The 84,646-nt window shown below is 55.1% G+C and carries 79 protein-coding genes (1 of these 79 running past the window's edge); 48 read left to right on the top strand and 31 right to left on the bottom strand.

Translation table 11 applies throughout. The features are described from left to right. Positions 1-210: 210 nt before the first annotated feature. Positions 211-366: a helix-turn-helix domain-containing protein gene (locus COMA1_RS20830; protein WP_141654385.1), complete on the bottom strand. Its 156-nt coding sequence runs from the start codon at positions 364-366 to the stop codon at positions 211-213. A 261-nt stretch (positions 367-627) separates the two neighbouring features. Here COMA1_RS20830 and COMA1_RS18675 point away from each other — a divergent pair. Then, positions 628-1,454 (top strand): IS5 family transposase gene (locus tag COMA1_RS18675; protein ID WP_090751045.1). Its coding sequence is split into 2 segments (ribosomal slippage): positions 628-1,015 and positions 1,015-1,454, totalling 828 coding nucleotides; the frame shifts between segments, so codons are not numbered across the junction. A 2-nt stretch (positions 1,455-1,456) separates the two neighbouring features. Here COMA1_RS18675 and COMA1_RS18670 read toward each other — a convergent pair. Continuing rightward, the gene (locus COMA1_RS18670; protein WP_090751044.1) at positions 1,457-2,056 is read right to left on the bottom strand and encodes a transposase; all 600 of its coding nucleotides are present in this window, start codon (positions 2,054-2,056) and stop codon (positions 1,457-1,459) included. Between the two features lie 1,406 nt (positions 2,057-3,462). Between COMA1_RS18670 and COMA1_RS18660 the strand changes: the two genes are divergently transcribed. From COMA1_RS18660 to COMA1_RS18650, 3 genes are all read left to right on the top strand, one after another. Further along, positions 3,463-3,702, top strand: coding sequence for a type II toxin-antitoxin system VapB family antitoxin (locus COMA1_RS18660; protein ID WP_090751042.1), 240 nt, complete (start codon positions 3,463-3,465; stop codon positions 3,700-3,702). Positions 3,703-3,762: 60 nt separating this feature from the next. Further along, complete coding sequence (locus COMA1_RS18655) at positions 3,763-4,077, top strand: PIN domain-containing protein (protein ID WP_176698176.1); 315 nt, start codon at positions 3,763-3,765, stop codon at positions 4,075-4,077. Between the two features lie 182 nt (positions 4,078-4,259). Then, entirely contained in the window at positions 4,260-5,057 is a 798-nt protein-coding gene (locus COMA1_RS18650) for a TapB family protein (RefSeq protein ID WP_090751040.1), read from the top strand. On the opposite strand, the gene COMA1_RS18645 is transcribed toward COMA1_RS18650, so the two are convergent. Next, complete coding sequence (locus COMA1_RS18645) at positions 5,051-7,993, bottom strand: proline dehydrogenase family protein (RefSeq protein WP_090751039.1); 2,943 nt, start codon at positions 7,991-7,993, stop codon at positions 5,051-5,053. The genes COMA1_RS18650 and COMA1_RS18645 overlap by 7 nt on opposite strands. Positions 7,994-8,201: 208 nt before the next feature. Between COMA1_RS18645 and COMA1_RS18640 the strand changes: the two genes are divergently transcribed. The 8 genes from COMA1_RS18640 (at position 8,202) to COMA1_RS18605 (ending at position 13,053) form a co-directional block, all read left to right on the top strand. After that, positions 8,202-9,065: an acyl-CoA desaturase gene (locus COMA1_RS18640; protein WP_090751038.1), complete on the top strand. Its 864-nt coding sequence runs from the start codon at positions 8,202-8,204 to the stop codon at positions 9,063-9,065. Positions 9,066-9,230: 165 nt separating this feature from the next. Beyond that, on the top strand, positions 9,231-10,106 hold the full coding sequence (locus COMA1_RS18635) for an Mrp/NBP35 family ATP-binding protein (RefSeq protein WP_090751037.1): 876 nt from the start codon (positions 9,231-9,233) through the stop codon (positions 10,104-10,106). 26 nt (positions 10,107-10,132) lie between these two features. Further along, the gene (locus COMA1_RS18630) at positions 10,133-10,438 is read left to right on the top strand and encodes a Rieske (2Fe-2S) protein (protein WP_090751036.1); all 306 of its coding nucleotides are present in this window, start codon (positions 10,133-10,135) and stop codon (positions 10,436-10,438) included. 119 nt (positions 10,439-10,557) lie between these two features. Continuing rightward, positions 10,558-10,923: a hypothetical protein gene (locus COMA1_RS18625; RefSeq protein ID WP_090751035.1), complete on the top strand. Its 366-nt coding sequence runs from the start codon at positions 10,558-10,560 to the stop codon at positions 10,921-10,923. 3 nt (positions 10,924-10,926) lie between these two features. Continuing rightward, positions 10,927-11,292 carry a hypothetical protein gene (locus COMA1_RS18620; protein ID WP_090751034.1) on the top strand — a complete coding sequence of 122 codons (366 nt, stop codon included), beginning with the start codon at positions 10,927-10,929 and terminating at the stop codon, positions 11,290-11,292. Between the two features lie 6 nt (positions 11,293-11,298). Next, positions 11,299-12,225, top strand: a complete 927-nt coding sequence (gene lipA / locus COMA1_RS18615) for a lipoyl synthase (protein WP_090751033.1) — start codon at positions 11,299-11,301, stop codon at positions 12,223-12,225. A 119-nt stretch (positions 12,226-12,344) separates the two neighbouring features. After that, entirely contained in the window at positions 12,345-12,746 is a 402-nt protein-coding gene (locus COMA1_RS18610) for a type II toxin-antitoxin system RelE/ParE family toxin (protein ID WP_090751032.1), read from the top strand. Next, the gene (locus COMA1_RS18605) at positions 12,736-13,053 is read left to right on the top strand and encodes a helix-turn-helix domain-containing protein (RefSeq protein WP_090751031.1); all 318 of its coding nucleotides are present in this window, start codon (positions 12,736-12,738) and stop codon (positions 13,051-13,053) included. The genes COMA1_RS18610 and COMA1_RS18605 overlap by 11 nt, the downstream gene beginning before the upstream one ends. A 64-nt stretch (positions 13,054-13,117) precedes the next feature. Here the strand turns inward: COMA1_RS18605 and COMA1_RS21430 are convergent, their stop codons facing one another. Continuing rightward, positions 13,118-14,212: a helix-turn-helix transcriptional regulator gene (locus COMA1_RS21430; RefSeq protein ID WP_218055426.1), complete on the bottom strand. Its 1,095-nt coding sequence runs from the start codon at positions 14,210-14,212 to the stop codon at positions 13,118-13,120. A gap of 457 nt (positions 14,213-14,669) precedes the next feature. Between COMA1_RS21430 and COMA1_RS18590 the strand changes: the two genes are divergently transcribed. The 5 genes from COMA1_RS18590 (at position 14,670) to COMA1_RS22040 (ending at position 19,951) form a co-directional block, all read left to right on the top strand. After that, a complete protein-coding gene (locus COMA1_RS18590) occupies positions 14,670-14,900 on the top strand; it encodes a hypothetical protein (protein WP_090751029.1) in 231 nt (76 codons plus the stop codon). A gap of 149 nt (positions 14,901-15,049) precedes the next feature. Next, positions 15,050-16,765 (top strand): hypothetical protein, encoded by a 1,716-nt coding sequence (locus tag COMA1_RS18585; RefSeq protein ID WP_176698175.1) that lies wholly within the window; start codon positions 15,050-15,052, stop codon positions 16,763-16,765. Then, the gene (locus tag COMA1_RS18580) at positions 16,683-17,582 is read left to right on the top strand and encodes an integrase core domain-containing protein (RefSeq protein ID WP_090742504.1); all 900 of its coding nucleotides are present in this window, start codon (positions 16,683-16,685) and stop codon (positions 17,580-17,582) included. Before COMA1_RS18585 ends, COMA1_RS18580 begins: the two co-directional genes overlap by 83 nt. 957 nt (positions 17,583-18,539) lie before the next feature. Then, a complete protein-coding gene (locus tag COMA1_RS21900; protein ID WP_141654417.1) occupies positions 18,540-19,124 on the top strand; it encodes a DUF1353 domain-containing protein in 585 nt (194 codons plus the stop codon). Between the two features lie 482 nt (positions 19,125-19,606). Then, on the top strand, positions 19,607-19,951 hold the full coding sequence (locus tag COMA1_RS22040; RefSeq protein WP_342672710.1) for a hypothetical protein: 345 nt from the start codon (positions 19,607-19,609) through the stop codon (positions 19,949-19,951). On the opposite strand, the gene COMA1_RS18565 is transcribed toward COMA1_RS22040, so the two are convergent. From COMA1_RS18565 to pgm, 3 genes are all read right to left on the bottom strand, one after another. After that, positions 19,894-20,706: a class I SAM-dependent methyltransferase gene (locus COMA1_RS18565; protein ID WP_090751026.1), complete on the bottom strand. Its 813-nt coding sequence runs from the start codon at positions 20,704-20,706 to the stop codon at positions 19,894-19,896. The two genes, COMA1_RS22040 and COMA1_RS18565, sit on opposite strands and share 58 nt — an antisense overlap. A 115-nt stretch (positions 20,707-20,821) precedes the next feature. After that, positions 20,822-21,037, bottom strand: a complete 216-nt coding sequence (locus COMA1_RS18560; protein ID WP_090751025.1) for a hypothetical protein — start codon at positions 21,035-21,037, stop codon at positions 20,822-20,824. An 11-nt stretch (positions 21,038-21,048) separates the two neighbouring features. Then, positions 21,049-22,695, bottom strand: a complete 1,647-nt coding sequence (gene pgm / locus COMA1_RS18555) for a phosphoglucomutase (alpha-D-glucose-1,6-bisphosphate-dependent) (protein ID WP_090751024.1) — start codon at positions 22,693-22,695, stop codon at positions 21,049-21,051. 238 nt (positions 22,696-22,933) lie between these two features. On the opposite strand from pgm, the gene COMA1_RS18550 reads away from it, so the two are divergent. The 7 genes from COMA1_RS18550 to COMA1_RS18520 all read left to right on the top strand — a co-directional run bounded on the left by COMA1_RS18550 (position 22,934) and on the right by COMA1_RS18520 (position 33,910). Further along, positions 22,934-26,332 (top strand): DUF3971 domain-containing protein, encoded by a 3,399-nt coding sequence (locus COMA1_RS18550; RefSeq protein ID WP_090751023.1) that lies wholly within the window; start codon positions 22,934-22,936, stop codon positions 26,330-26,332. Positions 26,333-26,569: 237 nt separating this feature from the next. Continuing rightward, positions 26,570-27,718: a M24 family metallopeptidase gene (locus COMA1_RS18545; protein ID WP_090751022.1), complete on the top strand. Its 1,149-nt coding sequence runs from the start codon at positions 26,570-26,572 to the stop codon at positions 27,716-27,718. Positions 27,719-27,909: 191 nt separating this feature from the next. Then, the gene (locus COMA1_RS18540) at positions 27,910-28,341 is read left to right on the top strand and encodes an archease (RefSeq protein ID WP_090751021.1); all 432 of its coding nucleotides are present in this window, start codon (positions 27,910-27,912) and stop codon (positions 28,339-28,341) included. Continuing rightward, a complete protein-coding gene (locus tag COMA1_RS18535) occupies positions 28,338-29,789 on the top strand; it encodes an RtcB family protein (protein WP_090751020.1) in 1,452 nt (483 codons plus the stop codon). The genes COMA1_RS18540 and COMA1_RS18535 overlap by 4 nt, the downstream gene beginning before the upstream one ends. A 492-nt stretch (positions 29,790-30,281) precedes the next feature. Continuing rightward, positions 30,282-31,265, top strand: coding sequence for an IS30 family transposase (locus COMA1_RS18530; RefSeq protein ID WP_090744603.1), 984 nt, complete (start codon positions 30,282-30,284; stop codon positions 31,263-31,265). 68 nt (positions 31,266-31,333) lie between these two features. Then, entirely contained in the window at positions 31,334-33,481 is a 2,148-nt protein-coding gene (locus tag COMA1_RS18525) for a putative bifunctional diguanylate cyclase/phosphodiesterase (protein WP_176698174.1), read from the top strand. Positions 33,482-33,559: 78 nt separating this feature from the next. Then, entirely contained in the window at positions 33,560-33,910 is a 351-nt protein-coding gene (locus COMA1_RS18520; protein ID WP_176698173.1) for a PilZ domain-containing protein, read from the top strand. 19 nt (positions 33,911-33,929) lie between these two features. Here COMA1_RS18520 and COMA1_RS18515 read toward each other — a convergent pair whose 3' ends face one another. The 3 genes from COMA1_RS18515 to COMA1_RS18505 are packed head-to-tail and all read right to left on the bottom strand — an operon-like array spanning position 33,930 to position 39,365. Further along, a complete protein-coding gene (locus COMA1_RS18515; RefSeq protein ID WP_090751017.1) occupies positions 33,930-36,734 on the bottom strand; it encodes a response regulator in 2,805 nt (934 codons plus the stop codon). A gap of 1 nt (position 36,735) precedes the next feature. Next, the gene (locus tag COMA1_RS18510) at positions 36,736-37,380 is read right to left on the bottom strand and encodes a TOL_0243 family YfiR-like periplasmic protein (protein WP_090751016.1); all 645 of its coding nucleotides are present in this window, start codon (positions 37,378-37,380) and stop codon (positions 36,736-36,738) included. Further along, on the bottom strand, positions 37,368-39,365 hold the full coding sequence (locus COMA1_RS18505) for a TOL_0244 family TonB-dependent receptor (RefSeq protein ID WP_090751015.1): 1,998 nt from the start codon (positions 39,363-39,365) through the stop codon (positions 37,368-37,370). Before COMA1_RS18505 ends, COMA1_RS18510 begins: the two co-directional genes overlap by 13 nt. Before the next feature lie 154 nt (positions 39,366-39,519). On the opposite strand from COMA1_RS18505, the gene COMA1_RS21895 reads away from it, so the two are divergent. Both COMA1_RS21895 and COMA1_RS18495 read left to right on the top strand, forming a co-directional pair. Then, positions 39,520-39,648 carry a hypothetical protein gene (locus tag COMA1_RS21895; protein WP_281176277.1) on the top strand — a complete coding sequence of 43 codons (129 nt, stop codon included), beginning with the start codon at positions 39,520-39,522 and terminating at the stop codon, positions 39,646-39,648. A gap of 3 nt (positions 39,649-39,651) precedes the next feature. After that, complete coding sequence (locus COMA1_RS18495; RefSeq protein ID WP_090751013.1) at positions 39,652-39,915, top strand: transposase; 264 nt, start codon at positions 39,652-39,654, stop codon at positions 39,913-39,915. A 56-nt stretch (positions 39,916-39,971) separates the two neighbouring features. Here COMA1_RS18495 and COMA1_RS18490 read toward each other — a convergent pair whose 3' ends face one another. The 5 genes from COMA1_RS18490 to COMA1_RS18470 form a co-directional block, all read right to left on the bottom strand. Then, positions 39,972-40,538: a YfiR family protein gene (locus COMA1_RS18490; protein WP_141654416.1), complete on the bottom strand. Its 567-nt coding sequence runs from the start codon at positions 40,536-40,538 to the stop codon at positions 39,972-39,974. 32 nt (positions 40,539-40,570) lie between these two features. Next, positions 40,571-42,472: a TOL_0244 family TonB-dependent receptor gene (locus COMA1_RS18485; protein ID WP_176698172.1), complete on the bottom strand. Its 1,902-nt coding sequence runs from the start codon at positions 42,470-42,472 to the stop codon at positions 40,571-40,573. A 194-nt stretch (positions 42,473-42,666) separates the two neighbouring features. Then, positions 42,667-44,733: a TOL_0244 family TonB-dependent receptor gene (locus COMA1_RS18480; RefSeq protein ID WP_090751010.1), complete on the bottom strand. Its 2,067-nt coding sequence runs from the start codon at positions 44,731-44,733 to the stop codon at positions 42,667-42,669. A 320-nt stretch (positions 44,734-45,053) separates the two neighbouring features. Next, complete coding sequence (sthA, locus tag COMA1_RS18475; protein WP_090751009.1) at positions 45,054-46,469, bottom strand: Si-specific NAD(P)(+) transhydrogenase; 1,416 nt, start codon at positions 46,467-46,469, stop codon at positions 45,054-45,056. After that, a complete protein-coding gene (locus tag COMA1_RS18470) occupies positions 46,466-47,356 on the bottom strand; it encodes an HDOD domain-containing protein (RefSeq protein WP_090751008.1) in 891 nt (296 codons plus the stop codon). The genes sthA and COMA1_RS18470 overlap by 4 nt, the downstream gene beginning before the upstream one ends. A gap of 132 nt (positions 47,357-47,488) precedes the next feature. On the opposite strand from COMA1_RS18470, the gene COMA1_RS18465 reads away from it, so the two are divergent. Both COMA1_RS18465 and COMA1_RS18460 read left to right on the top strand, forming a co-directional pair. Then, the gene (locus tag COMA1_RS18465; protein ID WP_090751007.1) at positions 47,489-47,923 is read left to right on the top strand and encodes a sll1863 family stress response protein; all 435 of its coding nucleotides are present in this window, start codon (positions 47,489-47,491) and stop codon (positions 47,921-47,923) included. Positions 47,924-47,963: 40 nt separating this feature from the next. Continuing rightward, a complete protein-coding gene (locus COMA1_RS18460) occupies positions 47,964-48,287 on the top strand; it encodes a cupin domain-containing protein (RefSeq protein WP_245631154.1) in 324 nt (107 codons plus the stop codon). A gap of 111 nt (positions 48,288-48,398) precedes the next feature. On the opposite strand, the gene COMA1_RS18455 is transcribed toward COMA1_RS18460, so the two are convergent. The 4 genes from COMA1_RS18455 to COMA1_RS18440 all read right to left on the bottom strand — a co-directional run bounded on the left by COMA1_RS18455 (position 48,399) and on the right by COMA1_RS18440 (position 52,473). Then, positions 48,399-48,860: a c-type cytochrome gene (locus tag COMA1_RS18455; RefSeq protein WP_090751006.1), complete on the bottom strand. Its 462-nt coding sequence runs from the start codon at positions 48,858-48,860 to the stop codon at positions 48,399-48,401. Positions 48,861-49,150: 290 nt separating this feature from the next. Continuing rightward, the gene (locus tag COMA1_RS18450; protein WP_176698171.1) at positions 49,151-51,016 is read right to left on the bottom strand and encodes a transketolase; all 1,866 of its coding nucleotides are present in this window, start codon (positions 51,014-51,016) and stop codon (positions 49,151-49,153) included. A 167-nt stretch (positions 51,017-51,183) separates the two neighbouring features. Beyond that, the gene (locus tag COMA1_RS18445; protein WP_090751005.1) at positions 51,184-52,032 is read right to left on the bottom strand and encodes a sulfite exporter TauE/SafE family protein; all 849 of its coding nucleotides are present in this window, start codon (positions 52,030-52,032) and stop codon (positions 51,184-51,186) included. Between the two features lie 6 nt (positions 52,033-52,038). Then, positions 52,039-52,473 carry an RrF2 family transcriptional regulator gene (locus COMA1_RS18440; RefSeq protein WP_090751004.1) on the bottom strand — a complete coding sequence of 145 codons (435 nt, stop codon included), beginning with the start codon at positions 52,471-52,473 and terminating at the stop codon, positions 52,039-52,041. A 248-nt stretch (positions 52,474-52,721) separates the two neighbouring features. Here COMA1_RS18440 and COMA1_RS18435 point away from each other — a divergent pair, with 248 nt between their 5' ends. The 10 genes from COMA1_RS18435 to COMA1_RS18390 all read left to right on the top strand — a co-directional run bounded on the left by COMA1_RS18435 (position 52,722) and on the right by COMA1_RS18390 (position 65,683). Beyond that, the gene (locus COMA1_RS18435; RefSeq protein WP_090751003.1) at positions 52,722-53,657 is read left to right on the top strand and encodes a glycine--tRNA ligase subunit alpha; all 936 of its coding nucleotides are present in this window, start codon (positions 52,722-52,724) and stop codon (positions 53,655-53,657) included. A 7-nt stretch (positions 53,658-53,664) separates the two neighbouring features. Continuing rightward, entirely contained in the window at positions 53,665-55,854 is a 2,190-nt protein-coding gene (glyS, locus tag COMA1_RS18430; protein ID WP_090751002.1) for a glycine--tRNA ligase subunit beta, read from the top strand. Between the two features lie 62 nt (positions 55,855-55,916). Further along, complete coding sequence (locus tag COMA1_RS18425; protein ID WP_090751001.1) at positions 55,917-56,408, top strand: hypothetical protein; 492 nt, start codon at positions 55,917-55,919, stop codon at positions 56,406-56,408. Positions 56,409-56,593: 185 nt separating this feature from the next. After that, positions 56,594-59,428 carry a pyruvate, phosphate dikinase gene (gene ppdK, locus COMA1_RS18420; RefSeq protein WP_090751000.1) on the top strand — a complete coding sequence of 945 codons (2,835 nt, stop codon included), beginning with the start codon at positions 56,594-56,596 and terminating at the stop codon, positions 59,426-59,428. Further along, a complete protein-coding gene (gene ribD / locus COMA1_RS18415; RefSeq protein ID WP_245631153.1) occupies positions 59,425-60,543 on the top strand; it encodes a bifunctional diaminohydroxyphosphoribosylaminopyrimidine deaminase/5-amino-6-(5-phosphoribosylamino)uracil reductase RibD in 1,119 nt (372 codons plus the stop codon). The genes ppdK and ribD overlap by 4 nt, the downstream gene beginning before the upstream one ends. Further along, on the top strand, positions 60,540-61,829 hold the full coding sequence (locus COMA1_RS18410; RefSeq protein ID WP_090750998.1) for a carboxylesterase family protein: 1,290 nt from the start codon (positions 60,540-60,542) through the stop codon (positions 61,827-61,829). Before ribD ends, COMA1_RS18410 begins: the two co-directional genes overlap by 4 nt. Before the next feature lie 5 nt (positions 61,830-61,834). Then, positions 61,835-62,641, top strand: coding sequence for a hypothetical protein (locus tag COMA1_RS18405; RefSeq protein ID WP_090750997.1), 807 nt, complete (start codon positions 61,835-61,837; stop codon positions 62,639-62,641). Then, positions 62,638-63,822 carry an MFS transporter gene (locus tag COMA1_RS18400; RefSeq protein WP_090750996.1) on the top strand — a complete coding sequence of 395 codons (1,185 nt, stop codon included), beginning with the start codon at positions 62,638-62,640 and terminating at the stop codon, positions 63,820-63,822. The genes COMA1_RS18405 and COMA1_RS18400 overlap by 4 nt, the downstream gene beginning before the upstream one ends. A gap of 143 nt (positions 63,823-63,965) precedes the next feature. After that, positions 63,966-64,619 (top strand): riboflavin synthase, encoded by a 654-nt coding sequence (locus COMA1_RS18395; RefSeq protein ID WP_090750995.1) that lies wholly within the window; start codon positions 63,966-63,968, stop codon positions 64,617-64,619. 374 nt (positions 64,620-64,993) lie between these two features. Further along, positions 64,994-65,683, top strand: coding sequence for a HEAT repeat domain-containing protein (locus tag COMA1_RS18390; RefSeq protein WP_090750994.1), 690 nt, complete (start codon positions 64,994-64,996; stop codon positions 65,681-65,683). 551 nt (positions 65,684-66,234) lie between these two features. On the opposite strand, the gene COMA1_RS18385 is transcribed toward COMA1_RS18390, so the two are convergent. Further along, a complete protein-coding gene (locus COMA1_RS18385) occupies positions 66,235-67,251 on the bottom strand; it encodes an IS110 family RNA-guided transposase (protein ID WP_090742717.1) in 1,017 nt (338 codons plus the stop codon). Between the two features lie 218 nt (positions 67,252-67,469). Between COMA1_RS18385 and COMA1_RS18380 the strand changes: the two genes are divergently transcribed. Continuing rightward, positions 67,470-68,453, top strand: coding sequence for an IS30 family transposase (locus COMA1_RS18380; protein ID WP_090743169.1), 984 nt, complete (start codon positions 67,470-67,472; stop codon positions 68,451-68,453). A gap of 66 nt (positions 68,454-68,519) precedes the next feature. On the opposite strand, the gene COMA1_RS21230 is transcribed toward COMA1_RS18380, so the two are convergent. Beyond that, positions 68,520-68,693, bottom strand: a complete 174-nt coding sequence (locus COMA1_RS21230; RefSeq protein ID WP_090750993.1) for a hypothetical protein — start codon at positions 68,691-68,693, stop codon at positions 68,520-68,522. Positions 68,694-69,181: 488 nt separating this feature from the next. Here COMA1_RS21230 and COMA1_RS18370 point away from each other — a divergent pair, with 488 nt between their 5' ends. Together COMA1_RS18370 and COMA1_RS18365 are read left to right on the top strand one after the other, a co-directional pair. Continuing rightward, positions 69,182-69,499, top strand: a complete 318-nt coding sequence (locus tag COMA1_RS18370) for a nucleotidyltransferase family protein (protein ID WP_218055425.1) — start codon at positions 69,182-69,184, stop codon at positions 69,497-69,499. Beyond that, entirely contained in the window at positions 69,480-69,824 is a 345-nt protein-coding gene (locus COMA1_RS18365; protein WP_090750991.1) for a HepT-like ribonuclease domain-containing protein, read from the top strand. The genes COMA1_RS18370 and COMA1_RS18365 overlap by 20 nt, the downstream gene beginning before the upstream one ends. Positions 69,825-70,097: 273 nt before the next feature. Here the strand turns inward: COMA1_RS18365 and COMA1_RS18360 are convergent, their stop codons facing one another. From COMA1_RS18360 to acs, 4 genes are all read right to left on the bottom strand, one after another. Continuing rightward, complete coding sequence (locus COMA1_RS18360; RefSeq protein WP_090750990.1) at positions 70,098-70,409, bottom strand: type II toxin-antitoxin system RelE family toxin; 312 nt, start codon at positions 70,407-70,409, stop codon at positions 70,098-70,100. Further along, the gene (locus tag COMA1_RS18355) at positions 70,399-70,692 is read right to left on the bottom strand and encodes a type II toxin-antitoxin system Phd/YefM family antitoxin (RefSeq protein ID WP_090750989.1); all 294 of its coding nucleotides are present in this window, start codon (positions 70,690-70,692) and stop codon (positions 70,399-70,401) included. The genes COMA1_RS18360 and COMA1_RS18355 overlap by 11 nt, the downstream gene beginning before the upstream one ends. Before the next feature lie 143 nt (positions 70,693-70,835). Next, positions 70,836-71,060 (bottom strand): hypothetical protein, encoded by a 225-nt coding sequence (locus tag COMA1_RS18350; RefSeq protein WP_090750988.1) that lies wholly within the window; start codon positions 71,058-71,060, stop codon positions 70,836-70,838. Positions 71,061-71,065: 5 nt separating this feature from the next. Continuing rightward, a complete protein-coding gene (gene acs / locus COMA1_RS18345) occupies positions 71,066-72,955 on the bottom strand; it encodes an acetate--CoA ligase (protein WP_090750987.1) in 1,890 nt (629 codons plus the stop codon). A 249-nt stretch (positions 72,956-73,204) separates the two neighbouring features. On the opposite strand from acs, the gene COMA1_RS18340 reads away from it, so the two are divergent. Further along, entirely contained in the window at positions 73,205-74,026 is an 822-nt protein-coding gene (locus COMA1_RS18340) for a caspase family protein (RefSeq protein WP_176698170.1), read from the top strand. A gap of 65 nt (positions 74,027-74,091) precedes the next feature. On the opposite strand, the gene COMA1_RS21225 is transcribed toward COMA1_RS18340, so the two are convergent. Next, a complete protein-coding gene (locus COMA1_RS21225; protein WP_176698169.1) occupies positions 74,092-74,262 on the bottom strand; it encodes a hypothetical protein in 171 nt (56 codons plus the stop codon). Positions 74,263-74,408: 146 nt separating this feature from the next. Here COMA1_RS21225 and COMA1_RS18330 point away from each other — a divergent pair, with 146 nt between their 5' ends. From COMA1_RS18330 to COMA1_RS18310, 6 genes are all read left to right on the top strand, one after another. Further along, positions 74,409-74,975 carry an LPP20 family lipoprotein gene (locus tag COMA1_RS18330; protein WP_090750984.1) on the top strand — a complete coding sequence of 189 codons (567 nt, stop codon included), beginning with the start codon at positions 74,409-74,411 and terminating at the stop codon, positions 74,973-74,975. A 42-nt stretch (positions 74,976-75,017) separates the two neighbouring features. Further along, the gene (locus COMA1_RS18325; protein ID WP_090750983.1) at positions 75,018-75,629 is read left to right on the top strand and encodes a penicillin-binding protein activator LpoB; all 612 of its coding nucleotides are present in this window, start codon (positions 75,018-75,020) and stop codon (positions 75,627-75,629) included. Between the two features lie 249 nt (positions 75,630-75,878). Further along, positions 75,879-77,333 (top strand): COG3014 family protein, encoded by a 1,455-nt coding sequence (locus COMA1_RS21220; RefSeq protein ID WP_176698168.1) that lies wholly within the window; start codon positions 75,879-75,881, stop codon positions 77,331-77,333. Then, positions 77,330-78,466, top strand: a complete 1,137-nt coding sequence (locus COMA1_RS18320; RefSeq protein ID WP_176698167.1) for an LPP20 family lipoprotein — start codon at positions 77,330-77,332, stop codon at positions 78,464-78,466. Before COMA1_RS21220 ends, COMA1_RS18320 begins: the two co-directional genes overlap by 4 nt. A gap of 30 nt (positions 78,467-78,496) precedes the next feature. After that, entirely contained in the window at positions 78,497-78,766 is a 270-nt protein-coding gene (locus tag COMA1_RS18315; RefSeq protein ID WP_090750981.1) for a hypothetical protein, read from the top strand. 4 nt (positions 78,767-78,770) lie between these two features. After that, on the top strand, positions 78,771-79,214 hold the full coding sequence (locus tag COMA1_RS18310) for a type II toxin-antitoxin system VapC family toxin (RefSeq protein WP_090750980.1): 444 nt from the start codon (positions 78,771-78,773) through the stop codon (positions 79,212-79,214). A 30-nt stretch (positions 79,215-79,244) separates the two neighbouring features. On the opposite strand, the gene COMA1_RS18305 is transcribed toward COMA1_RS18310, so the two are convergent. The 5 genes from COMA1_RS18305 to COMA1_RS18285 all read right to left on the bottom strand — a co-directional run. Beyond that, positions 79,245-80,120 (bottom strand): HAD-IIB family hydrolase, encoded by an 876-nt coding sequence (locus COMA1_RS18305; RefSeq protein ID WP_090750979.1) that lies wholly within the window; start codon positions 80,118-80,120, stop codon positions 79,245-79,247. Positions 80,121-80,125: 5 nt separating this feature from the next. Next, positions 80,126-80,833 carry a mechanosensitive ion channel family protein gene (locus tag COMA1_RS18300; RefSeq protein ID WP_090750978.1) on the bottom strand — a complete coding sequence of 236 codons (708 nt, stop codon included), beginning with the start codon at positions 80,831-80,833 and terminating at the stop codon, positions 80,126-80,128. Beyond that, entirely contained in the window at positions 80,830-82,158 is a 1,329-nt protein-coding gene (locus COMA1_RS18295; protein WP_090750977.1) for a glycosyltransferase, read from the bottom strand. The genes COMA1_RS18300 and COMA1_RS18295 overlap by 4 nt, the downstream gene beginning before the upstream one ends. Further along, positions 82,155-83,399, bottom strand: coding sequence for a glycosyltransferase family protein (locus COMA1_RS18290; protein WP_090750976.1), 1,245 nt, complete (start codon positions 83,397-83,399; stop codon positions 82,155-82,157). The genes COMA1_RS18295 and COMA1_RS18290 overlap by 4 nt, the downstream gene beginning before the upstream one ends. A 248-nt stretch (positions 83,400-83,647) precedes the next feature. Then, positions 83,648-84,646: the 3' portion of an alpha-keto acid decarboxylase family protein gene (locus COMA1_RS18285; RefSeq protein WP_090750975.1), read on the bottom strand. 663 nt of this gene lie beyond the right edge of the window; only the last 999 of its 1,662 coding nucleotides appear in the window; its start codon lies off the right edge, out of view; it ends in the stop codon at positions 83,648-83,650.

Genomic DNA, 84,646 nt, shown 5'->3' with positions numbered 1-84,646 from the left:
AACCGCCAGCGACGGCATTCCCGGCTGGGGAATCGCTCGCCCGCGGCATTTGCCCAACGGTGGGCCCGTCAACAGTCGGCGGCGTGAGACTGTCATTCATGGCGTCCACTCTTGACAACCGGGGTCATGGAGAGTCGCCCCGTGTACCCCTTGGTCTGGAGCTCCCGAAAGATCACCACCGCATTCCAGACGTTCTCCGCTAACAGCCGGTCAATGTCGGCTCGATCGCGGGGCTGGCGCCCCGCCGCGGGCCAGTGCGCGCCGCACGGTTCGAGGATGCACGCCCACCTGTGTCGCAATGTCACAGAGATAGAGCCCACGTTGCGCCAATGCCTGAATCATCATGAAGTCCTCCTTTCGCAGCATCCGTCCCTCCTCCGTCGTGATGAGCGGTGAAGAGACATTGTGACTCGGTGTTCAGAGGACTTCTCACTTCGGTGATTGTAGGACTTATAGCATCGGCGCTGACACTAGCCCCTCGCTTCGCCGAACTGTTGCCGGGGCGCAACACGATGGCCACGAGATACTGCTCGACTTCGTCATTAGACTTCTTGCATAACCTCCGTTTGAGGATTTCCTTTCCGCCATGGATGTGCTTCCATGCCTTTTCTGCCAGGGAGGAGCGCCATGGAGATTCAGGGATGTGACGGAATGCCGGAGGAGACGTTCCGGCGGTTGACCGGGGTGAGGAAGCGGACGTTTACCGAGATGGTCGCCGTGCTGGAGAGTGCCGAGGCGACACTCAAGAAGCGGGGCGGCAAGCCAAATCGCCTGGCGGTGGCGCCGCGGTTGCGGATGACGCTGGAATACTGGCGGGAATACCGTACGTATCTGCACATTGGTCACAGCTACGGTGTGAGCGAGAGCACGGCGTATCGCACGATTCGCTGGTGTGAGAACGTGCTCATCAAGAGCGGTGCCTTTACGCTGCCGGGTAAGCACGCCCTGCTTAACCACGAGAGGGCCGATGAGGTCGTCCTGATCGATGCAACGGAAACACCTGTCGAGCGTCCTCAAAAAAACAGCGCCGGTCCTACTCGGGCAAGAAAAAGCGCCACACCCTGAAGACGCAACTCGTCGTCGACAGGGCCACGGGCCGGATTCTCTGCCTCACCCACGATGCGGGCCGCCGCCACGACTTTCGGCTGTTCAAAGAATCCGGGGTCCGGCTGCATCCCAAGACCCACGCCATCACGGACACCGGTTACCTGGGCCTACAGAAACTGCATGGCAACACCACGAGGCCGAAAAAGCGCAGCAAAAAGAATCCTCTGAATACGGACGACACGCGGCACAACCGTGCCATCTCCAGAGACCGCATCCTCGTAGAGAACGTCATTGGTGCTGTGAAACGTTTCAAGATCGTCTCCGACCGATACCGAAACCGCAGAAGGCGCTTTGGCCTGCGCTTTACGCTCATTGCGGCGGCGTACAACAAGGACGTGACGCCATGAAGTTATGCAAGAGGTCTATTGAACGTCAGCGTGGCCACCAACGGCAGATAGCACCAGGCGTCATAGTGCCCGTTGAAGAAGGTGAGTTCTTGTTGCCCATGGGTGGGATCGTCGGTCGGGTCCAGGTCGATCGTGATGCGTTGTGCCCGACCCTGCAGGCGTGCCCGATGATGCGAGATGACGGTGGCCGCCAGGGTGCGGCTTGCCCGATACAGTGCCCGCGGCGACATCGCGTGCTCAAAGCGGGACAGCGTCGGCTGCGAGGCCAAGGCCGCTCCGATCACCGGATCCCGGCCCACCGCCAGTTTGTGTAGCGGATCGTCTGCCAGCCGGGCCGCGTCGTTGGCGTCTTCGTACCCACAGGCCAGGCCAAAGATCCGTTGCCGCAGCAGGTCGCGCATCGAGTGTCGGATCTTGTCTGGGTCTCGGCTGTCGATCAGGCACGCGGCTAATTGGTCGGTCACCCCAAGGCGATCATCCAGCGCCTTGAGCAACACAACCCCGCCATCGGTGCTGGCCTGCGCTTGATCAAACCGCGCCACCACCGGGTTCAGTTTGTCATGGAATTCAAACGTGACTTGGGGTATACACGCTGTCGCCATCGAGTCTCCTTCTCTCTGCCCATAGAAGCGCCTGAACACCGCTCCTATAGCACAGATTGGAGGCCCGATGGATTTTTTTGTGTCACCAGTCGTGAATTATCCGGGCTAGGTTCCCCTACCTTTGCTTCTTCTCCCTCACCGTCACCAGTGGCGTTCTCGCGCGGCTAAGAGGCTCAACGCAGAACGTAAAACCGAGTCAGACCTTGAGCCGTACAGTCCCCATATGTCACCGTGCCACTGTCTGAAGTCCGGAGCCAAGTCAGAAGAATTTCGGTCTCCGTTCACCTCACGGAGCCGACCAAATTGATGATGCTCGGCGAATTCTTGCAGACCTGTTGGCGGACTCAGCGACCTGGCGTACAGTAGCCCGGGGAGACCACTACGCCGTGTGGCAAGGAGCAGTCGTTTTTGACGGTAATGCACGAGTCAAAATCCGACCCTGCAACTCACAACTCATGCGGCTGTCAGAAATGTAGGAGTACGACCCTAATGACTCACTTCCTGAGTTCTACAGAGGAGGAGCTGCTGAGTGAGCACTTGAAGGTTTACCATGTTGTGAAGGCTCCCGAGGAGGCTGTCGCGGCCGCTCTTGCAAAACAACTTTCCAGATTTGGCCCCGTTGAGAAGCAGGAATTTTCAGATTTCCGGAAGGCGCTAGAATATATCCTCCCGATCAAGTCCTTTGTGACACGGTATTTAACGGTTCAACTTGGAGAATGGAGCTTGCTTACCTGTGACATGCGCCTTTCGGATTGTGATTCCCATATAGTCGGTTTGAGTCAACACCTCAAATGTGAGGCAATCTCCGCAGTCGGGCACAATCGAGGGAGACAGTTCAATTACTACGTTGATGGGTCCAACCGTCGAGTTATTCACTGCTATGAGGATGGGAATAGGTGGGTATTCTTTCAAGAGGGATCTCCCTTGGAGTGCGAACAAGGTAGCAACTACACACTGCGGCGAAAACCTGACCGCTTCAAACCGGAACATGTTTGGCAATGCATGAACCATGTAACGGGCATTGCTTTTCCTATCAACTGGGTCGAGCTGCGAAATAGGCCAGCCACCACGCTAGAACGATCGCTGCAAGACCTCAAGGTTTCGGTGCAGCTATATGAGACAAAGAGGGATGTGACTTTGTAAGAAAGGGCCAGAATTGATCCATGTGGTCAGATACTCATATTGCAATATTATGGGGGACTGTACAAAGTAAATAGGGACATGCTGTGTTGTCCCTTTTCTCTCTCGGGTCGGAAGCGCGATCTTCTACCTCGTGGGCCACAAACCTCTTCGGAAGCCAGCGTAGTGTATCCTCTTCACCGGCACAGCTTGTTTACTCATTAAGATCGTTTGACATCTGCATACTCGCTGCATACGATACAGGCATACTGGGAGAGGAGTGGCTCATGCGTACGACGCTGGATTTGAATGAGAAACTCATTCGGGAACTGATGACTGTGACTGCCGCGAAAACCAAAACTGAGGCGATCCATCAGGCCGCGGCGGAAATGATTCGGCGGAAGAAGTTGGATCAGTTGAAATCATTAAGCGGCACGATTCATCTCGACCTTGACTGGAAGAGTCTGGAACAGGCCGAGATTCGCCATCAGGTCTCGTTAACTCACCGCCGACAGAGTCAACGCTGACACGTCTGTTTGGATTCCCTTCTTTAACCGAGTGGACTCCCCTGAAAGATCGTCCTCGATGTGCTCATTGACACAGATGAGGTCGCCCTGGTCGGTGTTGTGCTGGCTGAATTGCTGCAGGGCTGCCGGACCCAGCCCGAACGAACCACCCTCTCAGAAGCTCTCCTGGCTTTGCGGTACTTCGAAGTCATTCAAGCCACTTGGTCTCAAGCCGGTGATCTTTCGGCGTATCTGCTCCGCAAAGGCATAACCCTGCCACTGTCAGATCTGCTCATTGCCTCTTTGGCGATCGAGCACGACTGCCGTCTCTACACTCTGGATGCTCATTTTAAGAAAAGTCCAGGCGTGCACCTCTATATGCCGGTATCAGTCTGATGACCTGAGGTACTGCGGGGGTGCATACTGATGGCCATTCAAGCCGTAGAGAACATGCCGATGAATCACGCGATGAGAGCCAAGTCAAGGCAAGCATGAGGTCTGTCTTAACAAGAGTACCCATCAGCTTGCCGCTCTCGGGAGTCCTATGGTACGGTCACAGCCTCTCTTCTGGAGTACACATGATGGCGAAACGAGGATTTGTTTTCAGTCAGGTATGGGCGGCGGGACTCTGCTTGCTGGTAGGTCTATTGGCCTGGTCTGGGCTGTGTGGAGCGGAAGAGTCAGTCACCATTTCGAAGTCTGAGGAGTATTTCCCTGATACGCTTGGCAGTCGGTGGACCTATCGTGGGCAGATCAGCGAGGGCCCGTTGCAGACGATCGAGCGGAAGTTTTTTGAGAATGTCTCCACGGTCTCCGGAACTAAGACCCTCAAGGGGGTGGCTGTGACCGTGTTTCACGACACGAATCCTGGCAATCATGGAGAGTCGGATAGTTTTTATCGTCGGGATGTGGTCGGTATTGTCTATTATGGATCCGAGCCGGGTACGCCGCTGGAGAAACAGATTACGCCTTATCAGATTTTCCGGTTTCCGCTCAAAGTCCCGTCGTCGTTCCAACAGTTCGATCGAACAGGTCTCGATTTTGGGAGCGATATAGATCGTGACGGAACGGACGAAACGGTGGATACGCAGGGGTGGAGCAAGGTGATCAGTCGGGAACCCATCACGGTGCCGGCCGGAACGTTCCAGGATGCGGTTAAAGTCGAAGCGCGTATGAACATGCGCATTCACCTGTCCGGCAGTCAACACACCGTTTCAGGTATCGATGTGATGACGGCGTGGTTTGCCAAAGGGGTCGGCCTCGTGAAATATGCGGAGCGCCAGGAACTGTCCGCCATTAAAGAAGACCGTGGTGTGGTGACGGAGATCACGGAAGAGCTGGAAGAGTACGAAATAAAATCTGCGAAGGCTCATTGAGGCGACTCGAATCCTCGACGGAGGGTGTTCTCACTTGTGATGCGGGTGATCATGAATTGGGTCAAGTAGTCTTCCCCGCCTGCCTTTGCTCCTACCCCTGAAAAGCGGTGTCCACCGAAGGGTTGCCGAGCAACGAGCGCTCCGGTGATTGGGCGGTTTACATAGAGGTTCCCCACATCGAATTGCTGACGAGCCATCTCGAGATTCGCGGGGCTCCGTGAGTAGACTCCACCGGTTAGGGCATAGCTGGTCGCGTTGGCCATCTCTAACGCCTCCGCCATGGTCCTCGCGTTCATGACCACCAGCACCGGACCGAAGATTTCTTCCTGCGCCAACCGATCATCCGGCCTGACGTCGGCGAACACCGTCGGGCCTACGAACAACCCCGGTCTCTCTGTCGTGCGGCGAACGATCACTCGGTGAGTCGCCATGCCCAGGCTGATGAATTCCTCGATACGCCGCTGTGCCCGGTCATCGATCACGGGACCGACTTGCGTGCCGGGATCGCACGGGTCACCCAGCGTGAGGCTCATCACGGCATCACGCAGTCGCGCAAGGAACTGGTCGTAGCTGCTGCCCAACACAATGGCGCGGGAACAAGCAGAACACTTCTGACCCGCATAGCTTGTGAACGAGGTGACCACGCCGGCGATGGCTTCGTCGAGATCGGCTGTGTCATCGACGATGATGGCGTTTTTCCCGCCCATCTCGGCGACCACCCGTTTGATCAATTGCTGTTCCGGCTGGATCGTTGCCGCGCCTGCCCATAATCTCAGGCCCACCTCCTTGGAGCCAGTGAAGGCGATCGTGGCGATTTCCGGCCGCTCGGACAAGGCCCGTCCGATCTCAGGGCCTCCGGGGAGGCCATACAAGACATCGGCGGGCACGCCGGCTTCATGGAACAGGTCTGTCAACAGAGTTCCCAATAGGGAGGCACGCTCGGAAGGTTTGAACAGGACTGCGTTGCCGGTTACCAGGGCCGCACTGATCATGCCGGCTGGAATCGCCAACGGAAAGTTCCAGGGAGCGATCACCGCGGTCACGCCACGCGGACAATACCATCGCTGATTCAATTCTCCGGGATACTGTCCGAGTCGCAACGGCTCACTGAGACGCGACATGTGCTGGGCATAGAACTCCAAAAAGTCGATGGCCTCGGCCACGTCGGCGTCGGCTTCTCGCCAGGGTTTTCCCACTTCGTGCATTTCCCAGGCAGCCAGATCGTACCGGCGCGTGCGCATGAGTTCCGCAGCGCGTCGCATCACCGCGATCCGTTCCGCTGCGGGACGTCGCCCCCAAGCTGCACCAGCCGGCACTGCAGTGCCGATCACGGTAGCCACATCGGCCGGTGAGGCTGCCTGAACGGTCGCGACGAGTTCGTCAGGCCGCGCTGGATTACGCGACATGATCAGGGAACCAGTCAGCCGTTTCCCGCGAACACTGATAGGCCAGGTTCGCCCCAGATCGGTTCGCACCCGGTCGATGGCGGTCTGCATCGCTGTACGGACTTCCTGTTGGGAAAAGTCGCTGTGTGGCTCATTGAAAAACGAATCGTGTTCCCCAGAGGACGGCAACGTGGAAGAGGGGACAATCGGCGGCGCGAGCAGGCTCGCCAACGACTGTGACTCCACATACTCTTTCCGTAGAAATGATTCGTTCGACGTATTTTCCAACAGGCGCCGGACCAAATAGGCCATCCCCGGCAACAGCCGACCGACCGGTGCATAGAGTCGCACCCGTCGGCGGTGCGTCACCATGGCATGCTGAAACGGTTCGGCCATCCCATAAATCATTTGATATTCGATCGTCTCCGGATCGCACTGGCGCGCATCCAACGCTGCTTCGATGACAGCCAACGTCCGCAGATTGTGGGTGCCGAACGCCGGACGGATGACTTGACGGTGATCCAGGAGCAAGGGGACGAGCGCCTCATAGTTCGCATCGGTCTCTGCTTTGTGCTCGAACAGAGGGATCGGCCATCCAGCCTGGCGATAGCGGATGGTGTCCGAATCCCAATAGGCTCCCTTCACCAATCGAATGGTGATCGGACAATTCCGTCGTGCTGTCCAGGCGATGAGGGATCGAATGTCCTGGTCGGTTTCCCGATGATAGGCCTGCAGTGCCACCCCGGCGTGTGGAAATGTCCGAAACGCCGGTTCGTCGAAGAGGTTCCGGAATATCTCGAGCAGCAAGGTTTTCGTCTCTGCTTGTTCCATGTCGAAGATCAATCCACATCCGAGGGCAGCCGCCCGTTCCAGGATCGGATGTAATCGGCCCGCCACGGCTCGATAGGTATCGAGAAGATCGATCGGGTCCAACCGTGAGGTCAATGCGGAGATCTTCAGAGAGAGTTGTGCTCGTGGCAGTGCGCCAAGATGATCCCGCTCCAACATTGTCGAGGACGGCCATGTGCGAACAGTCTGCCCGAGCTGCGTCAAGGCGTCGAGGCAGCGATCCCGATACCGATCCGCTTCGACGTCGCTGATCGTGGCCTCGCCAAGCAAATCCACCGACCATGCACGACCGTTTTTCCAGAGATTCGCCAGGACGGGGAGCGCGTCTTCCACCGAGCCTCCGGCGATGAAGGTTCGCGCCATCTGCTCGACCTGATGGCGGATGGATTTTCCTGTGATGGCGGCCCCGACATTGGTCGCCGCCAATGCTTTGAACCCCCATTGCAGCCCAAATACCTGGCCATGGAGCGCTCCAAAGTATTCTTCCGCCAACCGTACCACCGCCTGATCCGAGGCCACGGCCGGCAGCACATCGATAAACCGGAACAACTGAACTTTGAATGCAGGATCTTTCATTGCCAAGTTGATCACGCTGTGTGACCACCAGTGGCTGTCGAATAGGGTTGGGGTACGACCGGCAGACAGCTGGGCCAGATGTTGTCCGATTCGGGCGACTGCTGCTTCGTGCACGGATGGATTCATCGTCACGTCTCCCCCGCCGGATGGTCGTCCAGGCTTCCATCGTCAGTATACTCCCAGCCACCGACAAGCCAAGTATCCGGGAGTCCATCATGCGCACATACCGGTTGAAAATGGGAACTGGTTTCGCTAGAGTAAGATTCCTGTAACATGTTCACCGGAGCCAGTTTGCCATGGTGGACCTCAGCTTGTGTTATCAGCGAGAGGACACATGGTCAAGCCGGATCAGATCGCCCAGCCCCTGACTTCAGGATTTTCCTACGGGACCTGTCTCCTCTTCTGTATCCTCGCCGCTACCACAATTATCGGCGTTCCTTTCTATGGGTACTATATCGGCTATACGCTGTTCGACTGGATGCACTTTTTCGTCATGTACATCGTGACGGGGATGGGGATCACGGTCGGGTATCATCGCCTGGTGGCGCATCAAAGTTTCGACTGTCCGAATTGGATAAAGCGTCTGGCTTTGATCGCGGGCGGATGGGCTTTACAGAACTCAGCGCTGGTCTGGGGTGCAGACCATATCCGCCATCACGCCCGCACGGACACGGACGAAGATCCCTACAATGCCACGAGAGGATTCTGGCACAGCCACTGCGGCTGGCTCTTCTATAAAACGCCGTATCGCATCGGCAAATACCAAGTGCGGCTCCGTCGCGATCCGGTGATTCTCTGGCAGCATCAGTACTATTGGCTGATCGTCGTCTCCGGTTTGGTGGTCCCTTTTTGCGTCGGGTTCTGGTGGCACGGCACCCTCCTAGGTGGCATCAGCGGCCTCCTCATGGGCGGCCTGTTCCGGATGTTTATGGTCCTCAATTCAACTTTCACCATCAATTCCCTTTGTCATATGGTGGGCAGCCAATCCCACGGCACACAGGACAGCAGCCGAGATAGCTGGCTGATCTCTTTCATCAGTTTCGGCGAGGGCTATCACAACTACCACCATACCTACGCTCGTGATTATCGGAACGGCCCACAGTGGTACAACTTCGACCCCTCTAAATGGACCATCTACGCGCTGTCATTGATCGGGCTGGCCAGCAAGTTGCGCCGGCTTGACTCCTCAGTGGTGTGAACCACCGGACAGAACTTCCCCAGTCGGTACATCACCGATAGCCCGACTGGCCCATATCATTTCATGCATAGCCTCGCTATGATTATGAGCATCTGTCATCCTAACGGCTTGCTGGTGTCGTCTTAGATGTGATGCCATTGAGCACAATCGAATGGGAGAACTACTATGGCTGACGAACACGGTCATGGGGCACAACAGCCTCAGGAAAAAGATAATCTGATTCCTGGCGTCAAACATGTCATCGCGGTCAGTAGTGGGAAGGGCGGTGTCGGCAAATCGACCGTTGCAGCAAATCTTGCCTGTGCCTTGGCGGTTGCCGGTGCAAAGGTTGGTCTCTTGGATGCTGATCTGTATGGCCCCAATATCCCGATGATGATGGGGAGTACGACTGGCCCTGAGCAGAAGGATGGCAAAATCGTTCCGGTCCAAAATCATGGAGTGAAGCTTATTTCCATGGCGTTTCTCGTACCAGAAGAAGCGCCGTTGGTTTGGCGTGGCCCGATGGTCCACCAGTACCTCCAAGCGTTCTTCCGCGATGTGCTTTGGGGAGAGTTGGATTATCTGTTGATTGACTTGCCGCCAGGGACTGGGGATGTGCAGCTCTCTTTGTCTCAGATGGTGCCGTTAGCCGGAGCGGTGACTGTGACGACGCCTCAAGAAGTCGCGCTCTACGATGTGCGTAAAGGTATGGCGATGTTCCAGAAGGTGAATGTTCCACTCCTGGGCATCATCGAGAACATGAGTTACTTTGTGTGTGGGCACTGTGGCGAGCGGACGGAGATCTTTTCACACGGAGGTGGGGAACGGGCTGCGACCAAAGTCGGCGTCCCATTCCTCGGGCGGATTCCGATTGATCCCGCCATTCGCGATGGTGGAGATACCGGTCATCCGATCGTTGTGGCCAATCCGGACTCTCCACAAGCCGTTGCGTTTCGGGATATTGCGAAGAAACTGATGGATGAGCTCAAAGGAGCTGGCAACAGCGGTTCGTCGATCGAGAGTTTGCTGAAGAAAGTCAAACAGCCGTTTAGCACGAATTGATCGCATTGACGTTGGAGGAGAGAGCTATGGCAGAGTTCGTACGGGTCGCTGGTCTGGCAGATATCAAGCTAGGGCATGGCATTGTGGCCGAAGCCAATGGGAAGACACTGGCTGTCTTTAATGTAGATGGGACGATCCACGCGATCAATAATACCTGTTGCCATCGAGAAGGGCCCTTGGGCGAAGGGGAATTGGAAGGCGCCGTCGTCACTTGTCCGTGGCATGGTTGGCGATTTGATGTGACCTCCGGTGCCTGTATGAACAATCCATCCGCCAAAGTGGAAGCCTATCAGGTGAAGGTCGAAGGCAATGAAGTGAAGGTATTGCTCTAGACGGCACGTTCAGCGTTCTACTTAGTTTGCTCTCGTAGCACGGCCTTGTCGGAAGGTGGGTTGAGCATTCTGCCGGGGAGCGGGACTCACACGGTACAAACGAATGGAGGACTGTGATCATGGCTATTTCCTCAACTGATCAGACTGAGATTGCTGCGGCGTTGGTCCGTCTCTACGTGTTTCTCGCCCAATATCTCGATCGCTGCTTTGATGAAGCAGCTCGGAGGAGCTATCCGGACTCCGAGCTGCAAGCGCATCTCGATGACACACGGCGACAGCTCATGGAGATCCTGTCAGTGAATCCGGTTGTAAAAAAGAAGCTCGCCGAAGAATGTGATCGCGCTTTGTCGTTGGGGGCTGCTTGTTTGAAATCCGGTTCGGTTGATCCCAAGACCCGCGAGATGATTCAGTCTGAACGAGCTGTGCTCAAGAACAAGACCATTGCACTCAGTGATCTGGTGGCGGTCTATCGAGCATTAGCATGAGCCATGGCGCAGGGAGGATCAGACAAGCATCAGCTCGCTGGGCTGGATCATCGAGAACGAGGATTCAGTAGGCCGGTGGAGTTCGAACGGGCAGGAGAAGGCTATCAGGCCATCCTGCGGTATGAGAGCGTTCGTGTTACGACGGAGATTCATCCGACCCAGGATGACGCGCTCACCATCTTGATCCAGACCTTGCAGGCTCAGGGCTATCGGCAGCTCAAAACCCAACGGAGTTTTCGCGATGGCGTCTATCTCGGCTCCCAGGAGCTTTGGGTGGAGTATCCCGATCCGCCGCAGGGTGAGCTGGATCAGTCCGGGTTCTTTGAGAAGCTCAAAAGCTGGTTCACGTCCCGCTCTACGAATGGATAGCAAACCATGAGCTTTGTCCCCCTCGATCAGCTCCGAACTGCTAGTCACCACTCATCAGCTATTAGTTCCCAACCGTCGTCTGATTACCGGCTGCGTCTTCCGTCCTGGTTCAAAGTTACTGCTCGAACCGGTCCGGACTATCTCGATATCAAGCAAACCATGGAGCGGCTTAAGCTGCACACGATCTGTGAGGAGGCGCGCTGTCCGAACCGATGGGAATGTTGGAACGCCCGTACGGCCACGTTTCTGATTCTCGGCCATATCTGCACCAGACGCTGTCACTACTGCTCTGTGGAGACTGGCAGGCCGCATTCGGTCGATCTCGATGAGCCGGGTCGGGTTGCAGAAGCGGTCAAAGCACTCGATCTTCGTCATGCCGTCATCACCTCGGTCAATCGCGATGAACTGGATGATGGCGGGGCCTCGGTCTTTGCCGAGACGATTCGACAGACAAGACGGCTGAATCCTACCTGTACGATTGAAGTGTTGATTCCGGACTTTGAAGGCAATGAGAAAGCACTGGCCGCAGTGTGTGCGGAGAAACCAGAGATTCTGAATCACAATATTGAGACGGTGAGGCGACTGTTCCCATCAATCCGACCTCAAGGGAAATATCAGCGGTCGATCGATCTGCTAGCCAAGGCGAAGCAGCTTGGCGTGAAAACAAAGTCCGGGTTGATTCTCGGCATGGGCGAGACACTCGATGAAGCCCGTGAGGTGATGTGCAATCTTCGAGCCGTGGATTGCGACATCATGACGATCGGCCAATATCTCCAACCGACGAGAGAGCATCTGCCCGTTGCCAAATTTTATGATCCACCCGAGTTTGCGCTCCTCAAGGAAGAAGGGCTTGCCATGGGCTTCAGTCATATTGAATCAGGCCCGTTGGTCCGCAGCTCCTATCACGCGGAGCAGCAGGTAGCTGGCGCATAATTGTAGCTGAGCATTCATCTAGCCTGGAAAATATTCCCTCCTGCGTCGTTGAGCCTCCGCACCGACTCTTTTGCTTGTTTGATTAATAGCGTATATGCTATGTTCTGAAAAGAGAGCGAATGGCACATCCCTCAAGTAAGTCACCACTAACCCGGTTGGTCTATGACGGCACGGTCCTCAGAATTGAGTTTTACGTTGCCTCCAATGGCACCGTACCAGCAGAAGACTGGCTCGAGCAGCTTTCGGATGCAGCCCAGCAGAAGTTCGCGGCTCTGTTTGTGCGCATGGGAGACACTGGAAAGATCTGGAATGAACGTAAGTTTAAACATTTGACCGGGACTGATCAGCTTTTTGAATTTAAAGTTGAGGCTGATCGCATCCTGTGCTTCTTTTTCGTGGGTCGTCGGTTGATTTTGACGCATGGATTCAGGAAAGCCGGCGACAAAACACCAAAACGAGAAATTGATCGAGCAGAAGCGTGTAAGAAGGACTTTGAGGGGAGAGTTCGATATGAAGACTAAAGCTGTGGGAATGGACAAGAGCTGGTTGGATAGGAAGCTCGCGAGCTCAAAATTCCGCAAAGGATTTGAAGAAGAGCTGCAAAAGCTGGCTATCGGCGAGCAGCTTGCTCGATTGCGTCTGGAGGCAGGATTGACCCAAGCGCAAGTGGCGAAACGTACCGGCACCACAGCGTCAGCGATCAGCCGCTACGAAAATGCGGAATACGATCGCTATGAGCTTCGCACGCTGCAAAAGATTGTCCGTGCCTGCGGTGGTCGACTGGAGATTTTCTTAGAGCCAGGACCAAAAACCCACCGAGCTGCATAGTGCATGGCTTCGTAACTCAAGAGTCAGGCTAGCCCCCATTGTCGCATGTCGAGGTCATTTTTGCTCATGACCTGTCAGTGGATTGTGTGGTGCTTGCGACCATCGCGGCGGCAGTGCGGTTTTCCACTCCCAATTTGATATAGATCCGCTCCAGATGCTTCTGAACCGTGCGGCGGCTGATGCCCAAGATCATACCGATCTTGGAATTCGTTTTGCCTTGCGAGACCCAGCTCAAGATTTCTGACTCCCGCGTGCTCAACCCAAAAGCTTCAAAAACTTTTGCCGCAGGCGCAGCCTGACCCTCTTCGAGCATCAGGAGATAATGTGAGTCCTTCACGATCAGCCGGATGGTCAAACAACCTAATTCTCCTTGGACCAGCAAGGGCCGGAGTTCTGGTATGACATCGTCTGATCGGTTCAGTTGTCGTTCAGAGTCAGTCAGCCAATCTCTGAGGCGGGTGGAAAGCCGATCCGACTCGGGCCGCGTATGAAGGTCGTACTGCTTCAGCAATCGTTGTGCGGATGGGGTGATAAACCGAATCCTTCCTTCGTTGGTGACTGAAATAAGCGCCTGCTCTCCTTCTACCACTGCTTGATTCATGACTGCCAGCTGATGCTGCATCTGTGTGACCGCCAACGCGTTCTCCAAAGCCTGTCGGAGATGGGGACGAATCGCATTCAGTGTTGTTCTCGTATGCTCACCAAACTCACGGCCGTTCTTATGTCGTGCGAGGGTGACGCTGTGCGATGAGCCTATCCGGAGCGCAAGGCCGATGATGCGGGGAATTTGAAGTGGTTGATAAAATTCCTGCGACAATACGGTCTCTCGAAACTCGCGGTCCGCCACAAAGTCTGAAAGGGTGACTGCGGATCCATCTCGAGTCTTTTGAAAATATTTCAAAATTGGATGATGTTCCGCTTCTTTGGCGAGTACCTGCCCGAAGTGTTCTGGCTCCTTCAGAAAGCCAGGAACATCGGTCTGGAATGTCCCGAGGCCATGACGATGATTGATCTCATTGTACGACGTGAATTCTCCGTCCGTGATTTTCGGCAGGGCTGCGATCACATGACTAGTGAATTCCTCGTGCGTACGCAGTTGGTAGAGATCCAATAGAAATTCCGATACCTGCCGCACCTGGTTTCCAGATAATCGTTCCATCGGTCTGCTCCCGAGAAGTGCCGCAATACTACTACAAGAGGATCATAGGTATAACACCGTACGCCAGGTCGCGTATTTCTTCGGATGCCTTGGTTTGATAGAAGAGCCGCGACGTAGAGTGGTTCAGAGAAGTCCAGAGGTTTCGATGCAGCGACCAAGCGCAAGTCTTGATGCGACGATAGGCGATGGTCTTTCGCCAGGAGGCCGCGAACCCCAGGCCGATTGGCAAAGCCTGGCGGGCTAACACCGAGAGAAACACAGGTGTGGGATGGGTGGCGAGCGGAATGATGGACAAATCGATTGCATCATAGCCACACGTCTGTTCACAGCCTATTGGGCCGCGAGCATGTCAGATCGTGAGTGAGTGTGACAAGTGGTGTCGGGCTCCTCAGCGAATACAATGGCTCAGTCGTGTGCGCTTACATTTTTTTGTTTCGACCAAAGGAGTGTTACTCAAATGGAATGGCAGACGATTGAATTGGTCAATCAGCTTACTCCTGCGCCACCCAATCTAGGTATATGGATTCGTACAGATCGGGCACAAGTGATCGGAGGATGGCTGGTGCGGACGGTGTTAGTGAAGCGCGAGATCGTGCAGGCATCGCCTGGTTCAACTAGCGAGATGGAAGTCGATACAAGTATCGGTCTCACTTTCGTGCCCGATCCCGTACTGGCATGGCGACCGTAATCTTGCATGAGGCAGGTCAGAAGAATCTACAAGTCTACCAATTGGATTGCAATTTTAGAAATGTGACTACGGTAATTCTGACCCAAATCGTGTCCGCGAACGGGGGATATGAGACGTAGGATGCTCCTCATGCGGGATGCAGGAAGAACATGAATTATATGTGTAGGACGATTTTACCGGGAGTGATGATGCTCTTGGTTGCAGCCTGTGGAGGAGGGGGAGAAAGCGCGTCTTCCTCAAGCTCGGCTGTCTCTACCGTACAAGTAAGAGGAACGGTCAATGGCGGAGAAATTGGTGGTACAGGTCTCACCATTGTATCAGCCCTGCAAAATTCCCCTTCGTCGATATCAGGTGAGTCCTACTCCACCACCATTAGCGCGACCGGACCACAGCTTCTCTTAATCCAGGATGAGAATGAGGCAATTAGAGGGCTCACGTTCAGCGTAAAAGATGATTCATCCTCGTCCACCTTGCCGAGAACTCTTCGAACGGATGCTACGAGTACAGCTCTCGCGCTACTTCTTCTTAGTCCTGGTGTTACGCCCTCAGATTGGAGCCTTGCGCAACCGACTGCAACGGCCTTGCAAACGCTTACGTCCTTCCCTGGGTTTGTTGCATTTTTGCAATCGAACTTGCCGACTAAGTCGCTGGCAGCAACTATTACTGATCCGGCGTACCAGCCACTGTTGCGGGCTTGCCTAGAGGAATGGCCTGCAAAGGCTGCGACCGTCGCACCTCTCGCCTTGATCGCCACGACTTCAGCCGCATTCGCGGTGCCGCCAAAAGTGTCTCCGGTTCTGGGTGCTCCGGCATTCGGCACAGGAGGAATTCGCGCTGAGATTGAAAAGGGGTATACAGGCCGACATGACATTACGGCGACTCTCACAAATTATTCGCTCCGGTCTGTCGCGCTCTACGAGTACAGTGATTCGACCGGATCAGGTACGCCAGTTTTATCTCCAAACCATCCTGTATGGTTCCAAGGAGGGGATGGCCTCACATCGCTTTCATTGTTTGGGGGCGCTCAACAAATTACGCCAAGATCCATGTCGAGACCTCTACTTTTCTCGAATCCCAACGGCAAGGTCTACTACTATGCGGTAGGTCCTGGGTTTGCACCTTATCCGGCAAGCCTTCGATCAGAAGTTGCGGTTACATGGGAAGACCTTGCGAAGCCGGTGCTATACGACTTTATCAAGTATGCTCTCGCCCCCGCGCTCAGTTTCTGGTCAGGCTATCCGGTATCTGACCTGATGGATACGGCATTCATGTTGGAAGGGTTAAGAAAAGGCCAGGACGCGGAGTTCATTGCCCTCGGTCAGCAAATCGTGCGGATGGGTGTTGAAAATGCAGGGGCAGCCGGATCCGTCATCGCCTATCGGGTCATACTGAAGGAGCTGATGCAGGTGACTCTTGGTAAAGCGGAACCCTTTATCAAAGGTGGGTTTCGAGGATTCTTCAAGTCCGTCTTTCGGATCGGTGCGTTCTTCGACAGCCTGAATTTTGTCTTGTACGTGAATGATCTCATTAATCTGCCTGCGCGTGCGAAAATAGAAGTGTCGGCTCCATACGACACTGTAGAGTTCAGCACCGCAACTTATCTTGCTAAGAAGACAGATCGCCAGATCAATATTGGCCTCACAAGAAACGACGGTAGTGCGGACGTATTAGTTGTGCAGTATACGATTACACCTTCCACTGCGGTCAAAGCTCAGGACTATAGCGACGCAAGTCCTCGCATTGTTGCCGTAAATATCCGACAGTCCAGAGTAGACTCTGGACATGGACACAAGAACTCGGATCATTCTTGCAGCGGAACTGGCGACTCAAGGGCTCTCCGTTTCCGCGATCGCGGGCCAACTTGAGCGCCATCGAGAAACCATAGGACTCTGGCTGAAGGCGGTTCGAATCGAAGGACTCTCTGTCTTTCTGGATCGCTATGCTGCGGCCAAGACGGGGCCACGTCCGGCACGACAGGTCCCGGGAGCGGTCAAACGCCTTGTCTGGGCGATTCGCGCCCGTGAATACGACTGCTGTGGGCAGAAGATTCAGTACTTTCTGGCTCATGAACAGCATATCCATCTCTCTGTTCCCAAGATCTATGAAATCTTGGCTGAACGATACGTCTTACGGCCTCGGGGCCGGACCAATCAGCCACGCGGCGTTGTGCCGATTGCCACGGCTCCCCGCGCGGTCATTCAGATGGATACCGTGGTTTTTGGCGAGGTCTTCGCCTTTACCGGGGTGGACATCTATACGAAGGAAGCGGATGTCGTTCTGCGGACCGGACTAACAAGCGAGGATGGGGCCATGTTTTTGCGCACAGCCATGACTCGCCGCTTTACCGGGCCTGTGCAGATCATCCAGACCGATGGGGGCTCAGAGTTCAAAGGCGTGTTTGCCCAACAGGTGCTCCAGTATTGTACACGACATCGCATCGCCCGTCCCTATAAGAAGAACGAGCAGGCGTATATTGAGAGCTTCAATCGAACCCTGCGCAAGGAATGCTTGGGGTGGATCTCCTATCGAGTAGAAGAACTGCCCACACTCCAGGGCGAGGTGCGTGCATTTCTGGACCGGTATCACTATCATCGGCCGCATCTTGGATTCACCCCGATGCGACCGCCGTTATCGCCAAGCCGTGAAGGACCTGACGGACTGTCGGATATTTACGGAGAATAGTGCGGTCCTTCTCCTGGGTTCATCAGATTTGAGGCTGGACAAAAGACTGCGAGCATTCCACTGTGGATTCTTGATAATCCAGCGAATACCGGCGCCCGATTCGCTACGCTCACGCTGGGACCGATCACCGGGTTGGGGAAGATAGGTCCCCAAAGCGCACTTTCCCTGACGATCGGCTCGCCAACTGCATTGAACGTCTGTGAGCCCGATGTGCCGACCTTTGCGCCGAGTGGCTGCGAGTGGCCAAGGATTGTTGCAAAAAATCCGTTTACTCCCCTTCAAGCTGGGCAAGCCGTACCCATCTCTGAACTGCTCGAATATCGACCAGGAACATGTAGCCAGCTTACACAGATGTTGTTTGGTATTCCCCTTAGAAATCCGGAATGGAGTCTTGAGGGCATCCAAGACCCTTCTCTCTATGAACACCACGGGTTGGTACCATTTTCATTCTTGCCAGGTCCTGATCTTCCTGGATCCCTTGAGCTTTCTTCTGTGAGGCTTCGGTCCAACACATCCGCAGATGGCAATGACATTCTTGTAAAGACAGTATTTCAGTATAGACGTGATGACCCGCTCGGCCAGTTCCCGGCGGTCTACCATGGCAATTTCCAATGCATCTTTAGCCTAAGAAGCAGTCCTTGATATAACCATGCATGATTTTGTGGGGACTTTGACGTTGTTACTGAGTTGAACTGAGCGAAGATTATCTCTTGGGGTGGTTAAAGCCATGTATTGTTTGGTTAGGGGATTTCTGTTGACCAACACATCTCCAGATTTCTCATTGCACTTGAATCAATCAGGCATCTCTAAACTTCGGAGGATGTAACAGTGCGCACCGTTTGTATTTTGCTCGGTTCTCTTCTTCTAGCCGCTGTCTCCTGCGCACCATCTGTGACAGTGGCGTCGGGGAAGTTCTCCGGGAGTGTGAAAGCAGAATTTCATGAAGACGGACGAAAAATGACACTTCTTGATAACTTTGAGTACGTCGATCCTATAGACCGAAGGTGGGTAGCCCCGAAAGGTCACGTCATCGATGGCGCGTCTATCCCACGCTTTGCATGGACACTCATTGGTGGTCCATTCGAAGGAAAGTATCGAGACTCATCTGTGATTCACGATGTTGGGTGTGACAAGCGCTGGGCATCGTGGCAGGTAGTTCATGAGGTGTTTTATATGGGTATGCTTACTTCAGGTGTCGAAGATTGGCGTGCTAAGGTGATGTACGCGGCCGTTTACCACTTCGGCTCACGCTGGGATAAAGTCGTACGCATCTCGGGAATACCGGCGGTCCAAACACCTGTCGCCCGGCAGCGGGCGCTGGAAGGTGAAGAGCCAGGGAGCACAGCGGAAATCTTATCGGTCGATCCGCCAGTCAATCTGCCTCTGGGTGCGTCAACATCTACATTCACCATACGAGTTTCACCGCCACCCCAGAATATGGCGCAAGAGCAGTTTGAGGCTCTGCGAAGAGAGATTGAGGAAGCTGCGTTTGCGGGCAAGCCTACGAGGACGCTCGAATCTATTCGGTCAGTGGCAAAATAGAGGATATCACTCGATTCAAACCTTTGACTGTCAGAAATAGTCACAGACGAACTGAGAGATTTGCATGCCGCGGCACTGGATCGTTCGCAAGAGGCTGAATAACTTTATCTGGAACTTGGAATGACGGCCGAGTGGGTCTATCCCCAGGTTCTGATACTGCGGGTCCAGTCCATCTGGACAGCGATCAAGACCCGCTGACTATCGAGGCGTCCGACCTGCCTCGTTATCGGCGAGTCTGCTGCGTGGTGTTTCGGGCCAAGGACATTGTTGTCTGGACCCCTCAAGAGGTAGAAGAAGGGCGGACTGTGCCCAATGCCTTCATCTCCACCATATGAGCCGAAGGCAAACTGCTCTATGAAAGATAGGTCGGCTTTGGCCGGAGGGTGGTTTCGCAAGGCCGACAGCGATCTTGCTGATGCCAGAAGGACTGCGGCGAGAGAAGGTTCACATGCTTTCACGCTCAGCAAGCAGTTGAGAAGTATTTGAAAGGTGTTCTCGCCTGGAGGGGGCTGGAGATTTCTCGAACGCACGACTTAGAGGAACTTCAGCGCTTGTGCACTCGGCTTGAACCGTGGGCGGAGCTTGCGAGCTGCGAACTTACGGATCTGACGGCGTATGCGGTTGAGCTTCGGGATGATCAGAATTTTGGCCGCCGCAACCGGCGGCCATCGAGGCCGTCAAGTTGGCTGAGCAGGTGCGCGCCAGCGTACTCGCTCCTATGCCATCGGAGACTCGACCGTAGAACGTCTTTAGGTACAGAAGACCGCTCTCAACTTTCGCCATCAGAACCCAAGTTCCGCTTCCATCCAGAGAGGACGCAACGCTGAGCAATAAGGGGTGTGAAGCTTTGGACGTCCTCTGACAGCTCTACCATGAATTTCTCTGCACGTCGTTGATCCTCAAAACATTCGTACACATCGTCGAGAAAGCCGTCGCGGAGGAGTGGGTGGTAGAGAAAGTTTTGGCCAGGGCCCGTCACGACCTCTAGTGGGTATTCGGTCACATCAATCCGTTCGAGCTCCAGGCCTTCGAGCCACCCCCGCGCTTCCTTCGCTGACGGGCGTTCGTTGAGGTAAGCCTGGAATCGCGCTCGTTCCATATTTAGCCCCCGCTGGGTCATTGCCTGATCCACTCGCTGCCACAATGAATCAAACGTTCCATAGGAGGGAAAGGTCAGGACGATCTGGCCTCCTGGGTTGAGATGCCTAATCAACCCTTGAACTGCTTGGAACCTATCAGGCCGGAAGAACATCACTGCCAGATTGCCCGTGATGCGATCAAAGGATGGCAAATCTGTAGGTAGCGAGCGCATGTCCATGGACTCGAACTGGAGCCAGGGTAGTTGCGACCCCTGAATAGCCCTCCCGCGAGTGACTTGACCAACACTCACGTCGATCGCTCGCACCTCACCAGTCGGACCAACTTGCTCGGCAAGATAGAAAGCCGGAATGCCATGGCCGGATGCGATATCGAGGATTCGCAGGCCTGGGCGTAGGTCTAGATGATGCAGTAACGATTCTGCAAACGGTGTGGACCAATAGTCGTGTGTTGGAAGAGGCCAGCGAGGCGTAGATGAATTCATGGTAGAAAGCGAAAAGAGAGTCTTCTCTACACCTTCATCCTATCATTCCCACAGGCGCTCAGTTCTGTTTGGCGGGTGAGGAACCAGCGTTTCCAGGTCTTATTGTCCTATCACGTCACAATCTGACAAAATATGGAATTGCCATCAACATCACTCCGACGAAGACGAGCAAGTAGACGTTCTCTATAAAGTAGGGAAAGACACAAAGCGCCACTCCTACGCAGAGCGGGGCGATGACCTTTTGCTTCTTGCCATAGATAAAGAAGCCAACTCCGATTGATCCGAAGATCATGCTCCAGATCAAGACGGCGGTGCTGCTCAGCTCAAACATATCTGAATCGCTTACGTGCTTGAGGCCAAGGCTTTGGCAATCAACGCTTGCGCTTCTTGTTGAATGAGTGTCAGATGCTCTTTTCCTTTGAAGCTTTCCGCGTAGAGCTTGTACACATCTTCAGTGCCCGATGGTCTTGCGGCGAACCAGCCGTTCTGAGTGACGACCTTCAACCCGCCAATCGCTGCGTTATTGCCTGGGGCCTTAGTCAGCATCGCCAAGATCTTGTCTCCGGCCAGATCCGTCGCCTTTACTTGCTCGGGAGAAAGTTTGGAGAGAATCGCCTTCTGCTCGGGCGTTGCCTGTGCGTCGATTCGCTCATAGACCGGTTCGCCCAGCTCCTTTGTGAGATCTCGGTATAGCTCGGATGGATCACGACCGGTTTTAGCCATCATCTCTGCTGCGAGCAGGTCCATGATGATCCCGTCCTTGTCTGTGGACCAGACGGTGCCGTCGCGGCGTAGGAACGATGCACCGGCGCTTTCCTCGCCTCCAAATCCGAGAGAACCATCCAGCAGACCGTTCACAAACCACTTGAAGCCCACCGGGACTTCAACCAGTGTCCGTTTCAGCTTGGCCGCAACTCGGTCGATGAGACTGCTGCTCACCAAGGTCTTGCCGATTCCGGCGTCAGACTTCCAGTTGGGGCGGTTGGCAAAGAGATAGGCAATTGAGACGGCCAAGTAATGGTTCGGATTCATCAAGCCTGAACGGGTGACGATTCCATGCCGATCGTTGTCGGCATCATTGCCGAAGGCCACATCGAAGCGATCTTTCAATGCGATGAGATTGGCCATGGCATAGGGCGAGGAACAATCCATACGGATTTTGCCGTCCCAATCCAACGGCATGAAGCGAAACGTTGGATCAACTGAGGGGTTCACAATCTCCACATCCAGTCCATATCGCTCGATAATCGGTTTCCAGTACCCGACCCCGGATCCGCCAAGGGGGTCGATCCCAAGCTTGAGTTCAGCGGCTTTGATGGCAGCGATGTCGATGATATTCTTCAGGTCGCTGATATAGGCTTCGATATAGTTGTGGCGATGTGTGGTGGGTGCCTGTCGTGCTTGTTCAATCGGAAGTCGATTACATTCCTGTAGATTTTTCGTCAAAAGGGTATTAGCCCTGTCCTCGATCCACTTGGTAACTTGTGTATCGGCCGGGCCGCCATTCGGAGGGTTGTACTTGATCCCACCGTCTTCCGGAGGATTATGCGATGGTGTGATGACGATCCCATCCGCGAGACCGGAGGTTCGGCCCCGATTGTAGCTCAGGATGGCATGCGAGATGACCGGCGTCGGGGTGAAGCCCTTGTCTTGGTCGATCATCACTTCCACGCCATTGGCTGCGAGGACTTCAAGGACGGTCACAAAGGCCGGATCAGAGAGTGCATGGGTGTCTTTACCCAAGTAGAGAGGCCCAGTCGTGCGTTGCGTCGCACGGTATTCGCACACGGCCTGAGCGATTGCTACGATATGATGTTCATTGAAGCTTCGCTTGAAGGAAGAACCGCGATGTCCCGATGTTCCGAATGACACGCGCTGCTCGCGAGCCGAGGGATCGGGTTGCTCAGCCCAGTAGGCAGCGAGGAGTTTGCTGACGTCCACAAGGGTTGAGGGAGGTGCCGGCTGGCCTGCGAATGAATGAATCGGCATAGGTAGAGATGTAGTTCCATTGCCAGGTGGCTGTCAACTCTTAAGATTCGATAGAGAAATGATGAGCACCTGGCTGATCCGGTGCTGTTCTCATGAAGTTGTGACGATGACGGATTTTGTGTGTCATGGATGCGGTATGGCGGAAATGAGGTGGAGTCAGTTTTATTATGGATCTCTTAGCTTGGAATTCCCTCCTAGAATGCCGCGTTGATGGATTTCATGTAGGTGATTCGGTAAGATGCCGCCGAATTCCTTTCCGGTATCCAAAGGGGGTCGTGTGTCCCGTTTTCGGTTAGCCTTCCTGAGCATACTTGTTCTCATCGTTCTCGCCGGAACGTTCCTCGCCTTTTCACGAGAGTTGACCGGTCAAGACTATCTCAAGGACTTTGTTCTGGAACAATTGGAGGAGAGTCTTGGTCGGAAAATTGATGTCCACCGGGTCAAGTTTGTGGTGTTTCCCGGCATTCGCGTGGAGCTTTCAGAAGTCGTCATCCATGACCCGCAATCGGCGCAAGTGGTACTCACAGCGAAGCGCGTCGATCTGGTCCTTCGGTTTTTCCCGCTCTTGAAGAAGCAAATTGTCGGAAAACGATTGTTGATTGAGGAGCCCAAGCTGACCCTTCGTCGGAATGAACGTGGTCGGTGGAATATCTTGGATGGGGTGAACGGGCAAGCGGATACCGATCAGCAAACCATGGCTCTGATGGCACGGACCTTCATGGTCCGGCAGGCCAAACTTCTGAATGGAACGATCACGGTGATGGATGCGGCCAGACCGGATGGCATTCGGTCCATTACCCTGGAACATGTTGAGTGTGACCTCACGATTCATCCAGAGCAGGGCGTTGCCGACGTGCATGTGGCGATGTCCCATCAGGGTACGCATGGAGTTTCGAGGGTGTCCCTGGATGGGGCGATCAAACAGGCGGAACAGCCAGTCGCCTTGTCAGGTGATGATGTGGGGGAGCCGGTTCCTGGACTGCAATTTGATGGTCATATTGATGCCGCTGATATCAAGGTGCGTGATGCGGCCGACTTTCTTGGCCCAAGACCGGTTTCAGATCATCTCCAAGGTTCGTTGAATCTGCGGAGTGCCGTGCGTGTTATGCCGGGTGTCGCCGGCTATGACATGGTGTTATCGGAGATGAGTGCACACTTGAACGAGATCACCCTGACGGGCCATGGTAGTCTTGCCGGCGTCCTGACTCCGCAACCCACCTTTTCCGTGACCTTTTCCAGTTCTCTTGTGACATTGCCGCAACTGCTGAAAACCATTTCTCCGGAGTGGATCCATCCACAGTTACCGGCCCTGTTGGAAGAACGTCGCATCGACGGCAAGGTACAGGTCGTGAAGGCCACACTGACCGGCTCGACCGCGACCGGCCCTCAGTTGTCGGCGACCGGGGAATTTCATGTGCAAGAAGGTCATGCGCTCATCGGTCGTGATCATGTCGCGGCAACAGACTTGGCGGCGGTGATCCTGGTCGAAACCGGGCGGGTGCGTATCTCCAAGATTACGGGGAACTATGGAACGATGCAGTTGACCGATGGGAAAGCGGAGGTGTCGTTTCTTGACGCAGGGCCGTGGTTGGACCTGGAGATGACGAGTGAGATGGGGGCCACGTCGTTGATAGAGTTTCTCTCGAGGACGGTCAAAACAGAGCGGATGGCACAGGTGTTTGCCGGGGTTCGAGATGCGGAGGGAACGGCGGTTGCGACCTTTCGCCTCGTCGGTCCGTTGAATCAACCCGGAGGAATCACATTTGCCGGTGGGGAGATTACCGCCCGTCACATCAGCCTGAATCATCCAGCCTTGCCGGAGCGGATGACCGGGGTGCAAGGGCGATTTGTGTTGGCTGATGGCGCAACTCAACTTGATCAGGTGACGGGGAATCTTGGGGGAATGGCCGTCCAGGTCCAGGGGACGATTACCGGGGGATCGACCAGTCAGTTTCAAGATCTGTCTATTCGTACACGTGGCGATGCGGCTCAGATAGTCCGGCTCTTCCGATCTTCCGCCATTGATCGGGGTGTACTCGAGGGGACTCTGAGCTCAACGGCGACGCTCTCAGGCGTGACGACGAGACCGCATGTCCGAGGATCCATCGCACTGGACGAGGCGAAGGTCGTGCTTGGGGTGATCGATAAACCTATTGGGTCTCGCGCGGCGGTCGAGTTTGAGGGAGTGCTGCCCCAAACTGCGAGTATCAAGTTGGACCGAGTCGCGCTGGTTCTGCCATCGTTGACGATTCCCGCTAAGGGTACCCTGCAGTTCGGGAATGGTTTCCTGGTTGATATGGCGGTCGCAACAGGGATCATCCCGGTTGCCAGTCTTCCGAGATGGATCTCCAAGGGCGGACTTGAAGTGGGGAACCTCGAGCTCTCGTTGGAGATCAAAGGCCGAGAACCGGACTGGCATGCCTGGCGAATAACCGGATGGATGGGGTTGACGAATGGGGTGCTGCAGGCTAAGGAAGTCGATGGGCACATTCAGGATCTCTATGCTCGTGTCAGATTTCTCCGCAACGAGACTGAGCTCAAACGACTGTCGTTCAAAGTCCAGGGTAGCGATGTCGCGATGGAGGCCACGGTTCGAAATTGGCTGACGAAGCCATCCATCATCGGAAGGATTGAGTCTAACCAGCTTGACCTGAGCTTATTGATCCCCAAGGGCGGGCGCTCGCCTGTCCGAGAGTTCCTCGAGACGCTGGCAGCAACCAGTCAGGTGACGATGACCGCGGCCGTGGCGCGTGGGCATTACCAACATCTCAAATTCAGTTCGCTGTCCGCACGCATCACCATTCAGGATGGGGTGCTTGACCTGGATCGCTTATCCGGGGAATCCAGTCATGGGCATGTGGCGGGACGGCTGGTCGTACAGCTTCCACCCAACGCGCCGGCTGACCTTGACCTCTCGTTTCGGGCCACGGGTATGGAATTTGATGATGTCTTGAAGCTGGCCAAGGCACAAGCGCATGGGGTGTCGGGAGAGTTGCGGATCAGTGGCGCGATTCGTGGCCATGGACGAAATCCCCATGGCATCTATCCCTCGTTGAATGGCAAGGTTGACGTCTTGTTGGAAAATGGACGAATCCTGAAAACAAACGAGCGTGCCGTTTGGAAAATCATCAGTCTGTTGAATCTTCCCGCCGTCTTGCAAGGGAAGGTCGAGTTGGAAAAAGAGGGGCTACCCTACAACAGAATTTCCTCAACGATTGCCATTCAAAACGGTCTGTTTCAAACGGAAAATTTGATCATCGACAGTCCAATCCTTAAGATTACCGCGGCGGGAAATTATGATTTGCCCACAGACCAGCTGGATCTCGCAGTGGCAGTGAGCCCGTTTGGATCCTATTCCCAATTTCTCAAGACGATTCCACTCTTTGGACGAATCATTGCGGGAGATCGCAAAGGCTTAGCCACGGCAATGTTTACCGTGAAAGGCGGGCTGGAAGATCCCGAGGTGACCTACCTGCCGGTGAAGTCATTTGCGTCCGGTCTCTCAGGATTGGCGCAGCTGGCGGTCGATGTGCTTACCAATACCTTGACGCTGCCGATGGACTTGGTGACGCCGGATGAAGAAACCGGTGTGCGATCCAAAGACCTTACGCCAGCGCCGCCTCCCGCCAGACCATAACTGGCAACAGTTTTCGTCCGATCGAATTCTTGACCGCCCCACGCCCCCATGCTAGCATCCGACTCAAGATGCTGAAAATGCTTGTCGGCTTCGTTCTCGCGTCGTTTAGTCCCTCAACGTACCTCAGAGGGTACGCCTCGGTCCCTCACTTGCTGCGGCCTCGTCGAGCAACCATTTTGAGCATCTTGAGCGCATTCCTCCCGCCTTGCTGGGTGTCCACTTTTAGGTAGTTGATCCATGAAACGCAGTACTATCTCCCAGCCAGACGTTGCGACGCTGTTCATTGCTGCGAGTGAACAGGATTCGAATTTGTATTACGCCACCCGCTTCATAGCTCCCGACCCCTTCATCTATCTTGAAATCAGAGGCGAACGGGTGATGGTGATGAGCGATCTGGAAATGGATCGCGCCCGGTCCGAGGCATCGGTGGATCGAGTGTTGTCATATTCTGAAGTCGAGCAGAAGGCCAAGAAACAGGGCATCAAAGCTCCGACAGCCGTCGATATCGTGCATGTGGTCTTAAAGGAGTCGAAGATTCGACGCCTGTCGGTGCCGGCGAGTTTTCCAGTCATCCATGCCGCTCGGTTGCAGGAGCGTGGCTATAGTCTGAAACCGAAGTTGGAACTGTTCTATGAGCAACGTGTGATGAAGACGCCGGACGAAGTCCGCCATATCGAAGCCGCGCAGCGGGCTACGGAGGAAGCTGTGACCGCTGCTCATGCCATGTTACGCCGGGCCGAAATTAAGGGGACGCAACTCTGGCTGGATGGTCAGGCGGTGACCTCCGAGCGGGTGAAAAAGTTCATCAATGTGAAGCTCATGGAACTGGACTGTATCGCTCAGCATACGATCGTGGCGGGTGGGGAGCAGGCCTGTGATCCCCACAATGAAGGGAGCGGGCCGTTACCCGCTCATCGCAGTATTATTTTTGACGTATTCCCTCGCTCTGCCACGAGTCGCTACTTCGCCGATATGTCGCGCACAGTCATACGGGGGACAGCGAGCCCTGAGCTCAAGCGCCTGTATAGCACGGTGAAAGATGCACAGGAAGAAGCCATCACGAAAATCAAGGATGGCGCTGACGGGATGAAGATCCATCAAGGTATCTGTACACGGTTCGAGAAGGCAGGTTACAAGACAGGTTTGGTGAATGGACGTATGCAAGGGTATTTTCACGGGACCGGGCATGGGGTGGGGCTGGATATTCATGAAGCGCCTCGTATCAGCCGAACGGGTTCACTCCTCCAGGAAGGGCATGTGGTCACGGTCGAACCAGGACTGTACTATCCTGGTTTGGGCGCGGTTCGCATTGAAGACATGGTGCTGGTGACGAAGGACGGCTGCCGCAATCTGACAAATTTCCCGAAGCAATTCGTGCTCGACTAGCCTGCTGTTGGAACACACGTTCAGCGGTATTCCTGCCTCGCTCAAACACTCCACCTATCCAGGTCCGGACGAGTCTTTGATTTTCGCAAGCTCAGTCGAGGCTCGCCCCAATGGCAGCATGGTAACCTGAGCGGTCATTTTGAATAGCCAACCCGGTTGCGTCATACTGTCAGTGGGCTCAAGGCAACAGAATGCATTCGTATCAATTTCTTGACGATATTGCGGTAGCGGACCTGGCCTTCAAAGCGGAAGGCGATTCTGTGGAGGAGTTGTTTCGCGCAGCGACTGATGCGCTGTTGGAAACATTGGCCGATCCTTCAACGGTGGCAATGACATGGGAGCGTAGGATTGAACACGTATGCGGAGCTCTGGACGAGCTGCTCTTTGAATGGCTCTCGGATCTGGTGTATTGGAAAGACGCGGCGGGGGTGGTGTTTCACGAAGCAAACCTTTCCGTGGTTCAGAAAGGCACCACATGGACGCTTGCTGCTGTACTACGAGGCGCTCCCGTGGATCAGACAACTCAGATACTCCACAATGATGTGAAGGGTGTGACGAAGCATCTGTATGAAGTGAAACAGCAGGGAATGCGCTGGTATGCTCAGGTGGTGGTCGACGTATGAAATTGAATACTGATATGCGGGTCAATCGGGTGACCGATGAGGTGTGGGAGATCCCCGTCACTGAGAAAGCAGGGATGCTGGTACCTGCGCGGATCTATGCCACGCCGGGTATTTTACAGACGATGGACCGCGGTGTTTTCGATCAAGTCACCAATGTGGCTTGTCTCCCTGGTATTGCGCGCTATGCGCTCTGCATGCCGGACGGGCATTGGGGCTATGGGTTTCCCATCGGGGGTGTTGCCGCGTTCGATACCAGGTCGGGAATTATTTCTCCCGGAGGGGTCGGGTATGACGTCAATTGTGGGATGCGTCTGATCCGCACGGATTTGACCTTGGAAGATGTGCAACCGAAACTGGATCGTCTCATGACCGAATTATTCCGGCGTGTGCCGGCCGGCGTCGGGGCAGCAGGCTTCATCCGATTGAACCGAAGTTCGTTCAAAGGGGTGATGACACGAGGTGCTCGCTGGTGCATTGAAGAAGGCTATGGCTGGCATCGGGATCTTGCGCACATTGAAGAAGGCGGTTGTATCGCAGGTGCTGATCCGTCCAACGTCAGCGATCATGCGGTGGGGCGGGGGATCAATCAGCTGGGGACACTGGGCTCTGGGAATCATTACTTGGAAGTGCAGGTTGTTTCGAACGACCGGGTGTTCGATCCTGAGACGGCTACGGCGTTGGGCATTACCGGCCAGGGTCAGATTGTGGTGATGGTCCACTGCGGGTCCCGTGGGTTTGGCCATCAGGTTGCCAGCGACTATCTCAAAGTATTTGAGAAGGCGATGCGGCGGTATGGGATCTCTGTGAAGGATCCGCAACTCGCGTGCGCTCCGTTTCGTTCACCAGAAGGACAGGACTATTTCTCCGCCATGAACTGTGCAGCCAATACGGCCTTTGCCAACCGACAAGTCATCACCCATCAGATTCGCGAAGCATTCGCAGCTGTGTTTGGGCTGTCGGCTGAGGAGTTGGGCATGGAGTTGGTCTATGATGTCGCTCATAATATCGCCAAGGTTGAGCGCTATCCCGAAGGAGATCTATTGGTTCACCGCAAGGGATCAACCAGAGCGTTCGGCCCGGGGAGCCCGGATTTGCCGTGGGATTTTCAGAAAACTGGCCAGCCGGTGATTTGCGGAGGATCGATGGAGACCGGTTCCTATCTTCTGGTCGGTACAGACCGAGCCGTCGCTGAGACATTCGGGTCTACGATGCATGGCTCAGGGCGGACGATGTCGCGGGCACAGGCCAAGAAAGCGATTCGTGGCGAACAGCTTCAGCAGGAAATGAAACAGCGTGGCATCCTTGTCAAAGCCGTATCCATGTCAGGTTTGGCGGAAGAGGCCGGGTTCGCATACAAGAATATTTCTGATGTCGTCGAGACGGTCGACCGTGCAGGTATTACTAAAAAGGTGGCGGAACTGCGTCCAATCGGGAACATAAAGGGGTAATCTTCTGGTCTCATGGAAAGCCATACACAATCAGTTCACGCATTCTGAACCCTGTTTCAAGCCCGCCTCCGTGTTTTAGTCCGAATCTCTACCTCCACGCGAAAAGCCATTACTCCATATGATGGTGTGGTGTTGAGCATCGAGTTACACAAGAATCAACACTCCTCCTTGGCTGAGGGGATCCCCTGACCAACCTGCGTAGCACCGCGAAGCGAATTTTCTCCAAACTCTTTACGCATCAAAAATTGCTGGTATCGTCAGGTGTTAGGGCAGAGGGTCGAACGGCCGGATTGGTGCCGCACGCTTGTTCGGCATAGAGTGCACGCCATGCACATTCGTCTCGTGAGCTCTCCACTGCGTCATGCGTCGATGCGACGGCTTGCGGTGAAGCAACAGATCAGTTCATCCGCCGAGCGATCAAGGGACTCGGTGGGTTCAAGGTCCTAGTGCAACGCCTGTATCCTGGAGATTCCAGGAACCAAGGAGTTGTACATGGGACACTATCACCGATTGACTCTTATGGAACGTGAAGAACTCAGTCGCATGTTCGCCGCCGGGTATAGTTTACGTGCAACGGCTCACGCCCTGCAGCGCGCGCCTAGCACGCTGTCACGTGAACTCACTCGGCACCGCACCAGCCCGGTGACCTATCGCGCGGTGCCAGCCCATCAACGGGCGACTCGGTGGGCCCATCAGCCACGGAAACCCCGGAAGCTTGCGGCGGACCTCCGACTCCGCCGAGCGGTCTTGGCCCGACTGGCACAACGCTGGTCGCCAGAACAGATTGCCCACAGTTTGCGCCAGCAGTATCCTCAAGATCCCGCGAGGCAGATTTCGCATGAAGCCATCTATGGCTATCTCTATGGGTTACCCCCCGACACCGTTAAGCGCGCCCTCACTCGGCACCTCCGGCGGCGGCATCGTTTTCGGCGGCCCCACAAGGTCCGGCTCTCCTCGCATGCCGTCCAGGAGATGGTCAGCATTGATGACCGACCAGCCGAAGTAGCTGCGCGTGTCGTGCCGGGCCATTGGGAAGGCGACTTGCTCGTCGGCCATGCCAATGCCTCGGCGCTCGGGACGCTCGTCGAACGCACAACACGGTTTACCCTGCTGGTCCCGCTGAAGGCCAAGCATGCGACCGCCGTACGACGGGCCTTTGTCCGGGCTATCCGGACACTGCCGCCGCAGCTCCGCCGGTCTCTCACGTATGACCAGGGGCAGGAGATGCGCGACCATCGGCGCTTTACCACCCAGACACAGATGCCGGTCTACTTTGCGCATCCCCACTCTCCCTGGGAACGGGGCACCAACGAAAACACCAACGGGCTCCTACGGCAGTTCTTTCCCGCCGGGACCCACTTTAACAAGGTGTCACGAGGCGAGATCAAGCGAGTGCAGGCAATGCTCAACGATCGGCCACGGAAAATTCTGAACTGGCACAGCCCCGCGCATGCATTTCACCACCTGTTGCGTTAGGATCTTGAATGCACCCTCTCGGAGATGCCAACGGTATGAGTCGTCCAGAGAGCAGGTGTGAGCGTGATATGCCAGGGGTAGATGAGACAAGGACAGCCGTCATCCTCGTGGTCGATGATGAGGAGATGGTCAGATTATTCGTGCGCGAGGCCTTGAAACAGGCTGGGTTTGAGGTGTGCGAAGCCTCAAATGGAGTACATGCCTTAGAACAGTTTGCCGCGAGGCGTCCCGATCTGATCATCATGGACGTAGTCATGCCTGTGATGGATGGATTTGCCGCTTGTATGAAGCTGCGTGAGTCGGTGGAAGGGAAGCGCGTGCCGATTCTGGTGATGACGGCGCTGGATGATGAGGACTCGATTGGTCGTGCCTATGCGTACGGCGCCACGGATTTCATCGCCAAACCAACGAATGCGACCATCTTGGGGCATCGAGTTCGGTATATGCTGCGCGGGAGTCTCACGCTCAACGCACTTCTGCGGAGCGAGGCGCGGCTGGGTTTGGCGCAGCGGATTGCCAAGATCGGCAATTGGGAATGGCATCCCTCCACGGGGCGGTTTTTGGTGTCTCCGGAACTCTGTCGGTTGATGGGCATTCGATCACAAGATTTTCGAGAAACGAAAGACGCATTTCTCGATATGGTGCATGTGGATGATCGCGATCTCGTGGACCGAGCGCTGCAATCGATTCTTGCCGAACGGAAGCCTTGTGATATTGATCACCGGATCGTCTTTCAACACGGGGGTGAGTTTACGGTGAATCTACAGGCTGAGGCGGTCTTCGACGATCAGCTAAAAATACTGACGATTGTGGGGACGGCCAAGGATATCAGTGAACGAAAGCGCTCCGAGCGAGAAATCCACCGGCTGGCCTATTACGACAGTCTCACGGGGTTGCCGAATCGTGTCTTATTTAAAGATCGCGTCACACAAGCGCTTGCTCATGCACGTCGCTATCACTCAACGCTCGCAGTCTTGTTTCTTGATCTGGACCGGTTCAAGGTCATTAACGATACGCTAGGTCATAACATTGGTGATCTGTTGTTGAAGCAGGTTGCGGATCGCTTGGCAGAGTCTGTCAGGCACAGCGATTCCATCAGTCGGTCGGTCGAGAAGGGCGAGGCCCATGAATTAGCCCGCTTGGGAGGGGACGAGTTTACGGTCTTGTTGACGAACATCCAACAGGTTCAGGATGCCGGGGTGGTTGCCCGACGTATCCTAGAATCGCTGTCGCAATCGTTTTTGATCGATGGCCATGAGATTTCGGTCACCACCAGTGTGGGGATTGCGATCTTTCCGACCGATGGAGAGTCCGTGGATCAACTCCTGAAGAGTTCCGATGTCGCCATGTACCAGGCGAAGGAACGAGGTCGGAACAATGCACAATTTTACTCGGCGACCATGAACTCCATGGCTGCGGATCGGCTTGAGATGGAAAATGACCTGCGAAAGGCGTTGGACCATCATGAACTGACCGTGTATTACCAGCCGCAGATAGATATCCGAAGCAACAGAATCGTGGGTGCCGAAGCATTAGTGCGATGGCATCATCCTCTGCGTGGCTTGCTGATGCCTGCCGTGTTTCTTCCTGTCGCCAATGAGACGGGCATGATCCGAAAGCTGGACGAAGCCGTACTGGGTATGGCCTGCCGGCAAGGAAAGGCTTGGCAAGATGCTGGTTATCTCCCTATTCGAATGTCGGTCAACGTCTCCAATTCTTTCTTTCATGGGGCCTCGTTGGTGAACGCCGTGTCACGAGCCTTGGAAGAGACCAGGCTTGACCCGGAATTTCTTGAGTTGGAGTTGACCGAGTCAATCGCCATGCGACATGTCGAAACGTCCATTGAGATGCTGCAGGAACTGAGGGCGATGGGTATTCGACTGTCGATCGATGATTTTGGAACCGGTTATTCCTCCTTGAGTCACTTACAACGGTTTCCCTTGAATATGCTCAAAATCGATCAATCATTCACGTACGATGTGCCGCACAACGCCGCCAATGTTTCAATCTCCCGCGCGATTATCTCTCTTGCGCATAGTATGAACCTCACGGTGTTGGTCGAGGGGGTCGAAAACGAAGAGCAGTTGAAGATGTTTCGTGATCAGGGGTGTGATCAAGCGCAAGGCCATTACTTCGGGCGTCCAATGTCGGCAGAAGAATTTGTGCAACGGCTTACTCGTGTTGATACCCGCGCGCCCGGAAGACAGGCGGCATAGACATTGCTGGTGGTCAGTGGTGGCACTTCTGTGAAGGCGAGGCTCAAGGGGCTGGGTTCCGCAAGGGGAGGGATGTCCATGGAACAACGGAAAGATAGCCGATTCCCTGTTGGGTTTCGGAGCTCATTCAGTTCGGCGAACAGCATGTCAGGGGATGGGATGTTGACTGAACTATCTATCCGAGGATGTCGCGTCCGTAGTTTAGTAGAGGTGAATCCAGGGACGGTTCTTCAGCTGAGAGTTCACGTTTCAGACCGTGAATCCCCCATCGTGATCTCTCACGCGATCGTTCGATGGTATCGAGATAGTAGCTTTGGATGTGAGTTTGTGAATCTCGGGGCGGAGGAATGGGCCCGGCTTCGTGCGGTGACGACGGAGTTGGAGAAAGAACCCTACCAGAAGATGCAAGACGACAACGAGGCTGCATAATTCCACGAGCACAAAGAAGTTATGCCGCTCGCGCCTGCATCTTAGCGATGAAAACCTTGCAGGCCAGCTCCACACTTTCATTGAGCGGACCAAGCAGATCAGCAGCGGCATCCAATTGCTGTTGTCGCGCGAGGCGCTCGATCTCTCCGGCCTGAACACTGGCGGCTAGCGCCCCGACCTGAGCGCTCGATGATTTCAATTGGTGTGCGCCGTCCCTGAGCGCAGCCTCGTTTCCTGTCTGGATTGCGGCCTGAAGTACTCCCATGAGGCGCTTCGAATCTAAGAGGTAGAGTGAGAGAATCTTGTGCAGGGCATCCGAACGGCCTGCTCGTTCCATGGCCAGCAGATTCTCCCAGACGGCTTCATCAATGACGGGAATTTCTGTGGAGGTTGTCGAAGTGCGCTGTTTACTGAGTGTCGGATGGGAGGGTAACGAATCGGTTGGCCTCGTGTCCATCCACCGTCGGATGGCGGCTTGCAGGCCTGCCTGCGAAAATGGTTTTGAAAGATAGTCGTCCATCCCAGCCGCCACGCATTTCTCCCGATCGCCTTCCATAGCGTTTGCAGTCAGAGCGATGATGGGAACATGCCGGCCGGCACCGGTGGATTGTTCATGCCGTCGAATGGCAGCGGTAGCGGCGAATCCATCCATCTCAGGCATCTGACAGTCCATCAAGACGAGATCATAGCGGCGTTTTGAGACAGCCTCAACGGCTTGGCGGCCATGCTCGGCGATGTCGACTCGGCACCCGAGGAGTTCCAGCATTCCCACTGCCACTTCGCGGTTGACCGGATTGTCTTCAGCGAGAAGAAGGTGACCTCCAATGATGGCTGGTCTTGGCTCCAGTTCTTTTGTGAGCGGCCCTGTGTCTGGCAAGGCGTATCGTTGCCGCAGTAAACATTCTCGAAGTAGAGACTGTCTGGCCGGTTTCCTGAGCCATGCGAAAAAGGTCGATCCACCGGCGGTCTCATCCGTTGACGACTCTTGGTCGACCGAACTGAGTGCCAACAAAGGAATATGACTAAAAAGAGGATTGGTCTTGATCATTCGTGACAGCATGATGCCGTCGATGTCAGGCATGTGAATGTCCAGAATGGCCATGTCGATGGGCTTGCGTTCGATCGCGGCCTGGTTCAGCTGTTCTAATGCAGCCGTTGCACTGGCGGCGCTGATGGGTTCGGCCCCCCAGGTCTTCAACTGGGATTCCAGGATAAACCGATTGGTGGCGTTGTCGTCGACGATGAGGATCCGGATACCGGCAAGGGATTGAGCCGCTGTCGCATCTGATGGCTGGTGTCTGGCCTCGTATTTCAACTGCATCGTGAACCAAAAGGTGGAGCCTTGGCCTGGTACGCTCTCGAGACCGACCTCGCCACCCATCAAGTGAACCAATTGTTTCGCGATTGCCAAGCCGAGCCCTGTGCCTCCGAACCGGCGTGTGGTCGAGCCGTCGGCCTGAGAAAACGCGGCAAAGAGACGCCTCCGGGCTTCTTCTGAGATGCCGATCCCTGTGTCCTGCACTTCGCATTTCAAGGTCACCTGTTCAGCTTTCTTGGACAGACAGTGAATTCGCAGAGAGACTTCCCCTCGTTCTGTGAACTTCACGGCATTGCTCAAGAGGTTCAGCAGCACTTGTCTGAGTCGCATTGGGTCGCCGACCACTGTATGGGGCGTCTCTGCTGGTATAAAACAGGTCAATTCCAACCTCTTTTCCCCTGCCGGTTTGGAAAAGAGATCCACGGCCTCCTCGATGGTCTGACGGAGGTCGAATTGAATCTGATCTAGCTCAAGTTTGCCCGCTTCAATCTTTGAAAAGTCCAGAATGTCGTTGATAATCCCCAGGAGGGCGGTACCGGACCGATGAACGCTATCGACCATGTGACGTTGGCGCTGATTCAACTGGGTGGTCAGTAAGAGCTCTGTCATACCCAAGACGCCATTCATTGGCGTTCGGATTTCATGACTCATGTTCGCGAGAAACTGCGATTTAGCAACACTAGCCGCTTCGGCCGTATTTTTTGCCTCGACGAGGTCGCGGGTGCGCTCGGTCACCTTCGTTTCCAGCTCTTCCCTGTGCTGAGCCAGTTGCTCATGTTGTATCTGAATCTGCGCCAACATGGCGTTTAGTCCATTGGAGAGCACATCGATCTCATCGTGAGTGGATAATGAGGCGGCCCGTAGAGAGTAATCTTTTTTCTCAGACACTTCCCGCATGGTGGCGACCAAATGGAGGAGCGGGACGGTGATAATGCGTTGGAGTTTTCCAGAAATGAAGAGCGCGAAAAGCCCGGATACGAAAAGGATCACAATGGCAATTCCTACAGACCGCTTGAGGCGCTCGTCGAGTTCTTTGAGGTCCGATCGGAGCAAGATCCAGCCAATGCGCTGTCCATCAAAGAAGATCGGCGTTAAGACCTCAAGATAGCCATCGACAATGTGACTCTGCCGTGCTGTCACTAATTCTATGCTGTTGAGTATTTGCAAAGAGCTCGATGTGGAACCAGCGTGCATGGGACTGGTGTATGTGGCAAAGATATTCTGATCACCATCTATCGTGAAGGCGGACACGATGTGAGGTTCTTGGCGAAGGGCGGCGAGCGTTTCGCTGGCTGCCTTTTGATCCCTGAACGAAAGGGCTGCGGTGCTATTGGTGCCGATGACGTCAGCAAGTGCGGCCATGCGGCCCTCGATCGTGCTACGAACTGATAGTCGATCGTTGATGACGAACACCACGATGACGATGAGCAGGGCCAGGCCGGTAGACAGTAGTCCCAGGCCGGTCAGCTTTTTTTCGATTGGCCAGTACTTAAAGGAACGCCACATCTTAGGGGTGCCCTTTCACGATACGTGTCAGCCTGATGAGCTGGGCGCTGAGTTTGAGGGGGGTCTGCTGGACTGCTTCCAAGTTCAAGTCCAGCGCCACTCGGTTTTCGACCATTCGCATGTTGAGCATGATTCCCGTCTCTGCACAGCCCTCGGCATCGCAGACGGTCAGGACTGGTGACTTCTGAAGCGTCTGTAAGATGTTGCGTGTCTGTTTGAGCTCTCCGGGACTGATATACAGTATGTGGCAACCGATGAGATTGTCGTTACCCGGTATAGGCTTGGTCGCCAGGGGCCGATCTCTGACCAGTTTTCCCTCCAGGCTTGTGAGGTTGGGGCCAAAGGGGTCATTCCCGGCGAGGCAGATGACGAACGGCGCATGGTCATTGGGAAATGACATGGTTGGCCATTCAGCGAACTTGGCGAAGTTGTAGAGGAAGGCAGCTTTCAGTGCATATTCTTCGTGGTGGTCCTGGGCCATGGTCTGAGGACTTACTGGAAGTCCTAAGAGGGTCAGAGTGCAAATCAGGCCGACCAGACACCGTGTGAACGCAGCCATCCACCCCAGCCATGTTTCGGGAGGCAGATCTCGTCCACCTGTATGGAGAGGACGAGTCGCGGTGCAATGATCGGTCAGAATCGCCATGTCACCTTTGCGAATAGGCCTCGTTGGATCTGCGAGACGCTGGTCTGAATAAATTCAGGCTTAAATTCGTGATGTCGAGCTTCGAGGAGATTGTGTCCAACCAGTGAGAATTCAACGTGGCTGGTGGGTCTCCATCCGAGCCGAACATCCAGGTTTTGGTAATTGCTGATGCCAAGCCCAGGAAGGCGATCGACGAAGCGAAAGGTGGTGTCGAACTCGAGTGTGTTCGTGAGGTCCATCAGAGATCGAATCGACAATTGATGCGCAGGTTCCTCACCGGACTCGACCTCAATTCCTTCCGGCGCCGAACGGCGAACTTGAAAGTATGAGAACGCCGGCCGGAGACGCCACCAGGTCAACATGCGCCATTCCCCCGCCAGTTCGCCTCCGTACGTCCGCGTCGTGACATTGCTTCGGATCAGCACCAGCGATTCGGACAGTTCCTGTTCGCCGGATGAATGTGTGTAGTGGTTATAGAAAGCTGCTGCATCGACGGAGAGGTTGACGCTGAGCTGTGCCCGATACCCGATTTCGTAGCCCCATAAATTCTCATTGCGCACAGCTGAATTGCCCTGTAACTCTACGAACTCGGTCGGTGTGCCGGCAATCAGTTGTCGACTGCCACGTTCAAAGCGTGAAGGCAGGCGATTGGATCGGGTCACGGATCCCCAAATGGAGTGATTGGGGGTTGGATTGTACAGGAGGCGGACATTTGGCTGGATCAGCCCTCCTGTATACGTGTTTTTGAGATATTTCGCTCCAACCGTCAGTCGGAGTTTGTCCTGAAACAATTTGATTTCATCCTGGACAAACGCAGAGAAAGTCCGGAGACTCTGTTCCGGAGGGTCAAAGGCCAGATTTTCGCTGTTGCGCAGTCGGTCGCCACTAACGCGATAGCCGATTCCCCAGACAAGGTCTTGTCCGAACGGCAAAGCAGCACGGTGTTGGAAGTCCACATCAACGGTATTCCGGATTTCCATGAACGATAATTCGTTGCGTCGCGTGTTGTCGTAGTATAGTTGGAGGATCATCTCATTCTGTGAGCCGAACTGGTGTTTCCATCGTCCGAGTACGTTCCCGCCCGACATCCGTATGTCTTCAATCGCACTCCTCGAAAAAGAAGGCGCGAGTAAAGTGGGAAACGATGTCATCTGTCCCGCGAGTCCATGGTAGTAATCTCCTTGGAGGGTCACAGAATCCTGAGTGCTGGGTTCCCAGTCGAGACGTCCGCCAGTTCGACCCATGCGCCAGTTATCGTGGTTACCATCGGTACCGGAGGTGCTGTCCCGTTCGAATCCTTTCCCGTACAGTCGATATGACAGCGCATTTCCAATGGTTCCTCCGTACCGCAGGGTGGCGAACGCGCGTTCTTCTGTGCCGCCCCCGGCTGTGATCAGCGCCCCTTGAGTATCCTTGGCTTTCTTCGTGATGATGTGGATGGCGCCGTTGACCGCATTGGCACCCCAGAGTGTTCCGCCCGGCCCACGGATGACTTCGATGCGGTCGATATCTTCAAGCGGGAAATCCTGCACCTCCCAGAAGGTTCCGGCGACCAGCGGGGAATATACGGTTCGTCCGTCGATCAAGACCAAGAGATCATCCGCAAAGCGTCCGTTGAAGCCACGGGACGTAATGGCATATTTCTGCGAGTCGATACGTGCGACATGAAGTCCCGGTACCATACGGAGGACCTCAGGAATGCTGTTGGCGCCAGATCGACGGATATCTTCCTGAGTGACAATGAAAATGGCGGAGGGGGCTTGTGAGAGCGGTTGAGCCTTTTTCGAGACGGAGGTCACCTCCATGGCAAGCAATTGTTCGAGCCTCAGTTCAGTCAAGTCCTGTGTCGCCTGAGTATTTGACTGGGAGACATCCGCAGCGTGGGCAATCAATCCTTCTGAAGCGGAGCTGCTGACTGTTGTGAGTAGCCACCAGAATAATGTCGTGGCCATCGCCTGTATAGATCTCAGGCTGAACCACTTCATAGATGCCTCCGTGAATTGAATCCTTCACGACTGTATCGGTGGATGAAGTCGGTAACTTGAAATCAATGTTCGTTCTGAGTGGTCTTGGAGCTGATTGCGGATTGCCAAACGGTTACTTGCTACGGGGATCCTCTTCTCTGGTACCCTCGGATGCATGCCGGATCAGCGAGCGGCAGAGGTCAGAAAAGGAGCGCACTGTGCGTGGCGCATCCATTACCATATTGTCGTTCCTGTCAAATACCGCAAGGCGTTGCTGGATGATGAAGTGACGGCGATTCTCTAGGAGATGGCGACCGAGATTGCAGAACGTTTTCCGATTGAGAGGGACGCGATAGGGACGGACAAGGGGCACCTTCATCTATTATGCAGTGCTCTTCCGAAGATGGCCCACGGACAAAGTGTGCAGGTTTTTAAACGTATCACGGCGCGCAACATCTTTCGACGGAAGCCGGTCGTCAAACGAGTGCTGTGGGGCGGAGAATTTTTGACGGATGCGTACTATGTGGCGATGGGAGGAGAGCGCGCCAACTGGCAGACCGTCGAACGATAGGTCCAACGGCAAAGTCAGATCGCCGGCAGCTCTACGGGTAAATCGGCTGATGGTGGTTATGGCTCACTCAGGATATGGGCAAGTTTCAGCAGCTTTGAGCTGAATTTCAGATTGGTGCGTTGTATCGCTCCAAGGTTCATTTCCAAACTGATTTTATCTTCGTGTTTCTGGAGGTTGATCATAACGCCTTGCCGTGTACAGTCGGGTTGGTCGCACACGGTCACAATGGGTTCGCCGGCAAGAGTGGTGAGAAATTCGGTAGCCCGCCGTCTATCTTGCATATCGATGAAGATGATGTGGCACCCATGCACGTTTTGCGGGCTGGTGAGATGTCTCGAAGCAATCTGACGCTCTTGAACCGGCTTTCCGACGATGCTGTCGATGGTTGAACCGAAGACGTCATTGGTGATACAGATCACGAGAGACGTCCCCTCGTGCTCTGACCAATCGACGAACTTCGCGATGTTGTACAAGAATGCTGATTTGAGGAGATACTCGGCCCGAGGTCCCGGTTCTCCTGCGTTGAGCATGGGACCGGGCCATAGCGCGACGAGCATCATCGCGAGCGACAGCGCTCTCCGATGAATTCTATGGCGGACGGGTTGTCGTGGGCGAGTGCTCATCGAGTCTGTGCCTTCTTCATTTCCATGCTTGCTCAATATCGCCACGTAGCCTTGACATAGGCTCCACGCTGCACTTCCATTCGAATTTGAGGGATGAAATTGGGTGAAAACTCAGGATGCTCTGGATCCAGTAGGTTTTGCCCCACGACAGCGAACTCCCAGTGTTTGGTTGGCTTCCATGCGAGCCGTGTATCCAAAGTGAGATAGCTGGGAATTCCTAGCGAAGAGAGTGCACTCACATATCGTCCCCATAGGTCGAACTCGAGATTCCCCGGCAGGGTCATCAGTGATCGGGCAGAAACAAGATGCCGTGGATTTTGGCCGGGAACACTGTCGCGGGTAGGATCATTGGAGTCGGTCGCTCGCATCTCCATCGCCAGGAAGGTATAGGAGGTTTGGAGTTGCCACCATTCCCGCGCACGCCAGTCGAGGGCGAGTTCCATGCCATAGGTGGTTGCGCGTAGTTTATTGTCAACGGTGAGCGGGATGAGGAGGTGCGGAGGCGTCGGCACAAATTCCATGCTCGCTGCACCGGGTTCAAAACTTCGGAGGTGGTTATATTGGTTGTAAAAAGCCGTGATGTCGACCGAGAAGGTCGTATGCAGCGAGCTGCGCAGGCCAATCTCGTACGCCATGAGCGACTCATTCGTGTAGCTACGATTACCCAAGAGTGCAGCAAGTGCGGTTGGCGAGCCGGGAAAGAGTCCGTTCGGGGGGATTACCCGGCTGTTGACGCGCCCATCCTGTTCCACGCGTGATGGCGTGCGGAAGCCGCGAGAGACAGAGGCCCACAAGGTCAGCGTCTCACTCGGGGTCCACCGGAGTTTACCGTTCGGTTGGACGACAAACCCCGTAAAACTATTGTGTTCAATTTTGGTGCCGGCGATCAGTGCGAGTCGATTGGGAATCAGTGCAAATTCATCCTGGAGGAATCCGCTGAAGAGATTGAGTGTGCGACGGGCTGGGGACATCACGATAGTCTGGGTGGTGACGAACTCGTCTTGCGTCATGCGATACCCGGCTCCCCACAGGAGGCGATGGTGGTTTCCCCATGTCAAATTGTGTTGGGCATCCAGATCAAAAGTATCGCGATCCTCGCTGAATAGCAGACTACGCCGGCTGGTGCGGTCATAGTAACTTTGCACGATGAATGCCGCCCCGTTCCCGAGATCGTATTTCCATCGCCCGAGGACATTGGCTCCGTACGCGTGAACGTCGTCCACTGTCTGATTGCTGTAGGGGGGAGTCAACTGGGGTTCTTCAAAAAATGCCGAAGATCGACTGTCATAATAGTTTCCTTGAACCATGAGGGATTGTGCCGAGTTCAATTGTGAATCCATACGAAAGCCGGTGCGGAGCTGTCGCCACGCGTCCAAGGTCCGATTGCTCTCTGCGTGCCCGAGTGCATCGCGCAAGAAACCTTTGACATAGCCTCGGAGATGCGTATCGTTGCCAAGTGCGGTTCCGTAGCGCAGTGTTCCGAAGCCACGCTCTTCGGTTCCTGCTCCGGCGACGGCCAGCCAGCCTTGTGTATCTTTCGCTTTCTTTGTGATGATATTGATGACGCCGTTCACGGCGTTGGCCCCCCAGAGCGACGTCCCTGGGCCACGCACCACTTCGATTCGATCGATGTCTTCCAACACCGTATCCTGGACGTCCCAGAACACGCCCGAGAAGGTTGGGGTGTAAATCGTGCGTCCATCCATCAGGACCAGCAGTTTATTGGCGAGTTCATCATTAAAGCCACGAGCGCTGATGGCCCACCGATGTGTATCGATGCGGGCAACGTGAATACCTGGTGCCATGCGAAGCGCTTCCGGAATGGACGTCGCGCCGGAACGGCGGATATCTTCATCGGTGATGACGAACACGGCACTGGCAGCCTGAGCGAGAGGTTGGGTGTTTCTCGCGACGGTGGTGACGTCTACAGTCATGAGTTGATCCAAGGAAAGTTGTTCGAGGGGGTCTGTGGTCGGCACTTGGTTAGCAGCGTAACTATTCAGGACGTCTAAGGACAGGGTATACAAGGCCGTGGTTATAAACAGAACGCCTCTCGTCCGTCTTGTCATTGACCTACACGTCTGTATGAGTGAACAAATATCCATATCAAGAAATAGAGGTCCCTGCCTTAGTACCGCCAGGTCAACTTGACGTAGGCGCCTCGCTGAACTTCGGTCCCGCTTTGTGCCACGAAGGCTGAAGTGAACTCTGGGCGCCTGGATTCGAGCAGGTTTTGTCCAACAATGGAGACATCAAGACTCTTTGTTGGTTTCCAGCCAAGCCGGGTGTCCAAGCTGACGTAAGCAGGGATGTTCAGTGTGGGGAGTCGATCCACGAATCTCCCCCAGAGATCGAGTTCGAGATTGCCGGGAAGCTGTATGAGGGACCGGAGAGACGCCTGGTGTTGCGGACTTTCTCCGTTGGCATTTCTTCCGGTGGGGTCGAGTGAGGTGCCGGTGATCATCTGAATTCTCAAATACGAGTAGGTCGCTCGTAGATGCCACCAGTCGATGGGGTGCCACTCTGACGACAGTTCCACCCCGTGGGTTTCCGCGGCAAGTTTGTTGTTCGCCACGAAGGGGATGAGCAGATGAGGAGGAAGCGGACTTGTCGCGAGCGAGGAAGTGCTAGGCTCGATGCTTCTCAGCCGATCGTATCGGTTGTAGAATGCCGTGATATCGATCGACCATGTTTCCAACGGTTGGAAGCGTGCGCCGATTTCATAGGCCACCAACGACTCGTTGCGGAAACCTGGTTGGCCTCCGAATGTCGTTAACGCGACCGGCGATCCTGGGAACAGGGCGTTCGGTGGCAAGGCCGTCTGGTCGAGCGTGGAATTCTCCTCTGCACGCGAAGGAGTACGGATGGCATGAGAAATTGCTCCCCAAAACATGAGGGTCTGGATTGGGGTCCAACGAAGACGACCGCTTGGTTGTACCACCCACCCAGTAAAATCGTTATGCTCGATTTTTGTCCCAGCCGTTAGAGCAAGGGTTTTCGGGATAATGGTGAACTCGTCTTGAATGAATCCGTTGAAGAGATTCAAGCCACGATTGGTGGGATTTGTGCGGATGGTCGTGGAATCAACAATGTGGTCGTTCGTGAATCGATAACCGAGCCCCCAGATGGCGTGGTGGGCGTTTCCCCATGCAAACGAATGCTGGAGATCGATATCGAAGGTGTCTCGTCGTTCCGTAAACAGGCGGCTCTCTCGTTCGGTTCGATCATAGTAGGTTTGGACGAGGAGTGAGGAGCTGTCTGAAAAGGTGTGTTTCCATCGAGAGAGGACATTGCCTCCGGAGTAACTCCATCGATCACGAATCGACCGACTGTAGGGTGTCGTGAGGAGCGGTTCCGTGAACCCAAATCCTTCCGTGCCTCTGTAGTAATCGCCCTGAATGGTCAGGGTGTCATGTGGGGACAGATCGTGGTCGAGGCGGAATCCTCCTCGCCCGTTTCGCCAGTCGTCCCCTCCAGGCGACCCATCGGACCGAACGAACTCGTCACGGTCAGCGAACTTTCCGTAAAGGCGGGCATGGGTATGCTCCCCCATTGAGGCCCCGTAGCGGAGCATGGTAAATGCTCGTTCCTCCGTTCCCCCACCAACGACGGCGAGGAGTCCCTGCGTGTCCTTGGCTCTTTTGGTGATGATATTGATGACGCCGTTCACGGCGTTGGCACCCCAGAGTGAAGCGCCGGGTCCGCGAATGACTTCGATGCGATCGAGGTCTTCAAGGACGGTGTCCTGTGCATCCCAGAATACGCCAGAGAAAAGAGGCGAATAGACCGTGCGGCCGTCAATCAGCACGAGCAACTTGTTGGCGAATTCTCCGTTGAATCCCCGTGAGCTGATGGCCCAGCGATGGGTATCGAGGCGGGCGACTTGAATGCCCGGCGCCATGCGAAGCGCTTCGGGGATCGTGGTGACGCCAGATCGCCTGATGTCTTCTTGGGAGATGACGAAGACCGCTGCTGCTGCTTGAAAGAGTGGCTGTGCTTGTTTACTGACGGAGGTCACTTCCACTTTCATCAACTCTTCCAGGCTGAGTGCTGTCAACTCAGGGGGCGTATTTTGTACGGGATCGGCATTCGCAGCGAATGAGACATCGCTCGAGAGTTGCAACCTGATCAATCCAGTAAGGCACACCACCAGGATATGGATTGGGAGCAGCCGTGCTCTTCCTCGTTGAAGCATAATCCCTCTCACAGCTTGTTCGTCATACTCGTGCCGTGTAGGCAAGAGAGTCTTAGGTGATCGACAGCGCGAGGCCGTTCAGGTCACTTATCGGTCGTTGTTAGGGATTGATTAAATTGATGGTTGCGCGGCTGCCGCGTGTAATCTGAAGAGAATGCCATACCCCTCTCGATCTTTGAGGGCGAGAGTGTTTGAGATTTTACCGGTCGTGGACGTACGCGGACAGGGGCGGACTGGAAAATGATGATGACGACAGCTTGGTCGCATATGGGGAGTTGAAGCGGACTATGATACTTGTCCTGACGAGTCGTATAAGCTGGTTATGCGGCTTTCGCTGCTTGGCGTTTTGCCACTTGGCCGAGGATATCGAGCGCAGCAATCCGGTAGGCCTCAGCATAGGTGGGGAAGTTAAAGACGTTATCGATAAACGATTCAACGGTTGCGCCGTTCTGGAGGGCCAATTGTCCCAGGTGAACCAGTTCAGTCGCGGAATCCCCAACAACCTGTACCCCGAGTAGCCGTTCACCTGCTGGGTCGGCGATCATCTTGAGCAGACCTTGACCGGCCCCGGATATCTGCGCGCGGGCAATTTCCTCGAACTTTGCTCGTCCGATAAGCGGATCCTTATACCGCTCTCTGGCTCCCATCTCATCCAGGCCAATGCTGGCCATTTCAGGGATGGTATAGATGCCCAGCGGGATGGTAGAAGCGGCATCACCGACCGGGAGATTGAGCGCATGCCGGACGGCGCGTCGTCCTTGCTCCATCGCCTTTGATGCGAGCGCTGGGCCACTGACCATATCGCCTACGGCGTAGATGTGTTCCATGTTTGTCTGACAAGATTGATTCACAGGGATGAGTCCCTTGTCTGAGAGAGAGAGACCGGCTGCCTCAAGATCCAAATCTTCGATGTTTGCTTGCCGGCCAAGGGCAACCAGCATTTTCTCGCTCTTGATGATCGTGCCGCTCTTGAGTGTGGTGACGACATGCGTCACCCCATCCCATCGGACCTCAACGATCTCGCTTTCGCCGAGATAGTGACTGCCATAGTGTTCCAGTCCTTTGACAAACTGCTCGACCAGTTCTTTATCCATGAATTGCAGTGGGTAGGGTGCACGATCGATGAGTGTGACTTCCACACCCAATAACGCAAAGATGGAGGCATACTCGCAGCCGATGACTCCACCTCCGATCACAGCCAAGGATTGAGGGAGGTACAGCATCGACAAGAGCGAGTCGCTGTCCAAAATATGTTCATGGTCGACTGGTATTTCTTTTGGATTTCTGGGGCGTGATCCGGTCGCCACAACGATCGTGCCTGCCGTGAATAGTTGAGATGCCCCATCGACGGTTTGCATCTCGATGGTGTGGGCGTTGACGAATCGTGCCCGCCCATGAAGCAGGGAGATGCCGTTTCGGCGAAGTTGCTTGCTCATGAACGAATCGTGTGCCTGGACGACTTGCTCAAGCCGGCTTAAGAGAGTCGCGATTTGGGTGTCCGGCTTCAAATTGAATTGCAACGCTTCTCCCGCCCGTTTGAGCCGATCGAGGTGGAGTGCACTTTCTCGCAACGTTTTACTGGGAATCGTCCCTCGATAGACGCAACTGCCGCCGATTCCTCGCTCCCGTTCAATGAGGGCGACCCGCTTGCCAGCCTTGGCGCCTTGGACTGCGGCCTTCTGGCCTGCCGGGCCGGCGCCGATCACGATGATGTCGTAAGTGCTTGGTGTGCTCATAGGTTTATCGAATTCACAATGGTTAAGACCTGCTCTTTGGTTGTCAGCAGTTTATCGACGTCTTGAGGGTACAGGTTCAACTCTGCGAATACCGGATGATCGCGGAGACTGTCTTCGGGCATTTCTTCAGGCGTCAGGAGGTGGCTCGCTAATCGATCCGCAACAAAGGTGAGCATGCATTCCTGGCGGAAGGCAGTGGCATGCTCGTAATCCCCGTAATATTGAATCGCCTCCGCCACTTGTTTAGGCAGACTCCATTTTTCGGCGACCAGAATGCCCACACGGGTATGGTAGCCCTCGATCAGTGTTTTCACATGGGATTTGTTATCCAGTATCGTGGACAGTGCTGTGACCCATTTATTGCTTGGTTCACGAGCAATCATCGTGGTTGCCCGCAGGACAACGGGTTTCCCGATTTCATGCAATAGTCCGCAGAGATACGCGCTTTCAATATTCATACGTTTCGCCCGGGCGACTTCTTTTGCAAAGGCCCCGGTGGCCAGCGAATGCCGCCAGAGCTGTTTGACTTCATCTTCATATCCTGCCACCTGGAACGCGCCGACTTTCAATGAGGCGGTAAAGGCGATTTCCGATAGCAGGGTGATCCCCAACATGGCGACCGCGTGTTGGAGCGAGACGACCGGACTTCTGGGCATGTAGGCCGGCGAATTGGCAATCTTCAAAACATGCGCGGCGAGGGCTTGGTCTTGGTGGATCAACGCTGAGAGCTTTGCCGCATCGGCATTTGGATCTGACGCGAGTGCCATCACTCTACTGGCGGCTTGTGGCAAGAGTGGGAGCTCAATATCCCCTGCCTCGATTTTCTGTATGAGCGTCTGTTCAAGCTGTTCGAGTGGAGTTCCCGCGGGCTGAGCGTCAGAGGGCATGGAGAGGCTCCCAGGTTGTGACCCTGCTGTTCACGACAGTGCTTTGTCGGTTGCTCTCCCCAGAAAGTTTAGCAGTCGTGACTTTGCCCCTAGGTCCTGACTATACTGAGGCATTCCAGGGAGGAAGAGGCGATGCGATGTCGATGGCTGAGCGGAGTACTCTGGGTTTCGATAGCCGGTTTGATCGTCTGTCAGAACGTTGGCGCTGAGTCGACGGCCGGGGCGGACAAGATCGTCAAAGAAGCTCGTGAAACCATTGAGGCAACGAAGGAGTATACGGATCAGCAAAAAGCGGCGTTCCAACGGAAAGCGCAGGATGAACTGGCGGCGCTTCAGCAGCAGATCGTCGCATTGCGTGGAAAAGTGGTAGATGCATCAACGTCCACTCGAGCGGAGCTGCAAAAGTCACTCAACGAGTTAGAGAAAAAGAAAGATGGTGTACGAGAACAGCTCGATGCGTTGAAGCAGACCACTGATAAGAAATGGCAGGATGTACAGGACGGGATGAACAGTGCGTTGCACGAGCTCAAACAGTCCTATCAGAAACTATTATCTCGTATGCCGTAACATTTGATTTATCTGTCCGCGTGACGTCAATGGAGTGCGTATGATGAAGGTGATCACCCTAGCAGACTGTCAACAGTTTGCCAGCGATAAAATGAAGAAGAACAACCTATTCCAAACAGAACGGTTGTTCTGCGATATCTATTGCTTCGAGCCTGGCCAGGAACAAAAGGGCCATGTCCATGGCCATCAGGACAAGATCTATATTGTTCTGGAAGGGCAGGGAATGTTTCAGGTTGGTACGGAACAGCGAGTCCTTGTGGTAGGGGAGGGCACGATGGCTCCAGCCGGGCTGGAGCATGGTGTGAAAAACCATACAAGCGAGCGGCTCAAGGTGCTGGTGTTTGTTGCTCCTAATCCGGTCTGACAAAGTTGCACTATGCCTTTCAATAGCAAAGGGGGGAAAGGGCGTTGAACCCTTTCCCCCCTTTGCGAGCACGAGGCTAACAAGAACCTATTTAACCTCAGAGTGTTCTTCTCAGGGCTTGTAGCAGGATCGGTCAGCCGGTTTCCCATCGTGCGAGAATTGGTTCTCGTAGGCCATCACCTGCCAGATTTGCTCTTCAGACAGAAGCCCTTTGTTGCCCTTCATCTTGGTCTTTGGGATTCCTTCTGAAACGCGCCAGAACCAGTATGCGTCTGAATAACGGCAGACAATGTTCGGATCACGAAGGTCTCGTGCGCCTTTTTTCGCCGGTTTGCCATCTTTCCCATGGCAGCTGCTACAGTTAACGTCGGTCTTGAATTCGCCGTTATAGATCTTCCCACCTTCTGCGATAGCTTTTGGATCGGTCCACCCACCTGCAGGCATCTTCTTATCAGCATACTCGGGTGGAACCGGGGCCAATGGGGGCAAATCTTCAGCTGAGGCTAACCCTCCTGAAAGAAACAGGGCGCACCCCAAGACCAACATTGAGACACTTACATTCTTTCTCGACATTCGTACCTCCTCTTGAGTTGTAAGGTGATCTGACTGTCTTCTGTGTTGACCTCAATCGATGTATTCAAGGTATTGATTCATTCGGCATAAACTATACCACAGTTTTTTCTGGAAATTGTGAAAACGTCATATGGCTGGGAGCCGCTCTGTGGTCGAATAATTGGGTGTCGCCCAATCGCGAGGAACCGCGCGTCGTACGTATCACGTGCTGCCGAACAATCGGAGAAACCATGATGCTTCACGCCGATGAAATGAGGAGAATCGGGTATATGCTCGGAAGCCATAACGTATTATTTGACGATGGCTTTTGCCGCTTCCACGATGGACCGTACGCCGATCCCGTAATGGTCGATGAGCTCATCGGGTTTTCCACTGTGCGGAATGTCGCGAACGGCGAGTTTATGCACGGACATCCCTTCGGTGCTCACGGCATTGAGGACAGCGTCGCCCAAGCCTCCATGGGAATAGTGATCCTCCACCGTAAGGATCCGACGCTGGGTCGCTTGTCCGCTCTCCAGCAAAGTTGCTCGATCGATCGGGGCGATGCTATAGAGATCAATCACGCGAACGGCTATGCCGGCTGCCTTCAGTTGGTCATAGGCCTTCAAGGCTTCGAACAGCGTCACACCAGCAGCCACGATGGTTAGGACATCCGAGGCGCTCTGTCGGAGGAGCTTGCTGCCACCGATCTGAAATTGCTCTTCTGGTCCATAAATGACTGAATTCTTCGGGCGTCCGGCACGGACATAGACCATACCTTTATGGTGTGCAGCGGCTTCGATTAGTCGATAGGCTGAGTTGCCGTCAGAAGGGTAGAGAACCGTCACGTTCGGTTGCGCCGCCATCATCGCGATGTCTTCCAACCCCATTTGAGATGGGCCGTCTTCACCGATGCTGACGCCAACGTGCGTGCCGACGAGTTTAATATTCGAGCCACTGACGGCCGCCATACGAATGAAATCATAGGCGCGACTCAAGAAACAGGCAAAGGTTGCCGCAAAGGGGATCTTGCCGCAGGCAGCCAGACCGGCGGCGGCACCGACCATGTTTTGTTCCGCGATGAAATTCTCGAAGAACCGCCCTGGGTACTTTTTGCCGAATTTATCGGTATAGGTTGAGTTTTTAACGTCCGCATCGAGTGCAACCACCGAGGAATTGATGGACCCTAAGGCTTCCAGTGCGGCCCCAAAGGCTTCGCGTGTTGCGACGGAGTCACCGATTTTGTAAGGAGGCGCCGGCATCGTGCCGATGACAGCTGAGGCGACAGCGGGTGCGGACGGTTTTGGGATCTGAATGACGGCGTCGTTTGGGTGTAATTGTTTCGTGAGCTCGTCGATCGCCTTCTGAGTTTCCTCACCTTTCTTCAGCGGTTTTCCATGCCATTCTGCTTTATTCTCGATGAAGGAAATGCCTTTGCCTTTGTAGGTTTTGGCTAAGAGTACCGTCGGACGGCCTTTCGTCTGAGCGGCCTCGGTAAAGGCCTTGAGAATAGCTGAAAGATCGTGGCCGTCGACCACGATGGCATGCCAGCCAAATCCGGCCCAGCGGGAGCGATAGCTCTCCATGTCGTGCTGCAACATGGTGGGGTCGCTTTGCCCCAAACGATTGATGTCGACAATGGCACACAAATTATCCAAGTTGTATTGGCGGCCGATTTCAGCGGCTTCCCAAACCGATCCCTCGACGGACTCTCCATCTCCCATGAGGACGTACGTGCGGTGGTCGAGTATATCGACAAATTTTGCATTCAATGCAATGCCGACACCGACAGCGAGCCCTTGGCCCAGTGAACCGGTAGCCATGTCGACAAATGGCAATCGGGGAGTCGGGTGTCCTTCGAGATCAGACGTTAAGGTGCGCAATTTTAAAAGATCACTGGTGGGAAAGAGCCCGGCTTCTGCCCAGGCTGCGTACAGCAGTGGAGCGGCATGGCCTTTGGATAGGATGAATCGGTCACTGTTTGGTGCCTTTGGATTGTGTGGGTCGTATCGCATGACAGAAAAAAACAAGGCTGCGACGAGATCCGCTGCTGAGGCACAGCTCGAAGGATGCCCGCTGCCGGCCTCGCTGGTGGCCCGAACACTGTTGATGCGGAGCTGGGTTGCCTTGTTGTGTAAGGCGGTGAGGAGTTCGGACGAAGCCACTGAACCGGCCATAACGAAATCCTTTCGGCTAGAGATAGCAGCCAAACCGCGTACGCTGAGTGTTACGCTTTCTTGGAAACTCAAAACGACCTGAAATTAGCAAATCGCTTGATAGAGGTCAATGAAGTGACGTGGGCCGATCTCTCGATGAATCTGTGAGCGGCGATCAGCTGCCATAACTATGACGGAGGGGAAGTGGGATCACCGCGATCTCGAAAGAAGCGAAGGAGGAGGTAGCCATTGATCAAGATCACGATGGACAAGATGCCGTATGTGGTCACCGGTGAGGCAAGATCTAATTCTCCCAAGACGCGGGAGAGGCCGAATCCCACGATCAGCCCATCGAATGCCATGCAGATTCGTCTGAAGGTCTCGGGATCCATCAGCCGTATCACATATGTCCCAAGTGGAATCCCAAGCATTATGCTCGGAATAATGTACGGAATAATTTCCATGCTGCCTGCGCTATAGAAGCCGATAAATACATAGGCGATTGCCGTCAGCGACGATTCCGCTAAGCGAATGATTCCCAGTGCCGCACGGAAGTCTTGTTTGGGATATCCCTGGTTGTTGAAGAGAAGCGCCAAAGGTGGGCCCGAAATTGTCGTGACGGAATACAGGGTACCCAGTCCAAGTCCGAATGGAACGGCGATGGCTTTTTCCGCACGGATGGGTTTCCGAATACCTGCAGCCTGCAGAAGAATCAAGGGCAACAGGAACATATAGGTAACGAACTTGATCCAAGCCGGTTGTACTAAAAAGAGGAGGTAGCTACCGACACCGACTCCCACTGCGAGGCCACCCAAAATTGGAGCGACGCGCCAGAAGACGCTCGGAATACTCTTTCGGTTCACGAACAACACATAGGCATTGATGACCAGTTCAACTAAGACAAGGGCCGGGTTGAGGATCCGATTGGTATAAAACAGCAGGGCAATCGGCACCGTAATAGAGGAGAAGCCATAGCCCAGTGCGCCATTGACCGTGGCTGCGACAAACGTAATCAGGACCAGGACGACCGTATCCATGAGCGATTACCCTCTCCCGTCGCCTGCGGCAAAGTCGGCCAGTGAATAGTGATCGAGTATCCCAGCGATGGCATCACGGACGGTGCCCATGGCCTGCTGCACGGGGCAGCAAGGTTTATTCGCGTAGGGACAGTCATTGCATTTCTGATAGGCGGTTTTGCTGACACAACTGATCGGGGCGAGTGGGCCATCGAGGATCCGAATGACTTGGCCCAAGGTGATCTCTTTAGGCTGCTTGATGAGCGCGTATCCGCCTTTCATTCCCCGTCGGCTTGAAACCAGTCCGGCACGTTTGAGCATGAGAAGGATCTGCTCCAGGAATTCGACGGGAATATGTTGGCGGGCCGCGATCTCCTGTCGTTGGAGAGTGGCCTTTCCATGAGCCAACGCGAGCTCGAGCAGTGCTCGAAGACCATATTCGCTTTTCTTAGAAAGCTTCATGTCGGTGAAATAAGAGTAAGTTAGTCAACATCTTCTACAATAGGAGAAACCTCTTACTCACGTCAATCTCCAAATTCTCGAGGAAACGCTGCTGAGTCTTTCTCGTCATGGGCTCACGTCGGGTCGGATGCCGGATCTTCAATCGGAAACGGCTTGTTCCTTGACAGGGTAAAAGCGTTCTTGCTAGCTTGACGTTCTATCTCACAGGCAAGTATCAGATCATCTCCCCTGGCCAGGCTGTAGACTGAGTGACGTTCCAAGAACTGATCCTGACCCTCCATCGTTTCTGGGCCGATCAAGGTTGTGTCATTCACCAACCGTACGATATGGAGATGGGGGCTGGGACGTTTCATCCTGCCACCTTTCTTCGCTCATTGGGTCCGGAACCGTGGCGTGCTGCCTACGCACAGCCTTGTCGTCGTCCAACGGACGGCCGATATGGGGAAAATCCCAATCGCATGCAGCACTATTATCAGTATCAGGTCGTCCTGAAACCGGCTCCCGACAATATCCAAGAGCTGTATCTGGAAAGTCTGGCCCGGCTGGGAATTAATCCGAAGCACCATGATATCCGTTTCATGCAGGATGATTGGGAGTCGCCGACCTTAGGCGCGTGGGGTTTGGGGTGGGAAGTACGGTTGGACGGGATGGAAATCACCCAATTCACCTACTTTCAAGAGATCGGAGGGATCGAGCTGAGCCCCATCACGGGAGAAATTACGTATGGGACCGAGCGGATCGCCATGTACTTGCAGCAAGTGAACAATGTGTTCGATCTGGCCTGGACGGACTCGATCAGGTATGGCGATATTCACCATGAGACCGAGGTGCAGGGATCGCGATACAACTTTGAACAAGGCAATGTGCCGATGCTGATGCAGCTCTTTCAATCGTATGAAGCGGAGTGCAAGCGGCTGTTGGCACAGACCGACCAGCGGTTGACGTTGCCCGCCTACGACTACTGCATCAAGTCATCCCATGCCTTCAACCTCTTGGACGCGCGCGGTGCCATCAGTGTAGCAGAACGAACCGGTTACATCGCCAGAGTGCGGGCGCTGGCCAGGCAGTGCGCCGAGCGCTATATCGAGGAACGATCTGCGATGGGGCATCCGCTGTTGAACCGTGAAGAGAAAACCGTCAAGTCTGGCAGGTCTCGCTCGAAGCCTGGAACAGGACGAATCTAATTTCGTTATGACGACACGAAAAACCACGGGATTACGAGACCCCAGCGCAAAGAAAGGGAAGAGGACTAACGCGCCTTCTGTCGCTGAGCTGCTGCTGGAAATCGGCGTCGAAGAACTGCCGTATCAGGTTATCGCTCCTGCGCTGGGATCACTCAAGGAATCCGCTGAACGTCTGTTTTCCGATCAACGACTGACCCTTCAGTCGATCCATACCATGGGTACGCCACGTCGCCTGACGATTGTGGTGAATGGCTTGGCTGCGAGGCAGACGTCCATGACGAAGGAAGCGATGGGGCCATCGAAAGCCGTTGCCTTCGACCAAACCGGTCAACCGACCAAGGCGGCTGTTGGGTTTGCCGCCGGCCAGGGTGTCGCGGTCCAAGAATTACAAGTGAGACAAACGGCCAAGGGGGAATACTTGTTTGCGGTGAAACATGAAGCAGGTCGCTCAACGGCTGCGGTGCTGGTCGATCTGCTTCCGCAACTCGTATCAGGCCTCTCGTTTCCCAAAGCGATGAAGTGGAATGAGACCGGTGTGCGGTTTGCCCGTCCCGTGCGGTGGGTGGTTGCGGTCTACGGGGGGGCGGTCTTGCCGATCAAGGCAGCCGGGGTGACCGCATCGAATCAGACAAAGGGGCATCGGATATTGGGTGGAGGCAAGTGGGTGTCGGTTCGCGATGCCGCTTCCTATCGCAGCACCTTGGAGCGTCAGGGGGTCATTGCCGATACTCGGCGCCGTCGCCAGGTGATTGAGGAACAGATCGCCACTATTTGCCACAAGGCCGGATTGCAGCTGAATCAAGACGAAGCCTTGCTCGACCAAGCGGTGTACTCGACTGAGCAACCGACCGCCATCATGGGGTCGTTCAAGGATGCCTATTTGGATGTGCCGGAGGAGATCCTCATCACCTCCATGAAAGAGCATCAGGGTTTTTTTTCGTTACGACACAAGCACACCAGGAAGCTGGCGCCCCATTTCATCACCGTCGCGAACAACGGGGCCAAGGATATGTCCCTGATTCGTGAGGGGAACGAGCGGGTGCTGGCTGCACGATTGGCCGATGCCAAGTTCTTTTTTGACGAAGATCGAAAGGTCCGTCTCGAAGAGCGGGCAGAGAAGTTGGGTGGAGTCACATTCCATCAGAAGCTCGGCACGATGGCCCAGAAACAGGAACGAGTCAGGAAGCTAGCAGGGTTTGTTGCCGAACAGGTCCCGTCCAGTCAAGCTGAGCTACGACAGATTGCAGAGCGGGCGGCCTCCTTATCCAAAGCCGATCTCCTGACCGGCATTGTGGGGGAGTTTCCAGAGCTTCAAGGTATCATGGGAGGCGAATATGCCCGACATGACGGGGAATCAACGGCAGTCGCGCAGGCGATTCGGGAACAGTATCTTCCTAAGGCCCTTGAAGGGGAGTTACCGGAAACCGAGGCGGGGCAGGTGCTCTCGCTCGCAGACCGACTGGATTCCATCGCGGCATTTTTTCATGTGGGCGTGGTTCCGACAGGGTCGGAAGATCCGTTTGCGCTTCGGCGGCATGCCACGGCGATTGTGCGCATCATACTGGAACGAACATTACGGTTGAATCTTGCCGACCTCATTGATCGAGCAACAAGCCTGGTTGCCGGTGACGGCTTCAAAGGGGGGGGAGACCTACCGCAGGTAGGACAGCGACGAATCATGGACTTCCTCTTCGAACGGGTTCGACACTATGTTCGACTCGTGCATGGGTTACGCGACGATGTGATTGAGTCGGTGTTGAAACCAGCCCACGGTCCGATGATCGATCTCGTCGATCTTGTCCAGAAGATGAGGGCGCTCGAAGCCGTCACGACGAAACCGGATTTTGATCCCTTGATCGTCGGTTTCAAGCGGGCGCATCGGCTTGTCGAGAAAGAGCAATGGACTAGAGAGCCGGTGGATGCCGCACGGTTTCAACATCCGGCGGAGTCAGCACTCCATCAGGCAGCGATGGGCGAGCATCAACAGATCGAGGCTTCCATTCAAGCCGGTGCGTACGATCGGGCACTCGATGCGCTGGTCCGCCTCAAGCCGGTCGTCGACGATTTTTTTGCCGGTGTGATGGTCAATGCCGATGATCAGGCGGTTCGTAGCAATCGGTTATCCTTACTCAAGGAAGTCGATGATCTGTTTATGTCATTCGCAGACTTTTCCCAGATTGTGGTACAAGGGCGGTAGGTAGGTCGAATCGGACGAACCACGGACGATCTGTACTGAGGGTCGTATTCCCCGGAGTTGTGATGGATCAGCCGGTGACGGATGAGTGCCGTCGGGCGGTGAAGATCCGGCGATTTTCTTTGGTGGTTTCTCTGGCTTTGATTGTCGGCTGCAACGCTGTTCTTTTCGCCGGGTTCAGAATGAGCGGCATCAACTTGGATGATCTGGTCAAAACCCCCGATCTGTTCGATGCCAAACACGACGTGTGCCTTCGGCTGTCGTGGCAATCATTGCCTGGGGCGAGCGAACCGGTCAGGCTCTGTTCGGAATGGCTGAATCTGTCTGACCCGAGCGGCACACCTCACTCCCTTCAACCCGATACGAAACTTAAAAAGGGGCCTGACGGCCGGTACTATGTCGATCACGGGGTGCAGGCCGACTATCGATTGTTGTTGCTGTTGTTGTTTGTCGCCGTCATTATCATAGGAGGCGTCCGGGCGAAGTGGTTCTTGGTGAATCGTTATCGTCTGCGTCTGGAATCAACTGACGGTCATCGCGCGTCGCCCGCTCGTTGATCCGCTCAGAGTAGGTAGAAGGCTGTGGTGAACCTGGTGCGTCTCAAGACAAAGACCGAGGTTCTCCTGCGGTGTTAACGCCAGATAACTTCAGGATGCCCGAGCAGGCCGTGCAGCAAGACCGCTGAGAGATACAAGAACGCGACTGGCGGACTTGTCAGCATCCTGTCAGAAGGAGAAGTCACGTGGCAAAAAAATACGTCTACTATTTCGGAGACGGGAAAGCCGAAGGCACCTCCAATATGAAGGAGTTGCTCGGTGGAAAAGGTGCGGGATTGGCCGAGATGACGAACCTTCGGATCTCCGTCCCGCCGGGGTTTACGATTACGACGGAAGCTTGCATCGAATACTACAAGCAGGGAAAGAAATATCCGACGGGGATGTGGGATGCGGCGCTGGCTGCGCTGAAGCGTGTTGAGCGGTCCATGGGCATGAAGTTCGGGGATCCTGAGAAGCCGTTGCTGGTGTCGGTTCGATCCGGTGCGCGTGCGTCAATGCCCGGTATGATGGATACGGTGCTCAACGTGGGGCTCACCTTAAAGACGGTCGAAGGGCTGGCGGCGAAGACGAAAAACGAGCGGTTCGCCCAGGACAGTTATCGTCGTTTCGTCACGATGTTCGGCAGCATCGTCATGGGGGTTCCTCGCGAACATTTCGAAGCGATTCTCAACCATAAGAAAGAGGAAATGGGCGTCACGCATGAGACGCAATTGGACGCACGGGCGTTGCGGGACCTCGTCGGACGATTCAAGTCTTTGGTCAAGGAGGAAACCGGGAAGGAGTTCCCGGACGATCCAAATGAGCAATTGAAAATGGCGATCAACGCGGTGTTCTCATCGTGGAACGGCGCACGGGCCATTACCTATCGGCGGTTGAACGGGATCCCCGATCATTGGGGGACTGCGGTCAATGTCGTCGCGATGGTGTTCGGCAACATGGGAGACACGAGCGGAACCGGTGTGGCCTTTACTCGCGATCCGAATACCGGTGAACATACGTTCTTCGGCGAATGTCTGATGAATGCCCAGGGCGAAGACGTTGTCGCCGGCATCCGAACGCCGCTGCCCGTCACTGCGTTAGCCACGAATGTCCCGGCCGCCTACAAGGAACTCGAACACACCTATAAGAAGCTCGAAAAACATTACCGAGATATGCTCGACCTGGAATTTACCATCCAGGAGGGTAAGCTCTACATGCTTCAAACGCGCGTCGGCAAGCGTACCGGCATCTCAGCCGTTCGGATCGCGGTCGAGATGGTGAAAGAAGGATTGATCACGAAGCGAGAAGCCGTGCAGCGTGTGGGCCCTGATCAATTGGCGCAATATCTCTATCCGATTTTCGATTCAAAGGTCGAGGCCGGCTCGACTCCGTTGGGCAAAGGGTTGCCGGCTGGTCCCGGTGCCGCGGCGGGGAAGATTGCCCTGACGCCGGATCGTGCGGTGGAAATGAAAGCGGCCGGTCAGCGCGTGGTCTTGGTTCGTGACGAAACCAGTCCAGACGATATTCACGGCATGAACGCGGCCACCGGGTTCTTGACGGCGCGTGGCGGAATGACCTCGCACGCTGCTGTGGTGGCGCGACAGATGGGGAAGGTCTGCGTGGCCGGGTGCGAAGCGGTCCAGGTGATCGATGCTCAGTCGGTGCGGATCGGTTCGAAAGTGTTTCACGAGGGAGAGTACATTTCCGTCAATGGCTCAACCGGGAATGTCTACGACGGCGATGTGCCGGTAGTGGAGTCGGAAATCATTCAAGTGGTGCAAGGAAAGCTGGATGCCAAGAAGTCCGAAAAGTATCAGCTGTTCGCCATGTTGCTCTCCTGGGCCGATGCCGAACGTCGGTTGCGCGTCCGGGCGAATGCCGATGTGCCGGATCAGGCGAAGATTGCGCGCGGGTTCGGGGCCGAGGGGATCGGATTGTGCCGGACCGAACATATGTTTTTTGCCGAAGATCGTATCTCGATCATGCAGAAGATGATCCTGGCACGGACGAAGGAAGAACGTGAGAAATTCCTTGATCAGCTGCTGCCGCTGCAGAAGCAGGATTTTATCGGTCTCTATCGGGAAATGGAAGGTTTTCCTGTCACGATCCGGCTGCTGGACCCACCGCTCCATGAGTTCTTGCCGAAACGAGAAGAACTGATGGTGGAGATCGCGCAACTGGAATTGACGGCGAAGGACGGGTCGAAACTTGAGGAGAAACGACGTTTACTGGCCCGTGTCGAAGAGCTCCATGAGTTTAATCCGATGCTCGGCCTTCGAGGCTGTCGGCTTGGAATCACGATGCCAGAAATCACACGCATGCAGGCTCGAGCGATTATGGAGGCTGCCTGTGAATTGGCGAAGGAAGGGAAGAAGATCGTCCCAGAAATTATGATCCCGCTCGTCGGCATGATCTCCGAAATGAAGTCGCAGAAAGATCTTGTGAAAGAAGTAGCCCAGGAAACGATGAAACGCTACGGGGTGAAATTGAATTATCTGGTCGGGACCATGATCGAGTTGCCTCGTGCGGCGGTGACAGCCGACCGGATTGCGCAAGAAGCCGAGTTCTTCTCGTTTGGCACGAACGATCTGACGCAGACGACGTTCGGTTTCTCGCGCGATGATGCCGCCAAGTTCATCGATTTCTATAAAACCGAAAAGATCATGGACTCGGATCCCTTCGCCGTGCTCGACCGTGAAGGCGTCGGGTCCCTGATGACGCAAGCGATTGCGGGCGGTCGGAAGACTCGAGAAAACATTAAGCTGGGGATTTGTGGTGAACATGGCGGTGATCCGAGTTCCGTTGAGTTCTGCCATCAATTGGGATTGGACTATGTCAGCTGTTCTCCATTTCGCGTGGCGATTGCCCGGTTAGCAGCAGCACAGGCTGCGATTACCCAAGCATCCGCCAAGCCGGCCACATCCAAGAAAACTACGGGTGCGCGTGCCAAGGCCGTGAAGTCCACCAGAGTATTAACGTCGTCGTCAAAGCGGGGCAAGCCGGCGCCCAAGGCATCTGCAGGTAGCCGCAAGAAACGGTGACCGACCGTACACGAGATCTCCACTATATGACCCTGGCCCTTCGCCTGGCGGCGAAGGGCCAGGGCACGACGAGCCCGAATCCGATGGTCGGTGCCGTCGTCGTTAAACAGGGCCGGATCGTCGGCCGGGGTTTTCATCTCCGACCCGGAACGCCTCACGCAGAAATACTCGCCTTGCAACGAGCCGGAACGCAGGCACGAGGCGCCACACTCTATGTGACGCTTGAGCCCTGCTGCCATCTCAAGAAACGAACTCCACCTTGCGTGCCTGACATCCTGCGCTCCGGCGTGAGCCGTGTTGTGATGGCGATGCAGGATCCCAATCCATCAGTACAGGGGAAGGGAACCGCCGCCCTTCGAAGGGCCGGACTTTCGGTTACGGTTGGCCTGGCACGTTCCCAGGCTGAAGAACTGAATAAGGCCTATTGCTATTGGATGAAGACCGGCCATCCTTATGTGACGCTCAAGGCCGGTATGACGCTCGATGGACAACTGGCGACAGCCTCCGGTGAATCTCGGTGGATTACCGGAGAATTGTCCAGGAGGGAGGTTCACCTGCTCCGCGAGAGCGTGGATGCGGTACTCGTGGGGGTAGGGACGGTCTTGATGGATAATCCTGCATTGACGGTGAGGACCGGAGCAGGGTTGGAAAAACTGACATCACGACAACCGCTTCGCATCGTCGTCGATAGCAGACTGCGAACTCCCTTGAAGGCACAGGTCCTGGCCTTACAGGACAAGGCGAGAACCCTGATTGCCACTACTGCTGCCGCCCCAGTATCTCGACGGTTGGCCCTGCAAAAAAAAGGCATCGAGGTGCTGATCGTGCCGGCGGTTCACGATCAGGTCTCACTGCCCGCGCTGCTCAAGGAGCTTGGTCGACGTGGGATTACGTCTCTCCTCGTAGAGGGAGGAGGCGAAGTGAATGCCGCGATGCTGAGGGCCAAGTTGGTCGATCATGTACGCCTCTACATGGCACCGCTGCTACTCGGTGGCCAGAATGCCAAAGGAGTGATCGGGGGGGTGAGTCCAACGGGGTTGAAGGGAGCGATCCAGCTGTATCATGTGACGACACGTCTCGTGGGGAATGATTTGGTGGTAGAAGGGGATCTGTGATTGTCTTTATCCGAAGCCTCATCCTATTGGTGTTTCTTGTTGGCCCGTCTGTTCCCACGGGTGCGGAAGAGGCAGGACCGGTTGTTCCGGACCTCGGGTCCCGTGTCATGCAATATCTCGGCGCTGTTGATGGTGATGCAGCTGAACGGCTGCTGCGGGATGTCCTCTCTGACGAGAGCGCGTCCATCGACATCGTCTCTCAGTTGATAAGGACCGGTCGAACCTACCAGCGCCAGCCGGTCGGGGATCGTCCACGTGAACAGATCGTGATTCGTGGGCAGACCTATCCTCTGGCTCTGCTCATCCCACAGACGTATCACGCGTCGAAAACCTATGCCCTTGTAGTCTGCCTGCATGGATTCGGTTTTACCGGCGAAGAATATTTGGAGCGGTGGCGGGCCAGGTTGGGCGAAGACTATCTCTTGGCCTGTCCGACCTATCCGTCTGGTGCCTGGTTTACCAGACGTGCGGAAGAATTAGTCTTAGCAACGATTCGGGATCTTCGCACACGCTATCATGTCGACCCCGACCGGATTTTCCTGACCGGCATGTCGAACGGTGGGATCGGAGCGTGGCTCATCGGGATGCATCATGCGCCCCTCTTTGCCGGGATCGCACCGATGGCGAGCGGACTGGACAATGTGCTCATGCCGTTTCTGGGGAATCTTCGCCAGACACCCATCTATATGATTCACGGAGTCAAAGATCAGGTGATGCCGGTGGACTTGAGTCGTTCGATAGCCCGAGAGCTTGACACGCTTGGCTATCCCTATGTGTATCGCGAGCATGAACGAGAGCATCCCATGGCAGGGGGGCACTATTTCCCCAAGGAAGAGTTGCCGGACCTTGTGGCCTGGTTCAATAGTCATCGCCGTGAGCCGTTGCCCACAAGGCTTACCGTCGTACGAGATGGGAGTCATTTCCAACCGTTCAACTGGGTGCGCCTGGATTCGACTGATCCGATCGTGGCGTTTTCAGATGATTTGGTGGATAAGCGTGACGAGCGAATCAAGCATCGAGTCTATGCGAAGCTGGATGCTTCCGTTCAAGAAGGGAATCGGGTCGAGGTACGGACGCACCATGTTCGACGGTACAGTCTGTTTTTGAATGAGTCGCTCATTGATCCGGCGAAGCCGCTGACCGTGATCACGAACGGTCAGGTATCTTTTACAGGGACCGTCACGCCATCGCTGGAAATCTTGCTGCGCCAAGCCAGACTCAGGCAGGATCCACGGCGGCTTTTCCCTATCCATCTCTCCATTTCCGTCCCAACACCGGATCCATGAGCGTGATGAGGGACTTCACTCGCGAACAGGGTGCATGCCGCTGGGCTATTCTGCTGGGAGTCTTTCTCGTGCTCTTCGCCGGTAGGGCACGGGCAGAGAGTTGCAGCCTCTCCCCCGTTCATGGAGACCTGACGTTTCCGGTCGAGCGGATTCCTTCGGACTGGACATGTAAACTGCACACGATTATTAAATCGCATACGACCGTTACCCGGATCGGTCCCATCCGGGTAGCCATGTCAGAGCCACTCTATCGGTACCTGCTCGGTGAGCCACCGTTTACCGCCTCATTGATTCGTCGTCTGGGCCTCGGTTCGTATCATTCTCAGGCTTGGGGGGAACGACGATTTTGGGGTGATGACGGTGAAGGAACGAAGGGGTTCGTGCAGCTGGTCTATGAGGATGCAGAGTCTCGGATTTACTTGCTGGACGGTTCTCATGACGGTCGGTTGCTTCCGCATATCACAGGGAAAGCCGTCGTATTTCTCCGGATGGGGGTGGTACGAGATCAGCAGGGGAACGAAGACATGGACAGTACCATGGTGGTCTACACCAGATTGGACAATCGCTTCTTGTCAGGACTGGTGTCTTTTCTGCATCCGTTGATTCGCGGTATGGTGACGAGCAAACTTCAGAAGGGAGTTGAGACTGTTCATCGGTTAGGCGTAGACATGCGGCAACAGCCCTCCCGTGTGTTGCGTGAAGCGGAACAGCCTCCGCCGTTGCCTGAGCAGCATCTGGTGTTTTTGAGAACCGTGCTTGGTCCTTCACTCGGCTCCACCCAGGCGATCTCGCCTGCCAACACCATCCCATGACGACCTCACGCAGTTTCATACTGATCTGCACGGTCGGTATGTTGTCCTTCATCAGCTACAACATGGTGCGGATGCCGGCACTCTCCTTGTTTGCTGAATCGCTCGGCGCGAGTCCTGAGCGGATCGGTCTGATCGTGTCGGTGTCCACTCTCACGGGTGTGCTGCTGAAGCTGCCGTCCGGCGCCCTGTCCGATATCTATGGACGGCGTCTGTTGCTCAAGATTGGTGTGGTGGCCTTTGGCTTGCCACCGTTTCTCTATCTTTTCGTTACGGATCTGGATGCATTGACGGCGCTTCGGTTTCTGCACGGCCTTGCGACGGCCATTTTCGCGCCAAGTGCTCTGGCCACAGTAGCAGAACTCTATCGTGAACGGCGTGGTGCGGCACTCGGGACCTATACCGCCTGTACACAGTCCGGTTCGCTCTTAGGTCCCTTTCTCGGTGGCTACCTGATCCATGCGGCAGGGTTTTCGGCAGTATTCATCACATCAGGCATTTTCGGCTGTATCGGCATGCTGTTGTTCTATAGCTTGCATCTTGACGTTGCGGTGCCGCAACGGAAGGAACAGGGGATGGCTGTTGTGTTGTCTGAAATGTGGAAGGGGTTTTCCGCCGTTGCGAAAAATCGCAAGGTACTGATTACCAGTGTGACGGATGCCGCCAAGATGATCGCGAACGGCGCCTTAATGGCATTCCTACCGCTCTATGGCGTTGCGGCAGGTTTGAACCCGGGAGAAGTTGGTCTCCTTTTTAGCGTGCAAGCCGGTACCTCCTTCTTCTCGAAGCCAATTATGGGTCGAGTCTCCGATCGAGTTGGGCGTCAGCCACTGATCATTCTTGGGCTCTGTATTTGCGCTGCAACCTTCGTCTGTATTCCACAGGTTTCGATGTTCCCAATTTTGCTCGTGCTGTCCGCTGGATTTGGTTTCGGTGAGGCAGTCGTCTCTTCGTCTTCCTCAGCCCTCGTCGCGGACAGTTCGGAATTCAAGCGGCTTGGCGCCGGCATGGGCATGCAGGGGACGATCATGGACATCGGCCATGCTTGCGGCCCGCTGCTGGCTGGCCTGCTGATCGCGAATCTCAGTTATCCCATGGCCTTTGCCATCATCGCCGGGATCCAATTGATCGCAGCCGGTGTATTTTGGGTGACGATCACGCGGATGGAGGCCGTACCATCGTGAGAGTGGCTGGGCTATAATGGGCGAATCATGAAAGAAATCGCGACAGAAAATCTTGTGATAGGTGGGTTAGCGGGTCTGGGTGTAGTGGTGCTGCTTGTGCTGTTTGTCTATGTAGTGAAACAGATCATCATGAGGAAAGACTGATGTTTACCGGTATTGTCGAAGAAATGGGCGGGATTACGGTCATGAACAAGTCGCTGGCTGGAGCCAAGCTGACGATTTTGGCTTCGACGGTGATGAGTGATCTGAAAATCGGCGATAGTGTGAGCGTGAATGGGATTTGTCTGACGGTCGTCTCACGAAGCGAACGCGATTTTTCCGTGGAAGTCTCGCCTGAAACGCTCTCAGTCACGACCCTCGGCAGTTTTGCCGTGGGCATGCCGGTCAATCTTGAACGGGCCATGAAGCTCAATGAACGCATCGGCGGACATCTGGTGGCGGGACATGTTGATGGAGTCGGTGTGATCCGCAGCCGACAGCAAGACGCCAATGCTATCGTGTTTACCATCGGAGCGCCTCCGGAGATTCTGCGCTATTGTGTCGCAAAGGGTTCGGTTACCGTTGATGGCATCAGTCTCACGATCAATACCGTGAGCGAGCAAGGATTCAGCGTTGCCATCATCCCACATACGGCGAAGGTGACCATACTGGGCCTCAAGCAGGTGAACGACACTGTGAATCTCGAATCCGACCTCATCGGCAAGTATGTCGAACGGCTGCTCCAAGAACGGAGCCACCTGCCGAAGACCACGCCAGTCATTGATAAAGACTACCTGCAGAAGCGTGGACTGATCTGACTATCAGTCCTAATGACAAAAACCGTTCTCTCGAAATTGTACTCTGATCCCTATCTCTCCTGACCTCTATCTTTCTTGGTATTAGAGTAAAACTTGCCTTGTTCCAATGGGATAGAGCAGGCAATCGGTGTGTAACCGTCGGTTTAGGCAGATGTGGACAAGCTGTAGTAACAGGATTATACAGTCTGTCTAAACATTGTTTGACCAGGAAGATCAGGGTGAGAAACGACGCCAGATATGAGAACTATGTGACGCCCAGCAGGGTGGTAGTGGAGCGCTATCGCTCGAAGGTTCACGATGACGAAGGCGATGCGAGCCTCGCACTCGTGCACTATCGTGGCGGCGGTGAAGAGTTTGAGTGAGGGATCGAGTACTTGCGTAGTTCCGATTCGTTGGATCGCGTAACTGGGGCTGACATCTTGGCTCAGTTGGGTTGGGCAGACCGGAGTTTCCTAGACGAATCGGTTACAGCACTTGTCCGACTGCTCGAAGATGAGAATGAGGAGGTTGTCGCAGCGGCGGCTGTGGCATTGGGCCATCGAGGACAACCAAACGCAATACCGTCACTCCTCCGGTTCGCAGATCACCTCAGCGCCGTCATTCGGCTTGGCGTCGTACACGGTCTGACAGGACATAGCCATCCTGACGCGATACGCGCCATGATCCGACTATCTTCAGACATCAACCATGATGTCCGCAACTGGGCGACATTTGGACTCGGGTCACAGATCAAAGATGACACACCCGAGATTCGCGAGGCGTTTCGCGCCAATCTTGGAGATCCCGATCACGAAATCCGGGGCGAGGCGATCGTCGGACTTGCAGAACGGAAAGATCCAGAGGTTGCAGACATCCTAATTCGCGAATGGGAATCGAGTGAGACTGTGAGTCTGCTCAGTATTGATGCAGCGGGGATTGCTGCGGACGCACGGTTAATTGAGCATCTGGAGCGGTCCAGAGCCGATCTGTCATTAGAAGAGGACGCATCGTTCAAATCAGCGTTAGATGATGCGATCAGAGCATGCAGGGGAAAGACCGAACAAGCCGGCGGACACGTACAGTGAACCCTGCGGGTTCACTGACGGTTATCTCCGCCGTTAGGCGTTCCCGGTCAAAAATATAGTGAGAAAAGTATTGGTCAAAAGTATGGGGTCGCCCATCTCGAAGGCTCCGGTCAAGAGGGCACAGCCGATCATGCCCTCCGTATCCTACAAACGGGGCGAGGTCTCCGACGACGTCTTCCCTCGCCATGGTGGTCGCGTGACTCCGTCGCATCCCGGTTGTCGTCGTCAGCAGTGTCAGCTCGGATTTGAGCCGCACCAGTCACCCATCAGGATCAAGGCGTGGGAGCGAGCCCCGTCGGGGATCCACTCCAGCCCCTGGCACCTCGTGCCCCAGACAACCGTCGGTTCCCGGCCGTGTCCAGCATACCTACGCACAGGACGTCTGGCTACCAGCGGGCTGGCGCCAACCCCATCATGGCTCACGGTCGAGGCGTCTCAGTCCCCACGCCAGTGGCGAGGGAGTTGAAGGGGGAAGACCGGGGCTAATCGGGAGTGCGAGGTGTGGCCTCAACCCCTTTGCGAGCTCCCAGCTCCCCCCAGCTCTGCCGCGCCTAGCCAAAAGCGCGGGACAGATCGAATGGCACCTGCGCACGGAGCATGTGATAGCAGGCCCGCGCCAATTTATGGGCCACGGCCTTCAGCGCCACAAGGGGATGCGTCCGTGCCTGCTTGCGCTGATAATACGTGCGAATCACGGCCTCATAGCGAATGGCGAAGTGCGCCGCCTCGATGAACGCCCAGCTTAAATACTTGTTGCCGTTCTTCGTGTTGCCAGCCCCTTTGCGTTTGCCGTTACTCACATGTTCGCTGCCGACACAGCGACAGTAGGAGGCGAAGTGTCCCACGGTCGCAAACCGCCGCAGGTCACCGGCTTCCAGGAGAATGGTGCCCGCCAAGATCGGCCCGATTCCGGGGACGGTCTGTAAGAGCACATAGCCCGGCTGAGTCCGCCCCGCTTCCCGAACCGTGCCCTCAATCGTGTGAATCTCGTGCTCCAGACATTGCAGCACAGCCAACGAACTGCTGACCGATTGCACATGTTCGGGAAATGGCACAAGTGCCTGAATGCCCTCTGGGGTGAGCTGTCGAAGCCGAGGGAGGGAGAGCCGATTGCCAGTCAGTCGTGTCAGCAGGCTTTGTAGGCTCAGCACGACCATGGTCTTGTGCCGAACCAACTGACTGCGCTTCCGCAACAAGTCCCGCACGGCCCGTTCCGCTTTGGGGTAAATGTACCCGGTAGGGAGCAAACCTAGCCGGAGTAAATGGGCTAACCACTGCGCATCGTGTTGATCGTCAACATGCTTGAGCCCACTATACTGCGGCAGGGCTGGTGCATGAGCGAGGTGGACCCGGTACCCTGCTTCCATGAGCCCGTCGACTAACCAGTACCAATTATAGGTGGACTCAACGACCACGCCCTGCAGCGTGGTCTGATACGGTGTTAAGGCCGTGAAGATCACGGCCAGGTCATTGCGGAGGCGTTTCTGATACAGCACTCGATCCGCTTCATCAATCACGACCAGCACACTATTCGTGGCATGGAGATCAATGCCCGCATAACACATCATCGCAACCTCCTCGGTTAAAGTGGATGAGCCCGTCGCGTTAGCAACGACTCTACTCTTCAAGAGAGGAGCCTTCGAGATGATTATCGGGAGTCTTTTAATGATAGCTTAAGGGATGAATTCTAATTTGAAGTGCAACGCAGGTCGCGACGAAGAGATTTGGGTGGTGCGGTTCGATAGAGTGGGGCAGACATTTCACCTCCAGCAACGAGGAGTCTGCCATGCCCTATCAGCACCTCACCTTGGAAGAACGGTCAATGATGGCCCCGATGCGAATGCTTGGCTGGTCTATTCGGTCCATTGCAGCCCAGCTCGGGCGAGCGCCGAGTACCATCAGCCGGGAACTGCGACGGAACGGTGATGGAAGTGGAGCCTATGCTGGGTACTGGGCCCATTGCGATGCGCAGCGCCGTCGCCGTAACATTCGGCGGTCACATCTGACGAGTGGTATGCTGGCAACTTATGTCCAAGAGAAGCTGCAGTGCCGCTGGTCGCCCGAACAGATTGCTCACCGTGTGCGGGTTGACTATCCCCACGCCACTCAGATGCGGATCAGCCATCAAACGATCTATACATGGTTGGCAGCTGATCACCGCACGGGAGGATCTTGGTCGCGGTACCTCCGCCACCATTGTCGGCGTCGGAAACGCTACGGGAGTGGGCCGCGTGCTCCACGCCTCAAAGGACGCGTGTCTCTCGCCGAGCGACCGGCCATTGCACAACGCCGAGGACGCCTGGGAGATTGGGAAGGGGATCTCGTGGTCGGTCGAGGCCAGCGCGGCTTCGTGGCTACGCACGTGGACCGGCGCAGTCGCTTTCTTCTGGCGGCCAAGGTGTCACGCCGGACTGCTACAGAGGTCACGGTGGCCACGCGGAAACTTCTGCACCCGCTTCCAGCGCATGTACGGCGGACCCTCACCGTGGATAACGGGAGTGAATGGGCGTCGTTTCGCTGTCTTCAACGGACCCTGGGGCTCCAGGTGTACTTTGCCGCTCCCTATGCGGCATGGGAACGTGGGACGAATGAGAACACCAACGGCTTATTACGCGATTATTTCCCGAAACAGACAGATTTCTCGACGATCACGGCACACCGACTTGCGTCGGTCGTGGAGGAATTGAATAATCGACCCCGGAAATGCCTCGCCTATCGGACCCCAGCCGAAGTCTTTGCGCGGGCCGCAGGTGTTGCTCTTCAACCTTGAATTCAAGAAGAAGCAAGATGTTGGTAACAGACTCCCGACGGGATTCCAAACCCATATTATCTCTGCTTAGCCTGCCGCAACGGTTTGCACCTCTCGCGCCGCCAGACTCTTTCGGCGGTTGGTGGCAATCGTGCGGTCGATCATCGCCCCGCAGTTAATGCATTTCCAGGCGTAGAACACGATAAAGAAATCCGAGAACCGCTCCAACATCATCATCCCCTGACACTTCGGACATTCCATCGATTCCTCCTTGGGTGGTTAGGCTCACAACTGCTGATATAGGCAAGCAAGAGCCGCGCCATAGTGATGTAGTGCGGTTTTCAATGATTTACTAAACACCTAGTGAAATATACGTTATATAGTTACAAAACGTTGACGGTTGGAGGAATTAATACGTCAATGTTTTGTCCAAAGGGGGTCGTGGGAGCATTCAGTTGGAGGCGAGTCGCGAATCGTGCCCGGGCAGGAGAGAAGGTTAGATGGTGTTGCTCTCTGAGGTAGGATATTGAATCATGAGGGGCGACGAGAGGTGCGAAGAGGTGGCCTATGCCGTGACGAGTGAGGTGTGTCGATGAGGTTAGTCTCCGTCAGTGCAACTCCCGTTCAACTTCTGCGACTGTCCTGACAACTGAAGTGTACTTTCCGGCTGTGTCGTGCCTACCGGTACGCTGCGGAACTGTTAGGCCTTCCGTCTGGCATCAATAGGATGTTTCGTGTATGTTCATCCTATGAGTAACATGTCCCTCACCCGTGACGAGGCGATCCGGCGGCTGCAAACCGTTGACTCCGAGGTTCGACGTCTTGGTGTCCGTCGATTGGCGCTCTTCGGCTCTGTACTTCGCAATGAGGCCCGTCCCGATAGTGACGTGGATGTGCTTGTCGAGTTTGACCTGAAAGTGAAGACGTTCGATCGATTCATGGCGCTGGCGGATCTCCTCGAAGATACGTTGGGGCGCCAGGTTGAAATCGTTACTACTGAGTCCCTCTCGCCTTTTATTGGGCCGTCTATCTTGGCTGAGGCTGCCGATGTCCTTCGAGCCGCGTGACTATTTGCGGCATATCCTTGTTGAAGTGGCGTATCTCCTGGATCGGAGCCATGGCCTGACCTATGAAAGTTTTGCCGATGATGAAACGCTGCGCCGCGCATTCGTGCGCAGCTTGGAAATTATTGGCGAAGCTGTAAAGAACCTGCCTCAGGAGTTCAGGTTATCGCATCCTGAAGTCGAATGGCGTCCGATCGCTCGGATGCGCGACCGCTTGATCCATAGTTACTTTGGGGTGGACTATCAGTTGGTATGGGATGTGGTGCAGGTGAAACTCCCAGGGTTGAAATGCGGTATTCAGCAGATCATTGATTCAGAGGGGGCCTAAACCATCGGACTCCAATGGACGCAGTACTATCCGTCTCTCAAGAAATGTCAGGCATCGTTATCATTGGAAGTGGTTACGGCTGGTTCTGCTCGGACGATCGGTAGGTGTAGTAGAGGATGAGACCGGCCAGGATGAAGACGAGCACCCCAAATCTTATCTGTGCATCAAAACTCACCAGATCAACATAGATCTTGTACAGCTGTAAAAGCACAGCCTAAGTTAGGAGGCCAATACCTTTATGACACGTTTGGGAGATGCCGATGAACAGTTCTTCTATCGATTCTTGTGTTTTAACCGCTTGAGGGCTTCCTGATAGATCGTGAGATCTTCTCGCCTTCCGATCGCAACGACTTCGACCAGGATCTCGTGGTCGATAATCCTGTACACGATACGGATTGATTTCTTTGCTACGTAGAGTTTGTAGTAGCCGGTGAGGTCGAGACCTGCTCGATTACCAAGATGTTCACCGAGCCGTGGAGCAGTTTCGAGTTTTCTGAGTTGCTTTGAGACCGGTTCTTTCAGTGATCCATCAAGCTGTCGAAAGTCCTCGGCAGCTGCGACAGTGAAGACGACGCTATACCGCAAGTCGTTGCTCCTTCAGCAGCGCCTCCAGGGGGACGGTTTTCTTCACTTTCTTGCGCCCCCGCTGTGTAACTAGGCGATGGATCTCCATGTGCTCCAAGAGGTCGAGCGCCTCCGCCATCGTTTCATAATCATCGACCGGCACAATGACAGCTTCTACCTGATTATTTTTGAGGACGACGACCCGGCGCCGATGCCTGGCTTTCAGATCGGTCAGCACTTTTCCAAAGGATCTTGCGACTCGAGATGCACTGAGGATTTCGTCCTTCTTGTATGCCACGGCCATGGGTTACCTCAATGTGTAAGTGATGCGCATAATGTAACGCATAATTATGCGCAATCACAAGGTTAAGATCTCTATGAGGCCAGAAATTGAATCAAGCAATCATGTTTTCTTGGCATTCCGAGGGGCGAGCGACAGCCACGTTTCTACGGCTGATTCTGCGCGGACGATCGGTAGGAGTAGTAGAGGATGAGACCGGCCAGGATGGAGACGAGAATCCCAAATCCCATCTGGGCATCGAAACTCACCGGACCGACATAGATCTTATATAGTTGCAACAGGACAATCGGCAGTCCCACGGCCAGGGCGAGCGCGATCATGTGTCGTCGCAGATAGATCGGCTCGCCGGGTTTTCGTCCACCTCGTCCCACGTGCGTTACTCCTCAATCGTCGAGATATCTCCAGGGTCCTGGCCAAGCTCTTTCGCTTTGAGCACGCGACGCATGATTTTCCCGGACCGCGTTTTCGGCAGGGACGAGACGATATCGATCTCAGACGGCACGCCGATCTTGCCTAACTCCTTCAAGACCTGATCCTTGATCGACTTGATCAACGCCTGACTTTCCTGCTCTCCCTGTTTCAAGATGATGAAGGCCTTGATGGATTCCCCGACGGTCTTATGAGGTTTGCCGATGACGGCAGCTTCCGCGACGGCGGGGTGACTGACCAAGGCGCTTTCCACTTCAGCGGTGCCGAGCCGATTGCCGGCGACTTTGATCACATCGTCGGCACGGCCCATGAACCACATGTAGCCATCTACATCTTTATGGCACACATCGCCGGCCGTATAGCAATTGGGGATCGTGTTCCAGTAGGTCTTGTATCGCTCGGGATCCTTGTAAATGGTGCGCATCATGGACGGCCACGGTTTCTTGATGACGGCAAAGCCACCCGCATTGGCTGGGAGGCTGTTGCCTGCACGATCCACGACATCGGCTTCAATTCCAAGAAAGGGACGGGTCGCCGAGCCAGGCTTGAGCGGGACGGTGGGAAGCGGAGTAATCAGAATCGCCCCCGTTTCTGTCTGCCACCAGGTGTCCATGATCGGTTTGTCCCCACCGGTCACACGGTAGTACCATTCCCACGCCTCTGGATTGATGGGCTCGCCGACACTGCCAAGGATTCTGAGTGTGGAAAGGTCAGATTTCTTTGGCCAGTCTTCGCCGTAGCGCATCAGTAGGCGAATAGCTGTCGGAGTGGTATAGAAAATGGAGACGCCGTATCGTTCGATCAGATCCCACCAGCGTCCTGGAGTGGGGTAGTCAGGCTTTCCTTCTGCCGTGAGGATTGTCGCGCCATTCAGCAGTGGTCCATAGACGATGTAGCTGTGGCCTGTGACCCACCCAGGGTCGGCCACGCAGAAGTATACGTCATCGTCCTTTAAATCGAACACATATTTCGTCGTCAGGTAGGTGCCGACCATGTAACCCCCATGGACATGGACGACGCCCTTGGGTTTGCCGGTTGTACCGGACGTGTAGAGGATGTAGAGCGGGGTTTCTGCATCGAGTTGTTCCGCTTCACACCGCGCACTTTCCTGCTTGATCCAGTCACCCCAATCAATTTCCTTTGGGGCTGAAAGCGCTGGCCCAGGCACCTGACGCCGGACGACCACCACATGGCCGACGGTGGGGCAGCTTTTGAGTGCTTCATCCACCACGGGCTTCAGGTTGATGACTTTACCGCGATCGAAGCCGACATCGGCGGTGATCACGAGTTTTGCCTCAGCGTCGTTCACGCGACTCGCGAGGGCCGGCGCGCTGAAGCCTGAGTAGACTACACTGTGGATCGCGCCGATCCTGGCGCAAGCCAGCATGGCAATGACTTGTTCTGGAACTTTCGGAAGATAAATGGTGACGCGGTCACCTTTTTGAACTCCAAGCTTCTTCAAGGCGTTAGCGCAGCGATTGACCTGTCGATAGAGCTCACCGTACGTGAAGATGCGTTCCTGGTCATTTTCGCCAACCCAAATTAATGCAACCTTATTTTTCCGCCAGGTTTTGACGTGACGGTCGAGGCAGTTGTAGACGATATTGCATCGCGCATCGACGAACCATTTCGCCCATGGATAGTCCCACTCCAAGACCTTGTTCCAAGGCGCAAACCACTCGAGTTCCTTGGCTGCATTACTCCAGAACGTCTCCGGATCCGCGATGGACTTCTTGTACTCGGTTTCGTACTCTTTGATGTAGGCTGCAGAGATCGTCTTGGCAGTCGGCTGATAGGTCCGACTTTCCTTTAAGAGAGTCTCGATCTGATCACTCATGGCAGGCTTGTCTCCTTCTTCAAGGCAGTCCAGGGCAGAAGGGGGCATTATGGAGAAAGTCATGGATACCTGCAACCATGCAGGGAGTGAGCAGTTAGCTCACGAGGGACGAGCACTTCAATGCAGTTTCTTGACACCGGCTATGGCTGGAGATAGGCTCACAACCCCATAATGAATGCTCCACAGAGGTTGAGAATGATATCTGCTCGGTTGATACTTCGGAGATCCGTTACGCTGGCAGCGTCTCTGATGGCCATGCTGTCGCTGATTGTTTTGTCGGGTGCAGAGGCGCAATTGGGCAAGCCGGAAGGGCTCTATTACAAATCCTGGGCGATCGTGATTGGGATCGAACAGTATGTCTTGGCACCGCCGATTCCGGGAGCCATCAAGGATGCGAAGAAAGTGGCGGAGGCATTTCGGCAATTGGGATTTGATGAAGTGGTCGAACTCTACGACAGGGATGCCAGTTCCCGACGCCTGCAGCAGCTGCTGAACGACATGCTGCCGAGAAAAGTTGGCAGGATGGACCGGCTTGTTCTTGTGTATGTGGGCCATGCCGGGGTGATGCAAGACTCCGAGGGGCAGGATCGCAGCTACTTGGTTCCGTTTGATGCACCGATTAATAGCTCCACGAAATCCATCACGGTCGAACAGTTGAAAGAATTTGCGCGCCGGTCTGCTTCAGCGCACACGCTCCTTATTCTGGATGCACCGGTATTTGGCTGGGAGACGACCGAAGCCCCTGGGCTTTCACTGGAAGGACGGATGGCGCCAGAGTCCGATACGGAGCGGCGGGCGGTGCAAGTCGTGAGTGCGGCAAGTCCGGGAGAGACGGTCAGCCGTTCAGACCAGGGCAGTCGCTTTGTCGAGGCTTTCCTCGGAGGACTGTCTGGTACGGCAGATCTGGATGGAAACGGTTGGCTTACGGCCTCCGAACTGGGGAGCTACCTCGTACGGCAGGTCGAGGTGATGTCTGGTGGTCTCCAGCATCCATCGAGTCTTCGCATCGATGGTGATGGAGATATGGTGTTGGTTGAAGGCAAGATCTCCAGAGGGTCGGCCGTGAAATGACCCTCCTGAGTCGACCGAGCTCCTGCAAGCAGAAACAGCCGTTGTGGCCGTCAATGGCCTGGTAACTATCCCTGTTCCCCCCCCTTGAGGTATCCCAGGCCGATCTTGATCGCTCGGCGAGTGATTTCTGCCCAACGAGCCTGAGGGTATGCTGAGAGCACAGCAGCCGCTTTGGGGTCCTGGATGTCGAGCGTGAGAATTTTGATGATGCCATCGTCAATCTGGATGTCTGCCACAGTGTCTCCTTGGTAGCGTTGAGGAATCTGAATGAAATGTGCCTTGCATTGACTGATAAAAAAACGCATGTTAGCATGAATCCAACATTTTTTCTCGGGATGTTCTACGTACGGCGTATCTACCTATTTTCTTTAAGGAGGGTTGTATGATCAGGTCACAAGCGACGTACTCAAGACTGGCCGGCCTCGGTCTTGCTGTCCTTTTTGTCATGGGACTCGCCGCTTGTGGGGGACCACCCAAATGGGTCCAGAAGGGGTCGGGCGTCTTCAATGAGAAAGACAGCAAAGCCTTCTATGGGGTGGGGGCGGTATCCGGAGTACGGAATGCGCCGCTTGCCTGGGAGACGGCAGAGAATCGTGGAAGGGCCGAGATCGCCAAGACCTTTGAAACCTATACGGGCTATCTGATGCGAGATTATGCCGCATCAACCACGGCGGGAGATTTTACGCGGAATACGGAAGAGCAGAATGTTGAGCGGGCTCAAAAAACGATCACGACTGCGACACTCAGTGGGGTCCGGAAGATTGATCAATATATGGATCCCAAGACCAACACATATTATGTCTTGACCAAGCTGAGTTTAGAGGATATGAAGAACAATCTGGAGCAGGCCAAAGAACTCAATGCTCAGGTCCGGGACTTTGTGCGGAAGAATGCCGATAAAATGTTCGAGCGTTTGGAGAAGGAAGAGGAAAAGCGAGGGATTCAGTAGTCTTAACGTCATCAAGCCGCTGCTTCCTTTCGGAGGTTCATCGTGATCCAGAGAATTCGTCTTTCTCTTCTTGCGACGCTGGGTGTTGCCTTTGTTCTCAGCGGATGCGGTCATGAGACCAGGGTGACTCGTGTCGATGCCGGGGTGGTGACCGATCTGAGCGGGAGGTGGAATGATACGGACTCCCGGATGGTTGCCGAGGCGATGGTCAAGGATGCGCTCCAATATCCTTGGCTTGGGAATTTTGAAAAGGCCACTCAGCGTCAGCCCGTCGTCGTCGTGGGGACCGTCCTAAATAGCAGCCACGAACATATCAGCGTTCAGACCTTTATCACGGATTTGGAGCGAGAACTCACCAATTCTCAAAAAGTCACCTTTGTGGCCGGCAAGAGCGAACGCGATGAGGTGAGAACTGAACGAAAAGAACAGGCGATCTATGCGCGTGAAGAGACGCAAAAGGCTCCGGGAAAAGAAACCGGGGCCGATTTCATGATGAAGGGGACGATTGCCACCATTCTTGACGAAGCAGACGGGGCGAAGGCCGTGTTCTATCAGGTGGATCTTCAGATGATCGATCTGGAGAGCAATGCGAAGGTGTGGTACGGGCAAAAGAAGATCAAGAAGGTGGTTGAAAAGAAGCGGACAGTCTTTTAGCAGAATGGTCAAAAGGGCTGTCCGGCAAGGCCGCAGTCAGCGAAGGGGCGAAGAGGGAGATACCAAGCTTCGTTTGATTCACTCGCTTCGGTCACATGCGAACGGATAGGTTCGTTGCTTCCAGTGCCCTTCCTGCACGTTGAGCCTCTGAGCGAGGCGAGAACGCCGTTGGCCGTTTTTTTCAGTATCCAGTATGCCTCGCGGAATTCATTGAAACCATTCCTCTCACGCTTTGCCCACGGGGGATCTGTGCGGTGGGGGGGGATCTTTCCCATCTCGGTAATCCTGGCCGGCTGTCTCGCATTCCTCTCGACGGGATGCAGCCCTTCCGTCAATCGTTACCTTTTGATCGAACAGAGCCTGCTCGCCGGTCATCCACAGCAAGCTGCGGCGATCGTGGAGCAGACGAAGGACGAGTATGGGGCAAAAGGACGATTGCTCTATGGGATGGACCGTGGGTTGGTCCTGCAGGTGGCGGGGGAATATCAACAAAGTAGTGCCGTATTAGAGCAAGCCGAAGACGATGTCGAGCGGCTTTACACACGAAGCATCCGCACAGAGACCGCTGCCTTTTTAACCAATGACAACATGTTGCCCTACGAAGGGGATGCCTATGAGCACGTGATGATCAACGTGGTTAAGGCGTTGAACTATGCGGTGCAAGGGCAAATCCAGGAGGCTCTGGTCGAGGTTAGACGCATCGATCATCGACTGAATGTGTTGGGCGACAGAGTCAAGGACCTGGATAAATACCGAAATGACGGGTTTGCGCGGTATCTGAGCGGCATCTTGTATGAAGCTGCAGGAGACCTGAATAATGCCTTCATCGCCTATCGAAACGCGTATGAAGCCTATCGCACGATGAAAGGTTGGTCGAGGATGTCGCCTCCTCCTTCCTTACAGGCCGATCTTTTACGGACTGCCGAAGCGCTTGGCCTGAACACTGAGTTAGAGAGCTATCGACAAACCTTTCCGGATGCGACGTGGTCGCCTATTTCGTCCTCCTCGGGAGAAGCACTCGCCCACGTGGTCATGATCAGCTATAATGGCCGCGCTCCAAGAAAGGAAGACATGTTTTTAGACTTACCGATCAGTCTTGATGCCGCACAGTTAGTTTTGCTAAATAGAGGAGTTTTTCGGGGGCCGTATCAGAGGGATCGGATGGCGGACAGTCTGTTGTACGGGCTGAATGGGCGGGTGGTTCGAGTGGCGCTTCCGCGGTTGGTGCCGCAAAAAACACGTGTCGCGTTCGAAGATCTGACATTGACTGATGCGCAGGGCCGTTTGTTCTCGGCTCGATCGGAACGGGCGCAGGACGTGACGGCTCTTGCGGAGAAGGGGCTTTCGGAACGGATGCCGGGGATGGCCACGAAAGCCGTTGCGCGAGCCGCCACGAAATTCGCGATGGCTGAGGGCGTGAGTTTTGGAGCACGGCGTGCCGTCGGTAAGGATGCCGCGCCCTGGGTTGGTTTGCTGGTGGAGTTATTTGCCAAGGGCATCGCGGTGGCCTCCGAAGAAGCCGACAAGCGAAGTTGGCAGACCTTACCGGACGAGATCCACGTCGCGCGGGCCTGGGTCCCGGCCGGTCAGTACCAAGTCTCCGTTCGGCCGTCAGGGCAAGGGATGTCGATGACGAAGGACGGACAATCTGTTCCATTAGCTGCGGGGCAGACACTCTTCATTCTCCAGCGGGTGATGCAGTGAGGCGCATTCGCGGAGGTGCGTTGAGGCGGTGGGCGGTGGCGGTGTTTTGCCTCTTCTGTGCGATCGGAGCGAGTGGGTGTGCATGGTTGGGTGGACAGGACAAGCCTGAGTGGGTCGATGGTCGAGCATCAAGCTATCCATCGTCTCAGTATTTGACCGGGGTTGGCCAAGGTGAGAATAGGAGCACGGCTGAGAATCAAGCCTATGCGGCTGTCGCGCGTATCTTTAAGGCGGAAGTCGCAGCTCAGGCTAAGGACTGGGAGGCCTACCTTGTTACTGAACATGATGAGGTCTCGAGTGCGGAGCGGCGGCTGACGATCGACCATGTAACAAAGGTCTCCACTGACAAGGTGCTTGAAAATGTGAGTATCGCCGACGCGTGGCACGACGCAGGGACGGGAGTGCACTACGCATTGGCTGTCGTAAACCGCTCCCAGGCCGAAGTGTCGGTGACGGACAAGGTGATGAGATTCGATCGCGAGATCGAAGCGGATGTGGGAGAGGCTCGGCAGACAACCGACAAACTGGCGAAGGTACGTGCGCTCAGGCGGGCCGGTCGGAATCTGGTGCTACGGGAAGCCTACAATACCGATTTGCGGGTGATCCGCTCCAGCGGACAGGGTATTCCTTCTGTGTATCGAGTTGGAGAGCTATCCGGCGAGTTAACGCAGTTCCTCTCGTCGAATCTGGGAGTGGCTCTACTCATATCAGGAGACCAAGCGGAGCCGATACAACGGGCACTCGCCCAAGGGTTGGTTCATGAAGGGTTTCATGTCAGGGCTGATTCAGGAGATGCTGATGGGGAGTCCTCGGAGGTCCTGGTTCGTGGCATGACTCGCCTGATTCCGATCGAAGTGCAGGATCCGAACTTCAAGTATGTCCGATGGTGCAGCGACTTGGAGATTGTGGAGCTTGCCACGATGCGGGTTGTCGGGGCCGTCGCCCGTGGCGGAAAGGAAGGACATCTGACCGAGCGCGAGGCGACGGCGAAGGTTCTTCGCGTGATCCAGCAAGAATTTTCATCGGATGTGGCACAGGCGATCGCCGCACATATTTTCGGCGAGGTCACATTGCCGGCTACTGCGGCGATGCCTGCCGGTTGTCCACGGGAAGCGTCTGCAGGGAAGCGGTAAACCAACACTCATGATGAGGAGGCGTGAATCGTGAAGAAAACAGACGAACTATCCGTCAGTCGGGCTCCGCGTAGCAGAGGGCGGGGGTTGACCAAGTCCGGGCAAAAAGTATCAAGCCGCCTGGCCAAACGGCGATTGAACGAGCGGCTGAAGGAGGACACGGCGTCCTTTAACACGGGGAATCTTGCTGATACCTTGCGAAAAGAAGGATATGAGGAAGCTCCGCTCGATGAACTCCAAGATCGACTGTCCAAGCTTCAAGGGCCGCTTGCCGACATCATTCTGAAAGGGAGGGGGTAACCGAATGCCGTACTACTACTACGACTCGACCGCATTGGTGAAACGCTACAGCATGGAGCGGGGAACCCGCATCGTCAACAAGTTGATGGTGAAGCGTGGCAGAGTCGCCATCGTCCCGACCTGGACCGTGACGGACTTCTATTCCATCCTCTGCGCCCGTGCTCACGAAGGGCAGATCACACGGGATGATTGTTACTCTGTGTTGTACAAGTTTGAAATTGAATCCAAACAAGGGCTGTATCAGTTCATTGCTCCTCAGATGGAGACCTACTTGACCACGAAGGAGTTGGTCTTGGAGTATCCCTTTCTTCGCTCGGCGCAAGTGATGCATTTGGCTTTGGCGTTGGAGCTGAAGCCGTTACGATTGACGGTCGTCAGCACGGATACGCAACTGTTGGCCGCATCGAAGTCCGCCGGACTGCATATTATTAACCCTGCTGAAGATTGATAGGGTAGGAACGTTGTCGTCCCGTGAATGTTAGGTCACTCTGATATTACTCGCCTGTTCACGGGATGCTTCACGAGTGGTCTGACGAATGAGTTCGAGGACAATCTGGTTCCATCCGGCAGGACCAATACCTGGGGCTCGGATGAGGTTCGGCAGATTGATGTCCGGATCATACGAGCCATCAGGTCGTTGCACCAACACCGGATGATCGACCGTTAAGAGAAGCGGAAGGTCGTTCAAGCTATCGCCGATGCCGATCGTCTCGATCTCTTCGGGTCGGTCTTGCCCCTGCTCCTGTCGTCTATAGCAGCGGAGCAGGACTTCTGTGGCTCGTCCTTTGTCGTTATGGCCGGTCAGATGAAAGAATCGCCCCCCTCTGGTCCAGTTCAGGCCTCGTGTGACGATCTGCCGACAAATCTCTTCAATCAACTTGGGCGGACCGTTGACGAGGAAGGGTTCATCAAACTCCCGAAGTTTGGCCCGCAGCGCATCCTCTCGCATCAGCCCGGTCGTCGTCATAATCTCGTCGACCGAGAGGTCGCCGAATCCTTGTAGTGGGGTTCCTACGGCTTCCTCGATTTGCCGGAGCACATCGCGGAGGAGTGCATAGGGGGTGCCGAGCTCAATGACATGATAAGAGGCACGGCGGCGTGATCGTTCTGGCTGGAAGCCAAAGGTTTCAAGGGGGACATACACCGCTGCCCCGTTCTCGACGATGAACGGGTGTTGATGGTCCAGGCGTTCCCGTAGTGGTTCAATTTCCGCACGAGTCTTTCCGGACACGAGGATGATAGGAATGTGCTCAGCACGAAGGGCGTTCAACGCCGGTCGCGCTTCGTCGAAGGAATAGGTCTCGCTGTCCAGTAGACAGCCATCCAAGTCTGTGAGTAGTAGATAGCGTGGCATAGCGGTTAGAGGTGTCGTAAATCCTCGTTGACCTGTGAACGGGAGTGGCCGACCAGACGTCGCTCCAAGAAATCTTTGGCCAGATCCTTTCCTCCTAACCCCAAGGCCAGCGCCGCAGCCAGGACGAGGCCGCCCCAGGTAATCCCGAATCCAACCACCACGATATGTTGGGCGATGCCGAGCTGTTCAAGCGCCATGGCGACCGTCAGCAATTGAATGCCCCAGCGTGTGCCTGCGGCAATCCAGCGAGCCGGCGGTAACCCCGCATTGACGGCGGCGATCAGGACGGCCTGGGACACGAAATTCGAGACGAGGTAGCCGATGATGCCGATGACGGCGGCTGTGACCAGGTGCGGAATATAGGATAACAGCGAATGGGCGGCTTCGTTGATCGGGGCCACATTGAGCGCCCCCAGCGAGGCGGTGGTGGAGAAAATGACGATTAGCCAGTAGGTGATTCGGCCGATGATGTAGGAAGGGTCACTCTTGATGCCTCCCCGAAGAAGAGCCGCGGCAATTCCGATCCGATCACAGAGTCGGTCCAGGCCGATCATCCGAAGCAGCCGCTCCGTAAAATGTCCGGCTCCCCAAGCCACAACCAAACCGACCAGCAGGAGGATCGTCATGGCCAGAACTTTGGGAAGGATGGCAAGCACATGTTCGCCGAGTGTGGTGACGGGTCCGAGTAACGTCTGTTCCCAGGTTGATGTCATGGCTGGCTCCTTTCAGACCTCACGGGGGTCGTGCTGACGACATCCCTCGCATCATGGGACTGAGGCCAACGAGTCACAAGATACTCTTTCTCTTTTTCAAACGTTCGACAGAGTGTTTCGATGAGGTGTTCGGCTTCCGCCGTCGTCAGTCCTTGACTATCCAGTACGAACGAGGCGGTTTTCCCTAAATAGAGTGGAGTCAATGCCTTGAGGAGATGCTCTTGAGGCAGCACATTGCGATGGTGTGCCAGTGCCGCGTCGTAAATGATGTGTGCCCACAAGGTATCGGGGATACGGAAGTCTCGCGCAGGAACCTCTCGCAGTCGAGACAGCTGGTCGAGTACCTCTTCGGAGAGTATGCGCACCCAAATGTCGTGTAAATCGGTCAGGCCGAGATGAAATAAATCTATCATCCGTTCGACGTTCACATTCACGGGCTCGACGCCCACCTCATATTGGAAGCCGAAGAGCGGCACCTTTCGCGATTCAGTCACAGAGAGCCAGGTCGGGGCATGCGCTTCCATCAGGGCGAATAAGGCTCCTACGACCTGTCGCAACATGGAGGAAAGGTCTGCGGCCGGGTCTTTCGGGTCATGAATCTTGGCACCGAGAAAACTCTGGCAGACCTTGGCGCCGTTCGCGATGGCTTCAGTCGTCATCCAAATGTCGATGCCAAACCGCGCGACATCGGACTCCCACACGTGTTTTTCAAGGTAGTGTTGAGCGAGTTCTCCGGTGAATCCGAAGTCTCCTCCGATCGGCTGACGAACTTCTTGACCGTAGAGGGCCCGGGTCAAGGGATAGGCGATGCTGTTTGTGATGGTGCCGTCGTATTTGTGGCGTCGATAGTAGGGCGCCACGTAATCGTATCCTTCCTTGATGATGGGGCGAAGGAGCAGCTCCATCCACTCAGGCGTGATGCTTCGCACATCCGAATCGACCACGGCACAGGCTTTCACTTTGAGCCGTCGGGCGATCTCGAAAACGGTGCGGAACGCACTCCCCTTGCCGGGGATCCCATGATACGGGGTCACGATTCGGTGCAGGGTACTTTGCCGATCGCTGATGAAGAGCGGTTCAAGATCAACCATGGTATGGGCCACAATGGCCGGTGTTTCGTCGGTGGAGCCTCCGTCTGAGTTGACGAGGACGGCGCGATACCCATGGAAATACTTCGCCAGGCCTGCGCCGACAGCGCGAACGACATGGCCGATCGTCTTTGCATTATTAAAGCTGGGAATGCCGACCAGAATGTCGGCATGGTGGACTGCCTCCAGCAGATCTTCCGTTTCAGCAGTGAGTGGAATCAGGCCGTTGTTCATCATGAGACCGGTTGTCGTGTTTCCGCTGCAGGATCCCAGGCATGATCTTGCTCGACCGCATCCATGAGCCGATGGAAAATATCGGGGACGGCGTGGGTCACGCGGCTCCAGTTCGAGATCATGGGAACCCCAAGGGGGTCTTCAAGAAAGCTATCGGTCGCGAGCGTCATTCCGCGAAGAAATACCTCGACCGCACGTCGCTCTTCATGGCGGTCAAAACGCAGGCTGTTGATCGCCGCGTCATTTTCATACCGGCTAATAGCTTCCTGCGCGGCCTGTAAGTATGTGGCCCGCAAGGTCTTGAGCGTGCTTTCTGAGAGGACCAATCCTTCGCTTGCCAGGTTACGAAACAGGGATTTGGTGATATCCACGCACATTTTTAACAAACCGGCGTCCGGATTGTGCGTCGACAATGTCTGATGTTTGTGCTCATAGGCATCGGCGATATCGGCTTGGCAGATCCGTCGCAGCGCGCAATTCCGGTAGACCTCGGCCAACATGCCGACCTCAAGCCCCCAATCACCTGGAATACGATTGATCCAGGCCAGATCCCGTACCATCGCAAACTCACCGGCCAGCGGGTACCGAAAACTGTCGAGAAACGAGAGGAGAGAGTGCGGTCCGACCAGCATTTGCAGACTGCGGATGAGCGGCGTCATGAAGAGACGCGTCACACGCCCATGCATGCGGTCCGTCACCCGACTGTAGTACCCTTTACAAAATTCATACGCGAGATTCGGATTCGCGATGGGATAGCAGAGGCGAGCGAGATACTGGCGATCGTAACTCACAATGTCGCAGTCATGGAGTGCGATGATCTGGCTCTGGCCTCTGGCCAGAACATAACCGTAGGCCGTCCAACACCCGCGCCCCTTGCCTTGGTGTCCGATGTCGATTTCATGTGAGACCAGCACATTCAGGATTGCTTGGATGCGAGCGCCGTCGTTCCAGACAACGCGGACTCGTTGAGGGAGGTGGGAAAAGAATTGCTTGGCCAGCCTGAATTCCAAGGCGGAGGCGTGATCCAACGAGATGACGATTTCGTTGATATAACGAACGTCACTCAGGATATCGACGATGCGTTTGAGGGCTGGTCGTTCAAGTTCCGCATAGAGCGACGGGAGGACCAGCGCGATCGGAGTCGTTTTTGCATACCGCTCCAGTTCCTGCTCCAATTGCTCGGTATTGGGTTGACCGAGCCGGTGCAGGACGGTGACGACGCCATTTTGATAAAAATCTGACAAGGTATCCTCTCGGCCAGTGCCGAATTATTGCTGAAACCTGATTCGGCGAAAAGGCGGTGAAGCTGGGGAAGCCCCATTCTGCCCAGTCGCCCTGTCATAAAGCAAATAAACAAATTTGCAGGGGGCGTGCCACTGCTGATTTTGGTGGAAGAACGAGCCTATGTGCGTTTTCCGGAGAAATTGGGGGGTGATTTTCTCTATAAGTAATCAGACATGTAGGAGAAAGCAGACAGACTGGATGGTTTTCCCTATGGCTTATCGGTGGACAGCTTTTTCCCAAGGCGCCTAGCCAGGCGGACCATACCGGGGCTGCGGTCATTGGGGCTGAGGAGCACGTTGAGCACATGCAGGTGAGCGTGGTCGGCAAACGCAGCGGAGAGATGTTGTTGGAACTCCCGCTGGGTACTCACGCGTACGCCTTTCCCGCCTCCAACCAGATCACAGATTTTGTCGTATTGCCATTCATGCACATCGTTAAAGGGACCTTCTAAAATCTCCCGTTCCGTTGAATAACCACGGTTATTCAAAAGGATCACAATCGGGGCTTGCCCATACCGGACACAGCTGGCCAGTTCCGTTCCGGTCATCTGAAAGGCACCATCTCCCACTAGTACGATCGGACGCAGGCTGGGGTCGGCGAACGAGGCGCCTAATGCCGCCGGGACGGCGAACCCCATTGACGTATAGTAGGCCGGTGACAGGAACTCGAACCGATGGCGGACATGCAGGTCAGCCGCAGCAAAGAGCGACTCGCCAACGTCTGCAATCACGACGGTCTTCTCGGTGAGCACGGTATCCAGGTGCATGAAGAGTCCTTCCAGGGTTACCGAAGCATCGAGGTCAGGGGCCGTGAGTGCCGGAACGGTTTTGACCGGGAGTGTGCGTTGGGAGCGTGAAAAGGAGGGAAGCGGCGATCGCACCAGCCCTTGAACGAAGTCCTGGAACTTGATGGAGTCATACCGATGGTGTTTGATGGCGACTCGATCGGCAGTCGCATGGATAGTCCGGCCTTCGGATAACAGCGGCGATGTCGCATCCAGATCTTCCACATCGGAGAGGATGGATCCCAGGATCAGCAGACAGTCAGAATCGTTAATGAACTGCTGGACATCTTCGCGAGCGATGAGCCCGCCATACACGCCGACGTAGAGCGGATGGTCTTCGCGAATGACTGATTTCCCGAGCAGCGTTGAGGCAATCGGAATATTCAGTTGCTCGACGAGCCGAATGAGATCATCCTGAAGTCC

Origin of the sequence: Candidatus Nitrospira nitrosa (assembly GCF_001458735.1) — a bacterium.
Taxonomy (GTDB): Bacteria; Nitrospirota; Nitrospiria; order Nitrospirales; family Nitrospiraceae; genus Nitrospira_D; species Nitrospira_D nitrosa.
Note: the sequence above shows the minus strand (reverse complement) of the source record. Positions and strands in the feature narration are given on the sequence as shown.

What these genes read in the sequence shown, in the direction of transcription:
- COMA1_RS18370 (WP_218055425.1), top strand. Translation starts at nt 69,182, where the DNA reads ATGAGTAACATGTCCCTCACCCGTGACGAGGCGATCCGGCGGCTGCAA.
- COMA1_RS18450 (WP_176698171.1), bottom strand. Translation starts at nt 51,016, where the DNA reads ATGGCCGGTTCAGTGGCTTCGTCCGAACTCCTCACCGCCTTACACAAC.
- COMA1_RS18340 (WP_176698170.1), top strand. Translation starts at nt 73,205, where the DNA reads ATGGCCATGCTGTCGCTGATTGTTTTGTCGGGTGCAGAGGCGCAATTG.
- COMA1_RS18515 (WP_090751017.1), bottom strand. Translation starts at nt 36,734, where the DNA reads ATGTGGCGTTCCTTTAAGTACTGGCCAATCGAAAAAAAGCTGACCGGC.
- COMA1_RS18455 (WP_090751006.1), bottom strand. Translation starts at nt 48,860, where the DNA reads ATGTCGAGAAAGAATGTAAGTGTCTCAATGTTGGTCTTGGGGTGCGCC.
- COMA1_RS18480 (WP_090751010.1), bottom strand. Translation starts at nt 44,733, where the DNA reads ATGCTTCAACGAGGAAGAGCACGGCTGCTCCCAATCCATATCCTGGTG.
- COMA1_RS18445 (WP_090751005.1), bottom strand. Translation starts at nt 52,032, where the DNA reads ATGGATACGGTCGTCCTGGTCCTGATTACGTTTGTCGCAGCCACGGTC.
- COMA1_RS18580 (WP_090742504.1), top strand. Translation starts at nt 16,683, where the DNA reads ATGGACACAAGAACTCGGATCATTCTTGCAGCGGAACTGGCGACTCAA.
- COMA1_RS18540 (WP_090751021.1), top strand. Translation starts at nt 27,910, where the DNA reads ATGCATTCGTATCAATTTCTTGACGATATTGCGGTAGCGGACCTGGCC.
- COMA1_RS18630 (WP_090751036.1), top strand. Translation starts at nt 10,133, where the DNA reads ATGGCAGAGTTCGTACGGGTCGCTGGTCTGGCAGATATCAAGCTAGGG.
- COMA1_RS18650 (WP_090751040.1), top strand. Translation starts at nt 4,260, where the DNA reads ATGATGGCGAAACGAGGATTTGTTTTCAGTCAGGTATGGGCGGCGGGA.
- COMA1_RS18330 (WP_090750984.1), top strand. Translation starts at nt 74,409, where the DNA reads ATGATCAGGTCACAAGCGACGTACTCAAGACTGGCCGGCCTCGGTCTT.
- COMA1_RS18565 (WP_090751026.1), bottom strand. Translation starts at nt 20,706, where the DNA reads ATGAATTCATCTACGCCTCGCTGGCCTCTTCCAACACACGACTATTGG.
- lipA (WP_090751033.1), top strand. Translation starts at nt 11,299, where the DNA reads ATGAGCTTTGTCCCCCTCGATCAGCTCCGAACTGCTAGTCACCACTCA.
- COMA1_RS21895 (WP_281176277.1), top strand. Translation starts at nt 39,520, where the DNA reads ATGCCGGATCAGCGAGCGGCAGAGGTCAGAAAAGGAGCGCACTGTGCG.
- COMA1_RS18560 (WP_090751025.1), bottom strand. Translation starts at nt 21,037, where the DNA reads ATGTTTGAGCTGAGCAGCACCGCCGTCTTGATCTGGAGCATGATCTTC.
- COMA1_RS18395 (WP_090750995.1), top strand. Translation starts at nt 63,966, where the DNA reads ATGTTTACCGGTATTGTCGAAGAAATGGGCGGGATTACGGTCATGAAC.
- COMA1_RS18660 (WP_090751042.1), top strand. Translation starts at nt 3,463, where the DNA reads ATGCGTACGACGCTGGATTTGAATGAGAAACTCATTCGGGAACTGATG.
- COMA1_RS18385 (WP_090742717.1), bottom strand. Translation starts at nt 67,251, where the DNA reads ATGATGTGTTATGCGGGCATTGATCTCCATGCCACGAATAGTGTGCTG.
- COMA1_RS18365 (WP_090750991.1), top strand. Translation starts at nt 69,480, where the DNA reads ATGTCCTTCGAGCCGCGTGACTATTTGCGGCATATCCTTGTTGAAGTG.
- sthA (WP_090751009.1), bottom strand. Translation starts at nt 46,469, where the DNA reads ATGAGCACACCAAGCACTTACGACATCATCGTGATCGGCGCCGGCCCG.
- COMA1_RS18520 (WP_176698173.1), top strand. Translation starts at nt 33,560, where the DNA reads ATGGAACAACGGAAAGATAGCCGATTCCCTGTTGGGTTTCGGAGCTCA.
- COMA1_RS18670 (WP_090751044.1), bottom strand. Translation starts at nt 2,056, where the DNA reads ATGGCGACAGCGTGTATACCCCAAGTCACGTTTGAATTCCATGACAAA.
- COMA1_RS18620 (WP_090751034.1), top strand. Translation starts at nt 10,927, where the DNA reads ATGGCGCAGGGAGGATCAGACAAGCATCAGCTCGCTGGGCTGGATCAT.
- COMA1_RS18590 (WP_090751029.1), top strand. Translation starts at nt 14,670, where the DNA reads ATGGAATGGCAGACGATTGAATTGGTCAATCAGCTTACTCCTGCGCCA.
- COMA1_RS18635 (WP_090751037.1), top strand. Translation starts at nt 9,231, where the DNA reads ATGGCTGACGAACACGGTCATGGGGCACAACAGCCTCAGGAAAAAGAT.
- COMA1_RS18295 (WP_090750977.1), bottom strand. Translation starts at nt 82,158, where the DNA reads ATGATGAACAACGGCCTGATTCCACTCACTGCTGAAACGGAAGATCTG.
- COMA1_RS18425 (WP_090751001.1), top strand. Translation starts at nt 55,917, where the DNA reads ATGGATCAGCCGGTGACGGATGAGTGCCGTCGGGCGGTGAAGATCCGG.
- COMA1_RS18405 (WP_090750997.1), top strand. Translation starts at nt 61,835, where the DNA reads ATGAGGGACTTCACTCGCGAACAGGGTGCATGCCGCTGGGCTATTCTG.
- COMA1_RS18485 (WP_176698172.1), bottom strand. Translation starts at nt 42,472, where the DNA reads ATGACTGTAGACGTCACCACCGTCGCGAGAAACACCCAACCTCTCGCT.
- COMA1_RS18300 (WP_090750978.1), bottom strand. Translation starts at nt 80,833, where the DNA reads ATGACATCAACCTGGGAACAGACGTTACTCGGACCCGTCACCACACTC.
- COMA1_RS18465 (WP_090751007.1), top strand. Translation starts at nt 47,489, where the DNA reads ATGCGATGTCGATGGCTGAGCGGAGTACTCTGGGTTTCGATAGCCGGT.
- COMA1_RS18355 (WP_090750989.1), bottom strand. Translation starts at nt 70,692, where the DNA reads ATGGCCGTGGCATACAAGAAGGACGAAATCCTCAGTGCATCTCGAGTC.
- COMA1_RS18510 (WP_090751016.1), bottom strand. Translation starts at nt 37,380, where the DNA reads ATGGCGATTCTGACCGATCATTGCACCGCGACTCGTCCTCTCCATACA.
- COMA1_RS18545 (WP_090751022.1), top strand. Translation starts at nt 26,570, where the DNA reads ATGAAACGCAGTACTATCTCCCAGCCAGACGTTGCGACGCTGTTCATT.
- COMA1_RS18310 (WP_090750980.1), top strand. Translation starts at nt 78,771, where the DNA reads ATGCCGTACTACTACTACGACTCGACCGCATTGGTGAAACGCTACAGC.
- COMA1_RS18505 (WP_090751015.1), bottom strand. Translation starts at nt 39,365, where the DNA reads ATGAAGTGGTTCAGCCTGAGATCTATACAGGCGATGGCCACGACATTA.
- COMA1_RS18530 (WP_090744603.1), top strand. Translation starts at nt 30,282, where the DNA reads ATGGGACACTATCACCGATTGACTCTTATGGAACGTGAAGAACTCAGT.
- COMA1_RS18550 (WP_090751023.1), top strand. Translation starts at nt 22,934, where the DNA reads ATGCCGCCGAATTCCTTTCCGGTATCCAAAGGGGGTCGTGTGTCCCGT.
- COMA1_RS20830 (WP_141654385.1), bottom strand. Translation starts at nt 366, where the DNA reads ATGCTGCGAAAGGAGGACTTCATGATGATTCAGGCATTGGCGCAACGT.
- COMA1_RS18400 (WP_090750996.1), top strand. Translation starts at nt 62,638, where the DNA reads ATGACGACCTCACGCAGTTTCATACTGATCTGCACGGTCGGTATGTTG.
- COMA1_RS18585 (WP_176698175.1), top strand. Translation starts at nt 15,050, where the DNA reads ATGAATTATATGTGTAGGACGATTTTACCGGGAGTGATGATGCTCTTG.
- COMA1_RS21900 (WP_141654417.1), top strand. Translation starts at nt 18,540, where the DNA reads ATGACACTTCTTGATAACTTTGAGTACGTCGATCCTATAGACCGAAGG.
- COMA1_RS18625 (WP_090751035.1), top strand. Translation starts at nt 10,558, where the DNA reads ATGGCTATTTCCTCAACTGATCAGACTGAGATTGCTGCGGCGTTGGTC.
- COMA1_RS18470 (WP_090751008.1), bottom strand. Translation starts at nt 47,356, where the DNA reads ATGCCCTCTGACGCTCAGCCCGCGGGAACTCCACTCGAACAGCTTGAA.
- pgm (WP_090751024.1), bottom strand. Translation starts at nt 22,695, where the DNA reads ATGCCGATTCATTCATTCGCAGGCCAGCCGGCACCTCCCTCAACCCTT.
- COMA1_RS18460 (WP_245631154.1), top strand. Translation starts at nt 47,964, where the DNA reads ATGATGAAGGTGATCACCCTAGCAGACTGTCAACAGTTTGCCAGCGAT.
- glyS (WP_090751002.1), top strand. Translation starts at nt 53,665, where the DNA reads ATGACGACACGAAAAACCACGGGATTACGAGACCCCAGCGCAAAGAAA.
- COMA1_RS18535 (WP_090751020.1), top strand. Translation starts at nt 28,338, where the DNA reads ATGAAATTGAATACTGATATGCGGGTCAATCGGGTGACCGATGAGGTG.
- COMA1_RS18440 (WP_090751004.1), bottom strand. Translation starts at nt 52,473, where the DNA reads ATGAAGCTTTCTAAGAAAAGCGAATATGGTCTTCGAGCACTGCTCGAG.
- COMA1_RS18610 (WP_090751032.1), top strand. Translation starts at nt 12,345, where the DNA reads ATGGCACATCCCTCAAGTAAGTCACCACTAACCCGGTTGGTCTATGAC.
- COMA1_RS18645 (WP_090751039.1), bottom strand. Translation starts at nt 7,993, where the DNA reads ATGAATCCATCCGTGCACGAAGCAGCAGTCGCCCGAATCGGACAACAT.
- COMA1_RS18490 (WP_141654416.1), bottom strand. Translation starts at nt 40,538, where the DNA reads ATGAGCACTCGCCCACGACAACCCGTCCGCCATAGAATTCATCGGAGA.
- COMA1_RS21230 (WP_090750993.1), bottom strand. Translation starts at nt 68,693, where the DNA reads ATGGAATGTCCGAAGTGTCAGGGGATGATGATGTTGGAGCGGTTCTCG.
- COMA1_RS18495 (WP_090751013.1), top strand. Translation starts at nt 39,652, where the DNA reads ATGGCGACCGAGATTGCAGAACGTTTTCCGATTGAGAGGGACGCGATA.
- acs (WP_090750987.1), bottom strand. Translation starts at nt 72,955, where the DNA reads ATGAGTGATCAGATCGAGACTCTCTTAAAGGAAAGTCGGACCTATCAG.
- COMA1_RS18380 (WP_090743169.1), top strand. Translation starts at nt 67,470, where the DNA reads ATGCCCTATCAGCACCTCACCTTGGAAGAACGGTCAATGATGGCCCCG.
- COMA1_RS18640 (WP_090751038.1), top strand. Translation starts at nt 8,202, where the DNA reads ATGGTCAAGCCGGATCAGATCGCCCAGCCCCTGACTTCAGGATTTTCC.
- COMA1_RS18305 (WP_090750979.1), bottom strand. Translation starts at nt 80,120, where the DNA reads ATGCCACGCTATCTACTACTCACAGACTTGGATGGCTGTCTACTGGAC.
- COMA1_RS21430 (WP_218055426.1), bottom strand. Translation starts at nt 14,212, where the DNA reads ATGGAACGATTATCTGGAAACCAGGTGCGGCAGGTATCGGAATTTCTA.
- COMA1_RS18605 (WP_090751031.1), top strand. Translation starts at nt 12,736, where the DNA reads ATGAAGACTAAAGCTGTGGGAATGGACAAGAGCTGGTTGGATAGGAAG.
- COMA1_RS18525 (WP_176698174.1), top strand. Translation starts at nt 31,334, where the DNA reads ATGCCAGGGGTAGATGAGACAAGGACAGCCGTCATCCTCGTGGTCGAT.